Origin of the sequence: Methylophilus sp. QUAN (genome assembly GCF_015354445.1) — a bacterium.
GTDB lineage: Bacteria > Pseudomonadota > Gammaproteobacteria > Burkholderiales > Methylophilaceae > Methylophilus.
This window is the reverse complement of sequence record NZ_JADKYT010000002.1, coordinates 173,015-288,357: the sequence shown is the minus strand read 5'-3', so window position 1 is coordinate 288,357 and position 115,343 is coordinate 173,015. Positions and strand designations below refer to the sequence as shown.

At 51.2% G+C, this 115,343-nt stretch carries 98 protein-coding genes and 1 riboswitch (2 of these 99 running past the window's edge); of the genes, 38 read left to right on the top strand and 60 right to left on the bottom strand.

Annotated features, from left to right (window positions below):
• Positions 1 to 381 carry the 5' portion of a 23S rRNA (uridine(2552)-2'-O)-methyltransferase RlmE gene (gene rlmE / locus INP79_RS09975; protein WP_194754137.1) on the bottom strand. 240 nt of this gene lie to the left of the window's left edge, so the window shows 381 of its 621 coding nt (coding positions 1–381); its start codon is at positions 379 to 381; the stop codon falls past the left edge of the window.
• A 55-nt stretch (positions 382 to 436) separates the two neighbouring features.
• On the opposite strand from rlmE, the gene yhbY reads away from it, so the two are divergent.
• Positions 437 to 745 (top strand): ribosome assembly RNA-binding protein YhbY, encoded by a 309-nt coding sequence (gene yhbY / locus INP79_RS09970; RefSeq protein WP_194754136.1) that lies wholly within the window; start codon positions 437 to 439, stop codon positions 743 to 745.
• 64 nt (positions 746 to 809) lie between these two features.
• On the opposite strand, the gene INP79_RS09965 is transcribed toward yhbY, so the two are convergent.
• From INP79_RS09965 to bamE, 6 genes are all read right to left on the bottom strand, one after another.
• Positions 810 to 1,265: a DUF4149 domain-containing protein gene (locus tag INP79_RS09965; RefSeq protein ID WP_194754135.1), complete on the bottom strand. Its 456-nt coding sequence runs from the start codon at positions 1,263 to 1,265 to the stop codon at positions 810 to 812.
• A 12-nt stretch (positions 1,266 to 1,277) separates the two neighbouring features.
• Positions 1,278 to 1,760, bottom strand: coding sequence for a transcription elongation factor GreA (gene greA / locus INP79_RS09960; RefSeq protein WP_194754134.1), 483 nt, complete (start codon positions 1,758 to 1,760; stop codon positions 1,278 to 1,280).
• A 92-nt stretch (positions 1,761 to 1,852) separates the two neighbouring features.
• Entirely contained in the window at positions 1,853 to 5,068 is a 3,216-nt protein-coding gene (gene carB, locus INP79_RS09955; RefSeq protein WP_194754133.1) for a carbamoyl-phosphate synthase large subunit, read from the bottom strand.
• Positions 5,068 to 6,207, bottom strand: a complete 1,140-nt coding sequence (gene carA, locus INP79_RS09950) for a glutamine-hydrolyzing carbamoyl-phosphate synthase small subunit (protein WP_194754132.1) — start codon at positions 6,205 to 6,207, stop codon at positions 5,068 to 5,070. Before carA ends, carB begins: the two co-directional genes overlap by 1 nt.
• A 232-nt stretch (positions 6,208 to 6,439) precedes the next feature.
• On the bottom strand, positions 6,440 to 7,246 hold the full coding sequence (gene dapB, locus INP79_RS09945; RefSeq protein WP_194754131.1) for a 4-hydroxy-tetrahydrodipicolinate reductase: 807 nt from the start codon (positions 7,244 to 7,246) through the stop codon (positions 6,440 to 6,442).
• A 33-nt stretch (positions 7,247 to 7,279) separates the two neighbouring features.
• Positions 7,280 to 9,403 (bottom strand): outer membrane protein assembly factor BamE, encoded by a 2,124-nt coding sequence (bamE, locus tag INP79_RS09940; RefSeq protein ID WP_228519853.1) that lies wholly within the window; start codon positions 9,401 to 9,403, stop codon positions 7,280 to 7,282.
• Positions 9,404 to 9,533: 130 nt separating this feature from the next.
• Between bamE and fur the strand changes: the two genes are divergently transcribed.
• Positions 9,534 to 9,953, top strand: a complete 420-nt coding sequence (gene fur, locus INP79_RS09935) for a ferric iron uptake transcriptional regulator (protein WP_194742794.1) — start codon at positions 9,534 to 9,536, stop codon at positions 9,951 to 9,953.
• Positions 9,954 to 9,964: 11 nt separating this feature from the next.
• Positions 9,965 to 10,561 carry a DNA-deoxyinosine glycosylase gene (locus INP79_RS09930; RefSeq protein ID WP_228519852.1) on the top strand — a complete coding sequence of 199 codons (597 nt, stop codon included), beginning with the start codon at positions 9,965 to 9,967 and terminating at the stop codon, positions 10,559 to 10,561.
• A gap of 137 nt (positions 10,562 to 10,698) precedes the next feature.
• On the opposite strand, the gene recN is transcribed toward INP79_RS09930, so the two are convergent.
• Both recN and INP79_RS09920 read right to left on the bottom strand, forming a co-directional pair.
• Positions 10,699 to 12,360 carry a DNA repair protein RecN gene (gene recN, locus INP79_RS09925; protein ID WP_194754129.1) on the bottom strand — a complete coding sequence of 554 codons (1,662 nt, stop codon included), beginning with the start codon at positions 12,358 to 12,360 and terminating at the stop codon, positions 10,699 to 10,701.
• 21 nt (positions 12,361 to 12,381) lie between these two features.
• Complete coding sequence (locus INP79_RS09920) at positions 12,382 to 13,251, bottom strand: NAD(+) kinase (protein WP_194754128.1); 870 nt, start codon at positions 13,249 to 13,251, stop codon at positions 12,382 to 12,384.
• A gap of 103 nt (positions 13,252 to 13,354) precedes the next feature.
• Here INP79_RS09920 and hrcA point away from each other — a divergent pair, with 103 nt between their 5' ends.
• The 3 genes from hrcA to hemH all read left to right on the top strand — a co-directional run bounded on the left by hrcA (position 13,355) and on the right by hemH (position 15,922).
• Positions 13,355 to 14,371: a heat-inducible transcriptional repressor HrcA gene (gene hrcA / locus INP79_RS09915; protein WP_194742790.1), complete on the top strand. Its 1,017-nt coding sequence runs from the start codon at positions 13,355 to 13,357 to the stop codon at positions 14,369 to 14,371.
• 117 nt (positions 14,372 to 14,488) lie between these two features.
• Positions 14,489 to 14,722, top strand: coding sequence for a glycine zipper 2TM domain-containing protein (locus INP79_RS09910; RefSeq protein WP_194754127.1), 234 nt, complete (start codon positions 14,489 to 14,491; stop codon positions 14,720 to 14,722).
• 93 nt (positions 14,723 to 14,815) lie between these two features.
• The gene (gene hemH, locus INP79_RS09905; protein ID WP_194754126.1) at positions 14,816 to 15,922 is read left to right on the top strand and encodes a ferrochelatase; all 1,107 of its coding nucleotides are present in this window, start codon (positions 14,816 to 14,818) and stop codon (positions 15,920 to 15,922) included.
• 74 nt (positions 15,923 to 15,996) lie between these two features.
• On the opposite strand, the gene INP79_RS09900 is transcribed toward hemH, so the two are convergent.
• Positions 15,997 to 16,554, bottom strand: a complete 558-nt coding sequence (locus INP79_RS09900) for a PEP-CTERM sorting domain-containing protein (RefSeq protein ID WP_194754125.1) — start codon at positions 16,552 to 16,554, stop codon at positions 15,997 to 15,999.
• Positions 16,555 to 16,848: 294 nt separating this feature from the next.
• Here INP79_RS09900 and rfaD point away from each other — a divergent pair, with 294 nt between their 5' ends.
• The 8 genes from rfaD (at position 16,849) to INP79_RS09860 (ending at position 25,267) form a co-directional block, all read left to right on the top strand.
• Positions 16,849 to 17,838, top strand: coding sequence for an ADP-glyceromanno-heptose 6-epimerase (gene rfaD / locus INP79_RS09895; RefSeq protein WP_194754124.1), 990 nt, complete (start codon positions 16,849 to 16,851; stop codon positions 17,836 to 17,838).
• Between the two features lie 24 nt (positions 17,839 to 17,862).
• Positions 17,863 to 18,423 (top strand): SIS domain-containing protein, encoded by a 561-nt coding sequence (locus INP79_RS09890; protein WP_194754123.1) that lies wholly within the window; start codon positions 17,863 to 17,865, stop codon positions 18,421 to 18,423.
• Complete coding sequence (gene hldE, locus INP79_RS09885; protein ID WP_194754122.1) at positions 18,423 to 19,880, top strand: bifunctional D-glycero-beta-D-manno-heptose-7-phosphate kinase/D-glycero-beta-D-manno-heptose 1-phosphate adenylyltransferase HldE; 1,458 nt, start codon at positions 18,423 to 18,425, stop codon at positions 19,878 to 19,880. The genes INP79_RS09890 and hldE overlap by 1 nt, the downstream gene beginning before the upstream one ends.
• Positions 19,877 to 20,902, top strand: coding sequence for a lipopolysaccharide heptosyltransferase II (gene waaF, locus INP79_RS09880; protein WP_194754121.1), 1,026 nt, complete (start codon positions 19,877 to 19,879; stop codon positions 20,900 to 20,902). Before hldE ends, waaF begins: the two co-directional genes overlap by 4 nt.
• Entirely contained in the window at positions 20,899 to 22,428 is a 1,530-nt protein-coding gene (locus tag INP79_RS09875; protein WP_194754120.1) for a hypothetical protein, read from the top strand. The genes waaF and INP79_RS09875 overlap by 4 nt, the downstream gene beginning before the upstream one ends.
• A 165-nt stretch (positions 22,429 to 22,593) precedes the next feature.
• Complete coding sequence (locus tag INP79_RS09870; RefSeq protein ID WP_194754119.1) at positions 22,594 to 23,637, top strand: hypothetical protein; 1,044 nt, start codon at positions 22,594 to 22,596, stop codon at positions 23,635 to 23,637.
• A gap of 9 nt (positions 23,638 to 23,646) precedes the next feature.
• A complete protein-coding gene (locus tag INP79_RS09865) occupies positions 23,647 to 24,597 on the top strand; it encodes a 6-hydroxymethylpterin diphosphokinase MptE-like protein (protein WP_194754118.1) in 951 nt (316 codons plus the stop codon).
• A gap of 7 nt (positions 24,598 to 24,604) precedes the next feature.
• On the top strand, positions 24,605 to 25,267 hold the full coding sequence (locus INP79_RS09860; protein WP_194754117.1) for a CMP-N-acetylneuraminic acid synthetase: 663 nt from the start codon (positions 24,605 to 24,607) through the stop codon (positions 25,265 to 25,267).
• A gap of 23 nt (positions 25,268 to 25,290) precedes the next feature.
• On the opposite strand, the gene rfaP is transcribed toward INP79_RS09860, so the two are convergent.
• The 10 genes from rfaP to INP79_RS09810 form a co-directional block, all read right to left on the bottom strand.
• Positions 25,291 to 26,124: a lipopolysaccharide core heptose(I) kinase RfaP gene (gene rfaP, locus INP79_RS09855; protein ID WP_194754116.1), complete on the bottom strand. Its 834-nt coding sequence runs from the start codon at positions 26,122 to 26,124 to the stop codon at positions 25,291 to 25,293.
• Between the two features lie 5 nt (positions 26,125 to 26,129).
• A complete protein-coding gene (locus tag INP79_RS09850; protein WP_194754115.1) occupies positions 26,130 to 28,004 on the bottom strand; it encodes a sulfatase-like hydrolase/transferase in 1,875 nt (624 codons plus the stop codon).
• A 33-nt stretch (positions 28,005 to 28,037) separates the two neighbouring features.
• Positions 28,038 to 28,718 (bottom strand): HAD family hydrolase, encoded by a 681-nt coding sequence (locus INP79_RS09845; RefSeq protein ID WP_194754114.1) that lies wholly within the window; start codon positions 28,716 to 28,718, stop codon positions 28,038 to 28,040.
• Between the two features lie 69 nt (positions 28,719 to 28,787).
• The gene (gene eda / locus INP79_RS09840; protein WP_019882798.1) at positions 28,788 to 29,417 is read right to left on the bottom strand and encodes a bifunctional 4-hydroxy-2-oxoglutarate aldolase/2-dehydro-3-deoxy-phosphogluconate aldolase; all 630 of its coding nucleotides are present in this window, start codon (positions 29,415 to 29,417) and stop codon (positions 28,788 to 28,790) included.
• Between the two features lie 185 nt (positions 29,418 to 29,602).
• The gene (edd, locus tag INP79_RS09835) at positions 29,603 to 31,417 is read right to left on the bottom strand and encodes a phosphogluconate dehydratase (RefSeq protein WP_194742774.1); all 1,815 of its coding nucleotides are present in this window, start codon (positions 31,415 to 31,417) and stop codon (positions 29,603 to 29,605) included.
• A gap of 257 nt (positions 31,418 to 31,674) precedes the next feature.
• Positions 31,675 to 33,411 carry a carbamoyltransferase gene (locus INP79_RS09830; protein WP_194754113.1) on the bottom strand — a complete coding sequence of 579 codons (1,737 nt, stop codon included), beginning with the start codon at positions 33,409 to 33,411 and terminating at the stop codon, positions 31,675 to 31,677.
• A gap of 27 nt (positions 33,412 to 33,438) precedes the next feature.
• Positions 33,439 to 34,905, bottom strand: a complete 1,467-nt coding sequence (locus INP79_RS09825; RefSeq protein WP_194754112.1) for a lipopolysaccharide kinase InaA family protein — start codon at positions 34,903 to 34,905, stop codon at positions 33,439 to 33,441.
• Entirely contained in the window at positions 34,905 to 35,780 is an 876-nt protein-coding gene (locus INP79_RS09820; RefSeq protein WP_194754111.1) for a 2OG-Fe(II) oxygenase, read from the bottom strand. Before INP79_RS09820 ends, INP79_RS09825 begins: the two co-directional genes overlap by 1 nt.
• Positions 35,777 to 36,586 (bottom strand): glycosyltransferase, encoded by an 810-nt coding sequence (locus INP79_RS09815; protein WP_228519851.1) that lies wholly within the window; start codon positions 36,584 to 36,586, stop codon positions 35,777 to 35,779. The genes INP79_RS09820 and INP79_RS09815 overlap by 4 nt, the downstream gene beginning before the upstream one ends.
• Before the next feature lie 15 nt (positions 36,587 to 36,601).
• Positions 36,602 to 37,384 (bottom strand): lipopolysaccharide kinase InaA family protein, encoded by a 783-nt coding sequence (locus INP79_RS09810; RefSeq protein WP_194754109.1) that lies wholly within the window; start codon positions 37,382 to 37,384, stop codon positions 36,602 to 36,604.
• 108 nt (positions 37,385 to 37,492) lie between these two features.
• Between INP79_RS09810 and INP79_RS09805 the strand changes: the two genes are divergently transcribed.
• A complete protein-coding gene (locus INP79_RS09805; RefSeq protein WP_194754108.1) occupies positions 37,493 to 38,368 on the top strand; it encodes a lysophospholipid acyltransferase family protein in 876 nt (291 codons plus the stop codon).
• 24 nt (positions 38,369 to 38,392) lie between these two features.
• On the opposite strand, the gene INP79_RS09800 is transcribed toward INP79_RS09805, so the two are convergent.
• Positions 38,393 to 39,097: a type 1 glutamine amidotransferase gene (locus INP79_RS09800; RefSeq protein ID WP_194742767.1), complete on the bottom strand. Its 705-nt coding sequence runs from the start codon at positions 39,095 to 39,097 to the stop codon at positions 38,393 to 38,395.
• 3 nt (positions 39,098 to 39,100) lie between these two features.
• Positions 39,101 to 39,643, bottom strand: coding sequence for an rRNA large subunit pseudouridine synthase E (locus tag INP79_RS09795; protein ID WP_194754107.1), 543 nt, complete (start codon positions 39,641 to 39,643; stop codon positions 39,101 to 39,103).
• A gap of 10 nt (positions 39,644 to 39,653) precedes the next feature.
• Here INP79_RS09795 and icd point away from each other — a divergent pair, with 10 nt between their 5' ends.
• Entirely contained in the window at positions 39,654 to 40,892 is a 1,239-nt protein-coding gene (gene icd / locus INP79_RS09790; RefSeq protein WP_370583254.1) for an NADP-dependent isocitrate dehydrogenase, read from the top strand.
• A gap of 85 nt (positions 40,893 to 40,977) precedes the next feature.
• On the opposite strand, the gene INP79_RS09785 is transcribed toward icd, so the two are convergent.
• The gene (locus tag INP79_RS09785) at positions 40,978 to 41,181 is read right to left on the bottom strand and encodes a cold-shock protein (protein WP_013441419.1); all 204 of its coding nucleotides are present in this window, start codon (positions 41,179 to 41,181) and stop codon (positions 40,978 to 40,980) included.
• A gap of 348 nt (positions 41,182 to 41,529) precedes the next feature.
• On the opposite strand from INP79_RS09785, the gene pilB reads away from it, so the two are divergent.
• Entirely contained in the window at positions 41,530 to 43,251 is a 1,722-nt protein-coding gene (pilB, locus tag INP79_RS09780; RefSeq protein ID WP_194754106.1) for a type IV-A pilus assembly ATPase PilB, read from the top strand.
• Positions 43,252 to 43,290: 39 nt separating this feature from the next.
• Positions 43,291 to 44,514, top strand: coding sequence for a type II secretion system F family protein (locus INP79_RS09775; RefSeq protein ID WP_194754105.1), 1,224 nt, complete (start codon positions 43,291 to 43,293; stop codon positions 44,512 to 44,514).
• Positions 44,515 to 44,574: 60 nt separating this feature from the next.
• On the opposite strand, the gene INP79_RS09770 is transcribed toward INP79_RS09775, so the two are convergent.
• The 6 genes from INP79_RS09770 to INP79_RS09745 all read right to left on the bottom strand — a co-directional run bounded on the left by INP79_RS09770 (position 44,575) and on the right by INP79_RS09745 (position 50,144).
• The gene (locus INP79_RS09770) at positions 44,575 to 45,309 is read right to left on the bottom strand and encodes a DsbC family protein (RefSeq protein ID WP_228519850.1); all 735 of its coding nucleotides are present in this window, start codon (positions 45,307 to 45,309) and stop codon (positions 44,575 to 44,577) included.
• 42 nt (positions 45,310 to 45,351) lie between these two features.
• Positions 45,352 to 46,560, bottom strand: coding sequence for an FAD-dependent monooxygenase (locus INP79_RS09765; protein WP_194754103.1), 1,209 nt, complete (start codon positions 46,558 to 46,560; stop codon positions 45,352 to 45,354).
• The gene (locus tag INP79_RS09760; protein ID WP_194754102.1) at positions 46,550 to 47,719 is read right to left on the bottom strand and encodes an FAD-dependent monooxygenase; all 1,170 of its coding nucleotides are present in this window, start codon (positions 47,717 to 47,719) and stop codon (positions 46,550 to 46,552) included. Before INP79_RS09760 ends, INP79_RS09765 begins: the two co-directional genes overlap by 11 nt.
• A 45-nt stretch (positions 47,720 to 47,764) precedes the next feature.
• The gene (locus INP79_RS09755; protein ID WP_194754101.1) at positions 47,765 to 49,066 is read right to left on the bottom strand and encodes an aminopeptidase P N-terminal domain-containing protein; all 1,302 of its coding nucleotides are present in this window, start codon (positions 49,064 to 49,066) and stop codon (positions 47,765 to 47,767) included.
• Between the two features lie 87 nt (positions 49,067 to 49,153).
• Complete coding sequence (locus tag INP79_RS09750) at positions 49,154 to 49,921, bottom strand: DUF2927 domain-containing protein (protein WP_194754100.1); 768 nt, start codon at positions 49,919 to 49,921, stop codon at positions 49,154 to 49,156.
• Complete coding sequence (locus INP79_RS09745; protein WP_194754099.1) at positions 49,914 to 50,144, bottom strand: DUF3820 family protein; 231 nt, start codon at positions 50,142 to 50,144, stop codon at positions 49,914 to 49,916. Before INP79_RS09745 ends, INP79_RS09750 begins: the two co-directional genes overlap by 8 nt.
• Positions 50,145 to 50,315: 171 nt before the next feature.
• On the opposite strand from INP79_RS09745, the gene INP79_RS09740 reads away from it, so the two are divergent.
• Positions 50,316 to 51,347, top strand: a complete 1,032-nt coding sequence (locus INP79_RS09740) for a GGDEF domain-containing protein (RefSeq protein WP_194754098.1) — start codon at positions 50,316 to 50,318, stop codon at positions 51,345 to 51,347.
• Positions 51,348 to 51,362: 15 nt separating this feature from the next.
• On the opposite strand, the gene INP79_RS09735 is transcribed toward INP79_RS09740, so the two are convergent.
• Genes INP79_RS09735 through INP79_RS09725 form a run of 3 tightly spaced genes read right to left on the bottom strand, consistent with a single transcriptional unit; the run spans position 51,363 to position 53,462 of the window.
• Positions 51,363 to 51,791 carry a phosphate-starvation-inducible protein PsiE gene (locus INP79_RS09735; protein ID WP_194754097.1) on the bottom strand — a complete coding sequence of 143 codons (429 nt, stop codon included), beginning with the start codon at positions 51,789 to 51,791 and terminating at the stop codon, positions 51,363 to 51,365.
• Positions 51,792 to 51,818: 27 nt separating this feature from the next.
• On the bottom strand, positions 51,819 to 52,487 hold the full coding sequence (gene murU, locus INP79_RS09730) for an N-acetylmuramate alpha-1-phosphate uridylyltransferase MurU (protein ID WP_194754096.1): 669 nt from the start codon (positions 52,485 to 52,487) through the stop codon (positions 51,819 to 51,821).
• Between the two features lie 3 nt (positions 52,488 to 52,490).
• Positions 52,491 to 53,462, bottom strand: coding sequence for a phosphotransferase (locus INP79_RS09725; RefSeq protein ID WP_194754095.1), 972 nt, complete (start codon positions 53,460 to 53,462; stop codon positions 52,491 to 52,493).
• 199 nt (positions 53,463 to 53,661) lie between these two features.
• On the opposite strand from INP79_RS09725, the gene INP79_RS09720 reads away from it, so the two are divergent.
• From INP79_RS09720 to adk, 5 genes are all read left to right on the top strand, one after another.
• Positions 53,662 to 56,043: an LPS-assembly protein LptD gene (locus INP79_RS09720; protein WP_194754094.1), complete on the top strand. Its 2,382-nt coding sequence runs from the start codon at positions 53,662 to 53,664 to the stop codon at positions 56,041 to 56,043.
• On the top strand, positions 56,040 to 57,359 hold the full coding sequence (locus INP79_RS09715) for a peptidylprolyl isomerase (protein ID WP_370583253.1): 1,320 nt from the start codon (positions 56,040 to 56,042) through the stop codon (positions 57,357 to 57,359). Before INP79_RS09720 ends, INP79_RS09715 begins: the two co-directional genes overlap by 4 nt.
• A 4-nt stretch (positions 57,360 to 57,363) precedes the next feature.
• Positions 57,364 to 58,353 carry a 4-hydroxythreonine-4-phosphate dehydrogenase PdxA gene (gene pdxA, locus INP79_RS09710; protein ID WP_194754093.1) on the top strand — a complete coding sequence of 330 codons (990 nt, stop codon included), beginning with the start codon at positions 57,364 to 57,366 and terminating at the stop codon, positions 58,351 to 58,353.
• Between the two features lie 5 nt (positions 58,354 to 58,358).
• Complete coding sequence (rsmA, locus tag INP79_RS09705) at positions 58,359 to 59,132, top strand: 16S rRNA (adenine(1518)-N(6)/adenine(1519)-N(6))-dimethyltransferase RsmA (protein WP_194754092.1); 774 nt, start codon at positions 58,359 to 58,361, stop codon at positions 59,130 to 59,132.
• Between the two features lie 96 nt (positions 59,133 to 59,228).
• Positions 59,229 to 59,882, top strand: coding sequence for an adenylate kinase (adk, locus tag INP79_RS09700; protein ID WP_194754091.1), 654 nt, complete (start codon positions 59,229 to 59,231; stop codon positions 59,880 to 59,882).
• A 60-nt stretch (positions 59,883 to 59,942) separates the two neighbouring features.
• On the opposite strand, the gene INP79_RS09695 is transcribed toward adk, so the two are convergent.
• On the bottom strand, positions 59,943 to 62,168 hold the full coding sequence (locus tag INP79_RS09695) for a TonB-dependent receptor domain-containing protein (protein WP_194754090.1): 2,226 nt from the start codon (positions 62,166 to 62,168) through the stop codon (positions 59,943 to 59,945).
• Positions 62,169 to 62,481: 313 nt separating this feature from the next.
• Here INP79_RS09695 and leuS point away from each other — a divergent pair, with 313 nt between their 5' ends.
• From leuS to nadD, 5 genes are all read left to right on the top strand, one after another.
• Positions 62,482 to 65,097, top strand: coding sequence for a leucine--tRNA ligase (leuS, locus tag INP79_RS09690; RefSeq protein ID WP_194754089.1), 2,616 nt, complete (start codon positions 62,482 to 62,484; stop codon positions 65,095 to 65,097).
• Between the two features lie 15 nt (positions 65,098 to 65,112).
• A complete protein-coding gene (gene lptE / locus INP79_RS09685) occupies positions 65,113 to 65,619 on the top strand; it encodes an LPS assembly lipoprotein LptE (RefSeq protein ID WP_228519849.1) in 507 nt (168 codons plus the stop codon).
• Between the two features lie 2 nt (positions 65,620 to 65,621).
• The gene (holA, locus tag INP79_RS09680; RefSeq protein WP_194754088.1) at positions 65,622 to 66,665 is read left to right on the top strand and encodes a DNA polymerase III subunit delta; all 1,044 of its coding nucleotides are present in this window, start codon (positions 65,622 to 65,624) and stop codon (positions 66,663 to 66,665) included.
• Between the two features lie 23 nt (positions 66,666 to 66,688).
• Complete coding sequence (locus INP79_RS09675) at positions 66,689 to 67,945, top strand: glutamate-5-semialdehyde dehydrogenase (RefSeq protein ID WP_194754087.1); 1,257 nt, start codon at positions 66,689 to 66,691, stop codon at positions 67,943 to 67,945.
• A gap of 71 nt (positions 67,946 to 68,016) precedes the next feature.
• Positions 68,017 to 68,661 carry a nicotinate-nucleotide adenylyltransferase gene (gene nadD, locus INP79_RS09670; RefSeq protein ID WP_194754086.1) on the top strand — a complete coding sequence of 215 codons (645 nt, stop codon included), beginning with the start codon at positions 68,017 to 68,019 and terminating at the stop codon, positions 68,659 to 68,661.
• Here nadD and INP79_RS09665 read toward each other — a convergent pair whose 3' ends face one another.
• From INP79_RS09665 to rlmF, 4 genes are all read right to left on the bottom strand, one after another.
• Positions 68,662 to 69,114, bottom strand: a complete 453-nt coding sequence (locus tag INP79_RS09665) for a YaiI/YqxD family protein (protein WP_194754085.1) — start codon at positions 69,112 to 69,114, stop codon at positions 68,662 to 68,664.
• Positions 69,114 to 70,580: a DEAD/DEAH box helicase gene (locus INP79_RS09660; protein WP_194754084.1), complete on the bottom strand. Its 1,467-nt coding sequence runs from the start codon at positions 70,578 to 70,580 to the stop codon at positions 69,114 to 69,116. The genes INP79_RS09665 and INP79_RS09660 overlap by 1 nt, the downstream gene beginning before the upstream one ends.
• Positions 70,581 to 70,806: 226 nt before the next feature.
• Positions 70,807 to 73,005: an OsmC domain/YcaO domain-containing protein gene (locus tag INP79_RS09655; RefSeq protein WP_194754083.1), complete on the bottom strand. Its 2,199-nt coding sequence runs from the start codon at positions 73,003 to 73,005 to the stop codon at positions 70,807 to 70,809.
• A 94-nt stretch (positions 73,006 to 73,099) separates the two neighbouring features.
• On the bottom strand, positions 73,100 to 74,017 hold the full coding sequence (gene rlmF, locus INP79_RS09650; protein ID WP_194754082.1) for a 23S rRNA (adenine(1618)-N(6))-methyltransferase RlmF: 918 nt from the start codon (positions 74,015 to 74,017) through the stop codon (positions 73,100 to 73,102).
• A 175-nt stretch (positions 74,018 to 74,192) separates the two neighbouring features.
• Here rlmF and INP79_RS09645 point away from each other — a divergent pair, with 175 nt between their 5' ends.
• From INP79_RS09645 to INP79_RS09635, 3 genes are all read left to right on the top strand, one after another.
• Complete coding sequence (locus INP79_RS09645; protein WP_194754081.1) at positions 74,193 to 74,567, top strand: antitoxin Xre-like helix-turn-helix domain-containing protein; 375 nt, start codon at positions 74,193 to 74,195, stop codon at positions 74,565 to 74,567.
• Entirely contained in the window at positions 74,527 to 75,240 is a 714-nt protein-coding gene (locus INP79_RS09640; protein ID WP_370583251.1) for an RES family NAD+ phosphorylase, read from the top strand. The genes INP79_RS09645 and INP79_RS09640 overlap by 41 nt, the downstream gene beginning before the upstream one ends.
• 183 nt (positions 75,241 to 75,423) lie before the next feature.
• Positions 75,424 to 75,633 carry a hypothetical protein gene (locus tag INP79_RS09635; protein ID WP_228519848.1) on the top strand — a complete coding sequence of 70 codons (210 nt, stop codon included), beginning with the start codon at positions 75,424 to 75,426 and terminating at the stop codon, positions 75,631 to 75,633.
• Between the two features lie 63 nt (positions 75,634 to 75,696).
• Here INP79_RS09635 and yfaE read toward each other — a convergent pair whose 3' ends face one another.
• The 3 genes from yfaE to nrdA form a co-directional block, all read right to left on the bottom strand.
• Positions 75,697 to 76,107 (bottom strand): class I ribonucleotide reductase maintenance protein YfaE, encoded by a 411-nt coding sequence (gene yfaE / locus INP79_RS09630; protein WP_194754080.1) that lies wholly within the window; start codon positions 76,105 to 76,107, stop codon positions 75,697 to 75,699.
• Between the two features lie 134 nt (positions 76,108 to 76,241).
• On the bottom strand, positions 76,242 to 77,375 hold the full coding sequence (nrdB, locus tag INP79_RS09625; RefSeq protein WP_194754079.1) for a class Ia ribonucleoside-diphosphate reductase subunit beta: 1,134 nt from the start codon (positions 77,373 to 77,375) through the stop codon (positions 76,242 to 76,244).
• Positions 77,376 to 77,583: 208 nt separating this feature from the next.
• Entirely contained in the window at positions 77,584 to 79,863 is a 2,280-nt protein-coding gene (nrdA, locus tag INP79_RS09620; protein WP_194754078.1) for a class 1a ribonucleoside-diphosphate reductase subunit alpha, read from the bottom strand.
• A 171-nt stretch (positions 79,864 to 80,034) separates the two neighbouring features.
• Positions 80,035 to 80,256, bottom strand: a riboswitch (cobalamin riboswitch).
• A 237-nt stretch (positions 80,257 to 80,493) separates the two neighbouring features.
• Here nrdA and INP79_RS09615 point away from each other — a divergent pair.
• Complete coding sequence (locus tag INP79_RS09615; protein WP_370583250.1) at positions 80,494 to 81,759, top strand: OmpP1/FadL family transporter; 1,266 nt, start codon at positions 80,494 to 80,496, stop codon at positions 81,757 to 81,759.
• Positions 81,760 to 81,852: 93 nt separating this feature from the next.
• Here the strand turns inward: INP79_RS09615 and INP79_RS09610 are convergent, their stop codons facing one another.
• The 7 genes from INP79_RS09610 to metE all read right to left on the bottom strand — a co-directional run bounded on the left by INP79_RS09610 (position 81,853) and on the right by metE (position 92,112).
• Positions 81,853 to 84,174 (bottom strand): TonB-dependent receptor, encoded by a 2,322-nt coding sequence (locus tag INP79_RS09610; protein ID WP_194754077.1) that lies wholly within the window; start codon positions 84,172 to 84,174, stop codon positions 81,853 to 81,855.
• A gap of 152 nt (positions 84,175 to 84,326) precedes the next feature.
• Positions 84,327 to 86,696, bottom strand: coding sequence for a TonB-dependent receptor (locus INP79_RS09605; protein WP_228519847.1), 2,370 nt, complete (start codon positions 86,694 to 86,696; stop codon positions 84,327 to 84,329).
• 105 nt (positions 86,697 to 86,801) lie between these two features.
• Positions 86,802 to 87,767, bottom strand: coding sequence for a FecR domain-containing protein (locus INP79_RS09600; protein ID WP_194754076.1), 966 nt, complete (start codon positions 87,765 to 87,767; stop codon positions 86,802 to 86,804).
• A complete protein-coding gene (locus INP79_RS09595) occupies positions 87,764 to 88,264 on the bottom strand; it encodes a sigma-70 family RNA polymerase sigma factor (RefSeq protein ID WP_194754075.1) in 501 nt (166 codons plus the stop codon). Before INP79_RS09595 ends, INP79_RS09600 begins: the two co-directional genes overlap by 4 nt.
• A 43-nt stretch (positions 88,265 to 88,307) precedes the next feature.
• Positions 88,308 to 89,159, bottom strand: a complete 852-nt coding sequence (locus INP79_RS09590; RefSeq protein ID WP_194754074.1) for a FecR family protein — start codon at positions 89,157 to 89,159, stop codon at positions 88,308 to 88,310.
• Entirely contained in the window at positions 89,156 to 89,668 is a 513-nt protein-coding gene (locus INP79_RS09585) for a sigma-70 family RNA polymerase sigma factor (protein WP_194754073.1), read from the bottom strand. Before INP79_RS09585 ends, INP79_RS09590 begins: the two co-directional genes overlap by 4 nt.
• A 152-nt stretch (positions 89,669 to 89,820) precedes the next feature.
• Positions 89,821 to 92,112, bottom strand: a complete 2,292-nt coding sequence (gene metE, locus INP79_RS09580) for a 5-methyltetrahydropteroyltriglutamate--homocysteine S-methyltransferase (protein ID WP_194754072.1) — start codon at positions 92,110 to 92,112, stop codon at positions 89,821 to 89,823.
• Between the two features lie 108 nt (positions 92,113 to 92,220).
• Between metE and INP79_RS09575 the strand changes: the two genes are divergently transcribed.
• Positions 92,221 to 93,117 (top strand): LysR family transcriptional regulator, encoded by an 897-nt coding sequence (locus INP79_RS09575; RefSeq protein WP_194754071.1) that lies wholly within the window; start codon positions 92,221 to 92,223, stop codon positions 93,115 to 93,117.
• Positions 93,118 to 93,120: 3 nt separating this feature from the next.
• Here the strand turns inward: INP79_RS09575 and INP79_RS09570 are convergent, their stop codons facing one another.
• The 13 genes from INP79_RS09570 to INP79_RS09510 form a co-directional block, all read right to left on the bottom strand.
• Positions 93,121 to 93,297, bottom strand: a complete 177-nt coding sequence (locus INP79_RS09570; RefSeq protein WP_194754070.1) for a hypothetical protein — start codon at positions 93,295 to 93,297, stop codon at positions 93,121 to 93,123.
• An 18-nt stretch (positions 93,298 to 93,315) separates the two neighbouring features.
• Positions 93,316 to 94,449, bottom strand: coding sequence for a PepSY domain-containing protein (locus tag INP79_RS09565; RefSeq protein WP_194754069.1), 1,134 nt, complete (start codon positions 94,447 to 94,449; stop codon positions 93,316 to 93,318).
• 43 nt (positions 94,450 to 94,492) lie between these two features.
• Positions 94,493 to 96,940: a TonB-dependent receptor gene (locus INP79_RS09560; protein ID WP_194754068.1), complete on the bottom strand. Its 2,448-nt coding sequence runs from the start codon at positions 96,938 to 96,940 to the stop codon at positions 94,493 to 94,495.
• A 98-nt stretch (positions 96,941 to 97,038) separates the two neighbouring features.
• A complete protein-coding gene (locus tag INP79_RS09555) occupies positions 97,039 to 98,007 on the bottom strand; it encodes a FecR domain-containing protein (RefSeq protein ID WP_194754067.1) in 969 nt (322 codons plus the stop codon).
• On the bottom strand, positions 98,004 to 98,507 hold the full coding sequence (locus INP79_RS09550; RefSeq protein WP_194754066.1) for a sigma-70 family RNA polymerase sigma factor: 504 nt from the start codon (positions 98,505 to 98,507) through the stop codon (positions 98,004 to 98,006). The genes INP79_RS09555 and INP79_RS09550 overlap by 4 nt, the downstream gene beginning before the upstream one ends.
• Positions 98,508 to 98,791: 284 nt before the next feature.
• Complete coding sequence (locus tag INP79_RS09545) at positions 98,792 to 99,361, bottom strand: PEP-CTERM sorting domain-containing protein (RefSeq protein WP_194754065.1); 570 nt, start codon at positions 99,359 to 99,361, stop codon at positions 98,792 to 98,794.
• 346 nt (positions 99,362 to 99,707) lie between these two features.
• Positions 99,708 to 101,048, bottom strand: coding sequence for a GTPase HflX (hflX, locus tag INP79_RS09540; RefSeq protein ID WP_194754064.1), 1,341 nt, complete (start codon positions 101,046 to 101,048; stop codon positions 99,708 to 99,710).
• A gap of 275 nt (positions 101,049 to 101,323) precedes the next feature.
• Positions 101,324 to 101,725 (bottom strand): PIN domain-containing protein, encoded by a 402-nt coding sequence (locus tag INP79_RS09535; protein ID WP_194754063.1) that lies wholly within the window; start codon positions 101,723 to 101,725, stop codon positions 101,324 to 101,326.
• A complete protein-coding gene (locus INP79_RS09530; protein ID WP_194754062.1) occupies positions 101,722 to 101,964 on the bottom strand; it encodes an AbrB/MazE/SpoVT family DNA-binding domain-containing protein in 243 nt (80 codons plus the stop codon). The genes INP79_RS09535 and INP79_RS09530 overlap by 4 nt, the downstream gene beginning before the upstream one ends.
• A gap of 178 nt (positions 101,965 to 102,142) precedes the next feature.
• Positions 102,143 to 102,628 (bottom strand): DUF2726 domain-containing protein, encoded by a 486-nt coding sequence (locus INP79_RS09525; RefSeq protein WP_194754061.1) that lies wholly within the window; start codon positions 102,626 to 102,628, stop codon positions 102,143 to 102,145.
• 153 nt (positions 102,629 to 102,781) lie between these two features.
• The gene (locus INP79_RS09520) at positions 102,782 to 104,164 is read right to left on the bottom strand and encodes an efflux transporter outer membrane subunit (RefSeq protein ID WP_194754060.1); all 1,383 of its coding nucleotides are present in this window, start codon (positions 104,162 to 104,164) and stop codon (positions 102,782 to 102,784) included.
• Positions 104,154 to 107,264 carry a multidrug efflux RND transporter permease subunit gene (locus INP79_RS09515; protein WP_194754059.1) on the bottom strand — a complete coding sequence of 1,037 codons (3,111 nt, stop codon included), beginning with the start codon at positions 107,262 to 107,264 and terminating at the stop codon, positions 104,154 to 104,156. The genes INP79_RS09520 and INP79_RS09515 overlap by 11 nt, the downstream gene beginning before the upstream one ends.
• A gap of 25 nt (positions 107,265 to 107,289) precedes the next feature.
• Positions 107,290 to 108,453, bottom strand: coding sequence for an efflux RND transporter periplasmic adaptor subunit (locus INP79_RS09510; RefSeq protein ID WP_194754058.1), 1,164 nt, complete (start codon positions 108,451 to 108,453; stop codon positions 107,290 to 107,292).
• Between the two features lie 128 nt (positions 108,454 to 108,581).
• Between INP79_RS09510 and INP79_RS09505 the strand changes: the two genes are divergently transcribed.
• The 4 genes from INP79_RS09505 to INP79_RS09490 form a co-directional block, all read left to right on the top strand.
• The gene (locus INP79_RS09505; protein WP_194754057.1) at positions 108,582 to 109,193 is read left to right on the top strand and encodes a TetR family transcriptional regulator; all 612 of its coding nucleotides are present in this window, start codon (positions 108,582 to 108,584) and stop codon (positions 109,191 to 109,193) included.
• A gap of 209 nt (positions 109,194 to 109,402) precedes the next feature.
• The gene (ybaL, locus tag INP79_RS09500; protein WP_194754056.1) at positions 109,403 to 111,100 is read left to right on the top strand and encodes a YbaL family putative K(+) efflux transporter; all 1,698 of its coding nucleotides are present in this window, start codon (positions 109,403 to 109,405) and stop codon (positions 111,098 to 111,100) included.
• Positions 111,101 to 111,275: 175 nt separating this feature from the next.
• Positions 111,276 to 112,496, top strand: coding sequence for an efflux RND transporter periplasmic adaptor subunit (locus INP79_RS09495; RefSeq protein ID WP_194754055.1), 1,221 nt, complete (start codon positions 111,276 to 111,278; stop codon positions 112,494 to 112,496).
• 18 nt (positions 112,497 to 112,514) lie between these two features.
• On the top strand, positions 112,515 to 115,343 hold the 5' portion of the coding sequence (locus INP79_RS09490) for an efflux RND transporter permease subunit (protein WP_194754054.1). It continues 318 nt past the right edge of the window; 2,829 of the gene's 3,147 nt are visible here — the first part of the coding sequence; the start codon lies at positions 112,515 to 112,517; its stop codon lies beyond the right edge, outside the window.

The window sequence follows — 115,343 nt, the reverse complement described above, 5'->3', positions numbered from 1 at the left end:
ACTCATATTCGGCGCCATATCGGCAATCACCAGATCCACCGGTTTGCCATTGAGTGAAGCCTCCAGTTGCTTGAGCACCACCTCTTCACGAAAATCGCCGCAAATAAACTCCACGCCGGGAATCGGGTGCATCTCCAGAATATCCAGCGCAATCACCCGCCCCTGCCCTTTGATACGTTGCACCGCGACCTGTGACCAGCTCCCTGGAGTGGAACCCAGGTCAACCACTGTCATGCCGGGCTTGATCAGTTTGTCTTTGTCATCGATTTCCAGCAACTTATACGCAGCGCGTGCGCGATAGCCTTCTTTTTGCGCGCGTTTCACGAACTCGTCGTTCAAATGTTCCTGCATCCAGGCTTTGCTGGTTTTAGAGGGTTTCATAGGGGGAATTCCTGCTTCATGCTAAAATACTGATTGTTATCAAGGAAATTTTTGCATGCAATTAAACAGCAAACAAATCGCTTATTTACGTGGCCTGGCACACAATTTAAACCCGGTTGTCATGATAGGCAACAATGGCCTGACAGACGCCGTCTTAAAAGAAATTGATGTCAGCCTCAACGCGCACGAACTGATTAAAGTACAAGTGGCCGGCGATGATCGCGAACTACGCAAATCATTGCTGAATGACATTGCAGATAAAACCAGTGCAATTGCCGTGCACCACATTGGCAAACAATTGGTGTTTTACCGCGCCAGCGAAACGGTTAAGGCGTCTGCCAAGATCGTGATTCCGAAGCTGTAACACCAGTCTTTCAAATGACTATGAATAAAAAACGCGCTACTCAAAGCGCGTTTTTTATTTGTCTCTAACTGGACTTAATCACCAGCCAGACACCTAGTAAACATTCCACCAGGTAGGCAATGCTGGCAATACCGTGCCAGGTTTTAAAACGGCTGGCAAACACGCTTTGCATCACATCATTTGGCAAGGCACTGGCTTTTAGCTGCGCCAGCAGCGGCTGTATGCCAAACTCGCCGATCAACACCAGCACCCACATCAGGAACACCACCCAGAACAAGCCCTGCTTGAACGCGGAGAAGCCATCATTTGCCAGGCGCTGAATCAGCAACCATAAGCCACTGGCCAAACCGATATAGCTGACAATGCTGAACAGTTTGCCAGCCACCAGACCCGCCAATTGCCGATCTGGAATGGTCTGGAACAAGACACTGGCGGTGATAGCCGTCATCCATAATGCCCCTACCCACGCCGTCAATAACAGTGGTGTAATCCAACCGCTCAGTCCTGCTTGTTTGGCCATGGCCATGCACTCCTAAATATAGAGTACTTCAATAATTTCGTACTCTTTCACCCCACCTGGTGACTGCACTTCAACCACTTCGCCTTCGGACTTGCCAATCAGGCCACGCGCAATTGGCGAGCTGACAGAAATCTTGCCATTTTTGATGTCAGCTTCATCTTCGCCAACGATCTGATAGGTTTTGGCATCGCCTGAATCCAGGTCCTCAAAACGTACGGTTGCACCAAACACGACGCGGCCTTCCGCGTTCAACATGGTTGGATCAATGATTTGCAAATTAGACAGCTTACCTTCCAGCTCGGAGATACGGCCTTCAATAAAGCTCTGACGCTCTTTGGCAGATTCGTATTCAGCATTCTCGGACAAGTCACCCTGCGCACGCGCTTCAGCAATTGCCTGGATAATATTCGGGCGATCTACCGCACGCAAACGTTGCAATTCTTCTTTGAGCAATTCTGCACCAAGCACGGTGACAGGAATTTGATGTACTGCCATGTTGAAATACCTTCAAAAAATGAGTATAAAAAAAATAAACCACACCCGAATGAGCGTGGCTTATTTCAAATATCAATTAAGCCAAGTTTAAGTTAAGCAAGGCGTTTGTGCAAGTCTTGCACAGAATAGACATTCATGTCCTTGCTTTGCGCCATGCCGATACACGCGGCGCGTGCACCTGCCAGGGTCGTGTAGTAGGTGACCTTGTTTTGCAGGGCGCTGCGACGAATCTCATAAGAGTCGGTAATGGCTTTCTTATCTTCAGTCACATTGACAATCAAGCTGATCTCATCGTTCTTGATCATATCTACAATGTGCGGCCTGCCTTCAGCCACTTTATTCACTGGCGACACGTCCAAACCTTGTTCTGACAGGGCACGAGCCGTACCTTTAGTCGCCACTAGGGTAAAGCCCAGTTTGACCAGGTCTTTGGCGATGTCGATTACTTTGGCATGGTCTTCGTTGCGCACGCTGATAAATGCCTTGCCGCCAGTTGGCATTTTCACGGAAGCACCCAGTTGTGATTTCACAAATGCTTCAGCAAAGGTCGTACCCACGCCCATGACTTCACCGGTAGATTTCATTTCTGGTCCCAGAATGGTATCTACCCCCGGGAACTTGATGAATGGGAACACGGCTTCTTTGACTGAGTAATAAGGTGGCACCACTTCTTTGGTCACCCCTTGTGATTTCAGTGATTGGCCAGCCATGCAACGCGCGGCAATCTTCGCCAGTTGCAAGCCACAGGCCTTGGAGACAAACGGCACCGTGCGTGAGGCACGCGGGTTCACTTCCAGCACATAAACGACTTCGCCCTGCTCGGTATTCTGCACGGCAAACTGCACGTTCATCAGCCCCTTCACGCCCAACGCTTTGGCCATTTGCACGGTTTGCTTGCGCAACTCGTCCTGCAGGCTGTCGCTCAGGCTGTAAGGTGGCAATGAACAGGCAGAGTCGCCTGAGTGCACACCGGCTTGCTCCACGTGCTGCATGATACCGCCGATCAACACGTCTTCACCGTCGCTCAATGCATCCACGTCGACTTCAATTGCGTCATTGAGGAAACGATCCAGTAATACCGGGGATTCGTTAGACACTTTTACCGCCTCGCGCATATAGCGCTCGAGCTGGCTTTGCTCATGCACGATTTCCATTGCACGGCCACCCAATACATAAGATGGACGTACCACCAATGGATAACCAATCTCAGTCGCCAGGCGAATCGCCTCTTCTGGCGCACGTGCAGTACGGTTAGGTGGCTGTTTCAGGTTGAGGTTGTGCAACATCTGCTGGAAACGCTCACGGTCTTCCGCACGGTCAATCGCGTCTGGAGTGGTACCAATGATAGGCACACCGGCTTTTTCCAGGTCACGCGCTAATTTCAATGGCGTTTGACCACCGTATTGCACAATCACGCCCACCGGTTTTTCAATATTGACGATCTCGAGTACATCTTCCAACGTGACTGGCTCGAAGTACAAACGGTCAGAAGTATCGTAATCGGTAGAAACCGTCTCCGGGTTACAGTTCACCATAATGGTTTCGTAACCATCTTCGCGCATGGCGAAAGCCGCGTGTACACAGCAATAGTCAAACTCAATACCCTGGCCAATACGGTTAGGGCCACCGCCCAATACCATGATCTTTTTGTTATTGGTTGGCTGTGATTCGCACTCTTCTTCATAAGTGGAATACATATACGCCGTGTTGGTGGCGAACTCTGCCGCACAGGTATCCACGCGCTTGTACACCGGACGCACATTCAGCGCCTGGCGGAACGCGCGCACTGCGTGCTGATCGGTGTTGAGCAATTTAGCCAAACGGCGGTCAGAGAAGCCTTTACGTTTCAGCCTGAACAAAGTTTCCTTGTTCAAATCTGCCAATGATTTTACTGACAGCGACTGCTCCAACTTGATGATTTCTTCAATCTGCACCAGGAACCAGCGATCGATTTTTGTGATGTCGAAAATCTCGGCAACGCTCATGCCCAAACGGAAGGCGTCAGCCACATACCAGATACGCTCAGGACCTGGCTCGCCCATTTCCTTGACGATGCGGTCTTTGTCATCGGTCACAGAATCCAGGCCATCTACGCCCACTTCCAGGCCACGCAGGGCTTTCTGGAAGGATTCCTGGAAACTACGTCCCATGGCCATGACTTCGCCCACAGACTTCATCTGTGTGGTCAAGCGACTATCAGCCTGCGGGAATTTCTCGAACGCAAACCGTGGCACTTTGGTGACCACATAATCAATCGACGGCTCAAACGAAGCCGGCGTCTGACCGCCCGTAATTTCATTGCGTAACTCGTCCAGGGTAAAACCCACCGCCAGCTTGGCGGCCACTTTGGCAATCGGGAAACCCGTGGCTTTAGAAGCCAGGGCGGATGAACGCGACACACGCGGGTTCATTTCGATCACGATCATGCGACCATCATCCGGGTTGATGGCGAACTGCACGTTAGAGCCGCCGGTATCCACACCGATTTCACGTAGCACTGCCAAAGAGGCATTACGCATGATCTGGTATTCTTTGTCGCTCAAAGTTTGCGCTGGCGCCACGGTGATACTGTCGCCAGTATGCACACCCATCGGATCCAGGTTTTCAATTGAGCAGATGATGATGCAGTTGTCCGCTTTATCGCGCACCACTTCCATCTCATACTCTTTCCAACCCAGCAGAGACTCTTCAATCAGCAATTCGTTAGTTGGTGAAGCATCCAGGCCACGCTCGCAAATCGCGATAAACTCCTCGCGGTTATAAGCAATCCCGCCGCCGCTGCCACCCATGGTGAATGAAGGGCGGATAATCGCCGGGTAACCAATGGTCGCCTGCACTTGCAAGGCTTCTTCCAGGCTATGCGCAATGGCAGAGCGTGCAGAACCCAAGCCAATTTTGGTCATGGCTTCTTTAAATTTCTGGCGGTCTTCCGCTTTATCAATGGCCTCTTTAGAAGCACCAATCAGCTCGACATTGAATTTTTGCAAGACGCCATGCTTGTCCAAGTCCAACGCACAGTTGAGTGCAGTTTGGCCGCCCATGGTTGGCAGCAAAGCATCAGGACGCTCTTTTTCGATGATTTTTTCCACCATCTGCCAGGTGATTGGCTCGATGTAGGTTGCGTCGGCCATTTCCGGGTCGGTCATGATGGTCGCCGGATTGGAGTTTACCAGAATGACGCGGTAACCTTCTTCACGCAAAGCCTTACAGGCTTGCGCACCAGAATAGTCGAACTCACAGGCCTGCCCAATGACAATGGGACCGGCACCGATAATCAGAATACTTTTAATGTCAGTTCTTTTTGCCATTAGATGGACTTTCTTTCTTGCATTAACTGGATAAAGCGGTCAAACAACACGCTCATTTCTTGCGGGCCAGGGCTCGCTTCCGGATGACCCTGGAAGCTAAAAGCTGGCTTGTCTGTACGTGTAATCCCTTGCAGGCTGCCATCGAACAAGGACACATGCGTCACCTTGACATTAGCTGGCAAGGTGGCAGGATCAGCCGCAAAACCATGGTTCTGGCTGGTAATGTAAACGCGTTTGCTTTCAACGTCTTGTACCGGATGGTTAGCACCGTGGTGACCAAACTTCATCTTCAAGGTTTTAGCGCCGCTCGCGAGGGCCAGCAACTGGTGGCCCAGGCAAATACCAAAAGTCGGGATACCGGTATCAACCAATGTTTTAATCGCGCTAATCGCGTAATCGCATGGTTCCGGATCACCAGGGCCGTTAGACAGGAAAATACCATCAGGTTTGTAGGCCAGGGCTTGTTCAGCAGTGGCCTGCGCTGGCAAGACGGTGACTTTACAGCCACGTGAAACCAGCATGCGCAAAATGTTACGTTTGACACCGTAGTCAAAGGCCACCACATTAAACTGCGCGTCAGCCGTTTTGCTGAAGCCAGAGCCCAATTGCCACTCAGCTTCTGTAAACTCATAAGGCTGGGTACAGCTGACCACTTTGGCCAGGTCCATACCTGCCAGGCCTGGGAAACCATTGGCCAGGGCCAGGGCTTGCGCTTCATCAACTGATTCACCCGCCATGATACAGCCAGCCTGAGCGCCTTTTTCGCGCAGAATACGGGTCAGTTTGCGGGTATCGATATCAGCAATGGCCACCACATTATTGGCATTGAGATAATCGGAGAGATTTTGTTCACTGCGGAAATTGCTTTCCAATAAGGGCAAGTCACGAATAATCAGACCCGCAGCATAGACTTTGCCTGACTCGACATCTTCACTATTGGTACCGTAGTTACCAATGTGCGGATAAGTCAGTGTCACAATTTGTTCGGTGTAGGATGGATCAGTCAGAATTTCCTGATATCCGGTGATAGATGTATTGAACACCACTTCACCGACCGTATGACCGGAAGCGCCAATGCTAATGCCCTTAAAAACAGTTCCATCTGCTAACACTAAAATCGCTGGAATTGTTTTTGACACCTTTAGCTCCTTAAGTTTGATACGAAACACATCGTTTAGAGGGTTCATCGCATCGCCAGAAACCGGGTTCAAGCTGCGGTGAATAGATGTGCAAAACGGGAAAAGCTTTTTGGACTCTTCCCGTTCAGAATTAAAGCATTATAGCGCAAATCGACCGCCCACTCAAGGGCAAGTCACAGGCAATATTGCTTTTGTGACGCAAGCCAGGCAGGCGCTGGGCAGCCCCTTAAAATCAGCTTTTATCAAACCCCAGTACATCACGCATATCAAACAAACCTTGTGGCTTATCCGCCAAAAATTTGGCTGCACGCAATGCGCCCTGGGCAAACGTGGCGCGGCTCGAGGCCTTGTGCGTCAGCTCTACGCGCTCACCCACCCCCGCCAGCACCACAGTGTGATCACCAACCACATCGCCACCACGCAAGGTCGCAAAACCAATGGTGCCTGCTTCGCGCTCGCCGGTCACACCTTCACGCGCATACACTGCACAATCTTTTAAGGCTTTATCAATGCCTTTGGCTGCTGCTTCGCCCAAACGCAGTGCCGTACCAGAAGGCGCATCCACCTTGTGGCGGTGATGCATCTCCACCACTTCAATATCGTAACCTTCATTGAGCACGCGCGCAGCTTGCTCAACCAGGTTGATCAACAAAGTCACGCCCACACTCATATTCGGCGCGAACACCACGCCAACTTTTTTGGCGGCTGCTTCAATACTGGCTTTCTCAGCCTCATTAAACCCAGTGGTGCCAATGACCAGCTTCACATTCGCTTGCTGGCAGGCTTGCAAATATTGCATGCTAGCCTCAGGGCGGGTGAAATCCACCAGCACATCTGCACCCTGTAAGGCCGCAGCAATATCCGAGGTAATTTTGACACCGGTCTGCTTGCCGAACTGCTCACCCGCATCGCGCCCTATCATAGCGCTCTCAGCACGATCCAATGCAGCATGCAGTTGCAAACCACTGTCAGAAAAAACACCCTCTAATAAAGCATGCCCCATACGACCAGACACACCTGCAATCACAACTTTCAACATCACTCGCTCAATCATTCTTTATTTAATAATGGGTTAAAACCCGATTTGTTCCAACACACCGTCTAGATGCTCAGCGCTACCTTCAGGTGCAGTCACTTGCTGGCTGCCAGATGCCGCTTCAGCACCAGAAGCAGTCGTTTCACGCACAATCAACCAACGCTGGGTAGCCGCATCCAGTTGCAACTCCAAACGTTTAGACATCTCGTCACGGTAGGATTTTGCGGCGTATTTTTGCGTGAATGTCACCACCGCCGCGTCTCCTGTACGGGAAACATTGAGGTTGCTGATATCCAGGCTGATTTTACCCTGCTGCGGGGACAGGCGTTTTTTACGCTGCGCCTCCCAGGCGGCACGATTAGGCAAACCCTCTGGCACAAAAGCAGGAGAATAGGCCGCAAAATAGGCATTCGTATTCTTGCTACGCCAAGCTTGCGCCCATGCCTGCACCGCTGACTCAACGCCGCTGTCTACTGTCGCAGTTGGCGCCACGGATGCTTCTGCCACCACCACTGGCTCAGAGGCGCTCACTTTCGGTAGATCCGCCACAGGCACGGCGGCTGCACCAGCCAAAGGCGTGACACGCTCACGCGTGATCAACCAGCGCTTCAGTGATGAGTCATAACGCATTTCCAAGGTTTTCGTCAGCTCATCCTTATAAGATTTAGCCGCATACTTCTGCTCAAAATGCACAGTAGCAATCGCAGCCGTGCCTTCACGTTGCACTTGAATATTATTCAATACCAGGGTGATCGCCCCCTGACCAGCCGACAAACGCTGCTTACGTTGCGCTTCCCAGGCTTTTTTGGATGGTAAGCCTTCTGGCACAAAGTCAGGCGCGTAGGCAACCAGATAGTTTTTAATATCCTTGCTACGCCAGGCTTGCGCCCAGGCAGCCACCGCCTGATTAATTTCATCATCACCAGCAGGCACTTCCTGCGCGACCACGGGTGCAGGCTCAACGGCTTTGGCCGCTGCTTGCGGTGCTTTAGCCGCCAGAGTAGCTGTAGGCGGAACAACAGGTGCCACTTCCTTCACGATAGATTTCGCTGGCGGCGGTGGTGGCAGTTCCGGCTCAGGTTCGGGCTCTGGCAGTTGCTCGGCCACAAACGTCGGTGACGGTTCAGCCGCATGCTCAGCCTTAGGTGCAACCCCCTTCTCAGTCACCTGATGGGCTTCAGCGTCTGTCGCTGGCGCATTGGCTTCAGCCATATTGCCTTTGACCATTTCCTGCTCGGTTGGCACTACTGGCGCCACATACTCCCCTTCAGGAATATAGGGAATCACTTCATCATCTTCAACAGCAGCCACTGCAGTTGACTTGGCAACCTGGGCTTGTTTAGACTCCGCAGGTTTCACAGCAGCAGCGGCTACAGTAGCGGCGGCAGCCACGGGCGCCACCACACTCTTAGCGGCCACAGAGCCTGCCTTCACTGGCGGTGGCAACACAGGTTCGGGAGCCACCGCTGCCGTTGGCGCGACAACAGGGGCCTCTTTAAATACGGGTGGAGGCTCTACAGTATCCGCAATTTTCGCCGCCATTTCTTGATCATTTGCAGCAGCCTTAGCTTGATACTCCCCTTCAGGAATATGCGGCACAATCTCTTCTTCTGTGACAGCTTTTTCTGCCGTCGCTTGAACAGCAGGCGCACTGCTGGCGGCTGCCTGCACTTTGGCCGCATCGGTCGCGGTCGCTTCTGCCGCTTTTTCAGCCGCAGCACCTTCTTCGGCTTTCCAGAACTTCAGCTTATCGGTCCAACCCTGCTCTTTTTCTGCTTCCACTTTTTTCTGTGGCAACTCTGCAATGGTTTTCACATCAGGATTTTCTGCTGACGGAATCACATCCCCACGTACGGAAACCAGGCTGTCCTTGTCAAAATCAAGAATCACGCGGCGCTTTTCAACAATGGCGCCCTGTTTGCGCAACTCGTAAAAATAATCCCAGCGATTATCACGGAAACTATCTACAATGAGCGGGGTCCCCATAATGTAGCGCACTTGTGATCGCGTCATGCCCGGGCGCAACTGCAACAGCATTTTGGAGGTCACGACGTTGCCTTGCTGAACTTCCATCTTGAACGGCTTAAGTGAAGGAAGTTTGGCACCGCACCCACTCTCCAGTGATGCGACAGCCAACACAAATAAGATAGAATTACGCATTGGATTCACTTTATAATCGGTATTATTGAGAATAATCATTAATATACCACGTAGTTTCGCCAATCCAGTACGGCAGGCAACTTAAGGCGTGACAAAACTTAACGACAGACAACACCAATGGACAAAACCTATGCATGATCCCAAAGAACTTAAAAATGCAGGCCTCAAAGCCACGCTACCGCGTCTGAAAATTCTGGAGCTGTTTGAAAATAGCGAACAGCGCCACCTGTCTGCGGAAGACATTTACAAAATCATGATCACCAACGGCGAAGACGTTGGCCTGGCCACGGTGTATCGTGTATTAACCCAGTTTGAGCAGGCTGGCTTGCTGGTGCGCCACCACTTTGAAAGTGGCAAAGCCGTGTTTGAAATGAACGAAGGCAGCCATCACGACCATATTGTGTGCGTAAAATGTGGTCGCGTTGAAGAGTTTTACGATGAAGAAATTGAAAAAAGACAAAAAGCAGCCGCTGAAAAATATGGTTTCAGCATGCAAGACCACTCACTGACCATTTATGGTTTGTGCAAAAAACAACCTTGCACTGAATAATCACTTCACGCATGGGTCGATGCTCGCTGGCGGGCATTGACCCATCACATGCCCGCTTGCCTGAACACTCACCTAGCATACCCGAACATCACACGACCGGATTTGCACCCGTCGCCAATCCTGATGCGCGCATCCTCATTCTAGGCACATTGCCTGGCATCGCATCGCTCAGACAGCAACAATACTACGCACACCCGCAAAATGCCTTCTGGCGGATATTGGAGCAACTATTCAATATCCCGGCACAGGCAGCCTATCACGTGCGCTGCCAATCCGCACAGGATCAAGGACTGGCCATCTGGGACGTGTGCCACTCCGCACAGCGCATGGGTAGTTTGGACAGTAACATCCAGAGCAACAGCATTGTCGCCAACCACATCCATCAATTACTGGCTGATTGTCCACGCATCCGATTAATTGCACTCAACGGCCAGGCTGCCGCCCAATTATTCAAAAAACATATCCGGCCCGCACCTGAAATTGAAACGGTTATTTTGCCGTCGACCAGTCCTGCCAATGCCAGGCTGAGATTCGAAGAAAAACTGGCACAGTGGGCCATATTGAAACAGGTGTGTGAAAACAGCATCGCTGACAACAACTCACCCTAATCAATGCAAAATAATGCTGTGCACGTGATGAGGCAATCCCCCTCTATAGCAGCAGAGGAAACCTAAACAAAATAAAATACCAGAAATAAATAAAAACAGCGCTTGTAGATAATTGCTAGATGGCTGCGCTCGGTAAGTTAGGCCAGATTTGCCTGTAACATTTCCCGCGCATGATCGCGCGTGGTTTCGGTGATCTGTAAGCCGCCCAGCATACGGGCAACCTCCTCCACACGCTCGCTGGCATCCAGTGTGCGGATTCTGCTCAAGGTCGTGCCCTGCTGCTCAGACTTGCTGACTTGCCAATGTTGTTGCGCCTGCGCGGCCACTTGCGCCAAATGCGTGATCACCAGCACTTGCCTATGCTGCCCCAACTGGCTCAATAATTTGCCAACCACTTCAGCCACGCCGCCACCGATACCGACATCGACCTCATCAAAAATCATGCAGGGCACGGTGCCTAATGAGGCCGTGGTCACCTGCAAGGCCAGGCTAATACGTGATAACTCGCCACCCGAAGCGACTTTATTGAGTGGGCGCGGCTCCACCCCGGCATGACCAGCAACCAAAAACTCAACCTGTTCCAGACCATGTGCTGCGGGCTCGCCTGGCGTTAACGCAACCGCAAACTGCCCCCCTTTTAATGACAAGGCCTGCATTTGCTCGGTAATGGTTTTTGCTAATTGATTGGCGGCTTGCTGTCTCGCAGCGGAGAGCGCCACAGCCTGCGCCTGATAGCTTTGCCATGCGGCTTGCACCTGTTTTGCCAAGGCACCATCATCGGCAAAGCCCTCCAGCTCAGCCATGCGGCTCAATTGCGCCGCCAACAAATCTGGCAACTCGTCCGGCTTGACCCTGAACTTGCGGGCAACGCCATGAATCGCCTGTATGCGCGCCTCGACTTCTGCCAGACGCGCCGGGTCCAACTCGCTTTTTTGCAGGTAGCGATTTAGCGCACGGCTGGCTTCCTCCAGTTGCACCACAGCAGAATCCAGTGTTTCAAGCATCGGCTGCAAACCTGCATCCATCGTTTGCAACTCGGCCAGCTTGGCTTGTGCTTGCGACAATAAATCCAGCGCATTCACTTCGTCGCCTTCGCTCATCATCTGCAAACTGGTTTCCATGCCACTGAGCAAACTGGCGCCATTGCTTAACCGCACATGTTCCTGCTGCAATGTCGCCCATTCTTCAACCACAAATCCCAACTGCTTTAACTCACGCGTGCTATCACGCAGCACGGCCAGTTCGTCAGCAAACTGGCTGGCATTTTTCTCGTAAGCTAATTGCTGTTGATGCAATTGCGACCAGTCTTTGTAAAGCTTGCCCACTTGTTTTGCCAACGGCGCGGCTTGCGCATAGGCGTCCAGTATCTCGCGCTGGGTGGCAATTTTAAGCAAAGAGTGATGTGCATTCTGACTATAGATATCAATCAGGGTTTCGCCGATCTCCCGCAGTTGGCCGACCGTGGCTGAAGCGCCATTGATAAATGCGCGGCTACGGCCATCGGCATAAATCACCCGGCGTAAAATAAGCGCATCATCGACGTCAATTTCTTGTGCCTGTAACCATTCGCGTGCCGCTAAATTCTTTGCAATATCAAAGGTAGTAGAAATCTCTGCCTTTTCGCAACCTTTACGCGTCACGTCGCCCTCATTACGCGCGCCCAGGCTTAACGACAAAGCATCAATCAAGATGGATTTTCCCGCACCGGTTTCACCGGTAAGGGCGGTATATCCTGCTGAGAACTCGAGTTCCAGCGTATCAACAATGACAAAATCTCGGATAGAAAGGGCTTGTAGCATGGGTTATCAGCGCGGGCTTGTTTAGCCCCAGTTTAATTTGTTACGCAACATATCAAAATAGCAATAATCTTTAGGATGCACCAGTTGGATTTGCTGTGGTGCACGTTCAATGCGCACATGATCGCCCACCATCAATGGATACTGCCCTTGGCCGTCATAACTGATCTGGGCATCGGCTGCATTGACCACGATGACCTCAATCACGCTGCAAGCAGGCACCGTAATTGGCCGATAGCTCAATGTGTGTGGGCTAATTGGCACGATGGAAATCGCTTCGAGGTCGGGGTGCATAATCGGGCCACCGGCAGACAACCCATAAGCAGTCGTGCCCGTTGGCGTGGTTAAAATCAGGCCATCAGAGCGCTGGCGCGAGACAAATTGCCCATCCACATGTACTTCCAGCTCAATCAGGCGAAAGGCGCTTTTAATCACCACATCATTCAAGGCAACAGTGTGCTCGATGGCTACTCCGGCACGGGTAACCACAGATTGCAGCAACATGCGCGATTCGAGTTGATGCTCACCCTGCAGGATCTTATCAATCTCAACCAGCATATGATCCGTTTGTAAATCGGTCAAAAAACCCAGGCGCCCACGGTTAATGCCGACCAGCGGCACACCGGTATCACGCAAAGCTCGTCCCACACTCAGCATGGTGCCATCACCACCCATGACAATCACCAGGTCAGCCTTGGTGCCGATATCTTCCAGGCTGGCCAGTTCAAAGCCTTCATCATCTACAAACTGTGCCGTGCGTTCTTCAATGCAAACATGCAAGCCGCGCGACAACAGATGATGCGCCAAACGGGTCAAATCACTTTGCATGTGCTGCAAGGCGGTGGCGTCCATGTATTTTCCAACAATGGCGACTGAGCGGAATGTAGATTGCATGGCCGCATTAAAGCATAGAAGCCCACAACTGAAAAGCGCAAGGGGCTGTTATCCTGAGCGTAAATGGTGCAAAATTTCAAACACGGCAACAAGGTGGTTAAAAGTGGATAAACGCGCGCAAATTTTGCTAAAAACGCTGGTCGAACATTACATCAGCGAAGGTCAACCCATAGGCTCACGTACCCTGCTCCAGCATTCAGGCCTGGATGTCAGTCCGGCGACTATCCGCAACGTCATGAGCGACCTCGAACAATTAGGGTTTATCACCAGTCCGCATACCTCTTCTGGCCGTGTGCCGACCAAAAAAGGTTATCGCCTGTTTGTAGACTCGCTCATGACCGTACAGCCGATAGACCAGCGCGCCGTGGCGCAACTCAAAACCGGGCTGACGTCGCCCAATCCGCAGGCACTGATTAACAGCGCAGCCGACATGCTGTCGCAACTGACGCAGTTTGCCGGATTGGTGATGATTCCCAAGCGTACACGTAACGTGTTGAAACACCTGGAGTTTTTGCACTTAAATGATAAAAAAATCCTGGTCATCCTGGTCACTGAAGATGGCCAGGTGCAAAATCGCATTTTGCTCACTGACAAAGCCTTTAGCGCCAGCGAACTGACTGCCGCCAGCAATTACTTTAACAGCCATTGCCGCGGGCTTTCGCTCGAAGAAGTACAAGCCAAACTCAAGCAAGAGCTACAGCAGATGCAAGTCGACATTAACCGCCTGATGTCCGCCGCGCTTGAAGCCGCCAGCCAGCCAGAATCCTCTGAGCAGGAAACGGTGGTGATTGCTGGCGAACGCAATCTGCTGCAAGTCGATGAACTCTCGACCAACGTCGGCAGTCTGCGCAAACTGTTTGAGATTTTTGAACGCCGCACGGCCCTGATGCAATTGCTGGACCATAGCCAGCGCGCGGATGGCGTACAGATTTTTATCGGTGGCGAGAGCGGCTACCTGCCGCTGGACGAATGCAGCCTGGTGACCTCCCCCTATGAAGTCGATGGCCAGGTCGTTGGCACACTGGGCGTCATTGGCCCAACGCGTATGGCTTACGAGCGCATTATCCCGATTGTGGACGTGACGGCTAAACTGCTGTCAAACGCCCTATCCAACCAGTAGCCTGCTTCTTTACATTTGTCAGAGAGTTCTGACAGTACTATCAGCTTTAATCTGCTACAACAGAAATGGTCACATGCTTATACTGACCCCACTATTTATTCATTGTGGAGAGATCAAATGAACAGCGCCCATCAAAAATCTTTGCATAAATCCCTGATCTGGACAGCCTTGTTAGTACTGTGCCTGAGCATGACCGCCTGTGGCTCCATGAGTACGCGTGGCAAAAGTACCGCCTTAGGCGCTGGTATCGGTGCGGTTGGTGGTGCCGTGTTAACTGGCGGTAGCGCGATTGGTACGGTTGGGGGTGCCGCCATCGGTGGCGTGATTGGTAACCAGATCGACAAAAAATAATTCTCTTTTGCAGCCACTGGTGAAAGCCAGTGGCTGTCGCACTTTTTTAGGTAGCATGCGTCATAAGGGCATTTAATCGCTTAAAATGTCCTTATGACTTATTACCAGCCAGAGCCTGCCTACACCCACGGCAGCCAACCAAAAGTGGGAATTCTGTTAGCCAACCTGGGCACACCAGAGGCACCCACAGCTCAAGCATTACGACCCTATTTAAAGCAATTCCTCATGGACAGGCGTGTGGTTGAAATTCCGCGCCTGATCTGGTGGTGCATCCTGCACGGCATTATTCTGGTCATCCGCCCTAAAAAATCGGCTGAAAAATACGCCAGCATCTGGCACAAAGACGGCTCACCGCTCATGGTTTACGCCGTGCAGCAAAAAAAATTATTGCAAGGTTATCTGTCACAAAAGATCAACTCGCCATTTGCGGTTGAACTCGGCATGACCTACGGCAACCCCAGCATGCAAAACGCGATTGAATCATTGAAAGCACAAGGCTGCGACCGCATTCTAGTGTTCCCCCTCTACCCACAATATGCCGCCAGTAGCACAGCCGCCGCGTTAGACGCCGTGTGGCGCGTGCTACTTAAAATGCGCAATGTGCCTGCTATCCGCACCATCAAGCACTACCACGACCACCCACTTTACATTCAAGCCCTGGCCAGCCATATCCAAACTTATTGGAAACAACACGGCAAACCCGAAAAGCTGGTCATGAGCTTTCACGGTGTGCCTAAGTTCCACCTGCTTAAAGGTGATCCTTACCACTGCGAGTGTCACAAAACGGCACGCCTGCTGGCAGAGGCTTTAGGCTTAAGCAAAGCGCAATACGAAGTCGCCTTCCAATCCCGCTTTGGCCGCCAGGAATGGCTACAACCTTACCTCGCAAATACGCTGGATGCCCTTGGAAAGCAACAACTTAAACGCATAGACGTCGTCTGCCCCGGCTTTAGCAGCGACTGTCTGGAAACCCTGGAAGAAATTGCCATGGAAGGTAAACACTTATTCCAGTCTGTGGGCGGTGGTGATTACCACTATATTCCTGCACTCAATAGCGAAGCCGTATGGATTGAAGCGATGCGCGATATTGCGCTGGAGCATTTGCAGGGTTGGGTGAGCAATGACTTCAATCAGATGCAAGCAGAGACTGAGACGCAAGCAAGTAAGCAACGCGCTTTAGCGATGGGCGCTGAAAAATAACGCTCAGCCATACGACAGGCACAAAAAAAGCGTAATTAAATTACGCTTTTTTTATATCCTAATTAGTGTAAACATCAGGCTTGTTTGCGGCGAGTGGCGAAGCCTAACAACCCTAAACCAGCCAATAGCATGCCGTAGGTTTCTGGTTCCGGTACGTTTGCAACCGTAAACTGAAATTTATCGTAGCTGAAACCCGCGCCTGTCGATGAATCGTCAAAATATAGTTTTGTGATGTTGGAATAGGCACTTAAATCGACCAAACCATTTGCTTCACGTGCAATAGTGCCTAACAAAGAAGTGCCACTGAAAATGTTGATATCAAGATGGTCACCACTATCGTACCCGGCAAGCACAAACGAGAGATTATTCACCGCTGCAGTAAAGTCAACTTGCAAGTCTGCCTGGCAGTTAAAGCCTGCCGTCAGCGGGCAGATTTCACTCGCTATCGCTGACGCACCCACATAAATATCTGACCCAAATGATGTGATGGTGGCCTGTGGGAATACCAGAACAGTAGTGCCCTGAGTACCTTGTGGTAACGTTGTGAAATCTAATGTATCAGCAAACGTATTGGTTGAAAATAAAGCAACAAAGATTGATAGAGCGATACTGCGTTGTTTCAAGAACTTCATAACACCCTCCCCATAAATTATATTTAATAATAAGAATTGCCCGCCGATTTTAAGCTTATGATAGCAACCTGTCTATAGCCCCCTTGGGCAGGGTAATTGGGCCTGAATTGACTGAATTTTCTGTAGCTTAGTTAAGAGCTTGAATCACTTACAAAAGCGCCCAGAACAAGTTGAGGGTAGCAGCTAGCGATAGTCATGCACTCAGTATTTGATACATTCATGCTCACCGATTCCTATGTCTGCCCTGCCCGATTACGCGTTATAATCGCGTTTTAACGTTTTTATCATTTCCTTATGATCGTTATCACCGGTGGCGCAGGCATGATTGGTTCTATCATGGCCTGGCATTTGAACAACAAACTGGGTCGACAAGACCTGGTGATTGTTGACCGCATCACGCACGAAAACCAGTGGCAAAACCTGGTACACAGGCACTATGCCGAATACCTGGATAAAGACCAACTGTTTGAATTCCTCGAAGATAACGATGACATCACTGCGGTGATTCATATGGGTGCCATCAGCGCGACCACTGAGCGTGACTTTAACAAGCTGGTGGCGGATAACATGCATTACTCACAAGACTTGTGGTCCTGGTGTGCAGAGTATGAGGTGCCTTTCTTTTATGCCAGCTCAGCGGCCACTTATGGCGGCGGCGAGCAAGGCTATGATGATGCCAGCATTGAAAACCTGCGCCCATTAAATGGTTATGGCTATTCCAAACACTTTTTTGACCAATGGGTGTTACAGCAAGTCGCGCAAAAACAAGTCACCCCACCGGCCTGGGCGGGATTCAAGTTTTTTAATGTCTATGGCCCCAACGAATATCACAAAGAGCGCATGGCTAGTGTGGCTTATCACACCTTTAACCAGTTTAAAGAAACTGGCACCATGCGCCTGTTTAAAGGCACCAAAGCTGGCGTGGAAGATGGCATGCAATTGCGTGACTTTGTTTATGTGAAAGACGTGGCGGATGTGATGGGCTTCTTTTTGGAGGCTGCACTGAAAAACAAACCGGTTGCCAGCGCAATCTACAATATTGGCACCGGCCAGGCGCGTAGCTTTAAAGACCTGGCGACTAATGTGATGACCAGCATGGCGCGCGAACCTAACATCACTTACATCGACATGCCGCAAGACTTGCAGGGCAAGTATCAGTACTTTACCCAGGCAGAGATGCAGAAGCTGCGTCAGGCAGGCTATAAAAAGCCTTTCACCACGCTGGAAGAAGGCGTGAAAGATTATGTACAGAACTATTTGATGCAAGAAGACCCTTACGCATAACTGCCATCAAACACTGTGAGCGATATGAATCATATTGAATACCTTAAAGGCGAGCACGCCGCCCATGTAGCCATGTTCCAGGCGCTGGAACCTCTGTTCCCACTCATTAGCGATGTGGGTAACCTGCTACGCGATTGCATCCAGCGTGGTGGCAAGGTGTTGCTGTGCGGTAACGGCGGCAGCGCGGCAGATAGCCAGCATATCGCTGCCGAGATCGTTGGCCGCTTTAAAAAAGAGCGTAAAGGGTTGCCGTCTATCGCGCTGACCACAGATACCTCTATTCTGACTTCGGTCGGCAACGATTATGGCTATGACTATATTTTTGCGCGCCAGGTAGAAGCCTTGTGCCGCCCGGAAGACGTCTTGATTGGCCTCACCACTAGCGGCAACAGTGCCAATGTGGTGCGTGCGATTGAAACGGCAAACGAGATCGGCGCAACGACCATCGGTTTAACCGGCGGTAGCGGCGGCAAACTGAATACGCTTTGCACACACAATATCGTGGTGCCTTCCAGCGTCACGGCACGCATTCAGGAAGCGCATATTTTTATCGGCCATTGCCTGTGTGAAATCCTGGAATCCTGATGAATCCTACCATTGCAAACCTGGTGACGCATTTTGGCGAGCATCCACAACACGCGCTGGTGATCGGCGATGTGATGCTGGACCGCTACCTGATGGGCGAAGTGAACCGCATTTCACCTGAAGCGCCAGTACCTGTGGTGCTGATCAAGTCAGAACAACAGCGTGCCGGTGGTGCAGCCAACGTGGCAGCCAACCTGGCATTGCTGGGCATACACACGCGCATGATAGGTTTGATTGGCAATGATCATGAAGGTCAGCGCTTAATGGCTGCAATGTCAGACTATGGCATTGATACGCAAGCCATGCTGACGACGCCCGCGCGCCCGACCATCGCCAAAACCCGCATTCTCGGCGGGCACCAGCAAATGATGCGACTGGACCAGGAAGTGACTGGCGCTTTGTCTGACGCAGAGGCCGAGCAAGTCACGCAAGCCATACAAACGGCGTTGCAACAACAACCTGCCCTGATCATTTTGTCAGACTATGCCAAAGGGCTGTTGACAGAACAAGTGTGCCAGCAAGTGATTCTCTACGGGCGTGCACACAATATTCCGGTATTGGTTGACCCAAAAGGGCGCAACTACGACAAATACCGCGGTGCGACGGCCCTGACGCCTAACAAAAAAGAAACCGCAGAAGCTTGCGACGCGCATACCAATGATCCGGCATTGATTGACAAGGCACGTACACTTAAAGCCAGCCTGGCGCTGGACTTTCTCGCTGTCACCCGTGGTGAAGAAGGCATTACGCTGATCACAGAACAGACTGATCACTTAAGTGCCACTGCCAAACAGGTATTTGATGTTTCAGGCGCAGGCGACACAGTGATTGCCACGCTGGCTGCAGGCCTCATGCATGGCTTGAGCGCACTGGATAGCCTGTCACTGGCCAATATTGCTGCTGGCGTAGTCGTCGGCAAAGTAGGCACGGTGCCGATCACCAAAGCAGACCTGATTGATGCGATAGCCACCGCCCAAGGCAGCGAGCAAGCCCATAAAGTGAGTGAGTTGCCGGAGTTGTTGCAGAAAGTCGCCAACTGGAAACAACAAGGCCAAAAAATTGTGTTTACCAATGGCTGCTTCGACCTGCTGCATGCCGGGCATGTGACTTATCTCGAAGGCGCAAAGAAACGCGGCGACAAGCTGATTTTAGGCTTAAATACGGATCGCTCAGTCTCAGCCTTGAAAGGCCCAACCAGGCCGGTGGTTAATGAAAAAGACCGCGCCCGTGTATTGGCCGCGCTGGAGTCCGTCGACGCGGTCATTTTGTTCGATGAAGACACGCCGCTTACCCTGATTAATGCCATTCAACCAAATATCATTGCCAAAGGCAGTGATTACACCGCAGACCAGGTGGTAGGCGGCAAAGAAGTGCTGTCATGGGGTGGTGAAATCGCCCTGATTGACCTGGTCGAAGGCCGTAGCACCACTAACCTGATTAAAAAAATGCACGCATGAACAAGATTTTGGTGATGGGCCCGTCATGGGTGGGCGACATGGTGTTGGCACAAAGCCTGTTTAAGCAACTCAAAATTGAGCAGCCCGATTGTCAAATCACAGTTGCTGCGCCTGCCTGGACCCTGCCACTACTGGAAAGAATGCCGGAAGTCTCAGAGGCGATCGCACTGCCGTTTAAACATGGAGACCTCGCATTACGTGAGCGTTTTAAACTGGGACGGGAATTAGCCAAGCAAGGATTCACCCAGGCGATTCTATTAACCAATAGCCTGAAATCAGCCATCTTGCCGTGGGCGGCAAGCATCCCCGTCCGCACCGGCTTTAAAGGCGAAATGCGCTATGGCCTGGTCAATGATATGCGGCCACTGGACAAAAGCGCGCTTAAGAAAACGGTAGAACGCTTTGTTGCACTGGGCTTACCTAAAAGTGCAGCGCTCCCTGCTTCATTACCGCAACCAGCCTTGCTGGCAGACCCCAAGCATGCAAACACCCTGTTAGCCAAACTCAATATCCCAGATACACAACAGCCAGTACTCGGCCTGTGTCCAGGGGCGGAATACGGCGAAGCCAAACGCTGGCCCGCTGAGTATTATGCAGAGGTGGCCAATCACGCCTTGCAGCAAGGCTGGCAAGTCTGGTTATTTGGCTCAGACAAAGATAAACCCGTGACAGCTAGCATCCAGCAACAGACTCAACGACGTTGCGTGGATCTGGCTGGCCGCACTAAGCTGGGCGAAGCGATTGATTTAATGTCACTCTGTCGCACCGTGATCAGCAACGACTCCGGCCTCATGCACGTAGCCGCAGCACTCGATAAAAAACTCATTGCCATTTACGGCTCGTCCGACCCCAAACATACACCACCCATGCATCCACAAGCGGTAGTGGAGTATTTGGGGCTGTCATGCAGTCCGTGCTTTGAGCGCGCTTGTCCATTAGGACATCTCAACTGCTTGCGGCAGATCCAACCTGAGGCCGTTCTGGCCAAGCTGACATCAACCTCCTTGGAGATGACGAAGTGAACCTCCGGCTTTTTTTAGGCAAAATCACGCCTAGTCAATGGCTAGGCTTATATCTGCTGGCCGCATTCATGATTGCTTGCAAGATCATGTATAACCAGCATGGTTGGGTGAACAATGACTCGCTATTGTACTTTGAGCAAGCTAGGCTGATAGCCGCTGGTGAATTTCAGCAAGCCTTCAGTCTTTTTACCTGGATTTTCTATCCAGGCCTGCTGGCACTGATACATACACTGAGCGGTATCGACATCCACTCTGCCGCCATCGGCTTGAATATCGTATGCTTTGTGCTCTTTGTGGCTGGTTTTCAACGCCTGCTACTAGAAGCAGGGGCAAAAATGCGTACCTTGCATTGGGGACTTTTGTTGCTGTTCTCAACGCAATACATCATCGGCGATGTATTAGGCATGCTGCTAAGAGATGAAGGTTTTTGGGCAGCTTATACCTGGGGGCTGGTGTACTGGCTACGCACACTCAAGCACCAACGCTGGCATGATATCTTGATGTTCCAGTGCAGCATGGCTATTGCAGTATTATTCCGGATAGAAGCCTCCGCCTATTTGCTGGCATTGCCATTGTTCATGTTGCTGCACCAAGCCATTGCCTGGCCTCAACGCATCAAACTGTGGTTACAAGCCAATACCATCGCTTTATTAACGGCGGCCATCCTGGGCATTGCTATTTTTGCCGGGGCTTTACATATCCAGCAACTTGGACGCCTGCAGGAAATTATTACGCAACTGGCCAATTTATTCAGTGAGCGAATTTCTTTCATTAATCAGAAAGCAGACATTATCGGCAAACAGGTACTGGGCGACGACCTGGATGATTATAGTGTGTTCAGTTTGTGGGCGAGCCTGATTCTCATCGCGTCCTTTAAAACCTTGAAAGTGGCTGGGTTACCGGCATTGCTAGTTGTCCTTTGGCCCAAACCGACCTGGTGGTTCAAACTGTCAGAACACACCAGGCACCTGGTTGTTGCAACCCTCTTCATCAGCTTCACGGTCAGCCTGGTGATTATTCTCAATGTGTTTGTGCTCTCCAGTCGCTATGTCATCTCTACGGGCATCATTGTCTTAATCCTGGCCGCTTTTGCCATCAGCGAACTGCAAAACCGCTGGCCAAAATGGGCAAGCATGTTTTTTGCCGCACTGCTGGCCTGTTTACTCATCTATTCACTCTATGACCGCAATGGCATCGATCTCGACAGGCAAGCGGTCAATTACATCCAAAGCATTAATACCCAACATAAACCAGTGTTTTACGATACTGAAAATGCCAGGTTTTATGCAAAACAGCCTTACCTTAATAGGTTGCTCGGTTATTCCCTGTTCCCGCAATTAGTGTCTGATCAAGAAATTGAAAAGTATGACTACTATATGATCACCATTAGCAAACATGAAGCTGATATCGCGTATGAGCAACAGGCCCAGCAAATTCTGGCGCAGCATCATTTCACTTTGGTAAAAACGCTATATGGCTGGCGAAAAAAATCAAAAGTGTTAATTTTTAGCAGGCAAACTAATTAAAATTACCGCCAGTAAGTTAAAATTCGTAAGTGAAATTTTGACTCATAATTAAAACAATAACTCTCCTCATCGAACATGATCAATCAGATCTTTAAAAACAAACCACTTATCACGCCTTATTGGCAATCAAACTTTAAACACTTACTCCGCTTCAGCATTTTATGGATGATATTGTTCGCGTGTACCGCTAACGTTTGTAACAGTTTCTTCATTAAATGGGGATTTCGTGACGACTCCCGTTACGCGTCGCTGGTTGGCGTGATTGATGGTACGGCCTATCAACCCTATGTCTACCGTTCGGCTGTACCGCGCCTGGCGGATATGGCCGTGCAACATTTGCCGGCGGAAAAACAGGAGCAACTGTTTCATCGTATTATCTCTTCAGACAAACTGAAAAACCATTTTTTTCACGACATCCCTGCTGAGCAATGGACACCTCGTGTTGCGCTCGACTATCACCTGATGTACGGGCTCACCTTGCTCAGCTTTTTAATCACATTAATCTATCTGCGCAAAATATTCCTGCACTTCTCTTCAAATTATTCTGCATCCATATTGGCTGTCGTACTGTTTAGCCTCATGTATCCCCTCACCTTCAAGCGTGGTGGCTATTTTTATGATTTTTTTGAATTACTTGGCATTACCGTCAGTACATTTTACTTTTTAACAAATAGGAAATTACTGGCCTCTGTGCTGCTAATGCTGACCGCTTTTAATAAAGAGACGGCCTTTGTGGCAGCCTTTGGCTTCTTCTTTCTGCATAGTAAAGACTACCCCATGCAAAAACGCGTGGCTTATTTTGCTTTGCAGTTTATCGCCTGTTTCCTGATCCGACAGTGGATTATTGCGCCTTACACAAGCAATACAGATACGGCGCTGCACTTCCATTTGCTGGATAACGCTAAGTTTTGGCTAAACCCGGCCAACTACTTGAAGCTGAGTGACTTTTACACGCTAGGACTTTTCTCACCGACGCTACAACACGTACTCGTGTTTCCCTGGCTGGTCTACTGGATACGTGCAGGCTGGCAACAGATGGACGACATGCTTAAACGCTATACACTGGGCATTTTCATCCCCAACCTGATTTTGTTCCTCAACTTCACGACCAAAGATGAGTTCAGGAACTTCTCGCTCAGCATGATTGCCTTGTATATTGTATTGATACACGGCTTCTCATCGTTCAGACAATGGCTGGATCAAAAATAGTGCACGCCTATGAAGGTATTACATAAACTGCATTGTGGCTTCAGGCGATTGCTGCTTGGATCGTATTTCAAGCATCAATACAATTGCCATCCTGATTTTGATCTGCTGCGTAGTGAAACAACGTGTACGGTGCGATGGAAAAAACAGCCATTGGCGACGATTCCTTTTGCACACACACTCAGCCACACAGCACATGGCCCTTGCTGGATTGTGGCCTCAGGCCCTTCTTTAGCTGATATTGATTTGCAGAAAATTGCGTCCTACCCAACGATCAGCCTGAATTGTGCCATCAAAAAATTTCTGGAGGCAGGGCTCACGCCTACCCACAGTATTATTGTCGATCACCGCGTATTTAAACGCCAATGGCAATGCGTTGTGGATTCAATACGCTCCGGCGCACATTGCTTCTTCAGCTTTGAAGGTTTAAGTATCATTGCCGAGCGTGCACCTGAGTTATTACAGCAAGGCAATATTTACTTAATCGAGTCTGCGACCAGAAAATACGGCGTAGCTCGTGAGAGTATCAAACAATGCCTGCAACGTTTCCAGCAAGACCCTGAAATTGCCCTGGCTGCAGACCTACTACCCTACTGCCGCGCCATTGGTTTCAGCCACAACCTGCAAAAAGGCGTTTTTGCAGGTAAAACAGTGGCCACCTGGGCGGTACAGCTCGCATTTGGCCTTGGTTACGGTGCGATTTATATTGTGGGCATGGATTTAGGCGGGACGGGAAAAACGCATTTCTATGCGGACAAAAATAACCCCGCTCCTGATTTCTTGCGCTATTACGAGCCACATATCCGTGGCTGCTTTGAACTGGCACGCCAGGCAAGTGAAAAAACTGGTGTGAAGTTATATAATCTGTCGCAACAAAGCGCATTACCAGCGCACATTATCCCCAAAATTTCCTTTACCGAGGCTTTGCAACAAATAGACAAGAATGCGTCTTCTGTGAAATGAACATGTTATGAAAATTATTATTCCACTACAAACTTGCTCAACGCGTATTCCACACAAAAATATCCGTCCGTTTTACCAGGACGACTCCCTGTTTGATATTAAAGCCAAACAAATCCTGACCTTCGAGTCACCAGAGAATGTCTATGTGTCTTCTGAAAGTGCAGAGCTGGTCAAACCTTTGTGTGATAAATATGGTTTTCATTTCATGCAGCGCGATGATTCGCTGACAGGCAACAAAATCTATCAGCCCGATTTGGTGAAAGCGTTGACCGACCCGCTGCCAGGTGATGATGACATCATGTGGATACAGGTGACTTCTCCGCTATTTAATCAGTTTAAGGAAGCGCTGGAGGCTTGGAAAACCGTGCGTAATGACTATGACTCCCTAGTGGCAGTCAAGCCATTTAAAGGTCATTTGCTGGATGCCAAAGGTAATCCTGTCAACTATGGCTTTGGCTACTGGCATAAAGTATCGCAAGACTTACCCAAGCTGTATTCTGTACTGTGGAGTCTGTTTATTCTCAAACGTGAAACTGTTAACCGTTTTCACTACCATATTGGCGTGAACCCATATCTGTTTGAAACTAACCATATGGTGGTAGATATTGATTACCATGAAGACTTCGAACTGGCCGGAATGATTTATACCAAACTGCACGGTACCATTTAATAGCCAAATCGTAGTGGCAGCGCTTACATGGCTACGCCACTACGTAATTTCCTCTGATATTTGATATAGAGCTTTTGTGCCCGGGTACGCACGGCTTGCCATACTGAAGCCCCCATCTGGACACGCCAATCCTGAACTGGCCATGCCGAATAGTAATGCTTGTAAAAAGTCAGCCAGTCGCCACGACTTAACCCCGCATCCATAGCCGAGAAATACAAAGCAGCCAGGTCTTTGATTTGCATAGGCACAGAAGGCGGACGATGTATTTCAACCCTGTGCAAATCGAGCACATATAATGCAGGAGGCCATTGTCCATCGTCTTGACGTTTGAAGCAAAAATGGCAAATGTAAAAATCGCGGTGATAAATGCCATGTGCATGTAGCTTACCGGCAATCTCAGCCACCTGTCGAATCAGTGCCCGTTTATACTGCAACCGTGGCCGCTGTGTCTGCCAGTTAATGGCAACATCCTCCAGCGTGACAATATCCCCCAGATCTTCGGTCATGACAAAAGAGCGCAAGCTTGCTGGCAAACAGCCCTGCACACCATGGGCGACATATGGGGTTGTTGGAATATTCAGGTCAGTCAGCGCTTGAATCGCCGCTACTTCATTACTCGCACTGACGACTGGACGCTTAAACGTCATCCAGTTCTTTAAAATCTCCATCCAGCCCACGCCATTGTGGCGCTTAATAAAATAGTAGCGCTGCCCGAACTTAACCTTGACCGTCTGCCTGGTCGCAACGGCTCTGAAGACCTGTCCATCAATATGCATGAGGTACTCAAACAGATCAGGCCGCGCCAGCATGTCTGGTGGAAGCGGATTGTCAGCAGCAAAGTCCACCTGTTGTTTCATGGTCATCAGTCTTTAAAGCTTGCCATAAAACGTGAACAATTTTTAATCGCCTGCAACAATTGCGGCTGATGCTCAGCGGTCAAGGCAGCCTGTTGTTCAGTATCTAACACTTCATCATTACGTCCTGTAGGCACATAATGCTTGATCCCGTTTTGTTGATAGGCGATGCGATATTTCATGTCGTTCGTCAACACACCGATGGTTCGCCAGTCGCTTACAACGATAAAATCACGTTGTTGCGTCTCGTAAATATTACGGCCCAATGAGTAGCTGTTGGCATCAACAGGGGCTCCCAGGGCTTGTAGTAGCGTAGGTGAAATATCCAGATGGCTGCTCACATGATCGATCTCGGCATGCGCACGACCAGGCATCCACACGACCATAGGCACATGCGTTTGCTCTTCAACAAAGGTGGAATTATGGCCCCAGTTGCCTTTCTCAAGAAACTCTTCGCCATGATCACCGGTAATGATGATAATCGTATTTTCCAATAGGCCCTGGCTACGCAATTCTTCCAATACACGTCCAATTTGCATATCTATCCAATGCGCCGCATTAGAGTAGCGATTCTTGAACTCCCCGATCCTTGGCTGCAAAGAGGCTCGTGACATCCCCCAATAATTCACATCACCCAAATAAGGCGAAGCAACAACCGCCTGGTCAGGGAAGTCATACCGGGCATGGGTAGATTCAAAAAAGAAGAAACTCATGAAGGGTTTACTACGGTCTCGCTGTTTTAGAAAAGCAATTTGCTGGCTTGCATTCCACTCATCCCGCTGCCATGGACTCATGCTTTCATCTGCTTCATGCAAATCTGCCAACGAAAATTTGGCGAATAAGGTTTTATTAAACTCAGGGTAAGAGAATTTTGCACTGGTGCGCAAATCAAACTGATAGCCCAGGGACTGTAATCTATCCATCAGCAAGGGCGATTGCTGAGCATGCAAGAAGCTGGACCAATAAGAGCCATATAAGCCGTAAAACATGCCAAACAGCCCTTCCCGTGTACCATTGCCACTGGAATAATGCTGCGTGAATAAGCTACCCTGCTGACCAAGTTGCCAACTATTAGGCATGATTCCAGGCGTTAGCCTGTCCCAACGCAGGGATTCCGCAGCGAAGATCACAATGTTCGGTGGATGATTTACCGACTGATAATTAATGGCTTGCAATGGGTAATGCAGCCTTGCCGTATCCACTGACAGGCGATGATCATGTCGTCGCTCAATATCCATACCGTACCGAGCTGCTAACGAGCGTATCAACACTCGCTGATAAAAGGGATATACGTCTGCCGTATCTAACACTGCACCAATATTCTTCACATCGCTAATGCCATAAATCAGCCCCTGAATCACAAATAAGATGGGGGCTAATATCCAGATGACAATCGCAGAGATTCTGGCAAGCTTGAATTGTGTATAACGTACACTGGTGACCCAGAAAATGGTTTGAATCAACGCAACCAATAAGACAGAACCAACAATCGAGACATAAGTACCGCCACTGGTGCCCAACGAAGCAAGGCCACCTTTGGTCGTCATCAAGTTCCAGATGAAGCCATTGAAGTGGAAGCGATACAAATCATAAATCATCAGATCCGATTTGATAAACATAAGCCCGGTGCTGGTCAGCACAATTGCCAGCACAGCCAGCAATCGGGGATAAGCTCTCAGAAATAAACTCGCCAGCCACGCAGGCAATACAGCAATCAGGCTATAGAGAAACGCATAAAAGCCCCAGGCTGATAAATGGAAAAACCACGACAGACTGGTTGCTGCAGCGACCCCTTCAGAGAAAAATCCCCAGGTCACCCACAACATATGCAAGGTAGTGAGTAATAAAAAAAGCCGGAAAACGGCATTGTTGGATGGTTTCATCGCGTAAACTTTCATCGCGTAAACATGGCGAAGTTAAACTAAGGCCTCGTACGGGCGCAATTCGAGATGATGACACACCGTGACTTGATGTTCCTTACAGTAAGCTTTCCAATCCGGCATATCGGTCCAGTCCGCAACGAAAATAAAGTCCAGCCCAGCCCCTGTCGATGCCTGGTGGTCAAAGCGACTATCGCCGATAAACAATGCGGGAAACTGTATGCTGCCATCGGCAATCAAGCGAGCCAGATGCTCGTTCTTTTTGGTCGGGCCGCCATAGATGCCCAACTCAAACAAATTATCCAGTCCACGCCGCGGAAAAATATTTCTTAGCTCTTCCTGATCGCCGCCTGACATCAGCATCCACTTGGCCTGTGACGTCTTCTGCTTTAAATCCATTAAAGCCGGTGCGACTTCGCATTGCATTAAGGTCTCATCCAGAATCACGGTAAACGTATCCATAAATGCCTGGAACAGTTCCGGCGTCAACGGCTGTTTGATGATCTCGGTAATGTAATAACGGATCTTATCATTACGTGGAATGCTGCCCAGTTTGATGTGATAATCCACGAAAGCTTGTGCTTGCGCATCGTTGCCGCCCATTCGTTTAGCCGTATTGTAGTAGGCATCGACTTTGGTCTGGTTACTGTTGAGGACAACTCCATCGCAATCAAGCACGATGGTTTTGTAAATTGAAAGGTCTGGGCGTTGGGACATAGGCTGGATAATAAAAAAGGCTTGTATTGCTACAAGCCTTCATTATAGACGATTTGCTATGCGCTTCGCTTATTTGGCTGCCACGATCGCTGAAGCTTCCTTCGCCAGTTTGGTGATGTGTGCCCAGTCTTTATTGGCCACAGCATCTGCTGGCGTTAACCAGGTACCGCCACAGACAACCACGTTTGGCAGTGCCAGGAAGTTAGGCGCGCTTTCAACGCTCACACCACCGGTGGGGCAGAATTTCACGTCAGCAAACGGGCCAGCAAAGCCCTTGAGCAGGTTGATGCCGCCCACAGCCACCGCTGGGAACAGTTTCAAGAAGTAGTAATCATCGGCATTCGCCATCATGATTTCAGAGCCGGTAGACACGCCTGGCAACAATGGCAGGCCGATTTTACGGGCAAATTGACCCAACTCAGTGGTATAGCCTGGGCTGACTGCGAACTGACAACCGACATCTTTAGACGCTTGTGCATCTTTCAGGTTACGTACAGTACCGGAACCCAAAATCGCGTCAGGCACGTGCTTGGCAATTTGTTCCATGGCTTGCAGGGCCACTGGTGAGCGTAATGTCACTTCCAGCACTTTCACGCCACCTTCAAGCAAGGCTTCTGCCATCGGCACGGCATCTTCCACTTTGTTGATGACAATCACCGGAATTACCGGGCCATGATTCGCTAACTCTAATGTGCTCATAGTCTCTATCAGTTTGTATAAAATTTCAGAAGCTTCAAGTGGCCTATTCACGCACACTTAAAGAATTATTTTTTACTGGAATACATTAAACTTTGATAATCAAGCGATAACGCGACGTACGAGCGCAGACAGTACAATGAGTACGGCAAGCGAGTACAACAAAGTTAGCGCTTAATTTGCAAAGTTTACAACCAGGTAACCGCACCTTCTTCGGCCGACAGCACATTGCGGCGCATACCACCAAACAACTCACGGCCCAGGCCATGCGCATTGTAATGACGCTTGGCATCGCTAAGCTCTTCGGCTTCACGTTCAGCCCAAGTATCTTCGTCTACCAGCACGTTCAGTTGGCCGACCGTACCGTTCAAACGAATAATGTCACCATTGCGGATTTTGGCAATTGCGCCACCGGCACTGGCTTCTGGACTCAGGTGAATCGCCGCTGGAATCTTGCCAGAAGCGCCACTCATACGGCCATCGGTCACAATCGCTACGCGGAAGCCCTTATTCTGCAACACAGCCAATGGCGGTGTCAGTTTATGTAACTCTGGCATACCGTTGGCTTTAGGGCCCTGGAAGCGCACGACAGCAATAAAATCTCTTTCCAGCTCGCCACGGTCAAAGGCTGCCAGCAACTCTTCTTGTGCATCAAACACAATGGCTGGGGCTTCAATGATGTGACGATCTTCAGGCACCGCAGAAATCTTGATCACGCTACGACCCAAGTTACCCTTGAGCAAACGCAAGCCACCAGATTCGTTAAATGGATGCGCAGCCGTACGCACGATAGTTTCATCGCCGCTTTCTGCTGGATAATCGGTCCACACCAGTTTATCCGCTGTTTTCTCAGGCTTTTTACCGTAATCACGCATGCCACCACCGCTCACGGTGTAGACATCCGGATACATATAACCGCCTTCGATCAGCTCACGGATCACGAAACCAGGGCCGCCTGCGGTCTGGAATTCGTTCACATCAGCCTTACCGTTAGGGTAAACGCTGGCCAGCAAAGGCGTCGCCTTGGCTAGGTAGTGGAAGTCAGTCCAGTCAATGATAATACCGGCCGCTCGCGCCACCGCTACCCAGTGGATCAAGTGATTGGTAGAACCACCAGTGGCCAGCAAAGCCACCATGGCATTGACAATGACATGCTCGTCGACCAAACGGCCAATTGGTACAAACCTATCCTTCTTGGTGTTCTGAATCACCATGCGCACAGCTTCACGCGTCAAATCTTCACGCATGCCATCATGTGGATGGATAAAGGCCGCACCCGGCACATGCAGACCCATGGCTTCCAGCAACATCTGGTTACTGTTGGCCGTGCCGTAGAACGTACAGGTACCAGCACCGTGATAAGCCGCAGACTCACTCGCCAGCAACTCTTCGCGGTCACACAGACCTTGCGCGTATTTTTCACGCACTTTGGATTTGGAGGTGTTATCAATCCCCGTGCTCATCGGGCCCGCGGGCACGAACACGCATGGCAAATGACCAAAATGCAGTGCGCCGATCAACAGGCCTGGCACGATCTTGTCACAGACGCCGAGCAATAAAGAGGCATCAAACACATCATGTGACAAAGCAACCGCAGTACTCATAGCAATGGTGTCGCGGCTGAACAGGCTCAGCTCCATGCCTGGTTCGCCCTGGGTAATGCCATCACACATGGCTGGCACGCCCCCTGCCACCTGCACGGTTGCACCATGCTTACGGGCTTCATCACGGATAATATCCGGATAGTTCACGTAAGGCTGGTGTGCAGACAGCATTTCGTTGTAAGCCGTAACGATCCCAATATGGGTTGGTTTCTCGGCATAAATCTTGAACTTGTCGTTTTGTGGCATCGCCGCAAACGCGTGCGCCACGTTGGCACAGCCCAGACGATCCGGGCCTTTTTCACGGTTCAGGTAATCATCAATACGCTGCAAATACGCCTTACGGGTCGGACGGCTACGCTCGATGATGCGTTCTGTTACTTCAATGTGAGATTGTTTCATTGACTATCGCTCAACTGTGTTTTAACTACCTGATGAACTATCCTGATGAACTGCTTTGAACTTGCTATTTAGTCACAGTTTAGGGTCGTAATATATATGAATCCAAACAGGTTCCCTACCTGCGATTATCGCCAAACTGGTGCAAGACGTCAAACTGAATTACCAAATTTGATTGTTTTTTTAGAGGATTCAATGACTTAAAACAATATACACCATTTGGCAAAACCAGCTTGAAGCGACACGCTTCAAGCCAGTCTTCAGGCAGATTTGGTGACCAGGATATCTTCCAGCATGAGATATTCGAGATCGCAGCCATAGAACATGTTCAAGGCATCGGTCGGGCTGCAAATCATCGGCTCGCCGCGGCGATTGAGCGAGGTATTGAGTACCACGCCATTGCCACGCAACTGCTCCAGATGCTCAATCAGCGCGTAATAGCGCGGATTGGTCGCTTTGGTCACAATCTGCGCACGCGCGGTGCCATCTTCATGCACCACTTCCGGAATACGCGCTTTCCAGGCCGGGTTCACATCAAAGGTGAATGTCATGTATGGCGCTGGATGCTCGGTTTGCAGGATATCCACCGCAATACGGTCCAGCATGCTGGGACAGAATGGCCGCCAACGTTCACGATATTTAATCTGCGCATTGATGCGGTCAGCCACACCCGGAAAACTCGGGTCGCCCAGAATACTGCGACAGCCTAATGAGCGCGGGCCAAATTCCATACGGCCCTGGAACCACGCCAGTGGATTCCCTGCCGCCAGCAATTCAGCCGCCTTGCGCGGGCCATCTTCGACACGGGTAAAAACAGGCTTGGCCGGATGTGCCTCACAGGCGGCGATACACTCTTCGTTAGTGAACGCCGGGCCCAGGTAGGCGTGTTCCATCTTATGGATGGTTTCACCTGCCAAATGTGCAGCATAAGTTGCTGCGCCGAGGCTAGTGCCGTTATCGCCAGAAGCCGGTTGCACAAACAACTCTTTCACGTGCGGCAAGGCAATAATGCGTTGATTCAGTTTTACGTTCAGCGCCACACCACCTGCCATCACAATCTTGCCGGTTTCGCGGATGATGTCGCCCAAGTAATACTCAATCATCTGCAATGCCAGGTCTTCCAGCAGCTTCTGCACGCTGGCCGCGTAATGAATATACGGGTCATCGATTTCATCGCCTTTACGCTTGGGGCCCAGCCATTCGATGAGCTTGGGCGTAAAGTAATAACCTTTGGATTTACCATCGGCATCGGTCTCTTTATAACGGCGCAAGCCCACCACATTGACATATTCGGTGTTAATGATGAGTTCACCGTTTTCAAATTTGGCCAGGCGACTCAAATCATACTTCGTCGGATCGCCATACGGTGCCATGCCCATGACTTTAAATTCGCCATCCAGCATTTCAAAGCCGAGAAACTCAGTGATGGCGCCATACAGACCACCCAGCGAATCCGGGTCATAGAATTCTTTTATTTTGTGAATCTTGCCATTTTCGCCATAGCCGAAAAAGGTCGTGGCGTACTCACCTTTGCCATCAATGCCAACAATCGCTGTTTTTTCTTTAAACCCGCTTAAATGATAAGCGCTGGAGGCGTGCGCCAGATGATGCTCCACCGGCACATATTTAGCCTTGGTCAATCCCAACTCCGCCATCAGTTTGAGCGATTTATCGCGGTTGCGGCGGAAACGGCGGTTACCGTTGAAAATCGCATCCAGTGCGCGGTCCGGCGCATACCAGTAGCGTTTGGCGTAATGCCAGCGCGCAGCTGACGTCAGTGGGATTTCACCATAAGGAAAAGCGACAATATCCACCTGGTCCGGTGTAATTCCAGCCTGTTTCAGGCAGAACTTGGAGGCTTCGTAAGGCCAGTGATTCTTGGCGTGCTTGTCGCGAATAAAACGCTCTTCTTCCGCCGCAGCGACAATCTTGCCGTCCACTAAAATGGCGGCAGAAGCGTCATGCCCCAAGGCACCGGATAAACCTAAAACAATCATGCAGAAACTCGCGTAATGACTAAATAATTAAATGGAAATGCCCGCCAGTTTGAGTGGCGTATGGTCCTGATAAATCAGGCTAAACGACTTTACCAGCGCATTATACAGGGAAGTATCGGCTTGCCAATTTTGCAACAGGCGGCGGATATCTTTGGCATGTGCGCGCAACGCCATTTGCGTACGGCGGTGCTGCTGCATGCTATCCAGGTCAATGACGACAATATCGCCCCGATCTGTCACTTGTAGATTACTGGCCTTCATGTCGCCATGTGACACCTTGAGCAAAAACCACTGGTAACACAATGTCACCAGTTGCTGGACCACATGCTGACGCAGCGCTTCATCTTGGCACTGCTGAAAAAAAGCCTGTGCATCCGGCCAGGGACTATAAGCAGACACGAAATAAGCACGTCCGCGTATGCCGCAATAACGGCGCTCATACATCAACAAAGGTTGTGGCGTCAGCATACCGTAATACTGCAGACGATGGGCATTGCGCCACGAGGCGGCCGCACGACTGGGGCGCCACGCGCGACCCAGGCCATGCAGCCAATTCTTGATGTTATAACGCTTGATGACCACCGACTGGTCTTGCAGATGCGTATGCACAACGGTGCAGGTGTTGCCTGGTTTTAATACCTGACCAACATGCATGGCCACTTCCAGCGCAGGCAAGTCGGTCACATGCAAACCGCCTGTGGTACTCACGGCTTGCGCACTCTGGCTAGTTTGCTGCCAGGTCACATCGCTGCAGGTACGGAAAATCTTGCGCGTCACATAACGCTCGACTTCTTGTGCTTTCATTTGCTTCGCCCAGGCCAATAATGTCGCAGGGACTAATGTAGCCTGCCAGCCGCGCGCAGCATCGTAGGCTGCCAGCAATGGCGCCACCCAGGCATGTTGATCCAGCACTTGGATTTTAGAGACTAACTCAGCCAGTTGGCGATACGCACGATGCTTGCTCAACGTCGCTTGCTGGATACCATCGCCATCCAGTGACCACACCTGGCCATCGGCCAGCAGGAAATTCTTCAGATGCAAGTCGGTTTGTATCAGCCCGGCAGCATGTTGTGCCGCCAACGTTTGCACCAGTTGCTTGAGCAATGCCAAACCTTGCACAGATGGTAGCGATTTATACAGCACATCCGCATTATCGGCAGGCGCAATCGCAGCATAAATCAAGACACGGGCGCGCTGGTCAGCAGACTCGCCCTGCCATAGCAAGGCGGGAGTCGCCAGGCCTGCCTGTGTGAGCCAGCCTACCCCTTGCGCGTCACGCGCAGCGTATTTCGCGGCTTGTGCCCCCACAAACACCTTGGCAAAGACTGCCTTGCCAGACCACTGCGCACGGAATACCCAGCGCCGCTGCGGCAACACACGCACAGCCGTCAACTGCGTCAGCGCAGTCTGGCCAGCCAGCCGGATAGCGCCGGTAGCAGCATCCACCACTTCACACAGGACAGGCGCGATGATCGCGTCAGGTATTGCACCCATTAGCGGGATTTCCACCACTGCGTGAGTTGTTGCAGCCAGCCTGATTGGTCAGAGAATAACTTTTTCGCGCGTTTATCGCGTTTTTTCATCATTTTTTTGACTTGCGATTTGGTCGCTGCATCGTCATGCGGTCGCGCCACATACAAGGTATGACGTGACTCGCCTTCAGCGTTAGGAATAGGCAAGGCCTGGTAGTAATACAGCGCAATCGAGCGGCGCGTCACGCCGTCCGGCGTCGTTAACGGATCTGGATGCCCATGAAAACTGTCAGCATCGGTATTAAAAATCACACAGCGGTTAAACACAGGCGCCACCGTTTGCTGCTTGGCTTGCATTTGCCTGTCCCACAGCTCGAGATTGCCGCCATACTCCGGCAACCAGTCCTGATTCAGATACACCAGCATATTCACGCGGCGGTAAAGCTGTAAGCCTTCATTCACCTGAAAATCGGCATGAATACCCAGCAAACCTCCTGCCGAGGTCTCATGCAAGCCGCCACCGGCAAAATACGGGTCAGGCAACAGCCCTTTCATGCCTGTTAACGCCTCAATAAACTGCAACATCGGGGCAGAATTGAATAAGGCAAACGCCGCACGCAGGGTTTCGTCACAGTCATACGGTGAAATCTGCCGCTTGTGCGTGCCGCCATAGCCTTTTTCATAGACTTTGTCATGCGCCTTGGCATCTTGTGGAAAGTGGTCCAGCAGCAACTGCGTAAACGCCGTGGGAAAAATATCGTCGATGACAGCATGCGGAAAAGGTTGCGCCTGCGCATAATCCTCAGACAACAGGCTTCCTATGTCTTTGGCCTGTTGCGCATCTAGCGTAAAACCATGCGCCATTTCAATCGGCAATACCCCGTCTGAGATCGTCATTTTGTCTGTTCCTGCTGTGACTGTAATTGTTTAAGCATGGCCTGTTTGCGCTGCAAACGGCGGTTCTGCGCCGTATAACCACTCACCAGGCCCACCGTGCCAGCCTCGACATGGTCAAGATAGCGGAATAACCTGGCAGGCGACATGCGCTCGATGACATAACCTTGTGCTGCCAGCTTGTCTTGCAGCACATAGCCTGGAATTTGCTGTTCCATATAAAACCGGTAACCCAGGTGCTTCATCAAACCCACGTTCCACAAAGCGAAAAAGCTTTTAATGTAAGGTTCAATATAAGGCCTGGCCTGGCGTGCAGGCAAGCCCATGCGTTGTTTCAGGCGGCGGCTGTGGTATTTGAAAAAACCGGTAAACGCGCGCCAGAACAAACGTACATGCCCGCGGTTTAACTGATGCAAGCAACCGATGGCGGCAATATGAGGCTGACGTTGCATGCGCTGCAAACACTCAATAAAGATTTGCGGCTCATAAATAAACGTATCGGTATGCATCAAAAACAGATAGTCCGACTGAATGGCACCCAAAATCAGGTCCAGGCCTTCGCCATGCGCGGCAAATCCCTGCTCCTTGCCAGGCGACGGGCGCTCAATCAGGTGTATCCAATCGAGACTGCGCAAATAAGCAGTACTTTCGTCGGCGGAGTCGTTATCTACCACCCACACGTCCACCCTATTGGCATCCAGCGCGCCACTGTCAAAATGGCTTTTGAGGAGATTCAAACAAGTGCGGGTCAAATCCAGTGTTTTGTAATTGACCAGCCCGATACTAAATCTTGGTAAAGTGTGTTCCATAGGCATACTTGTCTGTTAACGCTTGCTACGCTGGGTAATGCGTTTGAGTAACTGCTTATCACATCGGCTTAAAGGGCGCGCAAATGCCTCTCCGTGCAAATACTGTTTAAAAAAATACAGGCGATCGCTGTCCGCCAAGCCTTCTGTATGGCGGTGCAGCGCGGCCAAATCGAATCGCGCTCGACGCCAGGCACCCAGGCTTTTCCTGGCTTTTTCCAGGTCAATCAACGCCACTTGCGCAGTGATGTCATCGGCTTGTACAAAAATATGTTTGGGATACAAGGCGCGGTGCACCCAGCCCAAATCGTGAAAGCGGCGGATCTGCCTTGCAATCGCACGCAAGTATTGCCTGCGCAGAGCCTGGGGTTGCTTCAGCAGGCTTGGCAGCCATTGCTCCAAATCAACAAATCCATGCAGATTTTCCGTGACTAAAATGGCGCGCTGGTTGCCTGCCTGTAGCGACTCGGCATACATCAGCACTTTAGGCGCCGGAATACCCGCGGCAGCCAAGGCCTGCAAACGATGAAACTCACGCCTGAAAGTAGGCTCACCAACCCATGGGTGCTGCCAGGTGCGGCGACCATGATTTTGCTGCTTTTTAACAAACACGGTGAGTGCAGGCTGACCTGCCAGCGGCAATACCAGCTTACCAACACCACTCCAGCCACCACGGCGCTGGTTAGGCGCTTCAAACCAGTCAATCTCGCGTGTCCACCAGTCATCAAACGCATTCAGCCCATGCTGTTGCAATGCCGCCTGGCAGGTGGGCTCTTGATAATGTGGCTGGACGAGTTTCAAAATAAGCAGTGTTGAAATAAATTGTGCAGATGCGGGTTTTTAAACCACATTTTGTTAACATACGGGCTAATCCCGAATTTTAACAGAATGCGTTTATAAATTAGTCTCATGTTGCTGTTTTTCTGTAAAACCGTGGCCTGCCTGCCACTCTCCTGGGTACATCAACTGGGCGCTTTTTTCGGCTGGCTATCTTACCTGACGGACAAAAAAAGCAACGGCATCGCCCTGGCCAATATCCAGCAAAGTGGCCTGGCGGCTGATGATGCCCAAGCCCGGCAACTGGTCAAAACCAGCCGCATCGAAGCGGGCAAGGCCCTGATGGAAACATTTTTCATCTGGGGAAGCCCTGCTGCCAAGCTGCTACCGCTGATACAGCAAGTGCATGGCTGGGAACATGTGACCGAAGCGCAAGCGCAAAAGAGAGGGCTGATATTCCTCACGCCGCACCTGGGCTGCTTTGAAATCACCTCGATTTACTACGGCGAACGCGCGCCGATTACGGTTTTGTACAGACCGCCAAAACTAGAATGGTTGAGCGAACTGGTGGTCAAAGGTAGGGAAAAAGGCAAAGTAGAGATGGCGCCAGCCAATGCCAGCGGCGTGAAAAAACTATTGCAGTCGTTGAAATCCGGCCTCGCCATCGGCATCTTGCCAGACCAGATCCCCAGACAGGGCGAAGGCGAATGGGCGGACTTTTTTGGCAAGCCCGCCTATACCATGGGGCTGGCCAGCAAACTGGCTACCAAGGCCGATGCGCTAGTGATTATGGCCTTTGGTGAGCGGCTACCCGCAGGCAAAGGATTCAATATCCACCTGACAAAGGTGGATGACATTAGCACGCCCACCCTGCTCAACCAAGCGATTGAGCGTCAGGTGGCACAATGTCCGGCGCAATACTTATGGCAATATAACCGCCACAAGCAACGGCGCTACGCGCTGCACAAGTTGGAAAAAGCCCAACCAGACCTGGCTGAGCGCGAGTAGTCGAAACTGTAGACGAAACTAGACTTAAGCCAGGCCCTGAATCCAGCGGCTGTACACTTTATCCGCCACCTGGTGCAGCACGTCACAATCTTCTGCCACCTCTGCCAGCATGGTATCCGCCGATTGTACCGCCGGACTAGCCGCCGCACTGGCGATGTCATTCTTCCATTGTTCGGTCCACACTTTGACCATCTCTGGTGTCATTTCAATATGGCACTGCAAGCCTATATGCTTGCCCATGACATAGGCCTGATTGGCGCAATAGGGGCTGGATAACACGTGCGTCGCCCCTGCTGGCACCGTAAATGTTTCGCCGTGCCAGTGAAAACTGTTAAACCCTTGCAGATCGCCAAACCAGTCGCGCGCGGCAGCATGATCAGCCACCTGCACCTGTCCCCAGCCGATCTCCTTGACCGGATTCTTGCTGACGACACCGCCCAGTGCTTTACTGATTAACTGCCCACCCAGGCAATGCCCAAGCAAAGGCACATCTTTGTCTACCGCCTGCCGGATTAATTGCAGCAACGGCGGAATCCACGGCAAGTCATCATTCACACTCATGGGGCCGCCCATGAGCACGATTCCGCTGTAATCGTCGACCGACGTCGGTACCGCTTCGCCTTTATCAATGCGCACTTCGCACCACGGAATAGCATGCCGCGCTAAAAAAGTGCCCAAATAACCAGCACCCTCGCAGCAAGCGTGTCTGAATACCACCACTTGTTTCATGATTTACCTTACTAAACTGACTTTCTCATATTGCCCAAGCAAGATTCCGTCCAACGTATACGGGCCAATCGCATAACGGATCAAACGCAAGGTTGGAAACCCCACGTGGGCGGTCATTCGCCGCACCTGGCGGTTCTTGCCTTCACTTATCTTAATCTCCAGCCAGGTGGTGGGAATATGCTTACGCTCGCGAATCGGCGGTTCCCGTTGCCACAATTGGTCAGGTTCAGCGATGATTTTGACCTGCGCAGGCCGCGTTACAAAGTCACCCAGGTCTACGCCCTGTTGCAATGGCATCAAATCTGCTTGTGTAGGAGCACCTTCGACTTGTGCCCAATAGGTTTTGACCTGTTTATGCTTGGGATGACTTAAACGATGTTGCAATCCGCCGTCATCGGTTAGAATAAGCAATCCTTCAGAATCGGTATCTAACCGCCCGGCGGCATATACGTTGGGAATCGGAATATAGTCCTTGAGCGTCGCGTGCTTCTCATGAGCAGTAAACTGGCAAACGACGTTAAAGGGTTTGTTAAACAGTAATAACATGGAAAGTGCTATGTCTAAAATCAAGGTGCCTGCGACCGGCAGCAAAATCACCGTCAATGCTGATAATACCCTAAATGTTCCCGACCAACCTATTATCCCGTTTATCGAGGGCGATGGCATTGGTATCGACATTACGCCACCCATGATCAAAGTGGTGGACACTGCGGTTGAAAAAGCCTATGGCGGCAAACGCAAAATCTCCTGGATGGAAGTCTACGCCGGTGAAAAGTCTACAACGGTCTATGACAAAGACACATGGTTATCTGATGAAACCATGGCGGTGCTGAAAGACTATGTCATTTCGATCAAAGGCCCATTGACCACGCCTGTTGGCGGCGGCATCCGTTCATTGAACGTGACCTTGCGCCAGGAACTGGATTTATACGTTTGCCTGCGCCCTATCCAGTATTTCACTGGCGTGCCTAGCCCGGTCAAGCATCCGGAAAAAACTGACATGGTGATTTTCCGTGAAAACACCGAAGACATTTACGCCGGCATTGAATGGGCGGCTGGGACTGAAGAAGTGAAGAAAGTGATTAACTTCTTGAGCGATATGGGCGTACGCAAGAAAATCCGCTTCCCAGAAGCTTCTGCGATTGGTATCAAACCAGTGTCGATTGATGGCAGCAAGCGCCTGATCCGTAAAGCGATTCAATACGCGATTGATAACAACCGCAAATCTGTGACCATCACCCACAAAGGCAACATCATGAAGTTCACCGAAGGTGGCTTCCGTGACTGGGGCTATCAACTGGCTAAAGAAGAATTTGGTGCCGAGCTGATTGATGGCGGCCCATGGTGCAAACTGCCGAATGGCATTGTGATCAAGGACTGTATCGCCGATGCCTTCCTGCAAGAAATCCTGTTACATCCGGAAGATTACGATGTCGTGGCTGCCTTGAACCTCAATGGCGACTACATGAGTGACGCGCTGGCGGCACAAGTTGGCGGTATCGGCATTGCCCCTGGTGCCAACTTAAGCGACACCGTGGCCATGTTTGAAGCCACGCACGGCACGGCACCTAAAATCGCTGGTAAAAACTTGGCCAACCCAAGCTCACTGATTTTGTCAGCAGAAATGATGTTGCGCCATATGGGTTGGGTAGAAGCAGCCGACCTGGTCATCAACGGCGTGGCCAAAGCCATTGCCAGCAAGCGCGTGACCGGCGACTTTAGCAGCCAGATGGAAGGCGCTACCCAAGTTGGTACGGCCGAATTTGGTGACGAGATCATCAAGCAAATGTCCTAATAGATTGCCGGCTCACCGGTATCAGGCATAAAAAAACGGCTCGCAATTGCGAGCCGTTTTGTATTTTTTACCCCTAAAACAAAAATTATGCTTTTTGTATGTTGGAGGCCTGTTTCCCTTTTGGACCTTCAGTCACATCAAAGGATACACGTTGACCTTCTTTCAAGCTTTTATAACCAGATTCAACGATTGCGGAGAAGTGCGCGAACAAATCGTCACCACCGTCATCGGGAGTAATGAATCCAAAGCCCTTAGAGTCGTTAAACCACTTTACGGTACCTGTTGCCATTTTACTTCCTTACTTTTTTACTTAACAGGGAGGCGCCCCAAAAGTTTGTCTCAAGTACTCCAGTCGCAATTAACAAGCTTTGCTTTACTTAAAGACGGCTACAAAAAACCTGAACCCAAACGCCTTAAGGATTTATAAGTTAGCATTATTTAAATGTCAAGCGTATTTTTGTATCTTTTAACGAAAGCTAAAAAATCCAGTTAAAATTTGTATAAATGCTGCATGAGAGCCCGTCTTTTCAACGATTTGAATCTGGAATGGCCCACGTATACTGAGGTAAAAAGTATAGTTGTATCAGTACATTAACTGACCTATTTCACTGTTTAGAAGACACGCTTAAAGACATCTATGGCAACACTGGAAAGTTCACGGAAACTGGGAGGCATGGCGCGCATGCTGGTGCAATCTTCGCTCATGAGCGAAGAGGATGCCGCCGCTTTACAGGAAAAATCCCTGGCACAAAAGGTCAGCTTTCTATCCGCGACGCTGGCACAAAAAAAGATTTCCGCTAAAGATATTGCACAAACCGCTTCAGATGCCTTCGGCTTCCCGTTTCTAGACCTGGACGCACTGGATCAGGACTCCCTGCCTGACAAAACCATAGATATCAAACTCATGCAGTCGCACCGTGTATTGCTGCTGCAACAAAAAAGCAATGTGGCTTACATTGCGATTTCTGACCCGACCAACCTGCACTCTCTGGACACCATCCAGTTCCAGATGGGCGCCACGCTGTTCCCGGTGGTGGTGGAAGATGACAAGCTGGGTAAATGGATAGATAGAGTCGTCGAATCCAAAGACACCAGCATGTCTAGCCTGAATACAGGCGGCGATGACTTTGACCTGGGGCTGGAAGAAAACAGCGAAGAGCAGGAAGTTGAAGTGTTGCAGGAGGTGGATGACGCGCCAGTCGTCAAGTTCCTGCAAAAAGTGCTGATGGATGCCATCAATATGGGCGCTTCTGACCTGCACTTTGAACCTTATGAAAAGTTTTACCGCATTCGCTTCAGGGTGGACGGTGTGTTAAGGGATATGTCGCAGCCGCCATTGGCGATTAAAGAAAAACTGGCCTCGCGGATTAAAGTGATCTCCAATCTGGATATTTCTGAAAAAAGAATTCCGCAAGATGGCCGCATGAAGCTGATTCTGAGTAAAACGCGCGCCATTGATTTCCGCGTCAGTACCTTGCCACTGATTCACGGCGAAAAAATTGTGATGCGGATTCTGGACCCGACCAGCGCCACGCTGGGCATTGAAGCGCTGGGCTATGAACCTGAGCAGCAAGCCTCGCTGCTCAAGGCCATTCACCGTCCGTATGGCCTGGTATTGGTCACCGGGCCAACTGGCTCGGGTAAAACCGTGTCGCTGTACACTTGCCTGAACTTGCTTAACGACCCAGGCGTGAATATCTCTACCGCTGAAGACCCGGCAGAAATTCCGTTGCCCGGCATCAACCAGGTCAACGTGAATGACAAGCAAGGCCTGACTTTTGCCGCCGCGCTAAAATCCTTTTTGCGCCAGGATCCTGACATTATCATGATTGGTGAAATTCGCGACCTGGAAACCGCGGACATGGCCATTAAAGCAGCCTCTACCGGTCACATGGTGTTATCCACACTGCATACTAATGATGCACCAACCACCTTATCGCGGCTATTGAATATGGGCGTCGCCCCCTTTAACATTGCCTCAGCCGTGACGTTAATTACTGCACAACGTCTGGCCAGACGCTTGTGCAAACATTGCAAAGTGCCGCTAGATGTCCCGCAGGAAGCGCTGCTCAAAGTAGGCTTCACAGAAGCCATGCTGCACGGCGACTGGCAACTCTACGGGGCGAAAGAAGGCGGCTGTGAGCACTGCAATAATGGATATAAAGGCCGCGTCGGTATTTACCAGGTCATGCCTATCAGTGAAGCCATGGCGCAGATTATTATGTCTAACGGCAATGCGCTGGATATTGCGGCACAAGCAAAAAAAGAAGGCGTGAAAGACCTGCGGGAATCAGGCCTGCTCAAGGTGAAACAGGGCTTAACCTCGATTGAAGAAGTCGAAGCCGTCACCAACGAATAATCTTGGTGACTCAATCAACCTCATTTTTAAGAAAACACTATGGCGACTGGCAATATCAAACAATCGGTGTATCAGTGGGAAGGTAAAGACCGCAAAGGCAAGCTGGTCAAAGGCGAAATGCGCGCCAATGGCGAGGCCGTGGTGAATGCCACCTTACGCCGCCAGGGCATTACGATACTCAAGGTCAAAAAACAAAGCGCACTGGCCGCCAAAGGCAAAGTCACAGAAAAAGACATTACTTTGTTTACACGCCAGCTCGCCACCATGATGAAAGCGGGTGTGCCTTTATTGCAAGCGTTTGATATTGTTGGCAAAGGTCACCACAATCCTGCCGTATCCAAGTTACTGGGTGATATCAAATCTGACGTGGAAACCGGTAGCAGCCTAAGTGCGGCATTCCGCAAATATCCTTTATATTTTGACCAACTGTTCTGCAACCTGGTCGGCGCTGGTGAACAGGCCGGTATTCTGGATAGCTTGCTGGAGCGTCTGGCCACATATAAGGAAAAGATTCTTGCCATTAAAAGCAAGATCAAGTCTGCACTGGTCTATCCCGTTTCCATCATTGTCGTCGCTTTTATTATTACCGCAGTGATTATGATTTTTGTGGTGCCCGCCTTTAAAGACTTGTTTAGCAGTTTTGGGGCCGATCTGCCTGCACCTACAGTCATCGTCATCAATCTGTCCAATTTCTTTGTCGCCTGGTGGTGGGCTATTTTTGGCACACTGGGCTTTGGCTTTTGGTTCTTTTTCTACACCTGGAAACGCTCAGAAAAAATGCAAGCGACCATGGATCGTTTAATGCTGCGTATGCCTATTTTTGGTGAGCTGATCCGCAAGGCGACCATTGCCCGCTTTGCCCGTACACTGTCGACTATGTTTGCAGCCGGGGTACCGCTGGTGGAAGCCTTAGATTCTGTCGCTGGGGCATCTGGCAATAAGGTTTATTTTGATGCGACCAAAAAGATTCAAAGCGAAGTCAGTACTGGCACCAGCCTCACCGTCGCCATGCAAAATGCCAATGTATTTCCTAGCATGGTGATCCAGATGACTGCCATTGGTGAAGAGTCCGGCTCATTAGACGGCATGCTGACCAAGGTCGCTGACTTCTACGAAGGCGAGGTAGATGACGCTGTCGCAGCTATCTCCAGCCTGATGGAACCCGTGATTATGGTGGTGCTTGGTGTATTGATCGGTGGCCTGGTCGTTGCCATGTATATGCCTATCTTCAAAATGGGCAAGGTGGTCAGTGGCGGTGGTTAAATCCAGCGCGCACAATAAAAAAGGGGCTATGAATAGCCCCTTTTTATTTAGGTATTGGAATTACTTTTTAGCTGCCTGTAACGACTTTTCAATTTCGTCGTAAGGCTGGGCACCTAACATGCGCTTACCGTTTTCAAAAAACAGCGTTGGTGTGCTGTTCACACCGACTTTATGTGCCAGCTCACCGACTTTTTCCAGTGGCACTTCACACTTGGCTGTTGTCGTCGGCAGCTTGTTATTCAAAATCCAGTCCTGCCAGGCTTTAACACGGTTGGTCGCACACCAGATGCTGCGTGATTTATTGGCCGCATCCGGGTGTAATTGCTCAATCGGATACAAGAAGGTATAAATCGTCACGTCATTAATATTGCTGAGTTCTTTCTGCTCCAGGCGTTTGCAGAATGGGCAATCCACATCAGAAAATACCACCAACTTGCGGCTGCCGTTGCCTTTGACCACTTTAATCGCCTGATCCAAGGGTAACGTATTGAAGTCGATCTTGGTCAACTCATCCATGCGTTCACCAGTAATGTCTTTTTTGCTTTTTGGATCCACCAGGCGGCCTTCAGCAATCAGGAAACTGAACTTGTCATCGGTGTAAATGATTTGCCCGCCCATAAACACTTCGTACAAGCCCGGATATGGCGTTTTGGTCACACTGTCGACCTTGAATTTGGGATAAGCGCTTTCTACCAGTTTTTTCAGGCTGGCTTCGTCGGCAACACTGTTAAAAGACCATAGCGCGGCCAAGGCAAGCAAGCCACCCATCACACACTGGCCGATAGATTTTTTCATGACATACTCTTTCTCAAACATGCGCAATCGCTCTCTGCCACATCAGCCTTGAGTCGCTGCGCGAATTAAAAAACGTTTAAGCATAGCACTGTTTTCCACACCACGTAAGCCTAGCAGGGCAGCATGTGTCCACACGGCTTGCGGACGCGCAAACAAGGCATCCAGGCCACGAGTCAGTGCATGCATCTTTAAAATATCCGGCTGCCGCGTACGCATCACATGCCGTAAAAAACGTGCATCGCCTAACGGCCGAACAGCAGGCAATTCGGCAACCTGCGCGCACAGCGCCTGTACATCCTGAAAGCCCAGGTTAACGCCCTGCCCGGCCATCGGATGCACCTGATGCGCGGCATCGCCTAATAGCATCACTTGTGGCAACGCCATGGTATCGGCTGTGTTCTGCATCAGCGGGAAAGCCAGCACTGGGCCACTCGGCGTTAACTGCCCAAGTGGCTGACCACTACGCTCAGCCACTTCTACAGCCAAGGCCTCGGCGGACAAGACCTGTTTTTGCTTGGCAACCGCATGCGGCAATGCCCAAACCAATGAGACCTGTTGTTGCGGCATGGGTAGTAAAGCCAGGGTTTCGTGTTCGCCAAACCACTGCCTGGCAATATTGCCATGCGGACGTTCAGCTTTAAAATTCGTCACCAGCGCCGTTTGGGCAAAATCCACTTGTTGCACACCCACTGCACATTGTGATCGCACCCAGGACCGCGCACCATCCGCGCCTAACAACAAGGAGGCTTCAACTTCATGCTGCGGCAAGGATAAACGCACCATATGACCGCAATGTTGCAATGACTGCGCCGGGGCGTCGGTGATCACAGTCACCTCAGATTCGGCCAATACCTGCCAGCAGGCATGTATCAATGCCTGGCTTTCAACGATATAGCCCATCTCAGGCAGATGCGCTTCATCCGCACTCAGGCTCAAGCTAGGCGTGGCATGGTGATGTGTGGGCGACCATAAATGCATGGCCGCAATCGGATTGAGACGGCTGGCAGGCAGGCGTGACCACACGCCCAGCTCGCGCAGCCAATTTACAGTTTGATTGGTCAGTGCATAAATGCGGGCATCCCAATGTGCCACGTCACTTATCCAGCCTGCTGGCAATGACTGTGCAGGCTTGGCATCGTTCAACACCACCTTTTTTCCCAGGCGAGACAAGGCAATGGCCGCCGTCAGGCCCACCAGGCCTGCGCCCACAATCGCGACATCGGTTTTAATCAAAGGGTTTTCAACTGCCATAACTCATCTTGTTCACCAGGAAACGCCGCGCCATCGGCAATAGGCTGAGCGCTCCCAGTCCCGCGCCACGCAACAGGCCGACACCGACCAGGTCATTAGAAAACACATTCACCAAAAAGTCGGTAAATTGCAGGCCACGGCCTGTATCGCGCTGCCGTGACTGGTGATACTCCGCCAGGCGGTGTGCTGCGCCCCATTCACTGGCTTGTGTTGCAGCCACGTTTTTGGCTAAGGCTACGGCATCGCGGATGCCGACATTAAACCCTTGTCCGGCCACCGGGTGCATGGTTTGCGCCGCGTTACCAATCACCACGCAATGCGCGGCAAAGGTTTGGCCTAATTTACTGAGTTTGAGCGGAAACCTGAATCGTTTCCCTGCATGCAAAAATTTGCCGACGCGGTCACCAAAGGCTTCATGCAAGGCTTGCAGGAAAGCGTCATCATCCAGCGCGGCGATCTCATCCAAATACGCCTGCTCACCCGTCCATACCAGTGAAAACTGCTGCCCGTTGGGTAGCAATGCCATCGGCCCGCGAGGCGTAAAACGCTCATAGGCAATATTGTGGTGTGGCTGCTCGGTCTGCACCAGGCCAACCAGCGCATCATGCCCATAATGCTTGGTTTCACGCACCAGGCCAGGAATTGCTTCCAGGCTGCGGCCGCCATCGGCAATCACGGCTAAAGGCGTCGATAGTTTTTGTACGACACCATCAACTGTCTGATATTCAACCTCAGTTGCGCTGGCATATACATCCAGCCCCGTCACCGGCACCTGATATTGCATGGTGATGCCTGCTGGCGATTGTTCAAGCCGCGCATCCAGCGCCTGCATCAAGGCGCCATAAGACACCACATAACCCAAGGCAGGCAAATCATGTTCCTGCGCTTTTAGCAGCGTGCGGCCAAAGCCTTTTTGCTGCGAGACATGAATAGTTTCAATCGCCGTCACGGCCGTTTCTAACTGCGCCCACACACCCAATTGCTCTAATACCTGGCGTGTGCCGAAAGACAAGGCCAACGCGCGGCCATCGCCATACATGGCGCCAGGCGACTGCGCCTCTAGCACCGTCACTGGCACTCCGGATTGTTGCAGGGATAGCGCCAGCACCAGCCCGACTGGGCCGCCGCCTATCACTACCGGATGGTTTATGGTTTGCATCACACTGACTGCCTTTGATTCCATCTCAATCTATACTCAAATCGCTTATGCGTGCTGACGCATGAGCGCTTCAATATCGTCCACGGTCTTCACCGCCGCCGAGGTGATCACCTCATGTCCATTGGCGGTCACCAGCACATCATCTTCAATCCGGATGCCAATATTCCAGAAATGTTCAGGCACATTGTCTGCCGGACGCACATAGCAGCCAGGTTCTACCGTTAACATATTGCCTGATTGCAGCATGACCCAGTCACCATCAGCGGTTTTATACTCACCGGCGTCATGCACATCCAGTCCCAGCCAGTGACCGGTGCGGTGCATATAAAACTGGCGGTAACTGCCGGTTTCCAGCACGGCATCACGGCTGCCCTGGCACAACCCATAATGGATAAAGCCATCCACCAACACATCCAGTGCCGCCTCATGCGGTGCATTCCAGTGATGCTGCGGGCTCACGCTGGCAATGGCTGCCGCCTGTGACGCCAGCACCAATTCATACAAATCTTTTTGTGGGCCACTGAAACGGCCGCTCACCGGAAAAGTACGTGTAATATCAGAGGCATAACCATCCAGCTCGCAACCGGCATCAATCAGCAGCAATTCGCCCACTTGTAACTGGGCGTTATTCGCGTTGTAGTGCAAGGTGCAGGCATTCGCGCCGCCTGCCACAATACTGGTATAAGCCGGTGCTTGCGCGCCCTGGCTATAAAACGCATGTAAAAACTCAGCCTCGATTTCATATTCCCACTTGCCCGGAATCACCGCCTGCATGGCACGGTTATGCGCGCTGGCCGCAATACTGGCCGAGCGGCGCATCACCTCAACTTCGTAGGGGGATTTAAGCAGACGCATGGCATCCAGCGGTTGACGCACATCAATCAGCTTGGCAGGCGCCTGCACGCCGGTGCGGGCTTGCGCCTTGACGGCATTCAGCCAAGTGCTGACTTTCGCATCCCAGCCCGCATCACTGCCCAGGCTAAAAAACAATTCTGGCTGATTCGCCATCAGCTTGGGCAACTGTTCATCCAGCTGCGTGATGGAGTAGGCTTCATCAAAACCGAATTCTGTTTTGGCAGCCTCTGGTCCATAGCGGAAACCATCCCAGATTTCGCGATCCACGTCTTTGTCACGGCAAAACAGGATACTTTTCGGCTCTGGTCCGGCAATCAGCACCAGTACAGCCTCAGGCTCTTTAAACCCGGTCAGGTAATAAAAATAACTGTCAAAGCGGTAAGGATAATGACTGTCACGATTGCGTGTCACTTCTGGCGCGGTAGGAATCACCGCGATACCGGCTTGCATGCTGCTGATCAGTTGCTGGCGACGACGGGAAAATTCTTGCATGGGAACACTCAAGGCACATTCTGAATAGGTGGGAATTGTAGCGTATTTGGTTGGCAATTGCAGGAATGGTTCCAGCCAGAAGGCTGGTTAGAAGCCCATCATGTCATATAACTCGGATTGCCGGACATTTTTTTCGGCAGATTGTATGGTGCCGTCGCTTTGCCATTGTTGCAATTGACGCGCCAGGATAGGCTGCACCTGCCCGGCGCGCATGCCGGGTTTGATCGCCGGTAGATACAGCATTTTCAGCAATAAGGCATCGAGGCCGGTTAATAATGACTCTGGCGTTTTATCGTTAAACACCGAGGGATAGACTTTTTCTGAATCATTCGGCAAGCCCATGGCTTGGGTGATTTCTTCCACAATACAAGACACCAGCAAACCACGCTCATTCGCATGGTCCACAGGAATGACCACCCAGGCGCGCTTGATGGCATTTTGTGCATCCAGGGTGAGGCCAAACATGCACATGGCATCGGCGGGCGGCTGCCTGCTTTTATGGCTACTGACTTGTGCAACCTCTTGGTGCCACTGGGCAGACTGACTAAATACGACCATCATATTGGCTTCTGCTGCGTTGGCCGCAAAACTGATCGGGTGACCGGTAATTCTCGATAAATGGCGCAGATGATAGTGCGTCAGTTTTGTGTGTGTGTCCGCTTGGTCTGCATGATGTACCAGCCACACCTTAACAGGCTGCTGCCATTTACGCACAACCTGCTCGCCCGCCACATATTCACTATGCAACGCCACCTCATTGAATGCCTGCTGCAAGTAATCAGGCGATTGCCATGCCTCATCAGCATGCACAGCCTGCGTGGCCAGCAAGCAGGAAAACAGCATCAACCTAATCATGATACTTGCTTGCCTCGGTGCGCAAAGGCGTCAGTAACGAAGACAGTCCGTTATGGTCAATTTCACGCATCAGGTGCAGTAAGCGGCCAAGCTCACCCGGCGGAAAGCCTTCACGCGCAAACCAGTGCAGGTAATGGCCAGGCAAGTCAGCAATCAGCCTGCCCTGATATTTGCCATAAGGCATTTTCAGGGTCACCAGTTGCATTAAATCTTCATTTTTCATAAGCCATGGAATTAAAATTAATTAAAAATATCAATATAAATAATGGGTTATTAACTTTCTTTCGCGTCTACCCTTAAAAAAATCCCCGGCTTGCCGTTATTCCCCTTGAGTATGTACAAATACTAAACAATAAGAAGATTCTTTGCGTTGAATTTAACATCGCGAGAGGCCATGATGCAATACGAAATCACTAAAGAAAAAAGTGCAGAATACCTGCGACAAGCCATCCATCACATGTCGATGCAGGATGCGGCTTTTCATCCGGTCAGCTACGCTGTCTGGTATGAATATTCATCGGGCGAACATGCGCGCCTGATTGAAGAAGTCAATGACTTGATTGAGAAAGAAAAAAGACTCAACGAGAAGAGTACGACCCACCTGTTTAACAAACACATTGCTGGCGCAGATGTCGATAGCGCCAAGGTACTGGTCGAACGTTTTAACCAGGTGGTGACCAGTATCACCTCCTCCGCCGAAAAGGCCGGGCATGAAACCTCCCAGTTCAGGAAATCACTGGATGCCTGGTCCGATGAAATTCAACAACTGGATCCACAACTAGGCGCCCAACTGGGATCTCTACTCTCGGATACAGAGCAAATGCAAGCGTCCATGCATGGTTTGCAGCATCAGCTCTCATCCAGCCTGGAAGAAATTGCCGAGCTGAAAAACGAGATTATGAAGGCCAAGCAAGAGGCGATCTCTGATGGCCTGACCGGGCTGATGAACCGCAAGGGATTTGATAGTGCTCTGCATCAATGCCTGGACACCGGGCCTGCAGAAGAAACCTGCCTGATGATTGCCGATATTGATTTCTTTAAGAAAGTGAACGACAGCTACGGGCATTTATTTGGTGACAAAGTGATTCAGGCTGTGGCCAGAATCTTAAAAACTGTGTCTGGCAACTTATATACCGCAGCGCGCTATGGCGGTGAAGAGTTTGTACTGTTGCTGCCACACACCAGCATGGACATTGCGCACGAGATTGCAGAGAATATTCGTCGCCAGGTTGCAGCCATCACCATTAAAAACAATGTCACCCAGCGCCTGATTTCCAACATCACCATTTCCATGGGGGTGACGGCTTACCATCCAGGCGAATCTGCTGACAGCTTTATCACAAGGGCTGACCAGGCGTTGTATACCTCAAAAGCCCAAGGGCGTAACCAGGTGACCATGCTCAGCGGCGAGCTGGCCGCCGCCTGATGGCCTGTCAACAGGCTATAGCAAATCGCGTTTTTGCTCGGGGATATCTTCGTAAGGATAACGCGAATGCCCAAAACGCATGACCAGGACGGAAACAGCCAAGATGAAAATTGCCGCAGACACCGCCAGCATATGTGTCTCGGTCATTTCCTTCATGTCCAGCAATAAATAACGCGCCAAGGCCACCATCGCGATATAAATCGGATAACGCATAGGCAATTTACCGGTACCGAAGTAGCTGTTAATCATGGAAAACACTTCCAGGTATAAAAACAGCTGCAACAAATCACCCAGCCCGACCATGCCGGCATCCCACATGCGTGCGAGTTCGTGTGCCAGCGAAAAGAAAGTCGCGATCGTGACCAGCCCCAAGCCCAACCGCTCTATCCACATTAATGCCTGGTGGGCGATTTTATCGGTGCGATGCTCATATGGTGGCTTCATGTTTCCCCCTGATTAATTTTTTTGCTTTTAACTCTTTTTACTTAGCCAATGATCCAGTTGTTCTAAACGTTCTGGCGTGCCGATATCATGCCACAATCCGTGGTGATGTTGTCCAGTCACGAGTTGCTGCTGCATGGCAGCTTTTAACAACGGGGCCAATTTAGCCGCTTGCCCGTGCTGCACACTGTCGAATAGCGACGGATGATAGACACCCACGCCCGAAAACGTCAATCGGTCCGCAGCAGACTCAAGCACCAGCCCATTTTCCAGGGCAAAGTCACCCGCGGCATGCTGCGGTGGATTATCGACCATGACCAGGTGCGCGAGTTTGCCGGTTGGCAATGCCAGGCTGGCATAATCAATATCGGTAAAGACATCACCATTCACCACCAAAAATGGCGCATCCCCCAATAACGGCAAGGCATAGGCAATACCGCCCGCCGTTTCCAGCGCAGTGCCTTCAGCACTGTAACGGATCGTCACCTGCCATTGCTGCCCATCACCCAGGGCATCTTCAATTTGCTGCCCCAGATGCGCATGGTTGATGACTAACTCCCTGATACCTGCGGCTGCCAGGCGCTCGATATGCCAGACAATCAGCGGTTTGCCGCCCACCATTAATAATGGCTTGGGGGTATGGTCAGTCAGCGGCCGCATGCGCTCACCACGGCCTGCGGCCAGAATCATCGCGCGCATGGCTTAGTCTGCCTTTTCCAGCGTCAACAGTAATTTAAGAAACGGGCGCAACTCGACATAACGTTCACACGCCGCCTGCAAATATTGCATCACCAACGGCATATCCTTGAGGTAGCCATCCTTGCCATCACGGTGATACAAACGGGCAAAAATACCCAGCACCTTGATATGGCGTTGTACGCCCATCCATTCAAAGTCTTTATAAAACTCGCCAAAATCGGCGGTGACGGGTAAACCGGCTTTTTTTGCCGCTTGCCAGTAGCGGACGACCCAGTCCATTAAATCTTCCTCATCCCAACGGATATAAGCATCTTTGAATAAGGACACCAGGTCGTAAGTAATCGCCCCGATCACGGCATCCTGAAAATCCAGCACCCCGGGATTATTGTCAGGCGTGACCATCAAATTGCGTGAGTGATAGTCTCTATGCACCGTGACTTGCGGCTGCTGCAAAATATTGTCGATCAACAAGGCGAAAGTTTTATCCACCACGGCCTGCTGCTCGGCTGACAATACTTTGCCCAAATGCTTGCCCACATACCACTCAGGAAACAATTGCAATTCGCGCATCAGCAAAGCTGCATCATACGGTGGTAACGCTTCTGGCTGCGTTGCCAGTTGCATGTTGATCAATGCCTGGCAAGCATCGCCATACAACGCTTTGGCATTGTCGCGATTTAACTGTGACAAATAGGTATCATTGCCCAGGTCACTCAGCAGCAAAAAGCCTTGTTCTACGTCCTGCGCCACAATTTTTGGCACATTCAGCCCGGCCGCCAGCAATTGCTCAGCCACGCGCACAAACGGGCGACAATCTTCCTGTGGCGGCGGCGCATCCATGGCAATCAGGGTGTGTGTCGGCAAATGCACGCGAAAATAACGTCTGAAACTGGCATCTGCCGAAGCCGTAGTGAGTGTGAAAGGCTGATCAAGCACCTGCTGCAGCCAAAGGTGTAGTTGCTGTGTTCTATCCACAAATGTTCCCAAATAATGAATCAGCCCATACTAACGGGCATTACTGTTAAAATGCGGCTGTCATTTTAAGTGAAAAATGACTTTTTAAGCATTTTCATGAATAATATAGCCCAATTGAAATGGGACATCTGGCCGCAGGGTCCGGGATGCGTGCATATAACTGCCGGCCATTAGCAGGCCTTACCGAAACGATCACTCTTTGAATAACTTGCAAGCTCACTCATCCACCTTTCAGGACCGCGGCATCCGTCTGATTCTGGCAATCATCGCCATCAGCACGCTAACGCCTGGGCATGCGCGCGCGGATGATCAAGCTGAGGCCGCGGTGATCGTGGCAGAAAACGCCGCCTTGCCAGGTGCCATTGAAATCGAGGGTGACACCTTGCAGCTGCGCATGGATAGACAAATGCGCGCGATAGGCAACGCAGTCATCCGCAAAGAAGGCCAGCAAGTCACCGGGGATGATATCCGCTATGACATCCAGAATGACGAATTGCAAGTAGACGGTAATGCGGTCATTACAGCGGGCCAAACCAAAATTACTGGCCCGATGCTGCGTATGCGCATGAGTGAAAATATTGGTGAAATGCGTGATGTCACCATTGAGTTTAAAAGCAGCCCACCGCCGCCCAGCAACCAGGACAGCAGTCCGCTATTAAGTGACCAGGCCATTTTGCTCAGCGACCCCAAACGCTATCTGGAAGATAATCAATCTTATAGCACGCAGGAAAACCGAAGCTCATTTGACAATATACGCGCGACTGCCAAGCAGGTGCTGTTCGAAGGTCAAAACATCAAGCGCTTAAAGAACGCCAGCTACACTTCGTGTGCAGCAGATGTCGATGACTGGTTTATCAAGACCAGCAGCATGGAGCTCAATGACTACACACACACAGCTGCCGCTACCAATGCTTATGTTGAATTTAAAGGTGTGCCTATCCTTTACACGCCATGGATGAGCTTTTCCTATAATAATCAGCGTAAAAGTGGCCTGCTCGCGCCATTGTGGGGTACGACCTCCAGAAGCGGCTTTGAGTTGCTCACTCCCTACTATATTAATATCCGGCCGGACATGGATGCCACGATTGCCACCCGTTTTCTCAGTAAGCGTGGCACGCAATTACAAGGCGAATTCCGCTATCTGGATGAAGACTACTCAGGCATCAACAACCTTGAGTACCTGGATAAAGACAGCATGACGGATCAAACCCGTTTCTATGTCAGGCTATCTCATTTACAACGTTTTAGTAACCGGTGGTCAGGTGGTTACAATCTGGAAAAAGTGTCAGATGACACTTACTTTTCAGAAATGGCCACTCGGATTCAAGTGACCTCTCGCGTCAACTTGCAACAAATGGCTTATGTCAATTACGGCGGAGAGAAAGTCACTTTCAATGGTACGGTACAGCGCTACCAAAACCTTGATAACGTCTCTTACGCATATCAACGACTGCCACAATTGACCTTGACCTACAATGACGAGTGGAAAGGGTTTAAAACGCAAACTGGGGCACAATACGTTAATTTTCAGGCTATGGATGGCATGATTAACGCACCTTCTGGTAGCCGCTTGAGTTTTTACCCATCGGTATCCTACCCGATGAAAAATGCCTATGGCTATGTCACTCCCAAGGTTGGTGTGCAAACCATACAATATAGCCTCAGCAACAACACGCCATTTGGTTACTCTCAGGAGTATAACCAGTTGAATCGAACCTTGCCCATCGTCAGCTTGGACTCCGGCATGTATTTCGATCGCGAAACCAGCCTGTTTGATAATACATACACACACACGCTCGAACCACGGGCCTACTATGTATATATCCCGTATAAAGATCAGAGCAAGATTCCGATTTTTGACACCTCACTCAACACGCTCAACCAGAACTCAATTTTTTACGAAAATCAGTTCAGTGGAGATGACAGGCTCAACAATGCAAACCAGATGACCTTGGCACTGACCAGTCGCTTGATTGACAGCGAAACAGGCATTGAACGTCTAAGCGGCACACTTGGCCAACGTTTTTATTTTGAAGATCAGAAGGTAACGCTACCTTACACTACAAACAGCACACGGAAATCTTCTGATATCCTAGCTGGATTCACTGCACGCCTATCCAGCCGTCTCAACCTGGACACGTTCTGGCAGTATGATCCGGACCGTGGCAATATGGAACGCAACAACTTTCTGCTGCGTTACAACCCGGAACCAGGCAAGTCTTTCAGCTTTGGCTATCGATACACTGCCAATACCCTTGAGCAAATCGACACCGCAGCCCAATGGCCATTAGGCGCAGGCTGGTATGGTATCAGCCGCCTCAACTACTCCATCCGCGATGGTAATGCCGTGCAATTTTTGGGCGGACTGGAATATGATGCCGGTTGCTGGCAGGCACGCGCGGTTATGCAGCGTGTACAAACCGCGACAGCTAATGCGAACTATGCCATGTTTTTCCAACTCGAACTCGGTGGGCTGACGTCTATTGGCGCCAACCCGTTAAATGTGATTAAGCGCAATATTCCAACTTATATGCGCACCTATGACATCCCGGCAATTTACAGAGACCAGAACTCGCAATGATGAAACGTTTATCTAATTTCCTTATCTCCACGATGGTGTTTGCGCTGTATGCATCGCAATCAACAACACTATTTGCCGCAGAAAAACGTCCGATTGAAAAAATGGACCGCATTATCGCCGTGGTCGACCAGTCGGTGATTACGGAACGGGAAATGCTGAACCGCATGGAAGCCGTCAAGGCACAAATGATTAAAAAAGGCGTTGAAGTGCCGCCTGATGAGGTACTGCAAAAGCAGATTCTGGAACGCCTGATCGTCGATAGCCTGCAACTGCAACTGGCTGCTCAAACCGGCATTAAAGTCGAAGATGCACAACTGGATAAAACCATAGAACGGATTGCCGAACAAAACAGCCTGACCTTGCCTGCCTTTAAAAAAGCACTAGAAGAAGATGGCACCAACTTCTACAAATTTCGTGAAGATATCCGCAATGACATTATTATTGCCCGCTTGCGCGAACGCGATGTCGACAACAAGGTGAATATTTCCGAAGCAGAAATTGATAACTATCTGAGCACACAGGAAAAAGAAGGCGATCTGGATGAGTTCAATATCTCGCAAATTCTGATTCGCTTGCCTGAAGACAGCTCACCCGAAGATATTCAAAAGGCCAGAGCCCGTACTGAACAAGTGACCAAAGCGCTGGCTGAAGGCATGAGCTTCGAAAAAGCCTCTGCCAACTTTTCTGACGCGCCGAATGCGCTGGACGGTGGCGGCTTGGGCTGGCGCAGTGGCCAGCAAATGCCAGCACAGTTTCTGGAACTGGTTAAACCCCTACAGGCAGGCGGAGTGTCACGTCCTATCCGCAGTGGTACCGGGGTGCATATTCTCAAATTGAATGACAGACGCGCAGGCGCCAGCACGCTGATTGTGGAACAAACGCATGTGCGCCATATCCTGTTAAAGCCTAATGAAGTGCTGTCTGACAAAGAAGCCAAGCAAAAAATTGATGGCATCAAGGAACGTATAGACCACGGCACTCCATTCCAGGACATGGCACGCCAGTATTCTGACGATGGCAGCGCTTCCAGTGGCGGTGATTTGGGCTGGATCAGCCCGGGCGACACCGTACCGGTATTTGAAAAAACCATGGCCGAACTGGCTGTCAACGAAGTCAGCGCACCTATCCGCAGCCAGTTTGGCTGGCATATTATCCAGGTCCTTGAGCGACGCAAACAGGATATGTCAAAAGAATCCAAACGTTTAAAAGCACGCCAGGAAATCCGTGCGCGCAAAGCGGAAGAGTCTTATAACGACTGGATCCACGAGCTGCGTGACAAAGCCTTTGTTGAAATGCGCTTAGAAGACAAATTCTAAACGCATGAGCCACTTGCCACGCATTGCCATTACCGCTGGCGAACCCGCCGGAATCGGGCTGGACATCTGCGTCAAACTTGCCCACACCGCCATGCCTGCAGCGCTGGTGGTATTGGCAGACCCAACAGCGTTACAAGCTCGAGCCGCTAAGTTAGGCACGCCATTAGCACTGAACAGCTATACAGACAGACTGGCACCGCATGCAGGTGACGGCAGTCTGTATGTGCTGCCCGTGCCAACCGCTGCTCCCGTTATCGCTGGTACTCTCAACGCAGCCAACAGCGCCGCCGTATTAACTATGCTGGACCGTGCGTTGGCTGGTTGCCAATCCGGCGAATTTGATGCCATGGTCACTGCCCCCGTACACAAAGGGGTGATTAATGATGCGGGCATTGCATTTACTGGTCATACCGAATACCTGGCAGAAAAAACCCATACTGAACAGGTTGTCATGATGCTGGTCGGTGGCGGCATGCGCGTTGCGCTGGCCACCACGCATTTACCCCTAACACAGGTGAGTGCAGCAATTACGGCTAATGCACTCACCACGACCATCCGTATTCTGCACCATGACCTGGTACATAAATTCGGTATTAAACAGCCACGCATTTATGTAGCCGGGCTCAACCCACATGCCGGTGAAAATGGCTATCTGGGTATGGAAGAAATCAACACCATCAACCCGGTGCTGGAAAATTTACGCGCCGAAGGCATGCAACTCATAGGCGCCCTGCCCGCTGACACCATGTTCTCGCAGAAAAACCTGTCAAAGGCAGATGCTTTCCTGGCCATGTATCATGACCAGGGCTTGGCTGTGCTCAAACACGCCAGCTTTGGCGAAGGCGTGAATGTCACCCTGGGCTTGCCCATTATCCGCACTTCCGTTGATCACGGTACTGCGCTGGATATTGCAGGCAGCGGTAAAGCCGATCTCGGCAGCATGCTGAGCGCCATAGAGCTGGCGATCGCACTGTCACAAACACGTCACACCTAACATACATGAAACACATTGCTAAGAAGAAATTTGGTCAGAATTTTTTAATTGACCAGGCCATTATCCAAAGCCTGATTAACGCCATCCACCCGCAAGCAGATGACCTGATGGTGGAAATTGGCCCCGGCCTGGGCGCGATGACGCAGCCCCTGATCAAGCACCTGGATCACTTGCACGTGGTTGAAATCGACCGCGACATTATCCAGTGGATGCAAGGCTTCTACCCGCCAAAGAAAATCACCATCCATAATTCAGATGTATTAAAGTTTGATTTTGCCACCATAGGCGAACGCATCCGCGTCGTTGGCAATCTGCCGTATAACATCTCCAGCCCTATCCTGTTCAAGCTGCTGGAAAATACGGCACAGATCATAGACATGCATTTTATGCTGCAAAAAGAAGTGGTCGAGCGCATGGTGGCCGAGCCATCCAGCTCGGAATATGGCCGCTTGTCCGTTATGCTGCAATACCGCTTGCAGATGGAATACATGGTCACAGTGCCGCCGGAGGCGTTTGACCCTGCACCTAAAGTCGAATCCGCTTTTGTACGCTGTATTCCATATGCGAGTTTGCCCTACCCGGCCAGCGATGAGGGCTTGTTTGCCAAAGTAGTCACCGCGGCGTTTGGTCAACGCCGCAAAACCTTGCGCAATACACTCAAAGGCCTGCTGGATGATGATGGTTTTAGCGCATTGAATATTGATTCGCAGCTGCGCGCCGAGAACCTGAGCGTGGCCGAATTTGTCGCCATCAGCAATTACTTGGCGGCTAATAGCTGAGCCAACTTGCGCAAAGCCGCGCTAGCTTAACCTGATTTAAAGTTTAGCCTGATATAATCCTGTTTTCACTAAAACCCAAACTTTTTGGAGCATGTTATGCGTTTGATTCTGCTGGGCGCCCCTGGTGCCGGTAAAGGGACACAAGCCACCTTTATTAAAGAAAAATTCAATATTCCGCAAATTTCCACTGGCGATATGTTGCGCGCAGCAGTCAAAGCAGGCACTCAATTGGGCTTAGAAGCCAAAAAGTTTATGGATGCAGGCGGTTTGGTGCCTGATGAAGTGATTATCGGCCTGGTGAAAGAACGCATTAAAGATGCCGATTGCGCCAATGGTTTCCTCTTCGACGGTTTTCCACGCACCATCCCGCAAGCCGAAGCGATGAAAAACGCGGGCGTGGCCATTGATTACGTGGTTGAGATCGACGTGCCGGATGCGGCTATCGTTGAGCGTATGAGCGGCCGTCGTAGCCACCCGGCTTCTGGCCGCACTTACCATGTCAAATTTAACCCGCCAAAAGTGGCTGGCAAAGACGATGTGACCGGTGAAGAGCTGGTGCAACGTGATGACGACAAAGAAGAGGTTGTACTCAAGCGTTTGCAGGTCTACCACGACCAGACTGAGCAACTGATTGGTTACTATTCCGACTGGGCAAAATCCGGTGTCAGCGGTGCGCCACAATACGTCAAGGTTAACGGCCTGGGCGAGTTGAATGCGATTAAAGAAGACATTTTTAGCGCATTGAAATAACCGCGCTCAAACAAAAAAGCCCGCATGATGCGGGCTTTTTTATGGGTGCTACGTAACTGATTAGAAGTCGTAACGGATGCCAGCAAATACTTGGCGCTGACGTCCGGCCACCATGCCATCGACACGGCTGGCAAGATACTCGCGATCACCTAAATTGTAAGCGCTGGCAAAATAAGTGATGTGGCTACCAACGGGCCGGTAATTCACAGTGGCGTTAATTAAGGCATAAGATGGAATCTTGCCTGTCACGCCAATCACGCGGCCAGATAATCCAGTACCGTCATAATCTAAGGCCTCAGGCCGCCCCTCACGGTAAGACACATCCTCTTGCTGCTCACTCACATAATCAACCCCAATACGTGCATCAAAGCCCACAGGATGTTGATAACCCAAGTTGAGAGATGCCAGATGCTTGGGCGCATATGGCAAACGGTCACCCTTGAAAATATCCGCACTGGCATTGGTTTTCTTAAACTTGGCAGTAAAAAGATTGGTATAAGAACCAGCAATATAGATATTATGGCTAGTCGCAAACAGGGTTCCAAAATCAATACGGCCAGCTAACTCCAAACCTGTTTGCTGAGACTCACCACCATTCACAAAAGAACCTGACGTCGGCCCGGCAACCACAATCTCATCAAATACCGTGTGGAACAGCGTCGCCTCAAAACGCACGCCTTTGAAGTAAGTAGACCTCACGCCCAATTCCCAATTGGTGCTTTCTTCTGGTTTGGTTTTACTGATGACGGCGGAATTCGGCCCATCTGCGTCTAAATCCCGGTCTGGTCGCGGCGGCGCAAAGCCTTTATGCACGCCGGCAAACACTGAGGTATTATCTATGCCGCCCCAAGTGACACCAAAACCAGGTAACACTTTTGTTTGATGATTGTTCAGCGTTGCCTGTGGGTTATTCTGCACCGCGCCATCAGCCCTCAGCACATCTGTTTTTACCCGGATATCCTCCACTCGCACACCTGGGGTAAATGTCCAGTCCCCGACAAAAAAGGTGTTCTGGGCATAATAGGACCTTGCCTCCACATTAATGCGAATATCCTCATGTGGCAACACAGCTGATTTGGCAAAGCTTAGACTTTGCCCTGCGGGATCATTAACCCGGTATTGTTTCCGGTCAGAATCTTCTTCGTGATACCTGAAGCCAATCACAGCGTTACTATCCATACCAAAAAGACTATGTTTGACATCCAAGCGCGGCTCAATCCCCCAATATTGAAAATCCCTGGGCCGCCATCGACCACCACACTGGTCTGCGTTGCCCAGATTATTGCGCAAGCCATTATTGGGGCAATTACTTAACCGTGAAAATCCGTTGTTTTCACCCGGGTTGTTAATTTGCCTGAAGGAGGCTCTATTCGTATCCACATAATAGGCTTGCGTTGTGAGTTTCACCGCATCATTGATACTGAAAACATGTTGCAGTTGTAATGTCTTTCTTTCCTGCTCAAACTTATCGTTATGGCCAGTGGGTGCCTGATATTTATTTTGCGCATACTCTGCAGCACTTAAGCCAGTTTCCGTCACATGTGAGTCCTCTCGGAAATAACCCGCCTTGGCAATTAAGGTATGCCTGTCAGACAGGTTCAACTGGCCTTTGGCAGTATATTCCTGAATCTCGAAGTCGTGATGATCACGAATGCCATCCCCTTTTTTATGCAAGGCATCAATCATTAAGCCACCGCGTTCATCACCGGCACCTATACTGCCGTACAAACTTGTGAAGTCATTGTTACCCATCATTGCGGATGCTGTGCCATGCACTTGTCCATCACTAGGTACCGGGCGTGTCACAAAGTTAATCATGCCACCCACAGTTTGTGGACCATATAGAATCTGTCCAGAGCCTTTGACTACCTCAATGCGCTGCACGCGCTCTAATGGTGTGGTGTAATGTGCCGCAGGGTCTGCATAGGGTGCCAAAAACAAAGGCATCCCATCTTCCATCAGCAAGGTACGGGAGGTTCGGCGCGGATCCAGACCTCGCACCCCGATATTAACGCCCAAACCAAAAGCATTTTCACCCACCACATTGATTCCGGGAACGTTATTCAAAGCTTCTTGCACCGAGAATGGTTGCCGCTCTTGCAAGGCCTTTTCATCGACCAGGAAATAAGAACCCGGTACTGATTCCAGGCGGTCTGGCAAAATCCCTTTCACTACCACCGGTGAAATATTCAGCGTCTCATCCTGGCGTTCTTTTTCCTCTGCCAACACCTCCATGGCCGGGTTAAACGCCAGCACCGTGGCCATCAACAAACTCTTTTTCTTCATGTGTCACACCCTCTTCTGTTTCTGTTGTTATAAAAAACAGATGAAAATGGTGCAATATTGATACCAGCATGATGACGATAAAAGTTATCCCCATGTTTTTATTACGCAAATTATATTTATATAAATAATTATGTTATTTTCCGTGCATTCACCTGGCATATCATCGGTTCATATCAACCCACCTCACACGGACTTGGCTGATATAAACCAACACACCGCCTGAATGCCGAAGGCAACACATACCAACGCAAAACATGCCTATCAGTTCTCGGGTATAATTGTCGCTTCATTTAGTTACTTTCAAGCCAAGCACATGCAACAGCAGTATCCATTCAAAGAAGTCGAGCAACAGGCACAACAACATTGGGAGTCCAGCCAAAGCTTTCAGGCCAAGGCCGATAGCAGCAAGCCCAAGTATTACTGCTTGTCTATGTTCCCCTACCCCAGTGGTAAATTGCATATGGGGCATGTGCGTAACTACACTATTGGTGACGTCTTAAGCCGTTATCACTATATGAAAGGCTTTAACGTCTTGCAGCCCATGGGTTGGGATGCGTTTGGCCTGCCAGCAGAAAATGCAGCGATTCAAAACAATGTACCGCCTGCGCAATGGACATATGACAACATTGCCTATATGCGCAAGCAGTTGAAGTCTCTAGGCTTTGCCATTGACTGGCAACGCGAACTGGCGACCTGCCAGCCTGACTACTATAAATGGAACCAGTGGCTGTTTTTGCGCATGCTGGAAAAAGGCATTGCCTACAAAAAAACCCAGGTGGTGAACTGGGATCCAGTCGACCAGACCGTACTCGCCAACGAACAGGTGATTGATGGCCGTGGCTGGCGCACTGGCGCAGTGGTTGAAAAACGCGAAATTCCTGGCTACTACCTGCACATCACGGGTTACGCCCAGCAATTGCTAGACGACCTGGACAAACTGCCAGGCTGGCCTGAGCGTGTGAAAACCATGCAAGCCAACTGGATAGGCAAGAGTGTAGGCGTCCGTTTTGCCTTTACGCATGACATCAAAAACAACGACGGCCAGCTGATTGATGACGGCAAACTGTGGGTATTCACTACACGTGCTGACACCATCATGGGCGTGACTTTCTGCGCCGTGGCGGCCGAGCATCCATTAGCGACGCATGCCGCACAACACAATCCTGCGCTGCAAGCATTCATTGAAAAATGCAAGCAAGGCTCAGTGATGGAAGCCGATATGGCGACCATGGAAAAAGAAGGCATGGACACTGGCCTGACCGTGGCGCACCCGATTACCGGCGAGCAAGTACCTGTCTGGGTCGGCAACTATGTGCTCATGACTTATGGTGAAGGCGCTGTGATGGCCGTGCCCGCACATGACGAACGCGACTTTGGCTTTGCCAAAAAATATAGCTTGCCAATCAAGCAAGTCATCAGCGTCGTCGACCAAAGCTTTGACCTGGGTGCATGGCAAGAATGGTATGGCGACAAAGCCAAAGGCGTATGCATCCATTCAGGCAAATATAACGACCTGACCTATACGCAGGCTGTAGATGCCGTAGCCGCTGATTTAGCCGACAAAGACCTTGGTGGCAAGCAAACCAACTGGCGCCTGCGCGACTGGGGTGTTTCTCGTCAACGTTACTGGGGCTGCCCGATTCCTATCGTCCACTGCGACAGCTGTGGCGATGTGCCTGTGCCGGACGACCAGTTACCGGTCAAATTGCCGGAAGACTGCGTGCCGGATGGCTCAGGTAATCCGCTCAATAAACGCGAAGACTTCCTGAACTGCGCTTGCCCTAAATGTGGCCAGCCAGCCAAGCGCGAAACCGATACCATGGATACATTTGTTGATTCCAGTTGGTATTACGCGCGCTATGCTTCCGGCTTTAGCCCTGACGCCATGGTAGATGCACAAACTAACCACTGGATGCCTGTCGATCAATACATCGGTGGCATTGAGCACGCCATTTTGCACCTGCTGTATTCACGCTTCTGGAGCAAGGTCATGCGTGACCTCGGCATGGTCAACTATGACGAACCGTTTGCCAACCTGCTGACGCAAGGCATGGTGCTTAACCATATTTTCTCACGCCGTACGGCCAAAGGCGGCATTGAATACTTTGCACCAGAAGAAGTCGAACTGGTACAAGATGCCAACGGTAAGGTCACTGGTGCCAAACTGATTAAAGATGGCTCTGCCATTGACTATCAAGGCATAGGCACCATGTCCAAATCCAAGCGTAACGGCGTCGACCCGCAATCACTGATCGAGCAATACGGCGCTGACACGGCGCGCTTCTTCATGATGTTTGCGGCACCACCCGAGCAAACGCTGGAATGGTCTGACAGTGGTGTGGAAGGTTCACATCGTTTCTTAAAACGTGTGTGGAATTTTGGCTACGCATTGTCACAAATCCAACCGGCCGATTTGCCAAACAAGCTGACCGGCGAACTTGCCAACCACAGACGCGAAATCCACACCGTGTTGAAACAAGCCAATGTAGACCTGGCCAAACTGCAATTCAATACCGTGGCCTCTGCCTGCATGAAGATGCTCAACACATTGGAAAAAGTGCAAAAAGAAGCCGAGAAAGACTGGCAAGCCGTGGCATTCGAAGGCTACAGCATCCTGTTGCGTGTGCTGTCACCGATTGCGCCACACGTGACACAAGTCATGTGGCAAAGCCTGAAACTGGGCGCAGATATCCTCACGGCGAAATGGCCAGAGCCAGCCAATGCCGCGCTGGTGCAGGACGAGGTCGAGTATGTGGTGCAAGTGAACGGCAAACTGCGCGGCAGCATCAGCATCCCCAAAAGTATGGCCAAAGAGCAAATTGAAGCGACTGCCGTTAATCAGGACTTTGTACAGAAGTTCCTCAACGAAGGTAGCGTGAAGAAAATCATTGTGGTGCCTAACAAACTGATTAATATTGTGGTTGCCTAGCGCAAGGAGCGAACGTTGCTGCACATACTCAAGCATAGACATTTGGCTTACTGGTTTAGCGTGCTGACCCTGTCAGCCATGCTGACTGCTTGCGGCTTTCATTTGCGCCAACCTACGCCAATTGCGTTTAAAACCGTGCAAATCAAAGGCAGCACTTTGATCAATAAAGCACTCAAAAAAGCGCTCATAGAACAAGGCATTAAAGTCGTCACTGATGCCGAAGATGCCGAATTGCAATTGGAACTACTCAAAGAAGAGAACGAGCAGCGCATTCTGTCCCTGAGCGGTACCGGTGTGGTACGAGAGTACGAACTCTACTACCGTGTGCAGTACCGCACCAAACTGGCCAGCGAAGCCACCTGGACCTTGCCTATCATCATGGAAGGCCGTCGCGACTATACCTATAACGATGCAAACTTGCTGGCGAAACAAGCTGAACAAAAATTGCTCAGTGACAGCATGCAAACAGACGTGCTTAACGGCATTATGCGCCGCTTGTCTGCCCTGAAAAAAGCACAATAACCATGCGCATCCAGGCAGCGCAACTGGCCCAACACCTGCCGCCAAAACAGCATTTGTTTGTATTGGCAGGTGACGAGCCACTCTCCATCACTGAAGCCATCGACCAGATTCGTGCTGCCGCCCGCCAACATGGCGCGCAAGAGCGTGCCAGCTTCACCGTAGAGCGCTATTTCAACTGGGCGCAAGTCAGCCAGTTCCTGCAAAGTTTCTCGCTGTTTGCCGAGCAACGCATTCTTGAAATCAACATCCCCACCGGCAAACCTGGAGTAGAAGGCGCCAAGGCTTTGCAACAACTGGCCGAACTGCCTGCTGCAGATACCACCATTATCATCACCCTGCCAGCACCAGACCGCGACATGTCCAGCAGTGCCTGGTATGAATCGCTGTTACAACACGGCGTATTGCTGGTGCTTAACCAGGTGCCTTTGGCACAACTGCCGGAGTGGATTGCGCAACGCCTGGGCATGCAGCAACAAACTGCCGATGAAGCCTCGCGCCGTTTTATTGCCGAGCAAGTAGAAGGTAATTTACTCGCCGCGCACCAGGAAATCCAGAAGTTAGGCTTACTGTATCCGCCGGGCCCGCTTTCCGAAGAAGCCATCCGCCAATGCGTGCTCAATGTGGCGCGTTTTGATGTCTCGCAACTGGGTGAGGCCATGCTGCAAGGCGATCCCAGCCGCGTCATGCGTATTATTGAGGGTTTGCGTGAAGAAGGTGAAACTGCAGTCGCCGTGATGAACCCGCTGGTGTGGTTATTCCGCCCCTTATTGCAAGTGCGGCTCGCCATGCAAAACGGCCAGGCCGTGCAAACTGCCTTGAGCCAGGCCAGGTTATTTGGTGATCGCCAGACACTGGTGAAACGCGCATTGGAATTTTTGCCGCAAAAACATATCGAAGCTGCTTTGCAGAAATTGTCAGACATAGACCGTATGGCAAAAGGCGTGGGTGATGGCGATGCCTGGCTGGAGTTGTCGCGCTTATGTAGCGGCATTGCCCGCATGGCGGCGAATAAATCCGCCAGATCGGCCGCATCAAGGTCTCGTTAAGGTTTTAAGATAGAATGATGGTTATGGACATTCAAAACTACATGAAACAACTGGGTGAGCAGGCACGTGCCGCTTCCCGTTTGATGGCAAAAGCCGACACCAACACCAAGAATCAGGCTCTGCGTAATATCGCCGCGCTGATCCGCCAGCACGAAAAAGCGCTATTGGCTGCCAACCAGCAAGACCTGGATGCTGCCAAAGCCAACGGCATGGAAGCCGCCATGCTAGATCGCCTGGCCTTGAGCGAAAAATCAGTGGCGACGATGGCTGAGGGATTAGAGCAAATCGCCAGCCTGCCAGACCCGATTGGCGAAATGAGCAATTTCAAATACCGCCCGTCTGGCATCCAGATCGGCCAGATGCGCGTACCATTAGGCGTGATCGGCATCATTTACGAAGCACGTCCAAATGTGACGGTGGATGCCGCTGGCTTATGTATCAAATCTGGCAACGCCTGCATTTTGCGTGGTGGCTCTGAGGCCATTCATTGCAACCAGGCGCTGGCCAAGCTCGTACACCAAGGCCTGCAACAAGCAGGCTTGCCACAAGCTGCGGTGCTGGTGGTCGAGACCACAGACCGCGCCGCAGTGGGTGAACTCATCACCATGAAACAATATGTAGATGTCATCGTGCCACGTGGTGGCAAAGGCCTGATTGAGCGCATCAGCAACGACGCGCGTATTCCAGTCATCAAACACCTGGATGGCAACTGTCATGTGTATGTGGACGACGAAGCGGACTTAGACAAAGCCCTGCGTATTCTGGAGAATTCCAAAACCCAGCGCCTGGGTACCTGCAACACGGCCGAGTCACTATTGGTCGCACGCAGCATAGCGAAAACCGCGCTGCCTAAACTGGCAGAAATGCTGATTAGCAAAGGTGTAGAAATCCGCGGTTGCGAAGAAACTCGCGCCATCGTGCCACAAGCCATTGCCGCCACTGAAGAAGACTATTACACCGAATACCTGGCAGCGATCATCTCCTGCAAGGTCGTGAGCGGCCTGGACGAAGCGATTGAGCATATCAACAAACACTCCAGCCAGCACACTGAAGCGATTGTGACCGAAAACTACACCAAAGCGCGCCAGTTCCTGCGTGAGGTAGATTCCAGCAGCGTGATGGTCAACGCCTCTACCCGCTTTGCGGATGGCTTTGAATACGGCTTTGGCGCAGAAATCGGTATTTCTACCGATAAACTGCATGCACGCGGCCCAGTCGGTTTAGAGGGTCTGACGTCATTGAAGTATGTGGTGCTAGGTGACGGCCACGTACGCGCTTAATGTCGCTGTCGGCCACGCTAAAGATGGCGTTCCACGCTACAACGCAACGATGAACGCAAAGAATCGCTGAAATGGAAATCATAGGCATATTCGGCGGCACCTTTAACCCCATCCACAATGGGCATTTGTCGCTGGCCGACACCGTCCTCAACACCCTACACTGCACACAAATCCGCTTTGTACCGGCAGCCTTACCGCCCCATAAAGCCGCGCCTGCCGTCACAGCACAACACCGTGCAACCATGGTCAAACTGGCCATCCAGCAGTATCCGCGCTATGTGTTAGACACTTGCGAGCTGGATCGCCAGGGTCCGTCTTACACAATAGAAACGCTGCACTGGATGCGCCAGCGCTTTCCAGACCGCGCACTGTGCCTGATCATGGGCCAGGACAGCTACCAGAAGCTGCCGACCTGGCATCGCTGGACTGAACTGCTGGACTATGCACATCTACTCGTCATACACCGTGCAGATACCGAGAAAACCTTATTGCTGCATGCGGAACATGCGGGGAAACGGGTTGAGACTGCACAAGCGGCACAGGCGTTTTCTGAGCAACCATATGGCTTGGTCAGTTATCTGACCATCACCCCGCCCAATATCTCGTCAACAGCCGTGCGTGAAACACTGGCGCAACGCGATGCCCATCTCGCAGCGCCCGAAATACCGCCAGCGGTATTACACTACATCCGGCAACATCATTTATATAGCCGCTGATTATTTGCGCAGTGCACGCGCCAAAAACTGGTCTAACTGACGCGCAAAGGCATGGCGGTCAGATGACTGCATGGCGCTAGGTCCCTGGGTTTCCACGCCACTGGCACGCAGCGACTCCATAAAGTCACGCATGGCCAGGCGCTCACGGATATTTTCAGCCGAATAAAACTCACCGCGCGGATTCAGCGCATGCGCAGCTTTGTCTATCACTTGCGCAGCCAACGGAATATCAGCCGTAATCACCAGATCCCCGGCTGCCAGCATGGCCACAATTTCGTTATCGGCCACATCAAAGCCTTTGGCCACCTGCATCGCACGCAAATAAGGTGAAGGCGGCACATGCAGCAATTTGTTGGCCACCAAGGTGGTCATGATCTGGCTACGCTCAGCCGCCCGGAACAGGATTTCCTTAATCACCACCGGGCAAGCATCAGCATCGACCCAGATATGCATTAACGCGCTTTCGGCGGTGTCTTATTGGCAGTATTTGCGCCAGGTTTAGGCGTAAATAATGCGCCTTGTGGCTTATTGCCGCCCTGGCGATGTTGTGCCTGATGACCGTTGCGCTGGCCAGGATTGGCATGACCTGACTTGTGTGGATTTGGCTTGCCTGGCCCAGGCTTATTGGCGCCAGCCTGCGCTTGCGGTTGGCTTTGTCCTTGGCGGGGTTGTCCCTGTTTCTGTGACTGCCCTTGGCGCTGACGGCCATGATTCTGCCCGCGTGGTGGGCGGTCAGGCTCTTCGCTGCCTTTTTCTGGTGCGACAAAACCTTCTACCGGCAGTTTGGGGATATCGCGTTTAATCAGTTTTTCAATATCCTTGAGCATGCCAAACTCTTCGCGATCCACCAGTGAAATGGCGGCACCACTGGCACCGGCACGGCCAGTACGGCCAATGCGGTGCACATAGTCTTCCGGCACGTTAGGCAGCTCAAAATTCACCACTTGTGGTAACTGGTCAATATCCAGCCCGCGTGCGGCAATATCAGTCGCCACCAGCGCCGTGATGGTGCCAGCTTTAAACTGTGCCAGCGCCGCTGTACGCGCATTCTGGCTCTTGTTGCCATGAATCGCCATCGCCGGAATGCCATCCTTCACCAACTTCTCCGCCAGGCGATTGGCACCATGCTTGGTGCGCGTGAAAACCAGCACTTGTTGCCACTGGTGATGCTTGATCAAATAACTCACCATTTCGCGCTTGTGCGCCTGCGGCACCATATGCACGCTTTGCTCAATCAATGCATTGGACGCATTGCGACGCGCCACTTCCACCAGGTCTGGTGCGTTGAGCAAACTGTCAGCCAGTCGTTTGATATCGTCAGAAAACGTGGCCGAGAACAGCAGGTTTTGGCGCTTTTTAGGCAGCAAGGCCAGCACCTTTTTAATGTCATGGATAAAACCCATGTCCAGCATACGGTCGGCTTCGTCCAGCACCAGGATTTCAATGCCAGACAAATCCAGCGCCTTTTGCTGCACCAGGTCTAGCAAACGACCCGGCGTCGCTACCAGTATATCCAGCGGTTTGCTCAAGCGGTTGATTTGCGGATTAATGCTGACGCCGCCAAACACCACCATGCTTTTGAGTGGCAGATATTTGCCATAAGTGGTGACGGATTCGCCAATTTGGGCGGCCAACTCACGTGTGGGAGACAAGATCAGGCAACGCGGCTTGCCCTTCGCAGCCTGCGCCAATGGCGCTTCAGACAAGCAATGCAAAATCGGCAGCGTAAAGCCCGCCGTTTTGCCAGTCCCGGTTTGTGCACCGGCCAGCAAATCGCCGCCACGCAGCACATAAGGAATCGCCTGCGCCTGGATAGGCGTCGGTGAGCTATAGCCAGCATCGGCAATCGCGCGCAAGACTGGCGCGCATAAATTCAAATCAGCAAACGTGATGTTTGCAGGGGTATTTTCTTGTGACAACGTAATTCAACTTATAGAAATTGCATGGCATCACCATGCAATAAATTAATTAGGCGCTGGTCTGTTGCCTATGGCAACACCAATCTGGACTAACGAGGTAACAACTTGAGGGATTTCAGAACCGCTGCGTTGATTGGTAGTGCGCAGGGTGTGGCTATTATACGCATGATTCGCCCATATGCTAATCTATTGAATATATTTGGGTTTCACGCCTATTTGCCACGACTCACCCTGCCGCCATCCTGGCCCGCGCCGCATGCAACTTCTTGTAACTATTAATCAGGCGGTGATGCCTGTCCAGCCCCTCCAGCTGCATGCTGGTGGATGTCAAACCGTAGAAGCGTACACTGCCATCAACGGAGCCAATCACTGCCTCCATACGGGCATCGCCAAACATACGGCGGAAATTAGTTTCGTAGTCACTCAATTCCAATTCGTCATCCAATACCACTTCCAGCACAGCACTCAGGGCCTGATAGAACAAGCCACGGTCTAGTGTGTTGTCGTTATATTGCAAGAAAGCACCAACCAGATCCAGCGCCTCTTCAAGCCGCTCCAAAGCGAGGTTAATCAGCAGCTTCAACTCCAGCACGGTGAGTTGACCCCATACCGTGTTTTCATCAAAAGTGATGCCAATCAAGGTGCCGATATCGCCGTAATCATCCAACTCGTTATTTTCCAAGCGCTCCAGCAAGGCTTCCAGGCTGTCATCATCCAGTGTATGCAAGTTGAGGATATCTTCGCGGAACAGCAAGGCCTTGTTGGTGTTATCCCAGACCAGATCTTCTACCGGATAAATCTCCGAATAGCCAGGCACCAGAATACGACAGGCCGTTGCACCTAGTTGATCATACACGGCCACATAAGCTTCTTTGCCCATCTCGGCGAGCATGCCAAACATGGTCGCGGCCTCTTCGGCATTTGGGTCCTCACCTTGACCAGAAAAATCCCACTCAACGAATTCGTAATCCGCTTTAGCACTGAAGAAGCGCCACGATACAATACCGCTGGAATCAATAAAGTGTTCAACAAAGTTATTCGGTTCCGTCACGGCTTCGCTGGCAAAAGTTGGCTGCGGCAGGTCATTCAGGCCTTCAAGGCTGCGGCCTTGCAGCAACTCGGTCAGGCTACGCTCGAGCGCGACTTCCATGGTCGGGTGCGCGCCAAAAGAGGCAAATACACCGCCAGTGCGCGGATTCATTAAAGTGACGCACATCACCGGGTACTGTCCGCCCAGCGAAGCATCTTTCACCAGTACCGGGAAGCCCTGCTCTTCTAGCCCTTGAATGCCTGCCACCACGCCAGGATATTTCGCCAGCACAGCTTGCGGCACATCCGGCAAGGCGATTTCGCCTTCGATGATTTCGCGCTTTACGGCGCGCTCAAAAATTTCTGACAAACATTGCACCTGTGCTTCCACCAGCGTATTACCAGCGCTCATGCCATTGCTAACAAACAGGTTTTCGACCAGGTTGGTCGGAAAGTAGACGGTTTCACCATCCGACTGGCGCACAAACGGCAGTGAACAGATACCGCGCTCCGCATTACCTGAATTAGTGTCTATGAGGTGGGAGCCACGCAACTCGCCATCCGGGTTATAGATTTCCAGGCAATAGTCATCGAGAATCTCTTTTGGCAGTGCATCCTTACGGCCAGGCTTGAACCAGCGCTCGTTCGGGTAATGCACAAACTCAGCATTGGCAATGTCTTCGCCCCAGTACGAGCCGGCATAAAAATGGTTGTTACTCAGCCGCTCGATATACTCACCCAACGCCGACGCCAGTGCGCTTTCCTTGGTGGCGCCTTTGCCGTTAGTGAAGCACATGTGTGAATACGCATCTCGGATATGCAGCGACCACACGTTAGGCACAATATTGCGCCACGACGCGATCTCGATCTTGATACCCAGACCCGCCAGCAGGCCGGTCATATTGGCGATGGTTTGCTCCAGCGGCAAATCTTTGCCGGTGATATAGGTCAGCGCATCCGTGTCTGTATCCACTGTCAGCAACGCCTGCGCGTCTTCGTCTAGGTTAGCCACTTCTTCAATAATGAAATCCGGCCCGGCCTGCACCACTTTTTTCACCGTGCAACGGTCAATCGAACGCAAAATGCCTATACGGTCTTTTTCGGAAATATCGGTCGGCAACTCGATTTGTATTTTGAAAATCTGCTTGTAGCGGTTTTCCGGGTCAACAATATTGTTGTGCGACAAGCGGATATTGTCGGTGGGGATATTGCGCGTGCTGCAATACAGCTTCACAAAATAAGCCGCACACAAGGCCGACGACGCCAAAAAGTAATCGAACGGGCCAGGTGCCGAACCATCGCCTTTATAGCGGATAGGCTGATCGGCAATCACCGTGAAGTCATCGAACTTGGCTTCCAGGCGTAGCTTATCGAGAAAATTGACCTTAATTTCCATGGGAGTAAATTCCGAGAATACTGCAAAAAATGTTGAGGGCGTTATTATCCCTCAACACGCGCATGCCGCCTAAACATAAATGGCAAGTCGCTGATTAAATGCGTTTTTTAGAAGACGCAGACTGAAACGTCCACGCTACAAACCGGCTTTGCTTCTGGCCTTGCGCCATCTCCACCGTTTTCACCGTCACCGCCTGCACCTTCTTTAACTGACGATAGACCAGCGGCAAATTACTCGCCTTGGAAACCAGCGTGGTAAACCACACACACTGCCTGGCAAACAACTTACTCTCGCTAATCATGGAGGTTAAAAACGCCGCCTCACCGCCCTCGCAGAACAACTCATTAGACTGCCCGCCAAAATTCAGCGCTTGCGGTGGCTTTTTACCCAACCCGCGCCATTTGCGTTGCGTACCCGCCAACGCTTCAGCGGCTGAAGCATGAAAAGGTGGATTACATAAAGTGATGGTGAATTGCTCGCCCGGCAACATCACGCCTTTAAAAATCGAACCAGGGTTAGGCTGCTGACGCACACTAATCTGTTGCTGCAAACCATTGGCGTCAATAATCTGTTGCGCATTACGCAACGCCTTTGCATCAATATCCGCGCCCACACATTGCCAGCCATAAGCATGCGATGCAATCAGCGGATAAACCAGATTCGCACCCGTGCCAATATCCAGCAATCGCACTTTTTCAGGGTTGAAATCTGGAATGCTCTCTGCTAATAAATCCGCCAGATAATGCACATAATCCGCCCGCCCGGGGATAGGCGGACATAAGTAATTCTTTGGAATATCCCACACCCCCACGCCGTAATAGTGTTTGAGCAAAGCCTGATTCAAGGCTTTCACCGCTTGAGGGTTAGAAAAGTCTATTGAGTCATCGCCATAAGCATTTGGGCGAACGTATTGAGAGAGTGTTGGATGTGCTTGCACCAGCACATCAAAATCATAGCCAGTACGATGTTGATTGCATGGGTGCAGCGCTGATGAGGACGACTCAGGCTTCATGACGTATTGAATACTTTTTGTGACTTCTATTTAAACCATTATTGAAACATGATTAGATGCATTCTCAACTGTCATTGTGTAAATATCTACTATTTAAAAACTAATATTGCATTAAACTCTCATAAACTTTCAGTGGAAATATTTTTATATTATAATTTCCAAAGAAAGGAAAAAGATGGCAACCACTCAAACAGCAATACGCCCCGATGCATCCCAGGTATTAAGCAAAGCCGTCAGCCGTGCTGCCGAGCGCTTACAGCTTTCTCGTGCGATGCTAGCGACGATTCTGGGGTTAAGTCCAGCGACCATTACACGCTTGTATGATGGCAAATACCTGCTCGACCAGAAACGCAAAGAGTGGGATTTTGCATTGCTGTTTGTGCGCGTCTTCCGCTCACTGGATTCGATTGTGAGCAATGATGAAACTGCGCGGGTATGGTTAACCAATGAAAACCTAGCCTTGAATGGGCGGCCCATAGATTTGATTACTCAAACAGAAGGCTTGGTGCGTGTCGTACACTACCTGGACACCTCACGCGGTCTCGTCTGAGGCATTTGCCTGGCGCGGGCTGGCTTGGCGCATGGTAGAGGCACAGCACGTGGCTTCCACCATGAAACTGGTAGATACGGCGGCTGAACAGAACATACTTGAAGCATTGCTCGATCACAGCAAGCCAGTTTACCCCGATACGACTGCAAAACTAGACTATCTGCTGGCAACACCTTTTCGCTATCCGACGCGTAAAGGTGGCTCACGCTTCAGAGGCGCGAATGACCCAGGGGTATTTTATGGCGCGGAATCCGTAGAAACTGCAGCCGCAGAGCTTGGTTATTGGCGTTGGAAGTTTTTGATGGACGCGCCTGCCCTCGCGCATATTGAACCTGTTGCACATACCGCATTTCAAGTTGCGCTCAATGCGCAAACTGTGGACTTACGCCAACCCCCCTTTAATGCAGATGCGCGCTGGACACATAAAACCGATTACGGCCCGACACAAACGTTTGCACAATTAGCAAGAAGTATTGATTTAGGCTGCATCATTTATCAATCAGTGAGGAGCCCTCAACCTGCATGGTGCATTGCGGTGCTCAAACCAGAAGCTTTTGCCCAGCATAAGCCCAAGCCTGAAACACAAACCTGGTGGCTGGCAGTGAGCCAACAAGAAGTAATCTGGCGCAGGGATCATCAATCTCTGACCTTTAATCCATCCACTTGGAAGTGAAGTTAGCAGGTTAACTATAGGTGTTTTATGCAAAAAACCCTTTAAATTATTGAATTAACGATAAAAAAACCATCTTTACAGGGTATACACCCCTAAAAAACTTTGATATGTTACCGATATATCACAATAAATATGATGCTTTTGCGTCAAACAAACATCGGGGTGACATTGAAAATGATGGATATGTCTGGAAAATATTTGTACACCATACGCAGTGCGAATGGGGTGCTGGTTGAAAATCTGCAGATTTTTGGCAAGTCGCGTAGCGAGGCCGATGCCAAGATCAGGCAGATGTATTGGCGCTGCGAGATCTTGAGTTGCAGCCTGGTCGCGGATTTGAGTGCGCGTGCACCGAACCTGAAAATGCAGTGGCTGCGGCCAAATGCTGCGTGAGTTAAATGCTTTGAAAAAAGGCGCTTGTAACCAAGCGCCTTTTTTATCGCCTAAACTTAATAACTAAAACAATGAGAGGTTGCTGGCCTGAATATTGGGCTTGCTGACTCTTCTGCGCAGCAGTTTTTTCACCGGCGTATCTGCCAGCGGCAAAGCTTCATCGAACAGGGATTGTTGTGCAGGGAACATGTCGTCTTGCATTTGCGCGCTTTGCAGGTCAAAGCGGAGCTCGCAATCTAGCCATAAATCTGACTTTGGCACGCAGCAGCATGGCAAAATTTCATCGGCGGCGATAAAGGCCAATGGCAACTCAACGTAATCGACTTCGCCATCTAGCATGCGTACGCGGCAGGCACCACAATAACCGCTCCGGCATTGAAACTCTACTTCGTGGCCGGTACGTTCCAGGCCTTCGAGCAGGGTTTCTTGCGGGAGCAGGCTAAAGCGGCTGTGCTGGCTGCGTACGCTAATCATAAATTATAAAAAGAAATAAATGAGCGAGCGGGAAAAGTGCAAGGCGCAGGGAGCGCAGAAACCGGATGTACATGTAGTACATGAGGATTTCGAGCACGCACAACGCAGCAATTTACCCGCGCAGCCATTTATTATTACAGTTCAAAACCATTGAGGTCGTCTGCTGACACTTCAGAATCAATTTGACCAATCAGGTAGGAGCTTAATTCCACCTCTTGCGGCGCAACTTGCACGGTGTCTGAGGCCAGCCAAGTGTTGATCCATGGAATCGGGTTGTTTTTGGCACCGGGGAATGCAGGCGGCAAACCAACGGAGGCCATGCGGCTATTGGTGATGTATTCGACATACTGGCTCAGGATGTCCTTATTTAAACCAATCATGGAGCCATCTTTAAACAGGTATTCTGCCCATTCCTTTTCCTGCTCGGCGGCGGTTCTAAACATTTCAAAGCACTCGTTGTGCAGCTCGGCAGCGATCTCGGCGAACTCTGGGTCATCTTGCCCAGAGCGCATGATATTGAGGATGTGCTGGGTGCCAGTGAGGTGCAGTGCTTCGTCACGCGCAATGAGACGGATGATTTTAGCGTTGCCTTCCATTACCTTACGCTCGGCAAAGGCAAAGGAGCAGGCAAAGCTGACGTAAAAGCGAATCGCTTCGAGGATATTCACGTTCATCAGGCAGCGATACAGCAGCTTTTTCAGTTCGCGCTTGTTGACTGAGATAGTTTCGCCATTGATGATGTGATCGCCCTCACCCAGTTGCGAATACAACATGGTCTGATGGATCAGTTCGTCGTAATAATGGGCGATATCCGAGGCACGCGCGGTGATGTTGTCATTGCGCACGATGTCGTCAAAAATGATAGAAGGATCATTGACGATGTTGCGGATGATGTGGGTATAAGAGCGCGAGTGGATCGTCTCGGAAAACGCCCAGGTTTCAATCCAGGTTTCCAGCTCGGGCAGTGACACCAATGGCAACAATGCCACGTTAGGGCTGCGGCCCTGGATGGAATCCAACAGCGTCTGGTATTTGAGGTTGCTGATGAAAATATGCTTTTCATGCTCAGGCAGGCCCTGGTAGTCAGCACGGTCTTGTGACACATCGACCTCTTCCGGGCGCCAGAAGAATGACAGTTGTTTCTCGATCAGCTTCTCGAAGACCGGATATTTTTGCTGGTCATAACGTGCCACGTTGACGGGCTGACCGAAGAACATGGGTTCTTTTAACTGTTCGTTGTCGATTTTGGTAAAGATGCTGTAGGCCATAGCCGTGTTCCTAATGTTTAAGTTTTATTCTCAAACTGTTTTTAAAATCTACTCATTACCCCACTGCAATAAGCTTTTGATCGTGAGTGAGCGGGATAAAGTGCAAGGCGTACGGAGCGCAGAAACCGGAATGTACATGGAGTACATCAGATTTCGAGCACCGCACAACGTTGCAATTTGCCCGCGCAGCCACTGAGTCAGCGCTTATTTAAATCTTGCAGGCGCCGCTGGCACACCCATCATCTTCCGCCTCAGTGCCGCCTTCTGTCGCACCATCCCGGGTGTTGTGGTAATACAAAGTTTTGATGCCCAGTTTGTACACTTGCAACAAGTCTTTGAGCAACTGCTTCATAGGCACACGGCCGCCTTCAAAACGGGTGGGGTCATAGTTGGTGTTGGCAGAAATAGACTGGTCAACAAACTTTTGCATAATGCCCACCAGCTTGAGGTAACCCTCATTGCTAGGCATTTTCCACAGCAACTGGTACTGGTCGCGCAAGCGGTCAATCTCTGGTACCACCTGGCGCAAGATGCCATCTTTGGACTGTTTGACAGACACCAGACCGCGCGGCGGTTCAATACCATTGGTGGCGTTGGCAATCTGGCTGGACGTCTCGGATGGCATCAATGCTGTCAGCGTAGAGTTACGCAGGCCATCTTTCTGGATGTCGGCACGCAGGCTTTCCCAGTCCAACAACAATGGCTCGCTGCAGACGGCATCAAGGTCTTTTTTATAGGTATCAATCGGCAAAATACCTTTGGCATACGTGGTTTCGTTAAATGCACCGCATGGACCAAATTCACGTGACAACTGTACCGAAGCCTTGAGCAGGTAATACTGAATCGCCTCAAATGTGCGGTGGGTCAGGCCCAACGCTGCGTCACTAGTATAGTTAGTGCCATTTTTGGCCAGGTAGTAAGCATAGTTGATCACGCCCACGCCCAATGAACGGCGCTTGTTGGTGGCATTGAGAGCAGCTTTGACCGGGTAATCCTGGTATTCCAGCAAGGCATCCAGCGCACGCACCACCAAATCAGCCAGGCCTTCGAGTTCGTCTAATGACTCTAGCGCACCCAGGTTAAAGGCAGACAGAGTACACAGGGCAATTTCGCCTTCTTCATCATTGATGTCGTTCAATGGATGGGTCGGCAGTGCAATTTCCATACACAGGTTTGACTGGCGCACAGGTGCAACGGCCGGGTCAAACGGGCTGTGTGTATTGCAGTGGTCTACGTTCTGAATGTAGATACGGCCTGTGCCTGCGCGTTCTTGCATCACCAGCGAGAACAGGTCTACGGCTGGCAAGCTACGCTTGCGGATGCTGTCATCGGCTTCGTATTGCGCATAGAGGCGCTCGAATTCGTCTTGGTCGGCAAAGAAGGAATCGTACAAGCCTGGTACATCATGCGGGGAGAACAAGGTGATGTTCTGGCCTTTGATCAGGCGCTGGTACATCAGGCGGTTGATCTGCACGCCGTAATCGAGGTGGCGTACTCGGTTTTCTTCCACGCCGCGGTTGTTTTTGAGCACCAGCAGTGACTCAACTTCCAAATGCCACAGCGGGTAGAACAAGGTGGCTGCACCACCGCGCACGCCGCCCTGTGAGCAAGACTTCACCGCAGACTGGAACAATTTGTAGAATGGCAGGCAGCCAGTGTGCTGTGCTTCACCACCACGGATTTCACTGCCCAGGGCACGGATGCGGCCCGCGTTGACGCCGATACCGGCACGCTGTGACACGTATTTCACAATGGCGCTGGATGTGGCGTTGATGCTATCCAGGCTGTCATCACACTCAATCAGCACGCAGGAGCTAAATTGGCGTGTAGGCGTACGCACACCAGACATGATAGGTGTAGGCAACGAGATTTTGAAAGTAGACACCGCATCATAGAAGCGCTTGATCAGATCCAGTCTTGTCTGCCCTTTGTAATTGGCAAACAGGCTCATGGCCACCAGGATGTACAGGAACTGCGGGCTCTCGTAGATTTTCTTGGTAACACGGTTCTGCACCAGGTATTTACCCTCAAGCTGCTTCACAGCGGCGTAAGAGAAATTCATGTCGCGCCAGTGGTCCAGATGGCTATTTAACGCATCAAACTCTTCACGGCTGTAATCGCGCAGCAGATGCGGGTCATACTTGCCCAGTTCGGTCAGGGTCGTCACGTGGTCAAACAAATGTGGCGGCTCAAACTGGCCATAAGCGATTTTGCGCAGGTGAAAAATGGATAAACGCGCAGCCAGGTACTGGTAGTCAGGCGTTTCTTCAGAAATCAGGTCAGCGGCCGACTTGATGATGGTTTCATGAATGTCGTCCGTACGAATGCCATCGTAAAACTGGATATGGGAGCGCAACTCTACCTGCGATACCGACACATTATTCAGGCCCTGTGCGGCCCAGTCGATCACACGGTGAATTTTGTCGAGATTAATCGGTTCCTTGCGACCATCCCGTTTTGTGGCCTGCATGGATTCGTATTGTGACATTAATGGCTCCCAATCATGGCAGCGAAGGTGGCATGGCACAGGCTTTCGCAACGCGCATCCCGCCCCGTGAAAACCCAGGACCGCAGAAAATGCACCCGCTTAAAGGCCAGACGAGCAATCAGCACAAAACTTGGCTCACTGCATCTGCCGAGGACACCCCGCCTCAAACGTTAACAAGAAAAAACTTACGGTAGGTCTCCTGGCTTTCAGGTCACCATTATTTGCTTTGCCTTCCCGAAATTATCAGTGGCGTTGTTAACAGCAAATAACTCGCTGATCACAGTTGCGGGGGCAGCTCTGGCTTGATGAGGACTGCGCCGTCTTCACGCACCAGATTCCCTTTTAAATACAGAAGAAGACTGTCTTCTGCATACCGTATGGATGCGACTATAAAACAATATCTATGGCTTTTCAATTATCAAAAACACAATATATTGATTTATTTACCTTGACAGTGAGCAACTGATTGTTTTTATTCAAGAATATTTTTACAACCATACTGCACAACTTCAGTGAGTGATATGCCGTCTCCTATCGTGATAAAAAAGCTATTTTTACGTCGTAATCATTAGGACACAGTGGTAACGAATTATGCGACACTAGGCATAACGAATAAAAACCAAATCCGTCATGACTTTTCTCCGTCTATCTACAAGATGCAGGCTCACCGTCCTCATGTTGGTGGCTGCCAGCCCCGCGTATGCCACCAACGGCATCAACCTGATTGGCTTTGGTGCTGAATCAACCCTGATGGGCGGTGCTGACGTGGCGGTCGCGCGTGACACCAGCGCACTCAATACCAACCCGGCCGGGCTGACGCAGATTAAAGCGCCATTGCTGGATATGTTTGGCTCAGTGCTACGCACCACCGACCTGGTACACAAAGATCCCCGTAACGAAGAACATGCGTCTAACCGCTATACCTTGCTTGGTGGTGGTGGCTATGCGCGGCCACTGGAAAATACGCCCTGTACGGCTGGCATAGGCTTGTTCGCACAAGGCGGCGCCGGTGGCGTGTTCGACAACCTGCGTACGCCGTTTGGCAATCGCGATGATTTGTCCTCGCTGTTTGGGATCGCCAAGATCATCCCCGGTATCGGTTGCGAGGTAACTGACAAGCTATCTCTGGGCGCCAGCCTGAATATTGTTTATGCGAGCATAGAACAGGACTTTTTTGCGAATACTTCAGTGAATGCGGTGCCCTTTGCAGGTTACAAATTAGAGGGCGCCTCCGCAGTGCGTACTGGCTTCAAGCTGGGCATGCAATATCGTGTGACCCCTGCACTGACGCTGGCGGCCTCCTATACCGAGAAAACCGAATTGCCGATGACCGGCGGCACACTGACAGCTGACTTCACAGATTTCGGGTTGGGCAAGGTGAAGTATGCCGATGCTTCAATCAAAGGCTTCGCCTTACCGCGCGAAGTCGCTGTAGGGTTAGCGTTCAAGCCAACAGATGACTGGTTGCTGTCATTCAAACTCAACTGGCTTAACTGGGGCGATGCGATCAATGACGTGACCCTGCGCGCCACCAAACCAAACAATGCTTCAGCGCAATCTATATATGGCAGCTCGATGGCTGCCGACTGGAAAGACCAATGGGTAGTCGCGACAGGCGTTGCGTACAACTGGGATGACCGTACCACGCTTTATGCGGGCCACAATTACGGCAAAAACCCGATCCCGCGCCAGAACTCCAGTCCTTTATTGGCAGGCACCCTGGAGCATCACCTCACCTTCGGTGCCGCACGCAAGATCGACCAGCACTGGCTGATGACAGGCGGCGTCGAATGGATGCTACCTGTCAGCGTTAAATACAACAGCCGATTATTTGGTGAGTCTGAAATCCGTAATGAGGCGATTGTGTTGCACTTTATGCTGAGCCGCCGCTGGTAGCTTAAACAAAAAAACCTGGCATCAAGGATGCCAGGCTCAAAGACGAGTATGTCTGAGGAAAACAACAGTCAGCTGATCCCCTAGCTGTCACGCTTAAAAATCTACCTGTGCACTCACCTTGAAAATACGCGGCTCGCCCTGTGTCAGGAAATTCCAGTCGCCGTGGGTTTGCCAATATTTCTCATTGGTCAGGTTCTGAATAGCCGCACGCATGGTCACGCGATGGTCATTCAGTTTGGTCTGATAGCGCGCACCCAGATCAAATAAAGTATAACTATCCATGCGGTGAATATTTCTTGCTTCCAGGTAACGGTCACCCACATAACGCATCCCTGCTGATAAGGTCACGCCAGGCACAGCCAGCATTTGATAATCAGTAAATAAGGTAGCAGTAAACTTGGGGGCGTTAGGCGCATCCTTGCCATTGACATCAACATCATCACTGTTGTTTTCACTGTGCATGAGTACCATGCTACCGCGCAAGGCCCACTGGCTGCCGAGTTCAACACGGCCCGCCAGGTCCAGTCCACTCAGGACCAGGCCTTTCGTTTGCTGTACGTAATAATCGCTACTATTCGTGTAAGCTAGGCCACGTTGCATGCGGAACAGCGCGGCTTCGGCAGACCAGAAGCTGCCTTGCTGTTTGAGGCCAAGCTCATATTGCTTGCTTTCCAGTGGCCCAAAGGATTGGTCTTTATTATTGGTTCCCAGGGGCGCCGTGTTGCCCTCTTCTAACGCCTCGACATAGCTGACATAGGCAGTCAGTGCCTCTTGCGGTTTCCAGAGCAGAGCATAGGTTGGTGTCACCTTGCTTTTGTCAAAGGTCTCACCGCCGGGCTGGGTTTTGCGGTAGCTACTATGACGCAGGCCAATAATGGTGCTCCATTGCGGCGTCCATTCAATCGTGTCGCTCACAAACACACCAACATTGCGGGTCCTGAAAATGGTACTGACATCTTTGCTGATGTCGGAATGTGGATTGCTTGCATCACTGCGGCCACCGTACAAATTGCCCGCTCCCAAGGAGGCAAAACCGTCCGGCGCACCACTGCGATGCACCGTTTGCATATCCGTCCCCGCCACCAGCGCATGCTTGATACTCCCGGTATCAAACCGCCCATTCACCATCATGTTTGCTGACAGATTGGTGTGCTCGCTATACCACTGTACCAGGCCATCATCATAGTTACCGGCATCGTCATTGATGTAAAGATAACTGTCGTAATTGGTACGCTTGAGTTTGGACATACGTACGGCCGTACTGATATTCCAGTCGTCATTGAATGCCCAACGCAACCCGGTACCTGCAGTCAGCATCTCGGTCTCATGATAGGTAAAATCCTGCGTCAGGCGTTTGGCGCCATCAATCGGCTTAGGGGCGGCAGCATTATCATCCACCACCAACGCGAACATGGAGCCATTCACTTTGCGTTTTTGATATAGTGTGTCGGCCTCAATGGTTAACTGGTCACTGAGTTTAATATCCAGTGCGGCGGAGGCTGAATCTCGCTTGATCGGCGTATCCAGATAAGTATCGCCACCTTCGTGTACATAATTGACACGCAATCCCAAACGATCATCGGCAAAACGACGGCCGATATCCAGGTTGAGATTGTATTGACTATCCGTCATCAAGCCGGCCGTCACGCGCGTCATCGGCGTATCCCCGGCGCGCTTGAGCTTGTAATTGAGGATACCGCCCGGCTGTGCAAAACCATACATGAACCCGGACAAGCCTTTCAGCAGCTCAATCTGCTCGAAATGCTCAATGGGTAAATCGGTATTCCATGCCGAAATATTCAGGCCATCAATTTTATAACCATTCAATAAATCGAGCGCTAGGCCCCTGACGGTAATCATGGAGCTTTCACGCGCGACCCCATTACTTGAGGCCGTCACGGCAGCATCCAGCCTGAATACATCCGCAATATTCGTCACTTGCCGATCAACCATCTCTTCCGATTTCACCACCCTGACGGAGAATGGTGTATCCAGTAATGTTTTTTCGCCCAGTGCGCCATAACTGGCCTGATTAGCTTCGTAACGACTAAGCAGCCCATTGCCCTCCCTGGCTGCCTGCACATGCACTTCATTTAATAACTGAGGCGTTTTCTCGTCTACATCCAGCCGAATCACGGTAAAGCTTTTGCTATCCGTTTGCTTTAATGCCAAACCACTATTTTCCAGTAGCTTTTCCAGCGCCTGACGCACAGTATAGTCACCCCTGAGTGCGGGGGATTGCTTATGCTCAGTCAACGCAGTAGAAAAAAGAATGCGCTCACCCGACTGATGAGCCAAAGCATTCAGGGCTTTATCTAATGATTGTGAGGGAATATTCAGTTCCACAGCCTGGGCAGTGAAAACGAGATTGGCCAGTAATAACGCCATTAAAGTAGGCTTATAAGAGAGAGACATCGTGCTTTCCAGTGAATAAATAAATTGCTTACACTGGTATGTCGCATGAGCATCGGCAAATGTTGATGTCTGAGCTAAAAAACTTATCCCGGTGGTCGTGCCGGTCAAAAAAGTACCCGCCCATACGGGCCGGTACTTTTAATAGAAACGCGTTAAATCTCCAGCTTAAGCGCCATCCCGAATAAGCGCGGAGCGCCAACATCGAGCACATCGCCACTACTATTATTGGTGACATACTCGCGGTCAAACAGGTTACGCACAAAGGCATTCACCGTGGTACGTGGATTTAAACGATAGGTCGCATTGGCATTCACCAGCACCACGCTGTCGTTACGCCGGGTTTCTGTGAGCAGATATACGGAAGGGCTGCTATCCTGGTAAACCGTGTCTACATTGAACAGCCACTGGTTACCCAAGTGGTAGTTCAAGCCAAGATTCACTTTTGTTCTTGGCGCCATAATGAACTGTTTACCGCGCATATTGAGACCATCACTGTTGATAAAGTCCAGATATTCAGTGTGATTGTAGGCGGCACCGGCAATCATCTGCCAGTCACTATTGATCGCATACTCAGCCGAAACCTCCAGGCCGCGCATACGGCTTCTGGCAGCGTTAGAAATATACAAACGATTCAATGCATCGCGCTGACGGACCTGCTGGTCCTTCCAATCGGTGTAATACACGTTGGCAAAGGTTTTCAGGCCATATTCAGGCCAGCTACCGCGATAAGAAAACTCGTAGGTAGTAGTGAATTCCGCGTCATATGGCCGGTGATCGGATGGCACCCGCATATTAATACCACCGCCACGATAACCACGTTGCACCACAAAGCCAGTACGCTGAGTAGGCGACCAGATATAGTTGATGCCCGCTTTTGGCAGTAAGGCGCCAAAAGTCTTTTTGTCATCGGCTTCGGTGACTGGTGATAGCGAGAAGGTATCCAGCACATAATCGACCTTGGCTTCATTTTTCTCACGGTCATAACGCAAACCGGCGATGGCTTGCCAGTGCGGGTCAAAATCCCAGTTAACCTCGCCAAAGATCGCTTGGTTGCGTATCTGGCTTCTGCCATCCGCCATCAATACCGACCCGAAGCCCACCACGCCCAAGGTATCATTAAACTTGATTCTCGAAGAGCCATAGTAGAAACCAGCGTGTGCCTTCAGGGTATCCCCTTGGTATGTGGCGCGGAACTCCTGGCTAAATAATCTGGTTTGATGGTGGCGATTGGCTTCTTCGCTATCTACCGCACCCTGATCAAAATCCAGCAGGCTCTGGTAGTTCGCATTGGTCCCCGAAGAAATGCTGGTTAACGCCCATGACTTATTGAGCTGATGTGTCAGCTTTAGTGTCGCCTCATTTTGCTGTATGGCATCAAAAGCATCTGTGTTCTGGTTCAACTTGTAATATTGCGGCTGGTTATTGAGTTGCGTCACGCCATTGCTACCGGCGTGGTAATCGGTGTGCGATAAGGTCAGCAAAGCCTCTGTGTTATCCCCAGCCAATAACAACAATTTGCCACGGGCATTGATAGAGCGGCGCGGATCGGCATTGTTATCCAGCACACGGTTTTTGATATAACCCTCTTCATTTTGCACATTCAAGGCAAAGCGACCTGCCAACACCTCTGGCACTAACACCGCGTTGGCTGCAAGCGCCCCACCCTGCTGGTAATAATTGCCAAGGTTGCCTTGCAAGGTCAGTGTATTTTTAAACTCGGGATCATTGGTTTGCATAATCACAGCTCCCGCCAATGCGTTGCGGCCTTGCACGGTCGATTGTGCACCACGGTACACTTCCACCTGTTTCATATCCCAGGTTGAAAGCGGACTCATGGTCACCATACTGCTGGTTTGCAAGGCACCATCAACAAACACCGACACCGCGTTGTTTAACGACAGCGGCCCCTGGTCATCAAAGCCGGTTACCGGCACGCCACGGATACCCCAGGTTTCATTACGTGACTGCGTATATACACCAGGCGTACGCGCCATGATGTCAGATAGCGACTGATCACCATGCGTACGGATATCCTGGGCGGTAGCGACAGCCACACTGGAGTAGGTTTCACTGAGTTTACGCGTGATTTTCTCACCCTGCACGGTCACTTCTGGCAAGGTATCCACTGATTCATGAGCGCTGGTCGTGGGTGCAGCAGAGCTACTGACTTTCGCGCTCTTCTTTAGCGAATATTGCTGGCCACCCTTGTCATCCAGTGCAAAATCACTGCCCTTGAGCAAGGTATCGAATCCCTCATTAACGCTGTAATGCCCTTGCAGGCCGTCACTTTTCAAGTTGGCAAGCAGGGCGGGGTCAAACGACAGGCGTGTGCCAGTCAAGGCAGCAAACTCTGCCAGCACATGACCCAAGGGGCCTGGGGCGAGTTGATAACGCTGTTTCTCGGCGACGGCTTTGGGGCTATCCGCCATCACCAGCGACGGACTGGCCGCCAAAATAAAGCCGCACAAAGCAACACGCAGTGCGCTCTGCAACGGAGTAAGTTTAAAAACGGAAGATGTCATTGCCTGAGAACTTTCTTAAGTATCAATAATGAAACGGCCTAGGAACGGCCTTCATCATGTACACCGGGCGAATGCTAAAAAAGTATCAGGGTAAACAACATTTTTTTATCCTGCGGCAGATGCAGGTTCAATCATGATCCAGTAGCGGCTAGGCGCGACGACTTTTACCGGCAAGGTCTTTTGCAGTAAATCGAGTGCGGCATCGGTATCTTTTAAAGGAAACGCTCCCGATACGGTCATCTGCCTGAGCTCAGGATGGCAACGGATCACGCCGTGCCGGTAACGTGCCAGCTCTTTGAGCAATGCCTCTAAGGGCATTGCTTGTGCCAGCAGCATGCCTTGCTGCCAGTAGCCCACGCTTTGGTCCGCAACTCGTGCTGGCTCCAATCCATGGCGATTGAATGCGCGCTGCTGCCCGGCTTGCACCACACTGCTCTGGCCATTGTCGAGTTGAATACGCACTGCCCCTTCGGTCACCGCCAATATAGTACGATCAGCAGTCAACTTGACATTGAAGCGTGTGCCCAATGGCACCAGCTCACCATGCGGCGTGATGACGACCAATTTGCGCTTGTCCTGATGCCCGGTTTCCAGCCACACTTCACCTTGGTGCAACACAATCTTCCGCTCTTGGTGATACTGGATATCCACGGCAGAATCTGTATTCAATACCAGGCGCGTGCCATCGCCCAGATGCAGATGTTTCTGCTCGCCAACCGCGGTCTGGTACCCGGCCCGCCAGCGTTCTAAAGGTAACGTCCGATATCCCAGCCATGCACTTGGTAATACGATTACCAGCGTACCCAGTTTTTTGAGTGCCTGCCTGCGTGATGTATGGTCTATGCGCGCCAGCACCTGTTTGGCCAATGCTTTATGCGGCACCTGCCCAAAGGTTTGTTGTATTTGCGTGAGTCGCGACCAGGCCTCTGCATGTTGTGGGTGACTGCTTTGCCAATGCTCAAACGCCGCCAGTGTCGCAGGGCTCGTCTCCTCCGACTGTAATTTCAGCAGCCAGTCCACCGCCTGGGCCAGCACCTGTTGATCCAGCGTTGAGGGAGTATTTAACATCATAGGCTTAAACACGCCAGATACGCTTTACGCATATGCCGTTTGACAGTGATCAGTGAAAGCGCCAGTTGATCGGCAATTTGCTGGTAAGTCAGTCCATCCAGTTGCGCCAGTAAAAAAATAGCGCGGGTTTGCGCAGGCATGTGTTGCAATAGATGATCAATTTGTCGCAATGATTCCAGAATCAGGTGCTGCTCTTCAGCCGATGGCCATAAGCCTGGCGTGAGATGTGCCAATGTTTCCTGGTAAGCGCGTTCCACCTGCTGATGGCGCCAGTGGTCTATGACCAGGCCTTTGGCAATATGCACCAGCAAGGCACGTGGCTCTGCCCCTAACTGGGCCAGCTTGTCTTTATGCATGACACGCACAAACGTATCATGCGCAATATCCGCCGCATCCCATGGGTTGCCGGTTTTTTTGCGCAACCAGCCCTGCAGCCAGTCATGATGCTGACGGTAGACATCGTGTAATTGCTGCCAGCGCACATTCAGCAAAGCCATGGCTGGCACTTTCTGGCGACAATATAAAATGGCTCAATCATGATTAACGATGCCGGATCACAATCACACCACCCTCTTGCCGGGAGATACGCACCGGCAAAATTTCTGGCAAGGTATCAATCAATGCATCAATACCATTGATATCGTACTCACCTGACATACGGTAATGGGTGATGCGTGCATCTGCAATTTCAATCTGCTCGTGATGGTAACGCTGCAACTCGCTGACAACCTCTGCCAAGGTGTCACCGTCAAACATGAGTCGGCCTTGTTGCCAGACCGTTGCAGCAGTAGCTGAAACAGTCTGTGTTGTAGAAATGTCAGCCGCCAGGGTACGCACTGCCTGGTTCTGGAAAACCTGGCGCCGGTCAGATGCAGTGCGCACTTCTACAGCGCCTTCGACCACGGTCACCACAGCGCCTTGCCCATGATGACGTACATTAAATACCGTCCCGATATCCCTGATAGCCGTTTCGTGTGCATAGACGGTGAAAGGTCGCCATGCATGCTCTACGCTAAACAACGCCTCTCCTTGCTGCAAATGTAATTGCCTGGAGTAAAGACGCTGCTCCACCAGCAGAACACTATTGGTGTTGAGCGTGACGCGACTGCCATCTTTCAACACATAATGGGCTTGTTGTCCGACCATGGTATGCAGGTCTTCACGCTGCAATACCGGGTCTACATACCAGCTGAGTGCAACGACGCTGATGGCGGCAATACCGGCAGTGATTTTTTTCAAACGGCGCTGGTGCCGGGTCTGCTGTTGGGCGGCGCGCAGAATGTCTTCTCGCGAAGGAAAGTGGTTGCGCAATGCCTCTGTATAAGGGCTGAGCACATCCGGTGCACTCCCCTGTTCCGGCAAGGGGCGAGCTTCATGGCGACTGATCTTCATGCCTGCGCTCCCCAAGCCCGCTGGATGGTCGCCATCGCCTTGGTAAAATGCTGTGTCACCATATTGCGCGAAATACCCAGCGCATCTGCAATTTCCTGCTGTGGCATTTCATGCAACCTGTGCAGTAAAAACACCTGCTGCTGACGCGGCGGTAACGCTTCGATAATGCGTTTTAACGCCTCTAATCGCTGCACAAAATGTAATACCCGCTCGCCATCCACCTCATGTGCCTGCGCTAGCGTATCCTGCATGGTGTGCACGTGAGACTGCTGCATCTGCTGCTGGCGGTAACGGTCTATGGCCCGGTTTCTGGAAAGCCGGCGCAAAAAGGCCATGGGCGTATTCACCGGCTGACCCAGTGGCCGCTCCATGATCTCTATGCAGACGTCGTGCACCACATCCTGTGCGAAATGCTGGTCACCAAAGTGACGCTTCACATAATTGACCAATTCATCGTAGTGATACACCAGGGTCACTACAAGTTTGGAGTTTTCGGGATGGAGCAACACAACAATAAGTCAGACAATTATTTAAACGGACATCTTAGCGGCCTCTATAAAAAAATACAAATGAAAATCATTATCAACTAGATTAAAAAACGCAAAGAGAAGGCAAGATTTGCTGGCACCCGACGCCGGATGCCAGCAAGCTGTATCGCGCCCTAAGCCTGGGCACGCAAGGTTTTAGCTGCCGCCACCATATTGGTCAACGCGGGTAACACTTCCGCCCACTGCCGTGTCTTCAGGCCACAATCCGGGTTTACCCACAAACGCTCGGCCGGAATCCGCTCGGCCGCTTTTTGCATGAGTTGCACGATATGATCCTGGGTCGGGATATTCGGCGAGTGAATGTCATAGACGCCTGGCCCGATTTCATTCGGGTAGTTGAAATCATCAAACGCATCCAGCAATTCCATGTCCGAGCGTGAGGTTTCAATGGTAATTACGTCAGCATCCATCTCGGCAATCGCAGCAATAATGTCATTAAACTCCGAATAGCACATATGCGTGTGGATCTGCGTTTCATCGGCAACACCATTAGCCGTGATACGGAAAGATTCCACCGCCCAGTTCAAATACTCTTTCCACTGTGATTTGCGCAATGGCAAGCCTTCACGCAAGGCCGCCTCATCAATCTGGATCACGTGAATGCCTGCTTTTTCCAAATCCAGTACTTCTTCACGAATCGCCAGCGCCAACTGGTAGCAACTGACGGCACGTGGCTGGTCATCACGCACAAATGACCAGTTCAATATCGTCACCGGGCCGGTCAGCATGCCCTTCATCGGCTTGCTGGTCAGCGATTGCGCATACTTGATCCACGCTACCGTCATGGCTTGTGTGCGGCTGATATCGCCAAACAGGATAGGCGGTTTGACACAACGCGAGCCATACGACTGCACCCAGCCAAACTGGCTGAAGGCATAGCCATCCAGTTGCTCACCAAAGTATTCCACCATGTCGTTACGCTCGGCCTCACCGTGCACCAATACATCCAGGCCCAGTGACTCCTGCTCACGCACGCTGCGCTCAATTTCAGTTTTCATGGCGATTTCATAGCCAGCGTTATCCAACGCCCCAGCCTTGAACTGGCTGCGTGCCTGGCGAATCTCAGCCGTTTGCGGGAAAGAACCAATCGTCGTCGTTGGATATTTGGGCAACTTGAGCAATGCCGCCTGCTTGGCCGCACGTTGCGCATACGTATTCTGGCGCTGCCCCAGTTGTGGTGTCAGTGTTGCCAGCGCGGCTTTCACCTGCGGATTATGCACACGTTTGGAGGCGCGGCGTGCGTCAATCGCTACCTGATTCACCGCCAATGCCACTTTTACCGCAGCACGCCCATGTGTTAATGCCGTTGCTAACACCTGTAACTCTTCCAGCTTTTGTTTGGCAAAAGCCAACCATGACTTAACCTCGGCTTCCAGTTTGACTTCGCTGTCGAGATCCACCGGCACATGCAGCAACGAGCATGAAGGCGCCAGCCACAAACGGTCACCCAAACGTTCGGCAATCGGCTCCAGCCAATCCAGCGTGGCATTCAAATCTGTTTTCCAGATATTGCGGCCATTAATCACGCCAATAGAAAGCACTTTGTGCGCAGGCAGCATGCTGATCAAAGGCACGACTTCACTGCGCGCATTGATCGCATCCACATGCAACCCGGCGACGGGCAGATTAGCCGCCAGGTATTGGTTATCCGCCAACGGCCCAAAATAAGTCGCCAACAGCAGTTTGGCACGGCTGCTCTTCAACTGGTGATAAGCCAGGTTAAACGCATGCTGCCATTCGGCCGTCAGTTCAGTCACCAAAATTGGCTCATCAATCTGCACCCACTCCACCCCCTGCGCGACCAGCGTTTCCAGCAACTCGGTATACACCTGCAACAACTGCGGCAGCAACGCCAGGCGATCCGAATCATCCTTGCTTTTGCCTATCGCCAGGTAAGTCACCGGGCCGATAATCACCGGCTTGGCCTTCACCTGCTGTGTTTTCGCTTCAGCCAGTTGTGCCAGCAAACGCGTCGCATCCAGTTTAAATTGCGTCTCCGCAGTAAACTCTGGCACGATGTAGTGATAGTTGGTATCAAACCACTTGGTCATCTCCCCCGCTGTTACGCCACCACAACACTGCGCATGCGCTTCATCAGACTCGGCAGAGCGGCCACGCGCCACGCGGAAATAGTTATCCAGCGCATCACCATGAAAATCTTGCACGCGCGCTGGCAGGTTACCCAGGGTAAAACTCATGTCCAGCACTTGGTCATAAAAGGCAAAGTCACCCACAGGCACTAAATCCAGATCGGATTGCAACGCCCAGTTGCCCTGGCGCAAGTCTTTGCCCACTTGCTTTAATGCGTCCAGTGAAGACTGCCCTTTCCAATAAGCCTCTAAAGCAAATTTCAGTTCGCGTTTTGCGCCTATGCGCGGGAATCCCAGATTGTGTGTGGTCGCCATGCCAGCCCCTTGAGTGATCGTTAAAGAGCACACATTCTAGGAAAGGCAATTCATGAAGTAAAATGGTATTATTTCAACAATCAATTAATTTTTTTCATACATAAACACATGATTGAACGTATCCATTTAGCCATTATTCGCGAAGTCGAACGACAAGGCTCACTGACAGCCGCCGCTGAAAAGTTATTTCTCACGCAATCGGCCCTTAGCCACTCAATTAAAAAACTGGAACAGCAACTGGGTACTGATATCTGGTTACGCGAAGGCCGCAGCCTACGCCTGACCCAGGCCGGGCAATACCTGCTGGCAGTGGCTAATCGATTACTACCGCAACTGTCACTCGCTGAAGAACGCCTGCGCCAGTTTGCCCAGGGCGAGCGCGGCACCTTGCGCATCGGTATGGAGTGCCATCCCTGCTACCAATGGCTGCTCAAGGTGGTGTCACCCTATTTGGCCGACTGGCCGGATGTGGATGTAGACGTCAAACAGAAATTTCAATTTGGCGGCATCGGTGCGCTTTTCGGCTATGAGATTGATATGCTGGTCACCCCAGACCCGCTGTATAAACCCGGCCTGAAATTTGTGCCGGTGTTTGACTACGAACAGGTATTGGTCGTGCAGCGTCAGCATGCGCTGGCAGAGTTGGACTATGTGCTGCCAGAACAGCTTAGCGGTGAAACGCTGATTACCTACCCGGTAGATATTGACCGGCTCGATATTTACAACCAGTTTCTGCAACCTGCAGGCATCAGCCCGCAGGTGCACAAACCCATAGAAACTACTGATATCATGCTACAAATGGTCGCCAGCGGCCGCGGTGTCGCCGCCTTGCCGCGCTGGCTGGTGGAGGAATATCAAAGCCGTTTTGATGTCGTGCCAGTCAAATTGGGCGAACAAGGCATTGCCAAGCAGATTTACTTAGGCATACGCGAAACGGATGTCAATACAGACTATGTGCAGGCATTTATTGCACTGGCGAATGCACACCAGCAACGCTCGGCCTGACCGTCAGGCCTGTGGCTTTCTCCAGGTGTAATACCAGATCATGGCCAACGGGACCGCCAGACTGAGCCAGGACAGCCAATGCCATATCCCAGTGCCTAACAGTGCCGCCAGCAGGCCAAACGTACTCAACACAGCCAACACAATCGGCCAGCCCCAGATTTGAAGGAATTTCTTTTGCATGGTGTTCAATCCTCCAATTTAAAGCGTCTCGGCATGCGCCTGCTGTAAATGCTGTATGCGCTGCTCAACATGCTGATGACGTTTAAGCCATAAATACAAGCCACTGCCCAGCACCACAATCGTAATCAGATCCAGTAAGGTCCAAATCACTTTGAGTGGCAAACCACCATAATCCCCAAAATGCAGCGGTTGTGACAACAATAATGTTTTGACATACCACGGCATTTCCCGTGTATCGGTTAATTGTGCCGTCTGCGCATCAATCAATGCCGGGCGCAGCAAACGCGAAGTTACCGGCGTATTGCCTTTCAAAAACACCGTGTAGTGGTGCGGGCTGGAGAACATGCTGCCGGGGAAAGCTACAAAACTGACGTGCATGTCCGGCACGGCTTTTTTGGCCGTGTCAATCGAGCCTTGCAAAGAGCCAAGCTTGACTGGTGGCGGCAAGCCTTTATAAGGTGCAATCATGTCCGCCATCTGGTCGCCTTGCCAAACCATAATGACGATCTGGCTCAAAGTATTGATGGTACCAGTGATGCCGACAACCAGCGCCCAAACCAGCGTTGCTACACCCAGCAGGTTGTGGATATCCAGCCACTTCAAGCGCGCCTGCTTCTCACGCCTGACAGTGCCAAAATCCAGTCGCCGCATAAACGGGTGATACAGCACAATGCCAGAAATAATGGCGACCGCAAACAGCAAACCCATAAAGCCCAAAAACAGCATGCCGGGCAAACCGGCAAACATATCAATATGCAGTTTAAGCATCACATACATAAACCCGCGGTCTGGCGGCGGAGCATCCAGCACTTTGGCCGTGCGTGAGTCAACCAGCACGATATTCGAATCGTCGGGCGAGGCATCCATGGACTTAGCCATGGACACCAGCGTGACATTCGGGTGCTCGTCCTGCTCCCAGAACATAAAGCGGATCACCTCCTGCGGCCGCTGTTTGCGCGCAGCGTCAGCCACCGCATCCATGCTGGCATTAGGTGTGTTCTCTGCCATGATGGGCGCCTCCACCACACCGGACAAATGCTCGATTTCCTCATGGAAAATCAAAGGCAACCCGGTGAGGCACAGCATGAGCAAGAACGCCGTACACACCAGGCTGCTCCATTTATGTATCAGGTACCACTTACGAATACTCATCAAACGACTTCTTTATTTTCAACATCTAAATTGTAGCGTCGGCCTAAAAATCAGCCGTTGCCGAGAGCAGCAAGGTACGCGGCATACCCAGGTAGATATACCCCTCATTCGAGGTATTCCAGTAATCGCGATTAAACAGGTTCTCGATATTGGCACGCAAGGTCACCGGGGTTGCATTCAATACGGTTTTGTAACGCGCGCCGATGTCAAAGCGGGTGATACTTGGAATGGACAGGTTGTTAGCCTGATCCACATATTGCTTGCTGGTATAAATCACCCGGGAAGTGAGTGTCAGGCCGGGCACAGGCACCGGATCCCACTCACCGCCCAGGCTGATTTGCCAGTCGGGCACGCCGACTGCAGTATTGCCGTTAAACTTCCCATCATCACCGCTCTTTACCAGTTTGCCTTGTGTATAAGCACTTCCACCAAGCAGTCGAACGCCTTCAGTGACTTCACCAAACACATTCAACTCCACGCCACGGTTACGCTGCTCACCACTCACACGGTAAGTGCCATTGGTCGTTATAGCACTGGGGCGCTCAATTTCAAACACGCTCACCGTAGTGGCAATTTTGCCCCAGTCCACTTTGACACCAGCCTCTTTTTGTTTGGTTTTATAAGGTGAAAACATTTGCCCGGAATTGCTGGTACCCACTGGGGCCTGCTGCCCCTGGCTTAAACCTTCGATATAGTTGGCATACAAGGAGACATTTTCTTGCGGTTTGAATACGACACCTGCCACCGGCGTGAGGGCTCCTTTATCATATCCAGGCCCCGATTTTGCACCTGTCACAAAGTTATAGGCCTGTTGCTCCACACTCTGGTGCCTAGCGCCCAAAGTAAGCTGTACTTTGTCATCCAAAAACGACAAGGTATCTGCCAACGCATAGCTAGTCAGCGTCATTGTGCCATATTTGAGTTTATTGCCATTCAGGCCGGAGGTGCTGGGCGTATCAATATACACCGGGTCAAAAATGTTACCGTTAATTGTGCCCGACAGCGCAACAAAGTGAATATCGGTATTCTGGCTGACTTTGGTCGCGCCCAGGCTCACCTGATGGCCAACCGGGCCTGTGTCGAACTTAATACGGCTGCCTGCTTCAAACGATTCAGACTTCACTTCAAATAACTGCCACATAGCCATGGAACTATAGTTACCATTAGCACTGGTCAAGCTCGGGTTGCCTGCCACTGCGTCCATCTGGCTGTTGCGGCTGCCAACACCGGCATACACCATGACGGCATCAGTCACGTCATATTCGCCACGCAATACCATGGAACGGTCTTTCATTTGCGAGTGACCATAGCCAGGATAATTCAACTGATTATCTGGTGCGCCCGGCATTTTGGTTAAACCGGCACCCACCGTAAACTGGCGGACGACTTTATTGATTGTTTCTTGCTGGTTGATGAAATCTGCCGTGACCCGTAAACGCTCACCACGGTAGTCCAGCGCCAGGCTGCCCATAAACTCTTCCAGTTTTTGTTGGTCCAGGGCTGTATCACCTTTGCGGTACATACCATTGAGGCGAACGCCAAACTCGTTATTTTCACCAAACCGGCGACCCAGGTCTGCCGTGCCGCCATATACGGAATCACTCATGTACGTCACGCCAAAACGGCTTAATGCCTGGTCACCTGCACGCTTGGGCACAATATTGATACTACCCCCGACATTACCACTGGGCGGCATGCCGTTGAGCAATGCGCTCGGGCCTTTAAGCACTTCCACACGCTCAGCCATTTCTACCGGTACACGGAAATAAGGCATCAGGCCATACATGCCGTTCAAGGCGATGTCCTGGCTGGCAACGGTAAAGCCGCGGATAGAGAAGTCTTCATTGATATTGGTACGGGCGCTGGTTTGACGTACCGACGGATCATTTTGCAATACATCCCCAATGCTACGTGCTTGCTGATCCGCAATCACCTCCTCCGTATAATTGGTCACATTAAATGGCACATCCAGAAAATCACGCTGTCCCAGCATACCGGCACGGCCATCGCGTGCTACCTGTTTACCTGCGTATGCCGAACGGTCTTCAACTGCGCGCGCAGTGGATACCACGACTTCCGGCAATGTTTCTACCGCACCCGATACTGCAGGCAGCGGCTGCGTGGCTTTTTGCAATTTGTAGCTGCCATTATCCTGCACCACCGCCTGCAAACCACTACCAGTCAAAATAGCATTTAAACCCTGCAATACATCATATTGCCCGTGCAATCCGCGACTTTGCTTGCCGTGGGTCAGGCTGGCATCAATCACCAGCAAGATGTCAGTTTGCCTGGCATAAGTATTCAACACCTGATCCATACTGCCACCCGCAATATTAAATGCCTGCAAGGCAGCACCGCTCTCTTGCACGGCATCGGCATAAGCGCGTGGCATATAAGCCATGGAGACCATGCCTGAGAGTAAAAGCAGGCCAGCCAGCTGACGGATACGGAACACAGGCAATGCTGCCTGCGCTGAGATGGGGTGTGACATATTTATTTCCTCATTGAAAAAGTAGTCTTCACTCCTATCCCGAATGAAAAAATAAAAGTGCTACGCCTTAAGCCATTTTTTACCTAAACTCACGACTATCAGGCGGCATGGACGGTCACCCAATACTTGGAGAAATAATGAATACGTAAGGGCAGCGCCTGCAATAACGACTGCAAGACACGATCGCTATCCATAAGTGGAAATACACCTGACACCAGCATATTGGCCACCGTCTGGTCATAACGGATCACCCCCATGCGGTAACGGCTTAACTCATCCAGAAAGTCGCCTAAACGTAATTGCTCCGCCACCAACCGGCCATCCAGCCAGGCACTTTCACTGCTATTGCGGGTCGCCTTGGTCAAGGCGTCTGCTAATAACCCAGCCTGCATGCCACTTGCAATGGTGAGGCTATGCAACCCATTATCTGAACGCAGCCTGACCGCGCCGTCATACACAGAGACCCGTGTTTCGTGTTGTTTTAAGCGAACATTGAATGCGGTGCCTAGTGCGGTTGCCGTTCCATGACGCGTTTGAACCAGCAGGGGCCGTGACTGTGTCGTATCTGGCGCAGTGTTGATATAAATTTCACCTTCATGCAGCACCAGCTTACGTTCATGCGCACTATAGACAATATCTACCGCAGTCGAAGTATTCATGATCAACTGGCTACCATCGGCCAGCCGGATCTTTTCCTGCTGGCCGGTATGGGTACGATAATCAGCAGCCAGTGCTTGCCAAGTATTACTTTGACGCACAACCGGCACAGTGCCGCCAGCCACAGCCGCCAGCCCCAGCATTTGTAACAGTCGCCGTCTTTTGGCGGAAGGTAGCTTTTCTCGCACCAGTCCGATGGTCGCCTGTGGCACCAATTGCAGTTTTTGCTGCATGACCTCTATTTCAGACCATGCCTGCTGATGCGCATCACTGCGGCTCAGCCAGACCTCAAATGCATGCTGCTGATCGGCAGTGACCTCACCTGACCATAACATCACCTGCCACTCTAATGCTTCCTGTTGTAGTCTGGCATAGTCTGTGACTAGATTGATCGTTGAATGCTGGTTCATAACAACTCCATGCAGGCTTGCGTGGCTTTGAGCATATATTTGCGCACTGCAGCCACAGAAACACCAAGCTGGTCGGCAATTTGGCTATAAGTCAGTTGCTCAAACCGCGACAGGATAAATGTTTCGCGTACTTTGGCAGGCAATTGGTCCAACACCTTGTCTAGCTGTATCAGGCTTTGCAATGCAATCGCCTGCTGCTCAGGCGAAGGAGTCTCGACCGGCGGTAATTGCAGCAGCCACTCCTGATAAGCCAGTTCCAGGCGTTGACGTCGATACAGATCAATCATCAAGCCTTTGGCAATTTGCGTTAAATAAGCGCGAGACTGTTCCGGCAATGGCTTTTGATCAGCAATGATCAGTCGCACAAAGGTGTCTTGTGCCAAGTCAGCCGCGGTGTGCTGGCAAGAGAGCTTTTTTCGTAACCATGCTTTCAACCAGCCATAATGATGGCTGTATAAGTGATGCAATTGCTGTTGCACACCAGGGTCAGGCATTGACATAATTTATTTGCTAATAAGAATCATTATCAATTGTATCACGGTCTTTTATTAAGACCAATTTGACAACAAGGCAAGCTAAGCAGATTTGAGGATATACCAATCAACAGTGCAGATTGATGATGTGCAAGCATTTATTGATTTGGCAAAGAGTTAGGTGACTAGCCCCTGGTTTCTGATCAAGACCGTCACGCCTAAGCGCATCATCAGCAAGAATAACTTGTGTAAGGGCGCTAAAATAAAAAAGCCCATCATGTGATGGGCTTTAAGACAGACAATCACAATAACTATGAGCGACGGCGACGGGCCAAACCTAACACACCCAAACCCGCAAGCAGGCCAGCACTGGTGAGAGGCTCTGGCACAGGGACATAAGGTGAAAGTGAAGCAGTGACGTCTGGTCCATTGCCTACTAGCTCAAAAGACCCTTTGTATAAACCATTGGTCGTATAAGCTGTTACTGTGCCACCGATAAAATCAAGCGCTGTTGCACCATAAGATCCGCTAATCGCTGAGTCAGGATCCCACTTGAAGCTGAATGATTCAAAAGTGTTGAAACTTGTAAAGTCAAAACCAAATACGGCGCCACTACCAAAGAACACAGCGCTACCGCCAGCTGGCGCAGTCACAGAGAATGGCGAGCCATCAATCACCAGATAGCTACCATCAGCTGTGATGGTGCTACTAAAATCAAACACTATTTTAGAAATCTCGTAACTGGATCCGTTAAAGCCACCCGTTTCAATGTTAAAACCGTCGGCTCCAGGCTCAGTGACAAAAATAGATCCCGCAGCAAAAACTTGTGTGCATCCAACTGCAAGGGCCATAGCTACTGCAAATTTACTAAAATGTTTCATTTGCTCCTCCACTCAATAAAAATACTTAAAGATTAATGAAAAAAACACAAAAAACTCGCTATCGCCCCTAAGTTTCTTATCGCACTAATTTTCATCAATACTACTCTTCCCGAATAAAAGAGCAACAGAATATTAACTTGCGAAAAAAAACACGCATAAAAGCATTGCAGTTATCACAAAAATACAAACAACACCTGATATAACTCATTATTTTTAATACATTTATATAAATAAATATCAATTTTTACAGACTATCGAGTCTGTCCCTATTAATTGATTAGGTGCAGGCGTTTATTCAGTTAAATACTGATGCGTCCTGACCAGTCCAAACTATCGTGATGAGCACTCATTGCACCAATATCAATTGCTCACGCAGGCTATTAATGTCATTGGGTTCGCCGCGCACAGTGAAAAAAGTGCCCTCTTCATGTGAGCGCTCGCCCAATACCTGGCAGGTGCCATAAATCTTGCCGCGTAGCTGTTGGGCTGACCAAGGCAGGAAAATCTCGGTTTCCACCAGATCCTGCCGGAAAAAATAGACGATCTTCTGCCGCAGCATCGCCACTTCATCCGGACGGCGGGCACTCATGACTATGCAATCCGGGTATTTGAGGCGCAGCGCGGCTTCACACTCGACTTGCGCGGTGGCATCGCCCACGTAATCTATTTTGTTAAACACGCGAATACGCGGCACGACATCCGCATCGATTTCCTCAAGTACCTTATCCGTCACCTCAAGCTGACGTTCAAACCCAGGATCGCTGGCATCGATCACATGCAACAACAGCGCAGCATCGAGCGCCTCATCCAGCGTAGATTTAAAAGAAGCCACCAGGCCATGCGGCAGGTTCTTGATAAAACCCACGGTATCGCTGACCAGCACGCGCGGCACGCTTTCCGGGTACAAGGCGCGCACCGTGGTATCCAGTGTGGCAAATAATTTGTTCGCCACCAACACCTCGCTGCCAGTGAGCGCGCGCATCAAGGTAGATTTACCGGCATTGGTATAACCAACCAGCGCCACACTCGCCATTGTCTGCCGCTCTTGTCGTCGCGCGCGCTGCGTCCTGCGCTCGCCATCCATCACAATAATTTCTTGTTGCAGCTCGGCAATCCGGTCACGAATCTTGCGTCTATCCAGCTCAGTATGCGACTCGCCCGCCCCGCGCCCACCGGCGCCACTACGTTGCCGCCCTTGCGGCCCCGCCAGCTTCGCCGCCTCGCGCAAACGCGGCGCCATATAGCCCAACCGCGCAATCTCCACCTGCGCACGCGCCGCACGTGAGCGGGCATTGCGGTGAAAAATCTCCAAAATCACCATGGTGCGGTCCATCACCTCGCAACCGACTTCTAACTCCAGATTGCGCGCCTGCGACGGCGAAATTTCGTGGTCTACCAGCACCGCTTCAATAGGAGGAACCGCGCTATTAAATGCCTGCAACTCACTCTGCTCAGCCACACTGCGCACATACTCACGGATCTCTTCGCGCTTGCCCACCCCAAGATAGCCAGTAATATCAAAGCCCTGACGCTTTTGCACAAACGTGTGCACCACCTTGTAACCCAGTGTTTTTGCCAGTTCGCGCAGTTCATTCAGCGAAGCTTCAAACTCCATATCGCTGACATTTGGCAGTTGCACGGCCGCCACAACGGCATGGCTGACGGGCTCTTTAACTTCACTTTGCATGAGGGAACAACACTTCTTGAATGATAGAGGGCAGATAGTACTCGCAAATGCAGAAACCACCGCTATAGGTGATTAGATAAAGTTTGATAGATCACAGTAGTGAGTATGATCGAGTGGCGCGGATAGCCGAAATGCGCTCGCGCTCAACTAGCACCTTAAGGTTAGGTGTCATGATTCCGAAATATGAATATGGTTAGAGCACGCATGGTTGGCTCCTTAATAACTTTAAAAAGTCATTAGGGGTTAATGATAGTTAAATCACTTGGCTGTTACTTCTAAAAACCATTAAAGGGATTTTTTATCGCCATACCATCAATCACCATGCCATCCTGCATGTCCTCAGACAGTAATGTGGTAGCACCTGCATCAATTGCCGCCGCGCAAATATGCGCATCGTAAAATGACAATTGGTGGAGTTGGCAAATTTGCACAGCTAACGCGTGCGTTTTCTCAGTGAGTGGAACAACTTGCAGATTAGCTTTGATAGCCTCTAAAACAGCCCCAATCTCAACCCAATCCATTTTTAATTTTTTGTGGCAAACCGAGGTCACTTCATTAAGCACTTGGACGCTAATCGTGCCACCCGTTGCAATCATCGCTTCTGCTTTGTCTGCCTTACTCACATCGCCAGATAGCAAATATAAGATCACATTGCTATCAATAAACGGCTTGCTCACTTGTCGCTATCCCGCAAGTTAGCTTCCAGGCGGTCAAAACGAAAGCTCTCAGGCAAACGCCCACGCAACGAACGCAAACGCGTCAGCAGCTCTTTTGCATTAGCCTGCTTGCTTACTTCAAAACTGCGCTCACCTGCTACATGCAAATCAATTTCTTCGCCCTCTTTAAGGCCTAAGGCCTGCACCACACTCGCAGGTAATCTCACAGCTAATGAATTACCCCATTTTGCGACTTGCATAGAGTTAACCCCTCAAAAATGATATACATTAACTTAAGTATATCATCCAAAACAATTCACTGTAAAAATACGTTCCACCTTTATGCCAAGCGCGACGATATTCGATAAGTGTGATGTGTGATTGATCGCGAGCCATCATTCCGCGTACCGCAAGCAGGTACGCCCTACCTGTTATTCTTTATAGTGTGGTTTGAGCAATAAAGGTAGCTTTAATCTCTGAAAGGTCAGGCATTGATTTGGCTTGCCAACGCACGACTTTTATTGCCGCCGCCTCTAATGCTTTATCTTTTTTATTATCCGCGATGTGTCTATCGAGTTTTTGGTGAGTGCTGTCGTCAAGCTCAATCACAGCGACAATAGAAGCGTCTTTTTTGCAGATGACAAAATCTGCGCTCATTCGATTAATACGATTCGACCATGATTGGTAATTATGGCCTTTCTTAACACCTAAAAATCTAGAAAGTTGAACCTGAGCCAAAATAATGTAGTCCGGCAGTGCCTCAAGAAGGCGGAAATATAAAATTTGTTCAGGTGGTGATAACGGCTTTTTTGCATAAAAAGGCCAAATACCATGACCACTTGAATTGCCTTGAGACTTCGCTTTCAGCAATCCAAGGATAGCGATAATCACCAGCAAAGCTAACAGTAAAAAGGTAAAACTCATCAATTGTGACTCCTCCTGTTTTAAGCTGCTATCTGTTTAATCATTCCCGTAATTACTGCTTTAGATTCTTCAGAAAGAATTATGTTAATAATTGTTAATTAAAAAAATAATAAAATACAAACCTAAACACGTCAACTACGTTGTGGTGAAAGCTTAGCTCCCACCCAGCGCCTTATACAAACCTACCTGATTCTGCAAAGCCTGCTGCTGAATCTGCAGCGCCTGTGACTGTGCATCAAGTACACTGCGCTGCGCATCGAGCAATTCCAGGTAAGTCACCAAACCTTGATCCAGCTTGCGTTTAACCAGTTGCAGACGGCTGCTTTCCAATTCACTTAAACGCGCCCTGGCCGCCGACTCTTCGGCAATCGCTGCGCGCGTGCTTAATACATCCATCACTTCTTTAAACGCGGTCTGGATGGTTTTTTCGTAATTAACCACTTCGATACGCTCACGGGTTTGTGCAAGGTTGAGGTTGGCTTTGTTGCGGCCATAGTTAAAGATCGGGATGGTCAATTGCGGGCTGAAAGACCAGTAGTTGCTGCCAGTGTCAGAGAACAGTTTGGAGAACTCCGAGTTAACCAGGCCGACATTAGTTGTGAGTTGCAAGCGTGGATAAAACGCAGCCCTGGCGGCACCGATATTGGCATTGGCAGCTTTGAGCTGATGCTCGGCAGCACGGATATCGGCGCGCCGGGTCAACAGGCTGGAAGGCAAGCCTGGCGTAACGTCAGCCAGTTTTAAATCCGCCAGAGGTTTGATGACTAACGGTGTGCGCTGTGATGACTCGCCGAGCAGTAAATACAAAGCATTTTGCGTGGTTGCCAGTTGGCGCTGCCATTGCGCGAGTTGCGCCTGCACTTGCTCGACCTGGATTTGTGCGGCTTTGACGTCCAGCACCTGGTCGAGTCCGGCGTCAAAACGGCGCTGGGTGCGATGCAAGGTCTGTTTGCGGTCATCTAGCGTTTGCTGCGTCAGCTTGAGTTGCGCGTGTAAGGTCAACAGGTTGACGTACTGCGTAGCGATCTCAGTGATCAGAGTGGCTTGTACCGCTTGCCGGTTCTCAGTCACGGCCAGGTATTGCTCCAGTGCAGCCTGCGTCAAGCTTTTGACGCGGCCAAACACGTCAATCTCGTAGTCAGAAATACCGACGCCAACGCGGTACAACTCGGCCTCAAATGCCTGGCTGGAGCTGAACACGGTGCGGCTACGGTCGTACGTCAGGTTACCTTGTATAGTCGGCAGGCGGTCGGCTTTTTGTATGCCGTAAGTGGCCTTGGCTTCGTCCATGCGCAGCACGGTCGTTTTCAGGTCACGGTTATGCGCCAACCCCACTTGTATCAGTTGCTGTAAATCGGCATCGGGGAAATAAGTTTGCCAGGTGAGTGGTGGCGCTTCAGCCACCGCGTCATTCGCTGACTGGCCTGGGTAAGCCTCGGGCACTGGCGCGGCTGGCCGGAAATACTCAGGCATCAGCGAGCAAGCGTTTATCGCGAATGCCAGTGCGACAATGAGGGGAATACGGCTAAACTTCATGTGACACCCTTTGCTGTGTGGCTGGCTTTTTCATCCAGCGCCCCACGACAATAAAAAATAACGGTACAAAAAAGATCGCCAGCAAGGTCGCGGTGATAATGCCACCCAGCACGCTGGTGCCGATCGCAACTTGCGCACCCGACGCAGCGCCGGTGGAAAATGCCAATGGAATCACACCGACACCAAAGGCCAGCGAGGTCATGACAATCGGCCGCAAGCGCTCTTTAGCCGCTAATAAACTGGCTTCAAGCAAAGGCATGCCTTGCAGCACATGCTCGCGTGCAAACTCCACGATCAGGATGGCGTTTTTGGCAGATAAACCAATCGTCGCGATCAAGCCTACCTTGAAATAAATATCATTGGGCAAACCACGGATAGTCACGCCAAGCAACGCGCCCAACACACCCAGTGGTACCACCAGCATCACGGCGAACGGAATGGCCCAGCTTTCATACAAGGCGGCCAACACCAGGAACACTATCAGGATAGACAAACCAAACAGCATGATGGCCTGGCTGCCGGATTGCTTCTCTTCAAGTGACTGCCCGGCCCATTCGAAACCTATGCCCTTGCCCAACCCTTGTACCAGTTTTTCGACCTTCTGCATCGCTTCACCGCTGCTATAACCAGGCCCGGCACCGCCATTGATATTAAATGACGGAAAGCCATTAAAACGCGTGCGTTGCGGGGTGCCCATGGCCCAATCCAGCGTCATGATGGAAGACAGCGGCACCAGGCTGCCATCGGCGGCTTTGAGGCGGATTTTCTTGATATCCTCCAGCGTCTGGCGCTGTTCGCCATCGGCTTGAATCAAGACCCGGCGCACCTGGTTGCCATAGACAAAATCACCAAGGTAGTTAGAGCCCAGCAAGGTCGCCAGTGAGTCGTTGATTTCATCCAGTGAGATGCCCAGCGCATTGGCTTTGCTGCGATTAAGCTGCATATTGACTACCGGTGTATCGTACAAACCAGCAAACAAGACATTCGCCAACTCGGGATGTTTGGCCGATTCGGCAATCAGCTGGTCGCGCGCTTTCATCAGGGTTTCTATGCCGACACTGGCACGGTCTACCAGTTTCATGTCAAAGCCGCCCACGCTACCCAACTCTGGCAATGGCGGCGCATTCATGGCGAAAATACTCAAATTAGGGCGGCCATAAAATTGCTGGTTGACGCGATTCACAATCGCCTGCACTTGTTGCTCGGCCTTGGGTCGCTCGGACCAATCTTTCAGCGTGATAAACAGCATGCCACTATTGGTGCTGGTGCCATAAAAGCTAAAACCGCTGACTTCAAAAATAATATCCACCGGCTCGTGTTGCTGGATATAACGGCTCATATCGCCCAGCACTTCTGCGGTTTCCGCCAGCGTCGCGCCTTGTGGCAACGACACCATGACCATAAAGTTACCCTGGTCTTCTTCTGGCAAAAATGCACCTGGCAGACGCATAAACAACCAGCCCACCAGCGCCACAATCAGGCCAAACACCGCCAGCCAGCGCAAGGGTTTGCTGAGTAAACCACCAGTCAAGCGTGTGTAGCGCTCGGTCATGCATTTAAAGCTACGGTTAAACCAGACAAAAAAGCGGGCTTTCGGGCTGGTCTCATGGCGCAACAGCGTGACACACAAAGCGGGGGTCAGCGACAGCGCCAGAAAGGCCGAGAAGCTGATCGACACCGACAATGCCAGTGAAAACTGGCGGTAGATATTGCCCACCGCGCCACTAAAAAAGGCCATGGGGATAAACACCGACACCAGCACGGCGGTGATACCCACCACCGCGCCACTAATCTGCGACATGGCTTTAATAGTTGCTTCGCGCGCAGATAAGCCTTCATCGACAATCAGCCGCTCGACGTTTTCCACCACCACAATCGCATCATCAACCAGGATACCAATCGCCAGCACCACGCCAAACATGGTCAGCACATTGATGGAATAACCCAGCCAGTACATCACAGCAAACGTCCCCATCAGGGCAATCGGCACCACGATGGTCGGAATCAGGGTCGCACGCAGATTCTGCATAAACAGGTACATGACCACGAATACCAGCAGCACCGCCTCAACCAGCGTTTGAATCACTTTTTTAATCGAGATAGACACAAACGCTGAGGAGTCATAAGACAACTGGAACACCACGTTTGGCGGGAAATAGGGCTGCATTTGCTCCATCGCCACTTTGACGCGCTTGATGGTTTCTACCGCATTCGAGCCCGGCGACAGCTTGATCGCCATCCCCGCGGCATTCTTGCCATTGACTTTAGAACTGTAGGTATAGTCACTGCTGCCCATTTCTACCCGTGCCACATCTTTGACCAGCAAAGCCGAACCATCCGCCTGACTGCGTAGTGGCACATTGGCAAAGTCTTCTACCGTTTTCAATGTCGCTTCGGCTTCGAGCGTCACACTCAATGGCGCGCCATCCGGCACACCACTGGCACCAACCTGGCCCAAGGTCAGGCGTGTATTGTAACTACGCAAGGCATTGGAGATTTCGGTCACGCTGACATTTAAACCCGCCATTTTCTGCGGATCCGGCCAGATACGCATGGCATATTCCGGGCTGAATGACTGCACTTTACCCACCCCCTGCACGCGCTTAAGCGTAGGCATCACCGTGGCAGAGGACAACTCGCCGAGGTCAATCTCACTGTAACGGTTATCTTCTGAGGTCAGTGACACAATCAGCTGGAAGCTATCGGCCGATTTTTCCACCATGATGCCGCTACGGCGCACGATTTCCGGCAAACGCACTTCCACGCTTTTAAGGCGGTTTTGCACATCCACGGCCGCCAGATCAGGGTTGGTGCCCTGGCGAAAAGTCACGCTAATCGAAGCCATGCCCTGGTTGCTGGTGGCCGACACGTACATCAGGCCAGGCATGCCATTCATCTCGCGCTCAATAATCGAGGTCACGGTTTCTTCGACCACTTTGGCCGATGCACCAGGATAAGTGGCGGCAATGTTGACCACGGGCGGCGCAATATCAGGATACTGTGCAATCGGTAACTGTTTAATGGCAATTAAACCCGCCAGCACAATCAGGATGGCAATCACCCAGGCAAAAATCGGGCGATCAATAAAGAAACGGCTCATGTATTCACTTTCCTTAGGTTACCGTTTAAGGCGCAACCGCTTTCGTTATTTTGTCTGCGGCCCTGACCTGCTTGGGCGTCACTTTCACGCCCGCCGTTTGCGTGGCGGCATTGGTCACCACCACTTGCTCACCGGGCTGCAAGCCATGCTCAATCACCCACTGTTTATCGATCACAGCGCCAGTTTGCACTTCGCGTGACTCCAGTTCATGTTTGGCATTGACCACCCATACCCGGCTGGAGAACTGGTCACGGATCAGCGCATCACGCGGAATCAGGATGGCATGCGGATTGGTCGCCTGGCGAATTTTCAAGCATACATACGCCCCTGGCATAAGCTCCTGCTGCGGGTTATCAAAAATGGCGCGCATGACCACTGAGTCTGTGGTCTGGTTCACAGACACATCAGAGAATGACAGTTTGCCTGCACTAGGATAAGTTGAACCATCCGGCAACATCAGGGCAATCTGCAATTGGCCATTGCTGCCCTTCAACTGACCGTCACGCAAGGCTTTACGCAAAGCAAACACTTCAGAAGAAGACTGCGCAAAATTGACATACACCGGGTTGATTTGCTCCACCGTGGTCATGTGCGTGGCTTCATCTTTACCTACCAACGCACCTTCGGTGACCAGCGCACGACGCGCGACACCATCAATCGGTGCCGTCACATTGGCATAGGCCACATCGAGCTTGGCACGATTGAGTTTGGCTTGCGCCGCCGCCACTTCGGCTTTGGCCAGTTGCGCCTCGGCCTGTGCCGCACGGTAGTCGCGCTGGCTTACTGACTGGTCGCCCACCAGGGCCTGGTAGCGCTGCAATTTGTCATTGGCATTCACCAGGTTGGCTTCGGTTCTGGCCAATTCGGCATCGGCCTCCAGCTTGCTGGCCTGCAACTGCTCTGGGTTGAGGGCAAATAATGGCATGCCCGCCTTCACTGTTTGCCCTTCCTGATACAGCCGCTTGGAGACAATACCAGAAACGCGCGCGCGCACTTCGGCAATGCGGTAGGCCTCTACACGGCCTGGCAATTCAACCTCAGCAGGGATTTCAGCAATCTGCACGGTGACCACATCGACCTCAGGCGCAGCCGCCGCGGCCTGCGCGGCTTCCTGCGGTTTGCTACAGGCAGAGAGTTGCAATAACAAGAATGTGGCGACCGAGGCCGTGCTGACAGAAAAACGGGACATGAATATGCCTTCTTACTATATGGACATCAATATTCTATCTGCCCTTTAATAATTAATCAATCATGACTGATTAATTATTTTTTGGTATAATCCTCGCCATTGTTTGAGGAATGATAAGCCTAGAGATCATGGCCAGAAAAACCAAGGAAGATGCGCAAAAAACCCGCGACCAGATTCTGGATGCCGCGGAACACGTGTTTTATCGCAAAGGCTTTACGCTGACCACCATGGCCGACATTGCCGAAGCCGCCGAGTTGTCACGCGGCGCCGTTTACGGCCACTATAAAGGCAAGCTGGAAGTCGCTACCGCCATGGCGGAACGCGTGATTGAAACCGTCTCCCCGTTCCAGCTCCAACCGGCCCTTGCGGCATTAGGCAACCTCAAGCAATATTGCCTGCATGAGATTCGTAGCTATATTGAGCCTAGCTCCATTCAGCGCGTCCTGTTCTTTTTATATATCGGTATTGATGATTCGCCGGAGTTGCTGCAACTACGCTTTGCCTGGGAGAAAAAGCGCATTACGCAAATCGACAGTTTATTGAAACAGGCTATTGCACAAGGCGAACTCTCTGCAGACATCGATTTTGACTTAATCAGCCTGTATTGCCAGTCAGTCATTGAAGGCGTGTTCAGCATCATCTACTTTGGCAGCCTCAGCGAAACGCAACGTTGGCAACGTGCCGAACAACTGTGCGAATATGGCCTGCAACGCTTATCCATGCCACTTTTCCAGCCATAATCCTTGCGCGCATCATCGCGCTCAAGCATTGACGAAGACGCCTGCCTTCCGGCAAGATAAGAGCCGGATACATTGATGACAATAAAATTGTTCAACTTTTTTGTGTGATCAGGGTCAGTATGAGGTGACCGCGCCATCTTTCAATCACGTGGCGTGTCATCCGTCATCGAATAGACCACCTTATAACAATAATTTAAGAAAAAACTGCTATGGATCATAACCTTTCACTCATTACCACCATTGCCGCTGCATTTGCGCTGGCACTGATATTCGGCCTGATTGCCGAAAAACTCAAATTGCCAGCGCTAATCGGTTATTTGTTTGCCGGGATCATCATCGGCCCGGCCACGCCTGGGTTTGTTGCCGACATTGAAATTGCCTCCCAATTGTCCGAAATTGGCGTCATGTTGCTGATGTTTGGCGTCGGCCTGCATTTTTCAGTGCAGGACCTGATGTCAGTCAAACGTATTGCCCTGCCCGGCGCGCTGGCGCAGATGACCCTGGCCACCCTGCTCGGCATGCTGGTAGCACACACCTGGGGCTGGAGCATGGGCCATGGGTTGGTATTTGGCCTGTCGCTGTCTTGCGCCAGTACCGTGGTTTTACTCAAAGCACTCGAATCCAGACGTATCCTGGAAAGCATGAACGGTAAAATTGCCGTCGGCTGGCTGGTGGTAGAAGACATGGTAACCGTGCTGGTACTGGTGTTGATGCCCGCATTGGCAGGTGTCCTGGGTGGCCAGGGTGAAGCCACTAATGCCAGCGCCATTTGGGAAACAATCGGTGTGACCTTGCTTGAAATTACCGGCTTTGTGGTGGTGATGCTGGTCATCGGCAAACGGGTATTGCCGTGGTTGCTATGGTATGTAGCAGGCACTGGCTCACGCGAATTGTTTACCCTCACCGTGATTGCCGTGGCGATTGGCGTGGCCTTTTTTGCCTCCTCGCTGTTTCATGTCTCGTTTGCGCTGGGGGCCTTTTTCGCGGGCATGATCATGCGTGAATCCGAATACAGTCACCGTGCCGCTGAAGACTCCCTGCCCTTCCGCGATGCATTTGCGGTGCTGTTTTTTGTCGCCGTGGGCATGCTGTTTGACCCTAGCATCCTGATCAAGCAACCCATACAAGTGCTGTCTGTAGTAGCGATTATTATCCTCGGTAAATCGCTGGCGGCAGTCGCGATTGTGCTGGCGTTGCGCTACCCCTTAAATACGGCGTTAACTGTTGCCGCCAGCCTGGGGCAAATTGGGGAGTTCTCCTTTATTCTGGCGGGCCTGGGCGTATCGCTCAACTTGCTGTCAGCCGATGGCATGAGCCTGGTGCTGGCTGGCGCGCTGATTTCCATCGCGCTGAACCCGGTGGTCTTTGCGTCGATCAAGCCTTTAGCCAATTGGGTGGTCAACAAGTCAGACGTGGCTAGACGCTTGTCATTGCGCATGGATCCATATGGTGAGTTACCCATGTCAACCGAGCGCAAGTTCCTGGAAGGCCAGGTGGTGTTGGTGGGCTACGGTCGCGTCGGCAAGCGGATTGCGCAATCCCTGACCGACTCAGCGATCCCGTTTGTGGTGGCCGAACAAAACCGCGAGCTGGTGGAAAAACTGCGCAAACAAGGCCAACCTGCCGTGTCAGGCAATGCTGCCGACCCCATGGTGTTGATACAGGCGCACATTGCCAATGCGGCCATGCTGATTATCGCCACGCCAGACGCCATGGATATCCGCAAAATTGTCGACATTGCCAAGCAATTGAAACCGGACATTGAAGTGGTGATCCGCACCCATCACGAGGACGAATACCAGCGCCTGCAAAAAGACCTCGGCCAAGCGGTGTTTTTTGGCGAAGAAGAACTGGCCAAAGGCATGTCTGCCCATGTGTTACAGCGTTTTGAACGGCACGTGCTGTAAACGCATTAAAACTTGAATAAGGGCTGCTTCTGCAGCCTTTATTTTTTGTAGCAATCCCCGATTTAACGCTATGATGTCATTGTATTGGCAGTCGATACGTATCGTTACATTCACGCCCAATCAAACGCAGTACAATCTTGTCAGACAAGAATAACGATATCGATATTGGTACCTTATGAACACCACTCCTCTTTATGCTAAATGCGGCGTATGGCTGCTATGCTTTACCAGCCTGCTACTGGCAGCCTGCTCATCCGGCCAATCAGACAATAAACCACCCAAAAAAACACCAGAAGTCGGGGTCATCACCGTACAGCCTGCCAGCCAGCCTATCGTGGCCGACCTGCCAGGGCGCACCAACCCATTCATGATTTCAGAGGTGCGGCCACAAGTCGGCGGCATTATCCGCCAGCGTGCCTTTACTGAAGGTGCACTGGTCAAAGCAGGCCAACTGCTGTATCAGATTGAACCGGCCCCTTACCAGGCCAGCGCTCAAAGTGCAGCCGCTGCACTGCAAAAAACTGAAGCCTCGCTGACCACCCTCAAACTCAAAGCAGACCGTTATAAAGAACTGGTCAAAATCAACGCCGTCAGCAAACAGGATAACGATGACGCGCAGGCCGCCTTGCAGCAAGGCGAAGCCGATGTAGCTGCCGCCAGGGCAGCGCTGGCCACCGCAAAAATCAACCTGGACTTTACCCGTGTGGTCTCGCCGATCACCGGCTTTGTGTCTACCTCTACCGTCACACCTGGCGCCTTGGTCACCGCCAGCCAGGAAACCGCACTCACCACCGTGCAGCAACTGGATCCGATTTATGTCGATGTCATCCAGTCCAGCAGTGACTTGCTTAAACTCAAACGTGATATTGCCAGCGGCAAGCTGAGCAGCACGTCGCAAAAAGAAATCCCGGTACGCGTGGTACTCGAAGACGGTTCCACCTATGCGCATGCTGGAAAACTCAAATTCAACGGTATCAGCGTCAACACCACTTCGGGGGCAGTCACGCTGCGCGCAGTGGTGCCTAACCCGGAAGGCATCTTGTTGCCTGGCATGTATGTCCATGCCCTGATTGATGTCGCCGAAGAAAAAGCCGCCATCCTGGTGCCACAACGTGCGGTGACCAGGAATACGCGCGGTGAGCCCACGGTGCTACTGGTGGACAACACTCAGAAAGTCATCCAGCAAACCCTGGAAACCAGTGGCGCACAAGGTGACAACTGGCGTGTCACAAGTGGCTTGCAGGCAGGTGACCGCGTCATTATGGATGGTGTGCAAGGCATCAGCGTGGGCAGCGAAGTAAAGGCCGTGCCCTTTGCCGCAACCAGTCCAACCAGTCATACAGATGCCACCGCAGCGACTGCAGCACAACCGGCTACCGTGAACCCTGCCCGCTAACCAGAAGAGAATTTAATTATGGCGTCCTTTTTTATCCAACGCCCTATCTTTGCCTGGGTGATTGCGATTGTCATCATGCTGGCAGGCATAGGCGCCATCGAATGGCTGCCGCTGGAGCAATACCCGGATATTGCGCCACCACGTGTGTCCATTAACGCGACCTATACCGGCGCTGCAGCGGACACCATTGAAAACTCGGTGACGCAGGTGATTGAGCAATACATGAAGGGCATTGATAACCTGACCTATATGTCTGCCAGCAGTACGTCGTCAGGCACGGCCAATATCAGCCTCACCTTTGATGCCGGCACCAACCCCGATGTGGCACAAATGCAGGTACAAAATAAACTGCAGCAGGCCATGCCCAGGCTGCCGCAGATTGTACAAAGCCAGGGCGTGACCGTCGCCAAAACCGGCATCGACTTCCTGATGATGATTTCACTGATGTCTGACAGCCCGACGGTGCGCGCCATTGATATTGGTGATTATATTTCGAGCAACCTGATAGACCAGATCAGCCGCCTGGATGGGGTGGGCGATGTACAAACCCTGAGCGCGGGCTATGCCATGCGCATCTGGCTGGACCCGGCCAAGCTGCAAAAATACAACCTGATTCCTTCCGACATTTCAGCGGCCGTGCAGGCACAGAATACCGAAGTTTCCTCTGGCCAGTTAGGCGCGCTGCCTTCAGTCAAAGGCCAAGGTTTGAATGCGCCGATTACCGCCCGCAGCAAATTGCAAACCGTAGAACAATTCAACCAGATTATCGTCAAGTCCGGCGCAGACGGTTACGTGGTGCATTTGTCGGATGTAGCCCGCGTGGAACTCGGTGCCGAGAGTTACACCCCGGTTGCTAACCTCAACGGTAAAACGTCCGCAGCCTTTGGTGTCAAACTCGCGTCAGGCGCCAATGCACTGGCGACCGCGCAAGCCGTGAAAGACAAGCTGGCAGCGTTGGAACCGTATTTCCCGCCCGAGCTGAAACTCAGTATCCACATCCCATATGACACGACGCCATTTGTACGTATTTCCATCAAGGAAGTCGTGAAGTCGCTGGTGGAAGCGATTCTGTTAGTCGTGATCATCATGTATGTGTTTTTGCAGAATCTGCGCGCGACACTGATTCCAGCCATTGCCGTACCAGTGGTGTTACTCGGCACCTTTGGTGTGCTGGCAGCATTTGGCTTTTCGATCAATACACTGACCATGTTTGGCCTGGTACTGGCGATTGGCCTGCTGGTGGATGATGCCATTGTGGTGGTGGAAAACGTCGAGCGTGTGATGCGTGAGGAAGGCCTGAGCCCGAAAGAAGCCACGCGTAAATCCATGGGTGAAATTACCAGTGCCCTGGTCGGCATCTCGCTGGTGCTGTCTGCCGTGTTTATCCCCATGGCCTTTTTTGGTGGCGCCACCGGCGTGATTTACCGCCAGTTCTCCATCACCATTGTGTCGGCCATGTTGCTGTCTGTGCTGGTTGCGCTGACATTGACCCCTGCCCTGTGTGCGACCATGCTCACACCATCCAACCATCACCATGCAACGACAGGTGGCCTGTTCGGCTGGTTTTTCCGCTGGTTTAACCCGGCGTTCGAGGTCTTTGCCAATGGCTACCAGGCGGTGGTTGAAAAAATCCTGCGCCAAAAACTATTCACCATGGTGGTATATGCAGGCATTCTTGCCTTGCTGGCTTTCCTGTTCCTGCGTTTACCCAGTTCCTTCCTGCCCACCGAAGACCAGGGCATCCTCATGGCACAGATTCAGTTACCAGTGGGTGCAACCGATAGCAGGATGCAGCGGGTACTGCGTCAAATCGAGCACCACCTGGACGGCCAGGAAGCGGTCATTGATGAATATTTAACCATTGCTGGCCTCGGCCAGGGCGGTGGTGGCAGCCAAAACACCGGCCGAGCCTTTATCCGCCTCAAGGACTGGTCACTACGTGGTGAAGGCGAAGATGCGGCGTCACTCGCAGACAAGATGACCAAAGCCTTGTCCAAGATCAGGGATGCCAAACTGTTTGTCAACCAGCCTGCACCTGTGCGCGGCCTGGGTCAGGGCTCCGGCTTTACACTGGAACTCAAGGATGTCGGCGGGCTGGGACACCAGGGGTTGATGGACGCCAGGAACAAATTTGTACAACTAGCTGCAGACAACCCGAAATTGAACCGCGTGCGTCCAAGCGGGCTGGATGATACGCCTATGTTCAGGCTCAATATTGATGACCAGAAGACTGGTATCTACAACCTGACCACCGCCAATATCAACTCCACGCTGTCTATCGCCATGGGCGGCACCTATGTCAACGACTTTATCAACAAGGGCCGCGTCAAAAAAGTCTATTTGCAGGGCGATGCGCCTTACCGCATGCAACCTGAAGACATTGACCGCTGGTATGTGCGCAACAGTACCAACGACATGGTGCCCTTCTCAGCGTTTTCTAATACCCGCTGGGTATCAGGCTCGCCTTTGCTCGAGCGCTATAACGGCATTTCTTCCGTTGAAATCGTCGGTGAAGCGGCCAAAGGCACCAGCACCGGTGAAGCCATGCGCATCGCTGAAAGTATTATCAAGCAATTACCGGCTGGCATTGGTTATGAGTGGAGTGCACAGTCCTACCAGGAGCGACTCTCAGGCTCACAAGCCCCCTTGCTGTATGCCGTCTCAGTGGTGTTTGTGTTCCTATGCCTGGCGGCGCTATACGAAAGCTGGGCGGTGCCCTTCTCGGTGATTATGGTAGTACCGCTGGGCATTCTGGGTGCGGTCATGGCCACCAGTTTGCGCGGCATGACCGCTGACGTTTACTTCCAGGTGGGCCTGTTGACGACCATCGGCCTGTCAGCCAAAAAC

Bases quoted from the DNA above. Each gene is read 5' to 3' on its own strand.
- rlmF (WP_194754082.1), bottom strand. From the start codon at position 74,017: ATGAAGCCTGAGTCGTCCTCATCAGCGCTGCACCCATGCAATCAACAT.
- INP79_RS09565 (WP_194754069.1), bottom strand. From the start codon at position 94,449: ATGAGTATTCGTAAGTGGTACCTGATACATAAATGGAGCAGCCTGGTG.
- INP79_RS09645 (WP_194754081.1), top strand. From the start codon at position 74,193: ATGGCAACCACTCAAACAGCAATACGCCCCGATGCATCCCAGGTATTA.
- fur (WP_194742794.1), top strand. From the start codon at position 9,534: ATGCATGATCCCAAAGAACTTAAAAATGCAGGCCTCAAAGCCACGCTA.
- INP79_RS09760 (WP_194754102.1), bottom strand. From the start codon at position 47,719: ATGCAAACCATAAACCATCCGGTAGTGATAGGCGGCGGCCCAGTCGGG.
- INP79_RS09605 (WP_228519847.1), bottom strand. From the start codon at position 86,696: ATGACATCTTCCGTTTTTAAACTTACTCCGTTGCAGAGCGCACTGCGT.
- INP79_RS09745 (WP_194754099.1), bottom strand. From the start codon at position 50,144: ATGAAAAATGAAGATTTAATGCAACTGGTGACCCTGAAAATGCCTTAT.
- edd (WP_194742774.1), bottom strand. From the start codon at position 31,417: ATGAAACAATCTCACATTGAAGTAACAGAACGCATCATCGAGCGTAGC.
- INP79_RS09695 (WP_194754090.1), bottom strand. From the start codon at position 62,168: ATGAAGAAAAAGAGTTTGTTGATGGCCACGGTGCTGGCGTTTAACCCG.
- hldE (WP_194754122.1), top strand. From the start codon at position 18,423: ATGAATCCTACCATTGCAAACCTGGTGACGCATTTTGGCGAGCATCCA.
- INP79_RS09775 (WP_194754105.1), top strand. From the start codon at position 43,291: ATGGCGACTGGCAATATCAAACAATCGGTGTATCAGTGGGAAGGTAAA.
- yfaE (WP_194754080.1), bottom strand. From the start codon at position 76,107: ATGATTAGCGTACGCAGCCAGCACAGCCGCTTTAGCCTGCTCCCGCAA.
- INP79_RS09735 (WP_194754097.1), bottom strand. From the start codon at position 51,791: ATGAAGCCACCATATGAGCATCGCACCGATAAAATCGCCCACCAGGCA.
- INP79_RS09715 (WP_370583253.1), top strand. From the start codon at position 56,040: ATGATGAAACGTTTATCTAATTTCCTTATCTCCACGATGGTGTTTGCG.
- INP79_RS09610 (WP_194754077.1), bottom strand. From the start codon at position 84,174: ATGTCTCTCTCTTATAAGCCTACTTTAATGGCGTTATTACTGGCCAAT.
- INP79_RS09560 (WP_194754068.1), bottom strand. From the start codon at position 96,940: ATGTCACACCCCATCTCAGCGCAGGCAGCATTGCCTGTGTTCCGTATC.
- INP79_RS09590 (WP_194754074.1), bottom strand. From the start codon at position 89,159: ATGAAGATCAGTCGCCATGAAGCTCGCCCCTTGCCGGAACAGGGGAGT.
- INP79_RS09770 (WP_228519850.1), bottom strand. From the start codon at position 45,309: ATGAAAAAATCTATCGGCCAGTGTGTGATGGGTGGCTTGCTTGCCTTG.
- holA (WP_194754088.1), top strand. From the start codon at position 65,622: ATGCGCATCCAGGCAGCGCAACTGGCCCAACACCTGCCGCCAAAACAG.
- INP79_RS09795 (WP_194754107.1), bottom strand. From the start codon at position 39,643: ATGTTATTACTGTTTAACAAACCCTTTAACGTCGTTTGCCAGTTTACT.
- INP79_RS09665 (WP_194754085.1), bottom strand. From the start codon at position 69,114: ATGCATATCTGGGTCGATGCTGATGCTTGCCCGGTGGTGATTAAGGAA.
- dapB (WP_194754131.1), bottom strand. From the start codon at position 7,246: ATGTTGAAAGTTGTGATTGCAGGTGTGTCTGGTCGTATGGGGCATGCT.
- rsmA (WP_194754092.1), top strand. From the start codon at position 58,359: ATGAAACACATTGCTAAGAAGAAATTTGGTCAGAATTTTTTAATTGAC.
- INP79_RS09740 (WP_194754098.1), top strand. From the start codon at position 50,316: ATGATGCAATACGAAATCACTAAAGAAAAAAGTGCAGAATACCTGCGA.
- INP79_RS09600 (WP_194754076.1), bottom strand. From the start codon at position 87,767: ATGATGTTAAATACTCCCTCAACGCTGGATCAACAGGTGCTGGCCCAG.
- waaF (WP_194754121.1), top strand. From the start codon at position 19,877: ATGAACAAGATTTTGGTGATGGGCCCGTCATGGGTGGGCGACATGGTG.
- INP79_RS09555 (WP_194754067.1), bottom strand. From the start codon at position 98,007: ATGAACCAGCATTCAACGATCAATCTAGTCACAGACTATGCCAGACTA.
- murU (WP_194754096.1), bottom strand. From the start codon at position 52,487: ATGCGCGCGATGATTCTGGCCGCAGGCCGTGGTGAGCGCATGCGGCCG.
- bamE (WP_228519853.1), bottom strand. From the start codon at position 9,403: ATGCGTAATTCTATCTTATTTGTGTTGGCTGTCGCATCACTGGAGAGT.
- INP79_RS09530 (WP_194754062.1), bottom strand. From the start codon at position 101,964: ATGCAAGTCGCAAAATGGGGTAATTCATTAGCTGTGAGATTACCTGCG.
- INP79_RS09635 (WP_228519848.1), top strand. From the start codon at position 75,424: ATGTCTGGAAAATATTTGTACACCATACGCAGTGCGAATGGGGTGCTG.
- INP79_RS09495 (WP_194754055.1), top strand. From the start codon at position 111,276: ATGAACACCACTCCTCTTTATGCTAAATGCGGCGTATGGCTGCTATGC.
- INP79_RS09505 (WP_194754057.1), top strand. From the start codon at position 108,582: ATGGCCAGAAAAACCAAGGAAGATGCGCAAAAAACCCGCGACCAGATT.
- INP79_RS09575 (WP_194754071.1), top strand. From the start codon at position 92,221: ATGATTGAACGTATCCATTTAGCCATTATTCGCGAAGTCGAACGACAA.
- INP79_RS09890 (WP_194754123.1), top strand. From the start codon at position 17,863: ATGAATCATATTGAATACCTTAAAGGCGAGCACGCCGCCCATGTAGCC.
- rfaD (WP_194754124.1), top strand. From the start codon at position 16,849: ATGATCGTTATCACCGGTGGCGCAGGCATGATTGGTTCTATCATGGCC.
- INP79_RS09965 (WP_194754135.1), bottom strand. From the start codon at position 1,265: ATGGCCAAACAAGCAGGACTGAGCGGTTGGATTACACCACTGTTATTG.
- INP79_RS09845 (WP_194754114.1), bottom strand. From the start codon at position 28,718: ATGTCCCAACGCCCAGACCTTTCAATTTACAAAACCATCGTGCTTGAT.
- INP79_RS09570 (WP_194754070.1), bottom strand. From the start codon at position 93,297: ATGCAAAAGAAATTCCTTCAAATCTGGGGCTGGCCGATTGTGTTGGCT.
- pdxA (WP_194754093.1), top strand. From the start codon at position 57,364: ATGAGCCACTTGCCACGCATTGCCATTACCGCTGGCGAACCCGCCGGA.
- INP79_RS09830 (WP_194754113.1), bottom strand. From the start codon at position 33,411: ATGATTGTTTTAGGTTTATCCGGTGCCTTGGGGCATGACGCTTCTGCC.
- eda (WP_019882798.1), bottom strand. From the start codon at position 29,417: ATGAGCACATTAGAGTTAGCGAATCATGGCCCGGTAATTCCGGTGATT.
- INP79_RS09865 (WP_194754118.1), top strand. From the start codon at position 23,647: ATGAAGGTATTACATAAACTGCATTGTGGCTTCAGGCGATTGCTGCTT.
- INP79_RS09910 (WP_194754127.1), top strand. From the start codon at position 14,489: ATGAACAGCGCCCATCAAAAATCTTTGCATAAATCCCTGATCTGGACA.
- INP79_RS09860 (WP_194754117.1), top strand. From the start codon at position 24,605: ATGAAAATTATTATTCCACTACAAACTTGCTCAACGCGTATTCCACAC.
- rfaP (WP_194754116.1), bottom strand. From the start codon at position 26,124: ATGAAACAACAGGTGGACTTTGCTGCTGACAATCCGCTTCCACCAGAC.
- nrdA (WP_194754078.1), bottom strand. From the start codon at position 79,863: ATGTCACAATACGAATCCATGCAGGCCACAAAACGGGATGGTCGCAAG.
- leuS (WP_194754089.1), top strand. From the start codon at position 62,482: ATGCAACAGCAGTATCCATTCAAAGAAGTCGAGCAACAGGCACAACAA.
- hemH (WP_194754126.1), top strand. From the start codon at position 14,816: ATGACTTATTACCAGCCAGAGCCTGCCTACACCCACGGCAGCCAACCA.
- INP79_RS09525 (WP_194754061.1), bottom strand. From the start codon at position 102,628: ATGAGTTTTACCTTTTTACTGTTAGCTTTGCTGGTGATTATCGCTATC.
- pilB (WP_194754106.1), top strand. From the start codon at position 41,530: ATGGCAACACTGGAAAGTTCACGGAAACTGGGAGGCATGGCGCGCATG.
- INP79_RS09920 (WP_194754128.1), bottom strand. From the start codon at position 13,251: ATGCAATCTACATTCCGCTCAGTCGCCATTGTTGGAAAATACATGGAC.
- greA (WP_194754134.1), bottom strand. From the start codon at position 1,760: ATGGCAGTACATCAAATTCCTGTCACCGTGCTTGGTGCAGAATTGCTC.
- metE (WP_194754072.1), bottom strand. From the start codon at position 92,112: ATGGCGACCACACACAATCTGGGATTCCCGCGCATAGGCGCAAAACGC.
- INP79_RS09930 (WP_228519852.1), top strand. From the start codon at position 9,965: ATGGGTCGATGCTCGCTGGCGGGCATTGACCCATCACATGCCCGCTTG.
- INP79_RS09615 (WP_370583250.1), top strand. From the start codon at position 80,494: ATGACTTTTCTCCGTCTATCTACAAGATGCAGGCTCACCGTCCTCATG.
- INP79_RS09755 (WP_194754101.1), bottom strand. From the start codon at position 49,066: ATGCAAGAATTTTCCCGTCGTCGCCAGCAACTGATCAGCAGCATGCAA.
- nadD (WP_194754086.1), top strand. From the start codon at position 68,017: ATGGAAATCATAGGCATATTCGGCGGCACCTTTAACCCCATCCACAAT.
- nrdB (WP_194754079.1), bottom strand. From the start codon at position 77,375: ATGGCCTACAGCATCTTTACCAAAATCGACAACGAACAGTTAAAAGAA.
- INP79_RS09515 (WP_194754059.1), bottom strand. From the start codon at position 107,264: ATGAGCCGTTTCTTTATTGATCGCCCGATTTTTGCCTGGGTGATTGCC.
- INP79_RS09595 (WP_194754075.1), bottom strand. From the start codon at position 88,264: ATGGCTTTGCTGAATGTGCGCTGGCAGCAATTACACGATGTCTACCGT.
- INP79_RS09750 (WP_194754100.1), bottom strand. From the start codon at position 49,921: ATGATTAGGTTGATGCTGTTTTCCTGCTTGCTGGCCACGCAGGCTGTG.
- ybaL (WP_194754056.1), top strand. From the start codon at position 109,403: ATGGATCATAACCTTTCACTCATTACCACCATTGCCGCTGCATTTGCG.
- INP79_RS09655 (WP_194754083.1), bottom strand. From the start codon at position 73,005: ATGGAAATTAAGGTCAATTTTCTCGATAAGCTACGCCTGGAAGCCAAG.
- INP79_RS09765 (WP_194754103.1), bottom strand. From the start codon at position 46,560: ATGGCAGTTGAAAACCCTTTGATTAAAACCGATGTCGCGATTGTGGGC.
- INP79_RS09825 (WP_194754112.1), bottom strand. From the start codon at position 34,905: ATGGGTGCAATACCTGACGCGATCATCGCGCCTGTCCTGTGTGAAGTG.
- INP79_RS09850 (WP_194754115.1), bottom strand. From the start codon at position 28,004: ATGAAACCATCCAACAATGCCGTTTTCCGGCTTTTTTTATTACTCACT.
- INP79_RS09820 (WP_194754111.1), bottom strand. From the start codon at position 35,780: ATGACGATCTCAGACGGGGTATTGCCGATTGAAATGGCGCATGGTTTT.
- recN (WP_194754129.1), bottom strand. From the start codon at position 12,360: ATGCTACAAGCCCTTTCTATCCGAGATTTTGTCATTGTTGATACGCTG.
- hflX (WP_194754064.1), bottom strand. From the start codon at position 101,048: ATGCAAAGTGAAGTTAAAGAGCCCGTCAGCCATGCCGTTGTGGCGGCC.
- icd (WP_370583254.1), top strand. From the start codon at position 39,654: ATGTCTAAAATCAAGGTGCCTGCGACCGGCAGCAAAATCACCGTCAAT.
- INP79_RS09675 (WP_194754087.1), top strand. From the start codon at position 66,689: ATGGACATTCAAAACTACATGAAACAACTGGGTGAGCAGGCACGTGCC.
- INP79_RS09900 (WP_194754125.1), bottom strand. From the start codon at position 16,554: ATGAAGTTCTTGAAACAACGCAGTATCGCTCTATCAATCTTTGTTGCT.
- INP79_RS09800 (WP_194742767.1), bottom strand. From the start codon at position 39,097: ATGAAACAAGTGGTGGTATTCAGACACGCTTGCTGCGAGGGTGCTGGT.
- INP79_RS09545 (WP_194754065.1), bottom strand. From the start codon at position 99,361: ATGAAACATTTTAGTAAATTTGCAGTAGCTATGGCCCTTGCAGTTGGA.
- carB (WP_194754133.1), bottom strand. From the start codon at position 5,068: ATGGCAAAAAGAACTGACATTAAAAGTATTCTGATTATCGGTGCCGGT.
- INP79_RS09785 (WP_013441419.1), bottom strand. From the start codon at position 41,181: ATGGCAACAGGTACCGTAAAGTGGTTTAACGACTCTAAGGGCTTTGGA.
- INP79_RS09520 (WP_194754060.1), bottom strand. From the start codon at position 104,164: ATGAAGTTTAGCCGTATTCCCCTCATTGTCGCACTGGCATTCGCGATA.
- INP79_RS09805 (WP_194754108.1), top strand. From the start codon at position 37,493: ATGTTGCTGTTTTTCTGTAAAACCGTGGCCTGCCTGCCACTCTCCTGG.
- yhbY (WP_194754136.1), top strand. From the start codon at position 437: ATGCAATTAAACAGCAAACAAATCGCTTATTTACGTGGCCTGGCACAC.
- adk (WP_194754091.1), top strand. From the start codon at position 59,229: ATGCGTTTGATTCTGCTGGGCGCCCCTGGTGCCGGTAAAGGGACACAA.
- INP79_RS09510 (WP_194754058.1), bottom strand. From the start codon at position 108,453: ATGTCCCGTTTTTCTGTCAGCACGGCCTCGGTCGCCACATTCTTGTTA.
- INP79_RS09550 (WP_194754066.1), bottom strand. From the start codon at position 98,507: ATGTCAATGCCTGACCCTGGTGTGCAACAGCAATTGCATCACTTATAC.
- INP79_RS09870 (WP_194754119.1), top strand. From the start codon at position 22,594: ATGATATTGTTCGCGTGTACCGCTAACGTTTGTAACAGTTTCTTCATT.
- INP79_RS09815 (WP_228519851.1), bottom strand. From the start codon at position 36,586: ATGGAACACACTTTACCAAGATTTAGTATCGGGCTGGTCAATTACAAA.